The following is a 115,336-nucleotide window of genomic DNA, read 5'->3' as shown; positions in this document are numbered from 1 at the left end:
TCCTCTCCTTCGACGCGCTCGTGACGGGGGCCGCCGTGGGCGCCGACATCGGCAACGTGGCGGTCGGCCTGGGCACGCCGCCCTCCGCGTGGGACCCCGACGGGGAGTCGCCCGAGCCCGGGGCCCCCTTCGACCCGCCCGGCGGCTGGGGCGCATACGAGAAGTCGCACGGCAGGGTCGTCTCCGACCCCGCCTACCCGCCGGGGGTCGACCGGCTCGGCGGCGTCATCGACGGCGAGGCCGACGAGCGCACCACCATCGCCCACAAGCTCGCCCAGACCGGCGACGCCCTGGCCGCCGCGGCCGGCCTGCCCCTGGCCGCCGCCCTGGCCGCCGGCGCCGCCCTGCTCGCCGCCCGCCGCCGGGAGCGCGCGGCGCGGTAGGCGCGGGCCAGGCGCACCGAGGGGCCCGGCGGCATCGCGCCGCCGGGCCCCTTCGTTTGCACCCCGGCTTGATGCCAATGGTCTGGGCCTCGGCCCTCAGCCGAGGCCCAGAATCTTCGCCAAACTACGGCCGACCAATTCCATATCCTCGTCAGCGAGAACGCCGATGTGCTCTCCCAGAAGAGCCTTGTCCACGGAAATGATCTTGTCGGCCATAACATAGCTCGTCTTGAACAGCCCGTTGCTCTCGGAAGGCCTGATCTTCACGCGTGTCGGCATCCCATCGGAGTCGTAGCTCGTCAGCAGGCACAGGATAATGGAGTCGAACTCGGCCACCGACTCATTCTGAACCACCACAACGGGACGCGCCTTTGATGCGTAGCTGCCATCCCGCAGCGTCCAAACTTCACCGCGTCTCATCAAGCACTCCCAAAGAGAGCGCCGTCGCGAAACGCGTTGCGTCGCGTTCCGTCTCGAAGGCCTCCACCACGGGGCGCGTCGTCCTCACTTCATAGGGAAAGCCCCCGCAGTCGTTGAACGAGTAGATGAACATGCGAATTGCATCCGACGGCGTCGTGCCGAGTTGACGCGTCGTGGCCTTGAACAGCTCGTACTGCTCGGCGTCGATGCGGGTAGCCGCCTGCTTGAGTGCCATGGCACACCTCCTTGTACTTCGCTTATTGTACTCCACTCTGCATATACGGTGCAAAACGTTAACTTCTTGCACCTCATCTTAAGCGAAGCAATGACTCCATCGGCAATATCGACCTTGCGAAAAGCGAGCGAGAGCGCTATATTCAGAGCCGATCCCGCGTCATCAGAGACGCGCCCGAGAGAAGGAGAACCACCATGAGAGAGAAGCGACGGGGGTCGCTTCTGAGCCTCGGCCTGGCGGCCGCGCTCGCCTGCGGGATGGTGCCCGCGGCCGCGCTCGCCGAGCCACAGGCCAAAATCACGGAGACCCCCCCCCATCGAGTTTTCTGAGCCAGTAGCCGACGCTGCCGCGACCGGCGAAACCGCCCCAGCTGAAGACAGCCCGGCCGGCCAACTGCAGAGCCCCGCCATCCCCCTCATCGGCAGCGCTCGTACAAACAACTCTGCCGCTCCTCTACCGTTCGAGGATATTCAAGGCGATACTGACCTGACCCTCAACGAAAGCAGCTCGCCCCATACGAATACTGTTGCGGCCCTTTCTCTTGGCAAACTCCCCCTCACTGCATCAGCCGATCAATCAATCGCCGCTCCCCCTGCTTCTGCCACACAGACCCCCAACCCGGGCACCGTGCGTTCAACAGATCGTAGCCGGTTCGGCATCAACGTCGCCGGCGGCACGCCGGGCGTCGACTTCGAGTTCGTCGACGACACCTACACGCGCCACGCGCGCACGGGCGGCAACACGCTTGTCGACAATCTGCACAAGCTCGTCATCAAGGGCTCTGCCGAGCTCACGCTTTCCACCGACGGCTTCCCCTCGGCTACCCAGAACGTCACCATCTGGGTGAACCCCGGCGTTCAGGCGAACATCGTCCTGAACAACGTGAACATCGACTCGCCCATCCCCTGCCATATCGAGCGCAACCGCGACGCTGACGGTAAGACCATCGAGCCGAAAACGCGCCTGCGCATCACCCTGGCGGAGAACTCCGACAACACCCTCACCGCCACCGACGGCCGTCAGGGGCCGGGCATCCACTGCGGCGAGGGCACCGAGCTCGTCATCGACGACCATGTCCCCAATGTGACCACCTCCGGCGAGCCCATCAAGATGGATCCCGAGCACTATCCCGGCAAGATCCCCGCAGGCACCACCTTCGTGGGCAACGACGGCAAGACCTACACCGCAGGCACCACCCCCGGCGGCGACCGCCTCTCGCTCCTGGAGAACGCCACGCGAAACGCCTCCAAGGAACTCACCACCGGCAAGCTCACGGTGACGGGCAACAGCCTGGAAGCCGCCATCGGCAGCGTCCAGTACGAAGACGCGGGCGACATGACCTTTAACGGCGGCATCATCACCACCTATGCCCGCGGCGCCGGCAACCAATACGCCTACACGGCCTCCATCGGAGGAGGAGCTGGCGGCAGCGGCGGCAAGATGACCTTCAACGGCGGCGTTATCGAGACATGGACCTCATACCACGGCGCCTCCATCGGCGGCGGCGGGTGGGCCGTGTGCTCCGAGGCGAACGCCTACCAGTTCGCAGACACCCTGGGCAACAACCTCGTCCAGACGAGCCAGGGGTCGCCCCACACGGTGCCTGCCGCCAGCAAGACCTGCGCCGGCGACATCTACATCAACGGCGGCGTGCTGAAGCCCCACGGCGACATGCACGGCAACGCCATCGGCCAGGGATGCTGCTCCTGGAACGAGGGGCACGAGATCGTCATCGCCGGCGGCACGGTGCTCCCCGACACCAGCAAGGCCCTGTCGAAAGGCGGCAATCCCCTTACCGAGTGCGTGTCCATGGGTATCGGCGCCCAGGGCGGCGCCGTCAGCGTCATCGGCGGCTCCGTGCGCATCGGCTACGTGGAGAGCACCAAGAGCCAGGAGGGCTTCCAGGCCTTCATCAACGGACAGCACAGCTACGACTCGGCCTTCGGCGCATGGCCCGTCGACACGAGCCGCAACGACAACCCCGCCGTGTCCATGGTGGCCATCGATCTCATGGCCGAGCTGGACAAGACCGGCAGCTCCGGCGACAACCCCATCATCGACTGGAACCTCACCGTGGGCGGCATCGACTACCCCTACGGCGCGCCGACCCAGTTCACCGACGGCAAGCTGTACCTGTGGCTGCCCGAGGAGGCCACGAAAAAGCAGATTTCCGTCAAACTGACCTACGCGGACGACGACGGCAACGTCCGCGAGGTGCTGCCCCTCTTCCGCGAGCCGGGGCAAGCGGGCGATCTGCTCAAGCGCTACCTCGACTTCGAGATAGACGACAAGGACTACCTCTCCTCGCTGACCAAGTACTACGACGGCACGCCGCTGCCCGCCTACGACCTGGCCTCAAAGCCCATCACGACGCCGGCGCCCGACAACAAGGTGCTCGACAAGGTGACCGACAGCAGCGGCAAGCAGCTCATCGAGTACCGCTACCAGCCCCACGACCGCGTTCCGGGCGATAACGGCGAGAACGCCACGCCCACGGGCCCCGAAACGAGCAGCACGACCATGCCCGTCAACGTCGGCGCCCTGAAAATCACGCTCGTATCGAAGCAGTACGCCGACGAGAGCAGCTCGGACGCGGAGATCGCCGAGTTCGCCAAGAGCTACTGGGGGCACCGTGCCGTCATGTGGGGCAGGGTCATGCCCATCGCCTCGCAGGTGCGCGACCTGGCGGCCGAGTGGGTCGACGAGACGGACGCCGGCCAGAAGCCGGGCGGGAACCCCCATCCCTCCGACCAGTCGCTCAAGGTGAGCGCGGTCATCGAGCGCGCCGAGACCGTCGACGGGCAGGACGGCAGCGAGCCCACCAAGCCCACGGCCGCCGCCCCCGAGGGCCGCGTGCAGCTCTACGTGGACGGCGAGCCGGTGGGAGGCCCCATCGAGCTTTTGTTCGAGGACAAGAAGGACGAGAAGGGCAACGTCATCCTCGGCGAGGACGGCAAGCCCGCCTTCCCGCAGAACGCCGTGCGCGCCGGCGACGACGGGACGGGCCATTACACCCAGTTCTTCTACACCTTCAAGCCCTCGGAGACCGACCACCTGGTGCCCGGCGTGGGCGCCGAGGGCCGCCACGAGGTGTCGCTCAAGTTCCTGCCGCCCGACGAGGAGCAGCAGGCAAGCGGCGCCCCCGCGAACTTCCTCGAGAGCACCGACCCCGCCGAGAACCCCGATGCGGCGCCCAAGGTCGAGGTGGCCATCGATCCCATCGACCCGAACCCGACCACGAAGCTCGAGACGCCCGACGGGTTCGACCCCGCCCTGCCCCCTCCCTCCATCGCCACCAACCCCGATCCCGAGCCCGCCGAGCCCGGCGCCGACCCGGACAAGCCCGGCGACAAGATATACAAGGGCACCATCACGCTCACCTACCACGGCCACGAGCCCGGCCAGACGAACCCGGGCCGCGTGGAGCTGAAGATCGACACCCCCTCGTCGGGGCCCATCACCGTGGAGACGGCCGACGGCACCATCCTGGAGGCCGAGCTGGTGCGCGACGAGGACGGCAACCCCGTGCGCGACGAGGACGGGAACCTGACGGTCCTGCTCGACCCCGAGGCGGTCGGCAAGACCGAGCTCGTCATCAAGCAGGAGCCCAACGGGGCCTACACCGGCGCCACCTTCATCTACGACGTGACGGTGAGGCCCGACGCGACCGTGGCCCCCGCGCCCGCGCTGGCGAAGAGGGCCGAGAACCTGACGCACCCGGGCGGGCCCACCCAGCCCGGTGACCGCATCCGCTACACGATCGAGGCGTCGAACGGGGCCAAGGGGTCGCTGTGGACGGACGTCGTGGTCACCGACCCGCTGCCGGCGTGCCTGGAGCTGGACGAGAGGTCCGTGAAGCTGGACAACCCGTCGGCGGGCGCCGCGGGCAAGCCTCTCTCGAAGGCGCCGTCGGTGGCGGCCTCCGACGTGGGCAAGTTCTCGCTGGCGGCACCGGCGGCCGACGGAAGGCCCGTGCTGACAGTGCCCGCCGGCGACGTCGGCGGGGGCTCCTCGGCGACCGTGTCCTTCGAGTGCACGGTGCGCGAGGGGCTCGACTTCTCCGACCCGGCCGCCGTCGACCTGGCCAACGTCGCCTCGGCTACGGGCAAGCGCCCGAGCCCCGACGACCCGGACGGGCCCGACGTGGGGCCCGTGGCCCCGCCCGACACCGACCCGGCGACGCCGCCCGGCCCCGGCGCGGTGGTCCCGGCCGACCCGAAGGTGAAGCTGTCGAAGTCGGTGGAGAACACGACGAGGCCGGACGCCGGGGTCACCCGCGTGGGCGACGTGCTGCGCTACACCGTGGAGCTGCGCAACGACGGCCCGGCCGACAGCTGCCTGGTCGGCGCCGTGGTGAGCGACCCGCTGCCGGCGGGCATGGAGCCGGTGCCGGGCAGCATCCGCCTGGCCGTGGACGGCGGGGAGCCCATCGCGGTGGACGACGCGGCCTACGACCGGGCGAGCCGCACCGTCGCCGTGGCCTGCGGCGATATGTGGGGCGGCCAGAGGGCCGCGCTCTCCTTCGACGTGGAGGTGACGGAGGCCGCCCTCGGCGCGCAGAACGCCAACATCGCGCTCGCCCACGGCAAGGTGCCCTCGAAGGACCCCGACCCGGCGCCGGGAGTCGCCGGCCCCGGGAAGCCGGCGACTCCCCCGTCCGGCGATCCGGATGCCTTCACGCCACCCGTAGAGCCGCCGGTACTCGTGGGCGGCGACCCGGAGGAGGGCGACGTGTCGGTCGGGAAGACCGCCGAGAACGCGAGCCGGGGCGACGGCACCACGCACGTGGGCGACACGGTGCGCTACGAGATAGCCCTGCGCAACGACGGGGCGGGCACGAGCTGGATGGACGCCGTCATCCGCGACGACGTGCCCGAGGGGCTGGAGCCCGTGAGCGGCACCATCCGCCTGACGCTGCCCGACGGGAGCGAGGTGGCCGTGGACGATGCCGCCTACGACCCGGCCACCCGCGTGCTGGCCGTGGCCTGCGGGCACCTGCACGGCGGGCAGCGGGTCACGCTGGCCTTCGACGCGCTCGTGACGGGGGCCGCCGTGGGCGCCGACATCGGCAACGTGGCGGTCGGCCTGGGCACGCCGCCCTCGGCGTGGGACCCCGACGGTGCCCATCCCGAGCCCGGCGCCCCCTTCGACCCGCCCGGCGGCTGGGGCGCATACGAGAAGTCGCACGGCAGGGTCGCCTCCGACCCCGCCTACCCGCCGGGGGTCGACCGACTCGGCGGCGTCATCGACGGCGAGGCCGACGAGCGCACCACCATCGCTCACAGGCTGGCCCAGACCGGCGACGCCCTGGCGGCGGCGGCCGGCACCGCCCTCGCCGCCGCCCTGGCAGCCGGAGCCCTCGCCCTGGCGACTCGCCGCCGGGGCCGGGCGCGGTAGTGGGGAGGGCGGCGTTGCGGGGAGGGCTGAAACCTTCCCCGCAACGCCGCCCCTACGTTCGGTTACGGGCTCTACTGCGCTCTCCAGTCTAGCGCAGCTTGGCGCGGCGCTCCTTCCAGTCGGGCATGAAATGATCCATGAGCGCGTGGAACCGCGGGCCGTGGCCGCGTTCCAGCAGATGACACAGCTCGTGGACGACCACGTATTCCAGGCATTCCGGCGGATACAGCGCCAGGCGCACGTTGATGCAGATGCGCCCCGTAGCCGGCTGGCAGCTCCCCCAACGGCTCTTCATATTGCGGTAGGCGATCGTGCCCGCCCTCACGCCCATGATGGGCTCCCAGGCCGCGATGAGCGCGGGCACGCAGGCCGCAACCACCGCCTTCCAGGCCGCCACCTCCTCCGGCGTGGCCGCCGCGGCCTCGGCCCGCGGCGATGCGGCGATGGCCTGCTGCTGGGCCTCGATCCAGGCGCGTTTCTCCCGCACGAACCCCCGAATGGTAGAAAGCGGCAGCCGCAGCGGGGCCGACACCTCGACGCGCCCGTCGGGCGGCTTCACCCGCAGGTGCATGTTCTTGATGGCCTTGCGGGTGAGCACGATTTCCAGATCATCGATGGGAGCGATCTCGGGCGGCATCGTCTTTGCAGGGCGTCTTCCTCGCGTTGCCATGGGATTCTTCGACTCGCTTCGCTCGCTCAGCACGACGCCGGGGTCATCGAGCGGCGGCCATGGCCAGCTCGTAGGCGTCGTTGCGGGCAATGCCGAACTCGGCAGCGAGCTGCTTGGCGATCTGCTTGGTGCGCAGGCCCGCCTCAGCCAGCTCGGCGGCACGCGCTTCGGCGCTCGCCGCCGCGACATCGGCATCAGCAGCGGTCTCCTGGGCGTTCGGCGCATCGATCACAAGCGCGATCTCGCCGCGGATGCCGCCGGGCTCTTCGGCCCGGGCGGCGAAGCGCTCGACCAGCTCGGCCGCCGTGCCCCGCGCCACCTCCTCGTGCAGCTTCGTCAGCTCGCGGCACACGGCCACCTCGCGCCACGGCAGCGCCTCAGCAATAGCGGCAAGCGCCGTCACCAGGCGGTTCGGACTCTCGTAGAACACGAGCGCCGCATCCAGCCCGCGCAGCTCTTCCAACACCGCGCGCTGCTCGCCTGCCTTGCGCGGGAAGAATCCCCCGAAGTAGAAGCGAGGGCACACCGTGCCCGAGGCCACGTAGGCGCAGGCCGCCGCCGAGGCGCCGGGCAGCACCTCCACGGGCACGCCGGCAACGCGGGCCGCGGCCACCAAGCGCAGCCCCGGATCGGACACCCCGGGCATGCCGGCATCCGAGCAGTAGGCCAGCACCTCGCCGGCCGCCACGCGCTCCATCACGCCAGCCGCCCGTGAGCCGATCATGGCCTCGTCGAGCCGCTCCAGGGGCTTGCGGATATCGAAGTGTGCCAGCAGCTTCCCCGTCACCCGCGTGTCTTCCGCACACACCGTATCGGCGCCGCGCAGCGCGTCCAGCGAGCGCAAGGTCATATCCCCCAAATTCCCAATGGGAGTGGGCACGATCACCAGTTTTCCCGTCTTATTCATGGCGGGTATTGTACCTCCTATTCGTCGGGCTTATGGGTTGCGCGGAAAATCATCGCTCGGTTTAATTGGATTTCGGCAGCGGCGAGGCGCAGGATATACCCAGCGGAACACGCCGCACCGTCAAAAGGAGAAGCCATGAATCCGAACGCCACCATTACCGACGAGGAATTCGAAGCCTATCTCAAGCAGATCCGAGAGCTGGCCGAGGGGCCTTTCGAGGAGATGCAGAAGGAGATCGAGGTCACGAACAAGTTCCCCGACGAGTTCTACGAGCTGGCCCGCGCCAACGACCTGTACCGCTTCTATCTGCCGGCCGAGTACGGCGGGTGGAACCTCAACGAGCAGGAAATCCTGCGCGTGCAGGAGGAGTTCTCCCGAGGACCTGGCGGCATGCGCATGCACTTGCACCACGCCGCCGATATGAACTGGCGCATCCTGGACGACTACGGCAAGCCCGAGCTGAAGGCCCGCTACATGGACAAGTTCCAGGACAAGTCCATTTATTGCAACTTCGCCATCACCGAGCAGACCGGCGGCACCGGTGCCGATTTGCACACGACGGCCATCAAAGACGAGGATGGCAACTATATTCTGAACGGCGAGAAGTGGCTGATCTCCCACACCGACTGCTCGGATTTCACCTACGTAATCGCCGTGACCAACCCCGACGACCCGAAGGACACGCGCCTATCGGCCTTCTTCGTGCCCGTGGACGCCGAGGGCTTCGAGACCGTTCCCATGCCCCATATGATAGGCTGCCGCGGCGCGGGGCACGCGGGCCTGAAGTTCACCAACGTGAAGCTGGACCCGATGTACCTGCTCGGCGAAGAGGGCCAGGGCATGGAGGTGGCCATCCACTCGCTGTCGGTGTCGCGCGTGCACATCGCCTGCTCGAATCTGGGCATGGCCCAGCGCATGCTGGAGATGTCGCTGGCCCGGGCCCGCGACCGCGTCACCTTCGGCAAGCCCATCGCCACGCGCCAGGCCATCAAGATGAAGATCGCGAACATGCAGGCCTCCATCCACGCCCTGCGCTGCGCCATCTACGACTTCGCCCGCGACTTCGACCATGACCCCTACGGGCCCGACATCGACGAGAAGGCCGCCATCTGCAAGCTCCTTTCCATCGATACGGTGAAGCTGGTGTCCGACGAGATGCTGGAGATCTTCGGCGGCGACGGCTACTTCGAGGACTCCCCCTACGGCCCGACCGAGCGCCTGTACCGCGACTGCCGCGCCATGTGGCTGGAGGAGGGCGCTCCCACCGTGCAGCGCATCACCATCGCCCGCGAATGCGAGAACCACAACGGTCGTTTGAGTTACCTCTACGACGAGACGCCCAGCCAGCGGGATTAACGCCGGCCTGCGCTCCGCGGCTTGCGGGTGGAACACGGCCCGCGGGCCGCGGGCGGCCTGAAGCCCGCCCCTACGGAGGGCGACTCGCCGCGCGAGCGCTCCCCTACGGGGTTTCCGGCTCCCCCCCGCCTTTGGCCGCGGCGTCGGTCCGCACACGCCGACGCCGCGGCCCCTCCTTCCATTCATAGAAAACGCCTATGAACGCGCCGCCCTGCCAAGCTGTGGGGCGGCACCGCTTTTCGGTATGATGGCCCCGCAGGCAACGACGCAAGGGGGTCCGGTGAATCTCGCCCAACTGAGGTACTTCAAGAAGCTCGCCGAGGTGGAGCACTTCACCAAGGCCGCCGAGGCGCTCTACATCACCCAGCCGGCGCTGTCGAATTCCATCAAGCAACTGGAACGGGAGCTGGGCATCCCCCTGTTCGAGCAGACGGGCCGCAACGTGCGCCTGACCAAGTGGGGCCAGGAGTTCTGCGACCATATCACCGCCGGGCTGCACGCCATCGACAAGGGCACGCAGATCGCCCAGGAACACGCCTCCAGCCTGTCGGGCTCCATCGATATCGGCACCATCTTCACCGTGCAGGCCGGCTTCCTGCCGCGACTTCTGCAGAGCTACCGCGAGCGCTTCGGTACGGCCGTGGACGCGCGGCTGTACCAAGGGCTCACCGCCGATCTGGTGGAACGGCTGGAAGCGGGCATCTACGACGTGGTGTTCTGCTCGCAGGTGGCGGGGCACCCGGCGGTGGAGTTCATTCCCATCACCCACCAGGATCTGGTGGCCGTGGTGCACGAGAGCTCGCCTTTGGCCGGCCGCGACGAAGTGTCGCTGAACGAGTTGGGGTCGTTTCCGCTGGTCACCTATTGGCCCGATTCCTCCATCGGAGAAGAGGTGCACGACCTGGTGCGCCGTACGGGCGCGCCGAGCACCGTGCGGCAGCACTGCTACGACGAGATCACCCTGGGCAGCGTGATCGCCGCCGACCCCTCCTTCGTGGGCCTGTCGCTGGACACCCTGGGCCTGGCGCCCTTCGCCCAGCTGCGCACCGTGCGCCTGACCGAAGCGCCCGCGGGATTCCACCCCATCTACCTGGCCTACGTGAGGGGCCGCTTCATGACCCGCGCCGTCGAGAACATGATAGAGCTCGCCCGCGAAGTCGCCGAGATCGGCGGTGAATAGCAGGCGGCAGGCCCCAACAAATGTGCCCCCCCCCGCAATCCACATCGTCGGAGGAAGTCCCCCGCGGAAGGATGCTAGCCGCCAAACACCATAAATCATTCTATAATGAGCAAATGTCAATGAGAGGGTGCAAGAGGCGAAGGCGGCGGCTCCGTCGCAATCCTTCCCACTAGTCGACCTTTCAGGCCTGGACGTGTTTGTTGAAAGCGCCCCAATCACGTCTTCCGCTTCTCCCGCTTTGGCCGCAAACTCTTCTTCCCGGCCGTCCGAGGCATCTCCTTCACAGCCCCCAATCCCCCGAACCTACAATATGCAAGATCTCATGATTCGCTGGAATTGCTCAAGAGGGTTTGTGGGCAAGCAAATTAGTCGCGGCCTTCCCATGAAAAAGCTTAGTAACGGACGCTGGTCGATTAAGGAAAACGACCTGATAAATTGGGAGCGATTCCTTGAGGATGAGCGCAAAAAAGCTCGACGCAACTCAACAATTGCAACTATTGTGGGTGTGCTCATCACAATCATCGTCATTGCCCTCTTCGCAAAGGTTTGCCTCGTTACACCCATGGGACAATCTGTCCTAAACTCCCTGAAAGCCATGCTGGGGTAAATCACACATAAGAGGGCGCAGGGCGGAATAAGGCCAACCTTGCCCCTTCTACCCGACGGCATGGCGTGAGGCCTGGAGTCTCGCAAATCAACTCTTAGCGAAAACCGACTCCTTGTCCCCAATCATCTTCTGGGATAAACTTCTTATTAACATTTGTTATGATAAAGTTTAGAAGGGGGGCACCATGGACTATCGATTCAGTGAAGATCTCCAACTTGCACTCGAGCTTCTTCGCTGCAGCAAGAAAGAGCTGGCAGCACAGCTTGGGACCTCGACCATGACCCTCGACCGCTGGATTAAAGGCCTTTCGCAACCTCGAGCCAATGCCCTGGAAGGGTTCTACGACCATGCATTCTCCCGAGGCATCGATTTGAACCGCATCAAGGCCCAGCTCTATCAGGAAGAACTGGGGCGCGCATCCGAGATCGCACTTTTCCATGGATCGAAATCGGGTATCACAGGACCGCTGTCCGCTTCCGCATCGCGCGCCAACAACGACTTCGGCCAAGGATTCTACTGCGGCGAAACACTCGCCCAATCCGCCATGTTCGTCACGGCGTTTCCGCACTCGTCGCTCTATATGATCGCCTTCAATCCCACGGGCCTCAGCTGCCTTAGCTTTGCCGTCGACCGCCACTGGATGCTCACAATCGCGAGTTTTCGGGGCAGGCTCAAGGATTACGACAACCACCCGGTCATTTGCGAGCTCCGCCGCAACGTGAGCGCTGCCGACTATCTGATCGCCCCCATCGCCGACAACCGCATGTACGAGGTTATCGACCAGTTCATTGATGGGGAGATCACTGACTTGCAATGCGAGCACAGCCTTTCCGCCACCGACCTCGGCCGACAATACGTCTTCACCACGGAACGCGCCCTTGAGCAGGTGCGCGTGCTTGAGCACTGCTTCTTGGGTCAACGGGAAAGGCGGCACTACGAGGCGGAGCGCAGCGAGAGCACCCGCATTGGCCTCACTAAGGCGAAGGCGGCGCGGCGGCAATATCGCGGACAGGGACTGTACATCGAGGAGCTTCTCTCATGAGGGCGATAGACCACGACGGACTGCTCCTCTGCCGCATCCAGGGCGAGTTGTTCGCGACATCGGCGGCACACTGCCGTTGCAGTTCGCCCGTTTTCATTCGACGATTCATGAACTCAACGGTTGCGCGCCGAATGGACAGCGACCGCTTCCTCGACGAGTCCGATTCAACGGAATCCCTCTATGCCGAACTCGAGGAACAATACGGACCCAGCGCCTACGGCACCATCCGCTATGATGCCGAGGTGCTTTACTGGATGGGGTATCTCTATCGCTATTGGGCCTACACGCGCGAGAAATCATCGGCGAGCATCTATCGCACTATCCCTGGGCGAGAACTCGTGGGGCAGTTCGCTCCCCTTCATACGCTTGACCCCGATCAGGCCATTGAGCGTCTGCTGGAGGCCCGGGGGCTCAACGATGCGGAAGGCGATCTGACCTCAAGAGGCGTCCAGTCGCTGCGGCGACTTCGAACCCAGAGTCGCTACGATTACGCAGTCGTCAATCTGTATCCTGCCAAGGACGCATAACAAGGACGTGTACTAAGCCGCATTTCCGACCTTTGAGAAAGAAGCGAACTTCTCATTAACATTTGTTAGTGAGAAGTTCGCTCCCCTTGCAGCCTATGTCGAAGGACGAGCCCCCCCTACCTTTCTACCTCGGTGGTCTCCACCTCCACGGTCTCGGCCACGGCCTCGGGGGCCTCAGGCGCGCCGTCGCGGGCGGCATTGCGCACGGCGCGGGCCTCGGCCTCCTTCTCGGCCAGATTCGCCTTGGCCACGGCGATCATGAGCTTGATGCGGTTGAGCTGGTTCACCTCACTTGCGCCGGGGTCGTAGTCCACGGCCACGATGTTGCTCTCGGGATAGCGGCGGCGCAGCTCCTTGATGGTGGCCTTGCCCACCACGTGGTTCGGCAGGCACGCGAAGGGCTGGGTGCACACCACGTTCGGGCAGCCGCTGCGGATGAGCTCCACCATCTCGGCCGTGAGCAGCCACCCCTCGCCCATGGAGTTGCACAGAGACAGAATCTCCTCGGCGTACTCGGCCAGCTCGTAGATGTCCGCCGGCGGATAGAAGCGGGCGCTCTTCTCCAGGGCATCGTTCACCGGCTTGCGCAACTTCTTCACCGCGGCCAGGCCGATGCGGCTGCCCAGCGCGCTCTTCTTCGACTTGCCGATGGGCTGCTGGAAGATGCCGCCGGCGATGCCGAACAGGAAGAACTCGATGAGCCCGGGCACCACGGCCTCGCAGCCCTCGCGCTCGATGACGTCCACGATCTGGTTGTTGGCCGTGGGATGGAACTTCACGAGGATCTCGCCCACCACGCCCACGCGGGGCTTGGTGCCCTCGCCGGCCAGCGGCAGGGTGTCGAAGTCCTCCACGATACGGCGCACCGTGCGGCGGAACTCCGACTGGCGCACGCCGCGCTGAAGCTGGTGCTTGCAGGCGTCCATCCAATAGTCGAACAAGCGGTTGGCGCTGCCGGGCTCCACCTCGTAGGGGCGCGTGCGGTACAGGCACATCATGAGCAAGTCGCCGTACTGCAGCGCGTAGATGGCCTGGTAGAGCATCTTCGGCGTGATCTTGAAGCCGGGATTCTCCTCGCCTAAGTCCTTGAACGAGATGGCGATGACCGGGATGTGCCCGAGCCCCACCGATTTCAGCGCCTTGCGGATGAGCGAGATGTAGTTGGTGGCGCGGCAGCCGCCGCCGGTCTGGGTGATGAGCACGGCCAGCTTGTCGGTGTCGTACTTGCCCGACAGCACCGCTTCCATGATCTGGCCGGTGACCAGGATGGACGGGTAGCAGATATCGTTGTTCACGTACTTCAGGCCCGCGTCCACCGCGCCGTGGTCCACCGAGGGCAGCAACACCGCGTTGTAGCCGGCACGCTTGAAGATGGGCACCAGAAGCTCGAAATGGTAGGGGGCCATTTGGGGCGCTAAGATGGTGTAGCCCGCGTCGCGCATTTCCTCGGTGAACTGCACGCGCTCAAACTCGGTGGAGGCGCCCTCGCGCTGCTCCACCTCGGCGGCGGCCACCACGCCGTCGGCCTTCTCGGTGAACGACGCCGGCACGAGCTTGTCGAGGTTGTTCAAATCGATGCAGGCCGCGGGGCAGCCCCGCTTCTCGGCGGCCGCGTCGGCGGCCGCCTCGGCCTCGCGGTCGGCCTGGTCCTTCAAAGCTGCGAGCAGGCTGCGCACGCGGATGCGGGCGGCGCCCAAGTTCGACACCTCGTCGATCTTCAGCACCGTGTACACCTTGCCGGCCGCCTCCAGCACCTCCTGCACCTGGTCGGTGGTCAGGGCATCCAGGCCGCAGCCGAAGGAGTTCAGCTGGATGAGGTCCAGATCCTTGCGCTGGGTGACCACCTTAGCCGCCGCATAGAGGCGCGTGTGGTACATCCACTGGTCCACCACGCGGATGGGCCGCTCCAGCTGGCCCAGGTGCGCCACGGAATCTTCCGTGAGCACGGCCAGGCCGAAGCTCGTGAGCAGCTCGGGGATGGCGTGGTTGATCTCCGGGTCCTGGTGGTAGGGGCGACCCGCCAGCACGATGCCGCGGGTGCCGGTCTCCTCCATCCAGGCCAGGGTTTCCACGCCCTTGCGCCGGATGTCACGCTTGAAGGCCTCGTCCTCGGCCCAGGCAGCGTCCACGGCGTCATCGATCTGCTTCTGGGTGATGGGGAACTCGTGGGCCCCCACCTCATCGCGGAAGGTACCGGTCAGCTCGGCGTACAAGCGCTCTTTCAGCTTGTCCTTGTCGTGGTAGGGCAGCCAGGGGGCGACGAAGGCCGCAGGCGCGTCCTGCAGCTCGTCGATGTTCAGGCGCAGCGCCTCGGGGTAGCTGGCCACGATGGGGCAGTTGAAATGGTTGCCCGCCGTCTCGTCCTCCTGGCGCTCCCACTTGGAGCAGGGCATCCAGATGAAGTCCACGGCGTCGTCGCCTTCCTTGGCCAGCAGGTTCATGATATGGCCGTGGGAGAGCTTCGCCGGATAGCACACCGACTCCGACGGCATAGACTCGATGCCAGCCTCGTAGGTTTTCTTCGTGGAGGGGTCGGACAGCACCACCCGGTAGCCGAGCTTCGTGAAGAACGTGAACCAGAACGGGTAGTTCTCGTACAGGTTGAGAGCCCGCGGGATGCCCACGGTGCCGCAGGCATCTTCTGCGGGAATGGGCTCGTAGGCGTCGAAGAGCCGTCGGGACTTCCACTCGAAGAGGTTCGGCACGTCGGACTTCTCGGTGCCGGTGCCCAGGCTCTCGCCCTTCTCGCAGCGGTTGCCGGTGATGAAGCGGCGGCGGACGCCCGTGGCCGGGTCGCGGCCGAAGTCGTTCACCGTGAGCAGGCAGGCGTTGGAGCAGCCCTTGCAGCGCACGGTCTTATGGGTGGGGGCAAGGGCCTCGATCTCGGCGAGGGACAACAGCCCGCTCGTGGGCACCTTCGGGCCCACATCCGGCGACAGGGGCACGCCCTCGGTGTGGCGGCGCTTGTCCTCGTAGCGGTCGCGGGCCAGAAGCGCCGCGCCGAAGGCTCCCATGTTGCCGGCGATGTCGGGGCGCACGGCGTTCACCTCCGACAGCTGCTCGAAGGCGCGCAGCACCGCGTCGTTCAAGAAGGTACCGCCCTGGACGATGACCTGGGTGCCCACATCGTGCGGATCGCGAATCTTGATGACCTTGAACAGGGCGTTCTTGATGACGGAGATGGCCAGGCCCGCGGCGATGTCGCCCACGGTGGCCCCCTCCTTCTGGGCCTGCTTCACGCGGGAGTTCATGAACACGGTGCAGCGACTGCCCAGATCCACGGGGTTCTCGGCGGAAATGGCCGTGGCGGCGAACTCGGCCACGTCCAGGTTCAAACCGCTCGCGAAGGACTCGATGAAGCTGCCGCAGCCCGAGGAGCAGGCCTCGTTCAGCATGATGTGGTCGATGACGCCGTCCTTCACGCGCAGGCACTTCATATCCTGGCCGCCGATGTCCAAGATGAACTCCACCCCGGGCAGCATCTCCTGGGCGCCGCGCAGATGGGCCACGGTCTCGATCTCGCCGGAATCGACCCGCAGGGCCTCCAGCAGCAGCCCCTCGCCGTAGCCGGTCACCGTGGCATGGCCGATGGTCACGAGCGGGTTACCCGTGGCAGGATCGCTGGGCAGCGCCTGGTACAGCTCGGCCACGGCGGCCTTGGCGCACCCGAGCACGTCGCCCTTGTTGGAGGCGTAGGTGGACCAGAGCAGCGCCCCGTCCTCGCCGATGAGCGCCGCCTTGAAGGTGGTGGAGCCGGCATCGATGCCGAGGAAGGCCACGCCGCGGTAGTCCGCAAGCGGCGCGCGGCGCACGCGCTCGCCATCGTGGCGGGCGCGAAACTCCGCCAGCTCCTCGTCGTTGGCGAACAGCGGGGCCAGGCGCACCACTTCGGAGCCCTGCATGTCGCCGAGCCCTTCCAGGCGCACGAGCACATCCGCGAGCTTCTCGGGGGCGGCCCCCTCGCCCACCCCGGCGATGGCGCAGCCCGCGGCCACGAACAGGTGGGCGTTCTCGGGCACGATGATGGCCTCATCGGTCAGCTCCAGCGTCTCGTAGAAGCGCTTGCGCAGCTCGGGCAGGTACTGCAAAGGACCGCCCAGGAAGGCCACGTTGCCGCGGATGGGCCGCCCGCAGGCGAGGCCCGAGATGGTCTGGGTGACCACCGACTGGAAGATGGAGGCGGCGATGTCCTCGCGCCGGGCCCCCTCGTTCAAAAGCGGCTGCACGTCGGTCTTGGCGAACACGCCGCAGCGGCTGGCGATGGGGTAGATGGTGCTGTGGTCGGCCGCCAGCTCGTTGAGGCCGCCGGCGTCGGTGTTCAGAAGCGCCGCCATCTGGTCGATGAAGGCCCCGGTGCCGCCGGCGCAGGTGCCGTTCATGCGCTGCTCGATACCATGGTCGAAGTAGATGATCTTCGCGTCCTCGCCTCCCAGCTCGATGGCCACGTCCGTGGCGGGGATGAAGGTCTCCACGGCCGTCTTGGACGCGATGACCTCCTGGACGAAGGCGACGCCCAGCCATTGGGACAACAGCAGGCCGCCCGAGCCGGTGATGGCGATGGTCATGACCTCGGCAGGGTACGCCTCGGCCGCCTCGCGCAGCACCTCAATGATAGTGGCGCGCACATCGGCGTGGTGGCGGCGGTACACCGCCCAGAGGATGTTGTGGTCGTTGTCCAGCACCGCGAGCTTCACCGTGGTGGAGCCCACGTCGATGCCGATATGGTAGGGGCACGCCTCGGCCGCGGCGCGAGCGGCGGCGCTGGCCTCGGCGGCATTGGCCCGGGCCTCTTCTGCCGCCGTCACGCGCGGGGCGCAGGAGGCGCAGCCCGGCGCGGGCTCTGCGGCGGCGCCGGCGGGCGCCTTCTCGGACGTGGAGGCCTCGGTGATGATCTCAGTGTACTTGCTCTTTTTCATGGAAGTTTCCTCGCTTCTGGGGCCTACAGCTCGATAGGCTCGCCGGGCGTGATGAACAGAAGGCGCATGGCGATGCGGGCCATTTCCTCGGGAGTCTCAGGGCAGCCGTTCTCGACCCATCGAGCGATGATTCCCAAGTAGGCCGAGGCGTAGAAGGCCACGTAGTAGCACACGAAGGGGGTGGGGTTCGTGCGGTACTTCTCGTGCAAGATGTTCTGCACGAGGTTCTCGCACACCGCCTCACGCAGCCGCGGCCCGAAGCGCACATCGCCCCCGGAGCCAAGCACCGCCCGCAAAAAATCGCTTTCCCCGCGCAGGTACTCGAACAGGTCCACGAGCACCGGCACCGGGCGGCCGGCCACCCGGAAGGCCAGCATGTCGCCGAGGGTAACGCTCTGCATCCGGGCCTGCAGCAGGGCAACTTCGGCCAGCACTTCGTTCTCCAGCGCGGTCAGCAGGTTTTCCTTATCGTGGAAATGGTTGTAGAAGGTACCCCGGTTCAGATCGGCCCGCTCGCACAGGTCGTTCACCGTGATGGCGTCCAGTCCCCGCTCCTCGATGAGCGCGATAAGCGCTCCGCGCAGGGCCCGCTTCGAGCGGGTGATGCGCCGATCCTCGCCCGGAGCGGGCGGAGCCAGCGATTCGGCGGGCAGCATTTCCAGTGCGGCAGTACCCACGTTCCCTCATTTCAACAGGATGAACAATAATGAACAGTGTGTCCATTAACGGGCATTGTACCGAGTTCGGAGACGAGACGCAATGTCAATTTTCCCAATGATGAGGGCAGCCCATGAGACGGCGCCACGCTTCGGTAAGGCCCCCGAAACCACCGGGGTTTCAGGGGCCTTGGCGTTGCCGAGGCAGCGAGATTGCCACACTTCGGCTTTGTCCTCTTTGGCCTAAGCCCTACTCCCCCAAAAAGTCCACCACGCCGCAGTGGGTGTGGTAAACGGCGCAGCGGATGTCCAGGTCGTGCTCGGCCATAAGGCGGCCGAGCTCGGGGCTTTCCGCGAGCGTGGCGGCCACGGCGCGGGCGTTCACCACGCTGGCCTCATAGGGGTCGTCCACATCGCCGAGCGCCGCGGCGATGCGCTCGGTTATGGCGGCCACAGGACCCGCTTCCCCATCAAGGGCCGCCTTGATGGCGCCGCAGTGGGTGTGGCCGAGCACCAGCACGAGGCGGGTGTGCAAATGCTCGCAAGCGTACACCACGCTGGCCAGCTCGATGGGCCCCACGATGTTGCCGGCCACGCGGATAACGAACAGCTCGCCTAAGCCCGCCATGAAAATGTGCTCGGGCACCACGCGGGAATCGGCGCAGGCGATGACGCAGGCGAAGGGGCGCTGGCCGTTCTCGAACAGATCGGCGATGCGCTCCGGCGACAGATCGCGCTCGTGATCGAGGGCCTCCACGTAGATGCGGTTGCCCGCTCGCAAACGCTCCAGGGCCGCCGCTGCCGGCACATGGGCGTCAACATCGTAGTCGTCAGCGGTGTAGGCCATGGCGCACCGCGTACTCATCGCATCCGTCTCGCTCACTGGAACCTCCTATCTCATCCTTTCCCCTTATAATGGTCGCACACCATTCCATTGCAAAGGGGCGCATCCATGAGCGGGCCGAAGACAAGCCAGTTGGAAATCGAGCGGATGATCGCAGCGCAGCTGGAAGCGCTGCGATCCGACGTGGACGACGCGACGGCGCGGGCGCGGCGGCGCGTCGAAGAGCTGCGCCGCCAGGTGGAGGCGCTGGCGCGGAGCTGCCCCGAGGCGACAGAGGCCGCCGCCAGCGTGCGGGCCCTTGCCGCGACGGCCCTGGCGCGGCTCGCCGGCGAGTGCGCGTTCACACCGGCCACGGTCATGGCCGATTCCGTGGCGCTTTCCGCTCGCTGCTGCACCCGGGCCACGGCCATCGCCGACGCCTTCTGCGCCGAGGCCGCCCCAGCCGAGGAGCGCATCCTGCGAGCTCGCTCCCGCGCCGCTGCCGCGGCCGACGCCCAGGACTTCGCCTCCCTGCTGCGCGCGGCGGCCCTCGGAGCGGAAGAAGCGATAAAGAGGGGCGGGGCGCAGAGCGACGCGGGCGCCGCCTTCTCCGCGAACGGTGGCACGACCGCCGCCCATGCCACCGGCGAGACCGGTGCCGCCAAGGCTGCCAACACCGGCACAACCCCTCCCGACATCCAGGAGATTGCCCGGCGCGCCTGGGAACTGGCGCAGTCGCCCTACACCCTGGCCGCCGACCGGGCCGTGCTCATGGAGCACGGCCGCAGGCTGGAACCCGCCACGGCAGCGCAGCTGGCGCTGCTGCTGCCGGCCATGGAAGCGAACGAGGGGGCCATGGCCGAGCTGGCATCGCTCATCGCCACCCTGGAGCAGCGCGCCGAGCCGGACACCGCGCTTGTCCATCGCGAAGCGCCGCGGACCTTCGCCACGCTTGAAGAGGCGGCAGCGCGAGTCGAGCAGCTGCGGGCACGCCAGGCCGAGGCCGATCGCAACGCCTACCTGCAGGCCTGCATCGACGAAGTAATGGCGCGCCACGGCTACGACATCGTGCGCTCGGTGTCGCTCGGCCGCGAGCTGACGGGAACGCACCATCTTTTCGGCAGTGCAGAGAACACCGCGGGCATCCACAGCTTCCTATCGGAAGAGGGCGATCTCATGCTGCAGATCGCGGGATTGCCCGAGGGCGCGGCCGGTGTGGCTGACGGGGAGGCCGTCTGCCTGGAAGCGGTCGACAGCCCCGCGCGCGCCGATGAGCTGCTTCGGGCCCAGGAGGCGTTCTGCGCCGTCTACGACGAGATAGCCGACGAGCTGGCCGCCTACGGCATCACCAACAAGCTGCGGTACCGCGCCGCCGCCGATACGGCCTTCAGCCGCGAGATGCGCGCGGCCGCCCGCGCCGAGCAGGCCGCAGCGACCGCGAGCGTACAAACCGCTGCCACCCATGACACCGCCCGCGGCACCCGCCGTCGCCGCAAGCGCGCCGCCACCCGAGAAATGAGCTGATATGCGCCTGTGTTCCTGTGGTTTCGCCAATGCCGACGATGCCAGCGCCTGCGCTGCCTGCGGCGCCCCCTTTGCCACGGCCATACCCGGCACCGCGCTACCGACAGCAACGGCAAGCGCCCTTGTGCTGGAAGAAGTGCGCGGAGGCGCCACCGTCACCGTGACCGCCCCCGGCGGGGTGCTGGGCCGGGCGGGCGACTTCGCGCCCGAGGCGTTCTCGCCGCGCGTCTCCGGCGTGCACGCCGTGGTGGCGATGAGCGATACGGGGCGCTGGACCATTGAGCACACGGGACGCAACGCCTCGTCGGTGGAACGGGCCGGCGCGTGGACGACCCTGCGCGCGGGCGCGCCCCATCCCCTGTTCGGCGGCGAGATGCTGAAACTGGCCGACATGACGTTCCGCGTGAGCCTGGCCTATCCCGAAAGCGAGAGCGCCGCCGCGGCCGCCGACTGCCCCGGCGCCCCGCCCGTCCCCGAAGCAGCGGGCACGGGCACCGACCCCCTCGCTGACACCGCCGCCGCGCCCATTCCCCGCTGGGCCGTGCGCTGCCCCGTTTGCGGCACCGAGCATCCCGTGGCCGGCCCTGCCGATCGCATCGACCGCTGCTCTTTCTGCAGCGACCCCTTCGACCAACGGCGGATCGCCCGTGCGACGGCCCGGCCCGCCGACCAGCCCTAGCACCGGGGCGAGCCCATGTTCGTCGACCGCATCTACCATCCCGTGACCACCCTGGGCCCGGGGCGCCGCATCGCCGTGTGGACCTACGGCTGCTCGAAGCACTGCCCCGGCTGCGCCAACCCCGAGCTGTGGCCCACGCGTCCCGATGCCTCCATCACCGTCGAGCGCCTGGCCGGCCTCTTGCGAGCCTTGGCCCGACGCACCGGCACCCACCGCATCACCTTCACCGGGGGCGATCCCTTGGAACAGGCCGATGAGCTGGGCCGCCTGCTCGCCCTCATCCGCCCTGCCTTCGACGACATCCTCGTGTACACCGGCTTTACGCGAGAAGAGCTGCCGACTCTGCCCGCCCAGATCGACGCGCTCATCGACGGGCCCTACGTGGCAGCGCTCAACGACGGGGCCTGCGGGCTGCGCGGATCGACCAATCAGCGGCTCATCGTGCTGAATCCCGCGCTGGAAACCTTGTATCATGAGGAGGAGAGGAAACTGCGCCGCGTGCAGAACGCGGTGTTCGACGGCCGCGCCCTGTCCATCGGCATCCACGGCCGCCCCGCGAGAGAGGGACCGTCATGACGCCCACCTGGCAGCGAGAGCTGGACAACTTCATCGGCATCAAGCCCATCTTCGTCATCGAGGGCAACGTGGCCGACCTCTACCCCTGGTCGCCCGCACCGAACACGGCGGCCCCCGCGCCCGAAGCTGCCGACCCGAGCGCCGCCGCCGACTTTTTGCCCCTGGATGCCCTGCTGGCTGCCTTGTTCGCCGGCACCGATCCCGGCCGCCCGCGCCCCTACCGCTTCCTGTTCGTCGACCCGCTGCGGGGCATCAGCGACCCCCTCGGCACCGGAGACGCCACCATCCTGGCCAACGCGGCCCAGCGGGAGGCGGCCCAGATCACCGCCGAGGCCGAAGCGCTGAACCCCGCGAGCGACCCGGCATCCCGCCAGCAGCCCTACGCCGCCAACCGCCTCGTCCACGACGCCCTGCTCGTGCGCGCGGCGCTGTCCCGGCGGCTCGACGACGACGCTGCCGCCCCCGCTTCTGTCGCCTGCGTGTTCAACCTGGCGAGCCGGCTCGCCTCCTCGCCGGAAGACCTCACCCCCGAGGAGAACGCCGTTTTCATGAACTTGTACCTGGGCGCGGCCGATGCCATTCGCGGCGACGGCGCCCATGTGAACACCCTCGTGCTGGTGGTGAACCGCGCGTCGGACGTGCCCTCGTGGCTCACTCGCGGCAACCCCGACGCACGCGTCATATCCATCCCCAACCCCGATCGACCGGCCCGCGAGGCCTACCTCGACCGCGCCTTCCCCGACCTGGCCGACCCGAGCCTCGCCAAGGTGCGCGGCAAGCTCATCGACACCACCGACGCCATGAAGTTGGTGGAGCTGGACGAGCTGCGGCGGCTCTATGCCCGCGGCGGCACCGAGCCGGCGGCCATTCCCCAGCTGGTGGACCTCTACAAGTACGGCATCCGCGAGAACCAGTGGACCGCCATGGCCGACAAGCTGCGCGACGATCCGGCGGCCGTGCTGCGCCGCCGCGTGAAGGGGCAGGAACCGGCCATCGACAAGATCGTCACCGTGCTGAAGCGCTCGGTGCTGGGCTTTTCCGGCATGCAGCATTCCTCGGGCACCAAGCCCAAGGGCGTGCTGTTTCTGGCCGGCCCCACGAGCACGGGCAAGACCGAGATGGTGAAGGCCGTAACCGAGCTGCTCTTCGGCGACGAGCGCAGCTACCTGCGCTTCGACATGTCGGAATACGCCGCCGAGAACGCCGACCAGAAGCTGTTCGGCGCGCCGCCCGGCTATGTGGGCTACGAGGCCGGCGGCCAGCTCACCAACGCCGTGCGCGCCAACCCCTTCTCGGTGCTCCTGTTCGACGAGGTGGAGAAGGCCCACCCCTCCATCATGGACAAGTTCCTGCAGATCTTGGAAGACGGCCGCATGACCGACGGCCAGGGCCAGACGGTCTACTTCAGCGAGACCATCATCTTCTTCACGAGCAACGTCGGCATCTCCGAAGAGCTGCTCGACGAGCACGGGCGCATCGTCGGACGGCGCAACATCGTGCATCCCGGCGAGCCGTACGACGCCATCCGCGCCAAGGTGGAAGCGGCCATGGCCACCCACTTCAAGCCCGAGGTCTTAAACCGCATCGGCGATAACATCGTGGTGTTCGACTACATCTCGCCGGAAGCCTCGCGTCTGATCCTGCAGGCCCAGCTGGCGAAGATCAACGGGAACGTGCGCGCCCGCTGCGGCATCACCGTAGCCGCCAGCGCGGCGCTGACCGAGCACTTACTAGAAGCGGCCATGGCCGATGAGGTGCGCGAGAGGGGCGGGCGCGGCATCGGGAACTTGGTGGAGAACGCCTATCTGAACCCGCTGGCCACCTTCATCTTCGACAACGGCATCGAGCGGGGCGAGGCCGTGGAGGCCCTGCTCGCCCACGGTGCCGTCGCCTTCCGCCGCGCCACCGACGACGGGCGCGCGCCCCTGGTGGGCGCCGCCGGAGAAACCGCCTGCCTCGCGCCTGAGGATCGCTAATGGCCGAAGCCTCCGACATCTCGCGGGAGCCGCGGCGGGCAGTGGCGCCCACCATCGTTGACGTAGCCCCCACCCTGGTCGACCTGGACGGCACCGCCCCCGTGCTATCGGGCGACGATTTGCCCTTCATAGGCGATGGCGATCGCACCTTCACCCTGCACACTGCCGACGTCATCGGCGCGGGCGGCCAGGGCACCGTGGTGCGAGCCGCCGACGAGGACGGCCGCACCTTCGCCGCGAAGATCGCCTACCAGCCCCACGCCGTGCGCGACCGTCTGGCGCGCCGGGCCATCTTGGACTACCTGCGCCGGCTCATGACCGAGCACCCCCGCGGCGAGGCGCACTTCCAGGAAACCCACCTCATGCCGCTGTACGCCACGGGGCAGATTCGCGACGCTGCCCCGGGCCTCGGCGAATCCACCTATGACGTGACCGTGATGCCGATGTGCTCCGACCGCTTCTCCCACGGCACCGACATCACCTTCGAGGAGCTGCGCGACACGGTGATTCCCCAAGCGGCCCAGGCCCTGTGCCTCCTGCACGGGCAGGGCATCGTGCACCGCGACGTGAAGCCGAAGAACCTCTACCTGCTGGACGGCGCTGTGGTGCTCGGCGACTTCGGCATCTCCTCGGTGCTGGAAGAGGGACGCGATACCGGGGCCACCAAGGTGGACCGTCGCACCCCCGGCTACTCGCCCCATTCCTCGGTGGTGCAGCGGGAAAACGACTGGTACGCCCTGGGCTATACCATCTGGACGCTGTACAACGGCGGCGTGCACCCCCACCAGGCCCTCATCGACGGCGACGACCTGTCGGCGGTGCTGGCCGGCGGGCGGCCTGTGGCCTTCGCCGCCCGCGCGCCCGAGCACCGAAGCCTCGGGGAACTCATCTACGGCCTCACCTACGCCCATGCCCAGGGGCGCCTCGGCTACGACGACATCCAGCGCTGGCTGGCCGACCCGGCCGCCTTCCGCTACCGCGATCCCCTGGACGCCGCCGCCATGGCGGGGCCGGCGGGCTACCAGTTCGAGGGCACTGTCTATGAGGACCGCGCCACCCTGGTCACCGCGCTCGCGAGCCAATGGGAACAGGCCAAGCGCCATCTGTACACCCATGGCCTGGAAACCTACTTCCGCAAGCTCGGCGAGACCGATTTGGCCGTGGCCCTAAACGACATCACCGATAAGGACCCCGACACCGCGCCCGACGCCCTGGACGGCAACGAGGACCTGGGGCTTTCCCGGGCCCTCGCCCTTATCGATCCCACCCGATCCGCGGTGTTCTGGCGCGGCGGGGCCATCCTCCCCGGTACCGAGGCCGTCGATGCGCTGTTTCGCCAGGCGGCGGCCACGCCCCTGGGATTCTACCGCGTGGTGGAAGACGAGGAGGCGGTGCGCGACCTGCTCGGCGTGGTGGCCGTGGCCGGCTTCCCCGCCCCGGCGAAGGTGGGGCTCTCCTGGCTGCGCGACCATAAGGACGCGAACCTCGACGAGAAAGTGGATCGCGTGTTGGCCGTGCTGGAGGCCGCCGCCGGCGACAAGGCCGCCGTGCGCAACTTCGCCGCCCGCTACGGCGGCGAGGGCTGGGCGCTGTGGGTGCAGCAGAACTTGCGGCTCTACCAAGGACGCACCGCCGCCGGCGACCGTCTGCTGGCCGCCGTGGCCGCTCTGCCCGTCGATGCGACCATGCCCTTAGCCGACAGCGCCGACGCTCGGCGCGCCCTGGCCGAAGCAGCCGAGGCCCTGGCCGCCCACACCGAGGCGAGTCCCCATCTGCGCCATGCTGGCATCGTGCGCCCCAACGAGACCGTGGTGCCCGCCACGGCCGCCGGCTACTTCACTGGCGAGCTGTTCGGACGGCCAGTACCCCGCGGGTTCCTCTCCCATCTCATGGCCGCCTCGGCCGCCGATCCGGCCGCGGTGCAGCAGGCCCGCGCCCGTCTATGGGGCGCACGCAGCGCAGAGGTCGCCCACGATGCCCAGGCCGCCCTGCTGGATGCCGCCGCCCAGGTCGATGCCCTGGCCGACGCCGAGGGCAAGCGCGCACCCATCGACGGCCTTCCCAAGCCGGCCTTCTTCGCGCGGCTCATCGGCGCGCTCCTGTTCGTGCTCGCCGCCTGTCTCCTTGTGCCGCACTTCACCTTCGGAGCGTGGAAGAATGCCGTGACCAACGCCGGCGAACCCCTGGTCACGGCCAGCACCGTGCTCATATCGCCGACAGGGCTAGGGCCCGGCTCGCTCTACCCCGACGCGCTCATCGACATCTCCACGGTGCCCACGGGCACCTTCACCGGCCTGGCGCTGGTGGGCTTTCTGGCCGCCGCCGCAGCGGTGCTGGCCCCGAAGCTGGCCCAGGCCCTGTTCGCCCTGCGGGGCGTGGGCACCAAGGGCCGCACCCGCCGCCAGGCCACGGCCCTGCGCAAGGAGGCCGAGCGCATCGTGGCCGGCACCGGGGCCGCCGAATGCTGGATCACCGGCGTCGAGGAGGGCCCGGTCCCCGCGGAGAGGGACACGAGCGCCTTCATCGCCCGCACCCAAGCGCGGCGCCACCCCGATGCCACGGCCACCGCGCTGTCGAAAGTGGCGTACTGGGGCGGTGCCGCCCTGTGCGCCGCGTGCCTCACCATCGTGACGGCACCGGGAATCGGCTACGAGATATGGGCTGACCTGGCCAGCGCCGCTCCCGACGGCATGCTGGACAACCAGCTGCTGTGGGGCATCGGCTTCTGCGGCCTGGCAGCGACAGCCTTCGCCGCGATAGCCGTCTTGCGCCGGGAGCACCCCACCATGGTCACCCTGGGGCTTCTGTGCTTCGCGCCCTACCTGCCCCTTCTTGCCGTCGGCCTCGGCTTCATCGGCCTCATCATCGTAATTCTGTACTTCATCTTCTCCCTCTTCCGTCGTTAGGGGCACCCCATGACCAACCCGCGCAATGCCACCGAATCTTTGGACAAGGCCATCCGACGCCGTCAGAACCTGCGCCTGGCCGCCACCTTCGCCGGACTGCTGGCCCTGGTGGCCCTCTGCAACCTTACTCCCGTGCGCGCACAGCTCTGCGCGTACTTCGATCTGGAAGACGAAATTCCCGCGAGTCTCCTCGGCAACGCCTACTGGGATGACTGCTTCGGGGGCCCTTTGGGCGCCCTGGCCGCCGGCTCGCTCCCGCGGCCCAATGATCTCAGCTACAGCCCCGAAGCCGATGCCTTCCTAGCCGCCCTCAACGAGTTCGCCGCCCGGGAGGAAGCCGCTGAAGCCGATGGGATCGACGAGACTTCGACCCCCGCCGAAGACAAATCCTCGGAAGGCGAGCCACAATGATCATCAGTGCCAGCCGCCGAACGGATATTCCGCGGTTTCACAGCGACTGGTTTCTGAACCGCGTGCGTGCGGGCTACGTCGATGTGCGCAACCCGTTGTTTCCCGGCCAAGTCAGCCACTACAGTCTCAGCCCCACCATTGTGGACGGCATCGTCTTCTGGACGAAGGACCCGGCTCCCCTCCTGGGACGACTGGACGAGCTGGCGGCCTACAACTGCTACTTCCAGTTCACCCTCACCCCCTACGGACGCGACATCGAGCCGGGATTGCCCGACAAGCGCCAGATCGTCGCCACGTTCAAGGAACTGTCGTCGCGCATCGGGCCGCGCCGCGTCATCTGGCGCTTCGACCCTTTGCTGGTGAACCGCGCCTACAGCATCGACGACCATCTGCGCGCCTTCGCGGCACTGGCCGACGAGCTGGAGGGATGCACCGAACGCGTCGTGATCAGCTTCGTCGACGACCACTGCTCCGACGCACGCAGCGTCTACACCGCCCTCGGCACCGCGAGCGTAAGCCACGACCAGCAGCAGCGCCTGGCCGGGGGCATCACCGCCAGCGCCCGCGACCATGGCATGACCGTGGCCACCTGCGCCGAAACCGTCGACCTGAAACGATTCGGCATCGAGCGGGGGCGCTGCGTAGACGGCCGTCTGCTGGAAGAGCTGGGAGCGTGCCGGCTCTCGCGCCTGAAGGGACGCTACGAGGCCCTGCCCAAGGACAAGGCCCAGCGCCGGGAATGCCTCTGCACCGAGAGCATCGACATCGGCTGGCCCAATACCTGCGCCCACGGCTGCCGCTACTGCTACGCCACCACCGGCGAGGCCGCCCTGCGGCGCAACCTTGCCCAGTGCGATCCGGCCGGCACGCTCCTCTGCGGCGCCTTCGACCCCGCCGTCGACAAGCTGACCGACCACCGGGGCACCGGAGACGCCCGCGACCGCTCCTTCAAGTTCGCCACCGACGAGCTCTTTCCCGACCTGTAGCGCTCCGCCACCGCCCGCCCGGCAAAGGAAGAAGCCGCGCAACCAACGAGCAGCTGCACGGCTTCCGAGACGAGCGCTCAGCGCTCGCGCAGACTCGCTTCGCGGGAGGGTTCGAAGCGGCCCGACGGAATATTCGCACCTAGGCGCGCGTGGGGTAGGACTGCACCTCTTCCACGCCGGTCAGCTGGCGACCGAGCAGATAGCCGAAGGTAATGCAGCGACCGTGGGAGTTACCATTGATCACCAGAGGATAGTCCACCGCGTACAGGCCGCCCGAGCAGTTGCCCACGGCGTAGAGGCCCTCGATGGGGTTCTCCTCCTCGTCGATGACCTGGCCGTAGCCGGTAATCAGGGCGCCACCCGGAGCGCACATCTTGTTCGGCCCCACCTTCTCGATGAAGAACGGCGCCTCGGCAATGGGCAGCATAAGGTCGGCGCGCTTGCCGAAATCGGTGTCCTCGCCGGCGGCCACCAGCTCGTTGTAGCGGGCCACCTCGGCCAGGAACAAATCCTCGTCGAAGGTCGGATAGTCGGCCTTCACCAGCGCGGCCGCCTCTTCCAGGGTATCGGCCTGATAGATGAAACCGCCGTCGACACCCATGCCCAAAATGCGCTCGTCGTACATCTCGTCGGGCTCATTGTTGCCGTACACACGGTACACCGAATCCCACATGAGGCCGCCGCCGATCTTGCGCGTGGCGTGCATATCGCGCGAGTAATTCTTGTCGAAGACGCAGAAGCCGTAGTCCACATTGCCCGGCTGGTTCAAGATGCCGAGAGACTTTCCCTGGGTCCAGGTGTCCTCGTTCATGAAGCGCCGCCCGAAGGAGTTGGTGCACATGAACGGCCCGAGGAACATGCCATAACCCTGGGGGTGGATCATCGGCGGCCACGGACCGTCCTGCATCTTGGCACCGGCCCAGATGGCCATCTTCTGGCCGTCGCCGGTGTTCATCCCGGCGGGAATGTACATAGACGACTGACAGCGGTTCATGATGGGCGCGAAGCACGCCGACATCTCCTCATCGCCCGAGATGTCGCCCGTTGCCAGAATGACGCCCTTCGTAGCCTTGTAGCGCACGTAATCGCCATCGGCGTTCACGCAAATAATACCCGTTACCTTACCGTCCTCCACAACCAGCTGCTTGCCCGGCGTGCTCCATAGATACTGGGCGCCGTTGTCGAGCGAACTTTGGTACAGCGAGAAGTGGAGCGCGTTGCCTTTCCCCATCTCGATGCCATTACCCTCCAGCTCGATCATCTTGTCGCTGGCATTCACCATCACCGTGCCGTAGTACTCGGGGAACTTCTCGCCGAAGTAGTGGCTGCCCAAAAGTTCCACGGTGCCGCCGAGCGCCTCGGCCTTCTGAAGGCTCCACTCCAGCGCCTCGCCCGAGCGCTCCAAGAACGTCCACACCTGGGCGTTGTCCATGCGGGAGCCGTTCTGCACGTCCCAGTCGCGAAACACGTCGAACTTGCTGTACTCCACGCCTGCGGCAACCCAGCGCGGCGTGTTCAAGGCACCGATATGCGCGATAACCGACCCGCGGGAAGCCCAGGTGGTGTTCTTCTCGACCACCAGCACATCGCCGCCGTTCTCAGCCAGCGAAGCAGCCGTGGCCAAACCCGCCAGGCCGGCGCCCACGACCACGAACTCGTGTTCCACCGTTTCAGCGATCTGGTCCTCGGAGATATCCTCCGGGCCCGCCTCCCAGCTCCACCGATGCGCTTGGTCGCCCGTGTCGCTCAGCTTCTCCCCTTCCGCCGCGGGGGCCGCCGGCGCACAGCCCGCCAGGCCGGCTCCTACCGTGGCGGCACCAGCCAAACCGATGCCCTGCAAGAAACTGCGGCGTGAGATTTCCTTCGTCATGATTCCCTCCTTAGCTTTAAGAGATCGGATTCCTCTTCCGATCTTTCACATCCGGCACTATAGGGGGCAACCCCTCGCCCAGGGAACCGTCTTGAAAGTTATGGCCCATATGCAATTCATATCCCCCTCTATCGGCGAAACACCTGTACAATCGTTCATGTCTTCAACCAGACGCATTGCACCAAGGGAGGGGCGCCATGCTTTTGAACGGAAAGGTGGAGAAATTTCTCGCCGTCGCGCGATGTGGCTCCATGTCTCAAGCCGCCAAGGATCTCTATGTGTCGCAGCTTTCGCTGACCACCCAGATTCGCAAGTTGGAAGAGGAGGTGGGCTTTCTTCTTTTCGACCGCACTCCCTCGGGCGCCCGGTTGACCCCCGCGGGAACCATCTTGTACGAGGCTATGGAACGTGTTGGGGATATTTGCGAGAGGGCCGTAGCCGAGGGGCGCGCCCGAGCATCGCAAGCAACCACCAGCAACATCATCATCGGCATCCTTGACGCGCCCGAGGCCGATGCCGTCAGGCCCGCTCTCGATGCGCTGCACGCCACCCACCCCGAGATCGGCATCGAGTTCGTCCTCATGCCCCATCCCTTCGAAAAACGCCGCCAGATGATCGCCGACGGCGCGGCCGACTGTTTCCTCTACGGCATGCGACCGTCCACTCTCGGAACCGATCTGGCCATCTTCTCGTTCTTCACTACAGGGGAATGTCTCGCTATGCCGCCGGACTACGACCTGGCAACGCATGAGAGCATCAAACCGGGAGACCTCTCCGGCCGTACTATCTACTTTCCCAAGGAAGACTACAGCGTTTCGCCAACCAAGTCGCTGCGCGAGCACCTCATGGAAGAACACCCGGGCATCGATCTGCGCGAGCAGACGATTGACGCGGCATTCATTCAAACGCTGCCCTATCTGAGCTTTCCCTTCGTGTCGCTCGAGCGCATTATGAAGACCGTCCCCGGCATCACGGTGGTGCCCCTTGAATCAGCCATCACGCCGGCCCATTACGGTCTCGTGTATCCGAGAAAGCACCGGGAATCCCTCGACTTCCTTCTTAACTGCCTCCCTACCTGCGTAATGCCATAGATCGGCCGCAGCGGCGTCACGGGCAGCTATTAGCTCGCCACCGAGCGCAGAAGGTCGGCGGCGTCCACGCCGTAGAGCTTTGCTAGAGCGAGCAGATTGTGGGTAGAGGGGTCGCTCGCGCCCTTCTCCCATTTGGAAACCGCTTGGCGACTGACGCCGAGGGACTGAGCCACGAACTCCTGGGTCATACCGCAGCGCTGCCGCTCTTCAGCTAGCACCTCGCCAAGGGAGCGGTTCGTCGCGCGCTCGCGCTCACGTTGCGGCTTCGACCGCAGGTACTTCACCGCTGCCACGGCGATGATGGCGAGCAGCACGAAGGGGAGTACCTGGGCGATCAGCACGAACAGCACAACGATCACCTCGGGAAGCCCCATCCCTACAATTTTCATACGTCACCCTTCTCGCGTTGCCAACTTCGACACACAAGCCATCCTAGCATCGTCCCCGCAAAGCACCAGCAACTATGGCGCAACTTTAGGTTGATACGCATCCCGCAGGCGAAAGGCCGCTCTTCCCATCAGTCGACAGGCACCGTCTGCGTGCCCGGGCGCCCGAGACGCTTTCCCGTTTGCTACACTGTGCGAATACGGAAAGGCTACGGCGCGAGGAGCGCCGTGGAACACAGGCGCGGCGGCCCGAACGCAGGCCGCAATCGCGGGCGAGGAACACGAGGAGCCACTATGCAGATCACCCCTGCTGAAGTTGCCGAGACACTGGCCATGGTGTCCAAGCAGAACCTGGACATCCGCACTATCACGCTGGGCATCAACCTGCGCGGCTGCGTGGATGCCGATGTGGACGCGCTGGCCCGCAAGGTATACGACCGCATGACCACCGCCGCCGAGCATTTGGTGCCCACAGCCGAGCAGCTCGAGCGCGAGTTCGGCATTCCCATCGTGAACAAGCGCATCTCGGTCACGCCCATCGCCGAGATCTGCGCCGCCGTGACCGTCGACGACCTCTCCCCCATCGCGCGTGCCATGGACCGCGCCGGGGCCGAGGTGGGCGTCGATTTCGTCGGCGGCTTCTCAGCGCTCGTGCACAAGGGCGCCACCCGGGCCGACCACAAGCTCATGAACTCCATTCCCGAGGCGCTGGCCACCACCGACCGCGTATGCGCCAGCGTGAACGTGGGCAGCACCCGGGCCGGCATCAACATGGACGCCGCTTATCTGATGGCCGGCATCGTGAAGCGCGCCGCCGAGCTGACTGCCGATCGGCAGTGCATCGGCGCCGGCAAGCTCGTAGTGTTCTGCAACGCCGTGGAGGACAACCCCTTCATGGCCGGCGCCTTCCACGGCTCGGGTGAGGCCGACGAAGTGGTGAACGTGGGCGTATCGGGCCCCGGCGTGGTGCGGGCGGTGCTGGCCGACCTGCCGAAGGAGGCCGACCTCACCACCGTGGCCGAGGCCATCAAGGCCACGGCCTTCAAGATCACCCGCGCCGGCGAGCTCATGGCCCGCGAGGCGAGCCGCCGCCTCGGTGTGCAGCAGGGCATTCTAGACCTGTCGCTGGCCCCCACCCCGGCCGAGGGCGACTCGGTGGCCGAGATCCTGGAGGCCATCGGCGTGGGCCAGTGTGGCGGCCCGGGCACCACGGCGGCGCTGGCCATGCTCAACGACGCCGTGAAGAAGGGCGGCGTCATGGCGTCGTCTTCCGTCGGCGGGCTGTCGGGCGCCTTCATCCCCGTGTCCGAGGACGCCGGTATGATCCGCGCGGCCGAGGACGGGGCGCTTTCCATCGAGAAGCTGGAGGCCATGACATGTGTGTGCTCCGTGGGCCTGGACATGATCGCCGTGCCGGGAGACACCACCCAGGAAGCCATCTTCGGCATCATCGCAGACGAGTGCGCCATCGGCATGATCAACAACAAGACCACGGCCGTGCGCCTCATTCCCGCCATCGGCAAGCAGGTGGGCGACCGGCTGGACTTCGGCGGTCTTCTGGGCTATGCCCCGGTCATGCCCGTGAACCCTTATGCCGGCACCGTGTTCGCCCACCGCGGCGGACGCATGCCCGCACCTTTGAACTCGCTGAAGAATTAGGGGCGTTCCTTTCGTCTCCCCGGCTTCCCAGCCTGCGGCTCTGATGCTCGCAAGCCCGAGAAATCCTACAGCGTCGCATCAACGGCCCGTCCTCCCCTTCGGAGGGCGGGCCGCTTCCTATACTGGGTGTATCCGGCAATCGCGAAGGAGCGCAGAAGGAGCACCCATGATCAAGACGTTCAAGATGAAGCTCTACCCCGGCATGGAAGAGGAATACGAACGCCGCCACAACGAGCTGTGGCCCGAGATGGTGGATATGATCCACGCCCACGGGGGCCGCAACTACACTATCGCGCTGGACCCGGACACGCTCACGCTGTTCGGCTACATCGAGATCGACGACCCTGAGCGGTGGGCCGCCGGGGCCGACACGGCCGTCAACCGAAAGTGGTGGGACTTCATGGCCGACATCATGGAGACCAACGAGGACAACTCGCCGGTCTCGGCGGATCTGCCCGTGCTGTTCCACCTGGATTAGTTCCCCCGTGGCCAAAACAATGCGGTTCTCGTAGCCTATCCACTTGAACGGGTGCCTCATTGCAGACGTTTTCCCAGATCGCAGCTTTCGATTCTCTCAAGAGCACGATTAAAGTGACGAGAACCATGCCGTTTTGTCCAAAACGGCGCACCACTCCGCTGTGTTCACTATAATTGGCTCTTGAAATCGAAGGCGAGACAGCGAAAGCGAGCGAGACTATGCATGTGCACACCCCCATTACCGTGCGGTACGGCGAGACGGACATGATGGGGGTGGTCTACCACGCGAACTACCTGCTGTACTTCGAGGACGCGCGCATCGATTTCCTGAACGCGGTGGGGTTCTCCTACAACGAGCGCATCGAGCAGCAGGGTTACATGAGCCCCATCCGCGACGTGGAAATCCACTACCGCGCGCCCCTGCGCTACGGCGAACGCGGTTTTGTACGCACGAGCGTAGTGAAGAACCTGCCCACGAAGACCGTCTACCGTCAGCAAGTCTTCCGCGAGGGCGACGATCCGTCCACCACCGAGCCACTGGTGGACGGCCTGCTCACCCTGTGCGTGGTAGAGCGCGACACTTTCAAACCCGTCAGCATCAAGCGCACCTTCCCCGCCCTGTACGAGCTGTACGGGGAACTGGTGGAGGAGGACTCAGGGACACCCCGTCGCAGCTAGTCGCCGTCGATGAGGTGCAGCAGCTCCTCGCGCTTGTTGATGCCCAGCTTGCGGTAGATATTGCGCACGTGGGTGCGCACGGTGCTGATGGACAGCACCAGTTCTTTGGCGATGTAGGCGGGGTTGAAGCCGCGGGCCAGATAGGTGAGCACCTCGGCCTCGCGCGGTGAGAGCGCACTGGCGGCAGACACCTCGGCACAGCGCGACTCCAGAGTGTCGCGCATGGACACCTCGAGCGCGGGTGCTTCCGTCATCGAGGGCGTCTCGGACGCGTCTTCGGCGGGCATCACGAGCGCATTCCAGGCCGTGCGGCCCAAAAATACCAGCAACACCGCGATGAACAGGCCCGTGAGCACCGTAAGCCAGGGACCGAAGTTGTGAGTGACCATGAGCACTGCCGACAGAATCTGCCCCGCCAGCGCAGCGCCGGCCACTACGGCCACAGCAAATCCGCAAGCCAGATCGGCCGTCAGCTCGCCGCCATGCACCACCGCCAAGAACAGGGCGCAACCCAGCAAGGCCAGCACGATATAAAAGCTGTAGAGCGCCACCGTGGAGGCATCGTGGGGGAAAGTATTCGCGGGAAACGACCCCAGCACGATGAACACCGCGCCGAGCAGCGGCACGAGCACCCGATAGAACCAGGGCACCAACGGCCGCTTGGCCCAGCGCAGACAGGCGCCGAACACCACGGCCGCGGCCACGATCCCGCCCACGAAGGAGGCTCGCACCACGCCGAAGGCGCTGTGAGTCATTACGTCGGCCATAAATCCGTAGATCGCCAGACCCAGCAACGGCAGCCACGTCACCGAAGCCAGCCGCCCCAGACGATTGCCCGGACAGGCCACCTCTGCGGCCTCGATCGGGAGGGGCTCCGCCAAGACAAGAGGCGCCACGGATACCATGACCAGCAGGCAGAACAAGGGTGCCAACAGGCGCAGAGGCAGCAGGGTGAGCAGCCAGCCGCCGAAAGAAGCCGCTACGACCATGAAGGCGCACAGCGCCAGCGCGTGATCTATGGGCGCCGCTACGCGACGAGCCCAAGCCACCACGATCCAAGGCAGGGCCGCTCCGGCCAGCAAACCTGTCGCCACCGCCAGAGCGGGCATAGCCGTCGGCGCGAACAACAGCAGAACGAACCCGAGCGTTCCCGCCGCATAGGCGCTCACTGCAGCGCGGGTGATCCCGCGACGCTCTCCCGCGCCAAGGTCGCCCTGGAGCGCGACGAGCGTAAGCGTCACGGCCGCCAACACCGCGGCCAACAGGAAGAAGAACAAAAACGTATCGGCGAGGGCGGCAAAGTGCGGTGCTTCCCCAAACGAGGCCATGGTGGAGGCGGGGGCCAGCAGCGTCATGGCAAAGGCGCACAGGGCCAGATGGCGTGGACGGAGCACGAAGGGCGCAACGGATTCCTTGTCAAGGACTGCATCAGACGCCAGGGGGTTTTCCATGGGGCATTTCCTTCAATGGTCAGGCATTACTCAAAAAGTGCGATGACGTTACCACAGAGCGACGATGGCGGCAAGGGAATTCAAAAACTATAGTAACCATTGTTCCTCTGGGAGCGGGCTAAAACGGCAACGGCCTTTTTGGGGCCATTGGGGCCGCGGCCGTTCCGCTCCATCAAGGGCTTTCGGAGGACCGCTGACTCGTCTCGGCGGAATTCCCGGGTGGCGGCTCTCCTTTCTGGCCGCCACCCGCTTCCCTTTATCTTCTTCGGCGTACGCCAGCGCGTTCAGAGGAGCGCGGCCGCGTACTTTATAGGCGGGCATCCTGCGCTTCGAGAGAGAGCGCGGGATGCCCGCTTTTTTTGCGCCGACCCAAGGCGGCCTGAGGACCATCCCTCCGAAGAGCCGGAGAGCGAAAAAGCCGGTAGCCGCCTTCGGAGCCAGAGCACGCGCGGGTGATGCGCGATCCGGCTAGCGACGTTTGCTCAGCCGCGTGGCATTCCGGCGCGGGCCGCGCTCCCAGCCGCGCAGCAGCCCGGCACGCGTCGCGCTGATGGACGATCGACACCTAAAAGGGGCTCGTGTAGAGGCGCAGGCCGTCGGGCAGGCGCACAAGACCCTCTTCCTGGAGCCACGCAGCAGCGGGCGTGGCCAGCACATCGCGGCCGTTGAAATAGGTCACGATGATCTTGCGGCGAGCAGCCGACGAGCCTTCCCGCTTCAGCGCCGTGCGCACCGCTTTCACCAGCGCCTCGGTCGCGGTGGCCAGAACGGCCTCGTCGGCCGCGAACGCCAGGAGCGACTTCAGTCGCGGAGCCGCCCATAAGACGGGCACACCATCGGCCAGCACCACCAAAGCGCCCTCGCGGCGATTCGGCTTCGCCGCCACCAGAGCCGCGTCCACGGCTGGGGCATCGCCTGCCGCCTCCCAGGCTACCTCAGGCCAGGGAATGCCCGCACCCAACAGGCAGGCCGGGTCGTCGGCGGGAAGCGCAACAAAGGTGGAGGTCGCCGAGAGTCGAGACGACGTCAGCGGGGCATCGGTCGGGGCGGCGGCGTCATCGGAAGTGACGGAGGCGTCGGAAACGTCGGCGAAGGCGCGCAAAGCCTCGACGGTCTCGCAGGCGGCGAACTGAGCGGGACCCATACCGTCGACGAACATGCCGCGCGTCAGCTCGCCGGCGTCCTCCATAGCACGCAGCACCGGATACAGAGTTGAGAGACCCCCGGGCACCCCCGCAGCCAGAGCGATGTCGCGCGTGACCATGCCGTAGCGATCGAGCAGCGACTCCACCAGCGCCACGGCCTGTACGGTAGAGCTTTGGGTCGTCGGCGCCAACGCCGACCAGCGACCGGCCAGAGCGGCGTCGAAAGCCATCGCCGCACCTTGGCGCGCCGCCACCGTGGCCCGCGCCTGGGCGCGCATCCCGGAACGCAGCGAGTGCCCGCGCCGGCTACTCACCCGACGACGCGAGGGCGGCGGCTCCTGACCCCCGCTGCGAGACGCGGGCGCCATGGCCACCAGGCCGCCCGCCCGTGGAAATCCGAGGCCATCGTTGGTAGCCGCCCCGGCCCACACGAGCCCCTGCAACGCCTCGGCCACAGCACGCTCACTGGCCACGGAGGGCTCCGTGCGTCGCGCCACCTCGTCAACCAGAGCGCGGAAGGTCACCGGCCCCCGTGCCACGAGCGCTTGGCGCACCACCTCGGGCAAGACCGGCGCGGCATCCTCTTCGGAAAAGCTCGATGGGAGCGAGGCGCCTGCCCCCCTCTTTTCTTTCGGGTCTCTCCCCAACGCCGCCGGCGATGTCGACCATCCCCCCGGCTCAGACACACAGGGCGCAGCCACTCCCACGGCCTCGTCCACGGGCAGGGGCGCCAGAGGCGAATCGGTAGGAAAGAACGCCACTAGACGATCGTCCCCCACCGTTGAGGCGGCCCACAGCACCTCTCCGCTCGCGATCAGCTCGTCCAGCATAGCGGGACGATAATCGGGCACGCGCAGGGGCAGCACCGTGGACTCCCACTGGGCCATGGGCAGGTAGGCGCCCTCGAACTGGGCGATCACCTGAGCCACACCGTCGACGCCCGCCAACGGCGGCTCATCAGCCGCGGCAATGGCCTGACGCTGTAGGAGAAAGCGCAGGTAGACGTCAGAGCTCACAGGGCGCACGGCCTCGCGAGCCCGGGCCAGCGAGCGGGAGCGCAAGCGGCGCAGTACCCCCGCATCGACCCAGCGGTCATGGCCGAGGCGCACGAGGCGCCCTTCGGCGACCATCCGCTCCAGCGAGTCCGACACCAACGCCGGACCGATTCCCAGCCCCGCCGCCACAGCTTCGGCGTCGAACAGCGTATGGGTGCGGGCGAAGCGCGCCACCAGGCCGTCGAGGGGCTTGGCGGCCACGGCACCCAAGGAAGCTGCTTCGGAAGCGGTTGCCGATGTGGCGGCCGAGGACAGCGGTGCGGCCCCCTCCTCGGCTGCCGGCAGCGGCGCGGCCCAAGAGGGCACCGCCAAGCCCAGCACCGCCCGCAGCCGTGCTCCGTCATCGGCGGCGGCCCAGCGCTCTTCCCCACCGATCAACGCCGGGAACGCCCGATGCTCGGTCTCCAGCTGCTCCAAAAGCGCCCTGACGGCCGCCGGTTCTATAGCAGGCTCCACGGGAACATCGCCGCAGACCGCCTCGTCTCCCTCGACAAGGACGCCTGCCGACGAAGGCACCGCGGCATCCCCCGCCACCGACGCGCCACTGGCATCATCGAGCGGCACCTTGGCTTTCGCCGCACCGGCCGGCACCGTGCGCGCGGCGATATCGTCCACCGTCAGAGGGCCCAGCTCACGCAAAAGGTCGGCCACGCCCTCGGCGCCGCGCACCTGCCAGCCCGCTGCCGTGCGCTGCAGCTCGGCGAGAACCCGGGCCACCACGGCCTTATCCAGCATCTCTTCCACCGCGCCAGTGCCCAACAGCTCGCTGAGCAGGGCCGGGTCCACCGCGAGCAGCGATGCCTGGCGCTCCGCATGGGGCAAATCGCCCTCGTAGAGATGCTCGCCCAGGTATCCGAACACAAGCGGTGCCGCGAAGGGCGACGGCACCAGAGTGCGCACCTCGCTGATCTTGATGGTCTCGGCCGCAAGCCCGGTCATCACCTCGCGCAGGGCCGGCAGATCGAACACGTCCTGCAGACATTCGCGCATGGCCTCCAGGATGATGGGGAAATCTTCTTCCTGGCGCGCGGCCTCCAGCAGCTGGCCACCGCGCATTCGCTGCTGCCACAGAGGCGCTCGCTTGCCCGGAGCCGTGGGCGTCATGAGCAGGGCCCGGGCCGCGCATTCGCGGAAGCGGGCGGCAAAGAGAGCCGTGAAGCCCACGCGCTCGCGCACGATGGCCTCCAGCTCATCGGGATCGAAGAGGAATAGTTCGGGGCCGGGCAGAGAATCTTCACCGAGGGGTACGCGGAGCAGGATGCCGTCATCGGCCGCCGAGACTTGAGGATCGAAACCCAGCGTGGTGGTGATGCGATGGGCCACGGCCAGAGCCCAGGGCTCGTGCACCCGGCGCCCGAAGGGGGAATGCAGGATGACCCGCCAGTCCCCCGTCTCGTCGGTGCACTGCTCCACCACAAGCCGCCGATCCGTGGGCACCGCGCCCGTGCACTCTCGCTGGGCCACCATGAGCGCCCCCAGATTGCGCCGCGCGTCCTCGTTCAGCGCTGGAGGAACGATTGCCGCTAGAACCGCAGCCGCCTCATCGGCCGGTCTCGGCAGGGAAGCGCTGCCGCCGTCACCGCCGCCCCTATCGGAAGACGCTGCAACCTGTGCAAGAGCCGCGTCCAGGGCCCGCACCAGGGCTCCACGGGCACGGCCCGTCTCGTAGGGGCGGCCGATCGCCTCACCATGCCAGAAAGGCAGACGGGCGGCACGACCGGGCGCCGGCTCCACGATAACGCGATCGGAGCTGATTTCCTGAATGCGCCAGGTGCTGGTGCCCAGGGCGATGATATCGCCCACCCGCGACTCCATCACCATCTCCTCATCCAGCTCGCCCACCCGGCGCCGCCCTTGCTTCGCGTCGCCCTCGGGCAGCACCACCGAGAACATGCCGCGGTCGGGAATGGTGCCCGCCGCAGTGACTGCCAGGCGTTGGGAGCCGGACCGCGGCTTCAAGAGGCCCGTTTCGCGATCCCACAGGATGCGCGGGGCGAACTCGGCCACCTCCCCCGACCCGTAGCGGCCGGCGAGCATGTCGAGCACTCCCTCGAAGGAACGGCACCCCAGATCGGCGTAGCAGGCCGAACGCCGCACGCAGGCAAGCCACTGATCGGCAGACAGCCCATCGGGGGCCATGGCCACGGCGGCCACCGTCTGCTGGGCCAGTACATCCAAGGCGTTGCGCACCATATGGGTGTTCTCGATGGCGCCGGCCGCCATGCCCTCGGCCATCACGGCCGCATCCAGCACCTCAACGCGCGTGCGCGGATAGATGATGCCCTGGGAGCGGCCGCCCACCTGGTGGTTCGCACGACCCACCCGCTGAAGCCCACTCGCTACCGACGGTGGCGCGGCCACCTGGAGCACCAGATCGATGGAGCCCATGTCGATGCCGAGCTCCAGGCTGGAGGTGGCCACCACGCAGGGCAGCTCGCCGGCCTTCAGTTCCCGCTCCACCTGCAAGCGCTTCTCCTTGGAAACCGAGCCGTGGTGAGCCTTGGCGATGACCACCGAGGGAGTGGTAACGAGGGCCGTGGTCGAGCCGATATCCGAGCGGAAGCCCGCACCCGGGACCGTGCGCATGGCGTCGGCTCCCGTGGGGATGCCGCGGAGGCCGGCGGCTACCGATGGTGGCACCGCGCCTTCGGAGCCACCATCGCCGCCGGCACTCCCCACATCGCTCCAATAGCCAGCCGGCTCCGATCGGGTCACATCCAGGCCCATACGCTTGGCATACAGCTCATTCAACCGCGCCGTCAACCGCTCGCATAGGCCGCGAGAATTCACGAACACGATAGTGGACCGATGATTCAGCACCTCGTCCAGAATAGCCGCCTCGATGTGCGGCCAGATAGAGGCCATGCCTACGCGACTGTCGGGATGGGCCGCGGGGGCGGAGCCGTCGGCCATAACAGCGCGCAGAGCGCGATCCGACTTCCACGCGGTCTCGACAGCGGCACGCCGCGGGCCGCCGCCCAAGTGTGCGGTACCGTCGCCGGCCCCCTTGAAGCCATCGAAAGCGGGCACCGCAGTCAGGTCACGTACGGGAACCCGCACCGAGAGATCAAGGCTGGGCGGCGCTTCGGCGGCCACCACCGTAACAGGCTGTGCGCCGCCGAGAAAGCGGGCGATCTCGTCGCGGGGGCGCACCGTAGCCGACAGTCCGATGCGCTGGGCCGGCTGCTCCAGCAGATCGTCCAGCCGCTCCAGCGAGAGCGACAGATGCGCTCCGCGCTTATCGCCGGCCAGGGCGTGCACCTCGTCCACGATAACCGTTTCCACGGTGCGCAGCACCTCGCGCGCCGCCGAGGTGAGCATGAGGTAAAGCGACTCGGGCGTCGTGATGAGGATATCCGGTGGGTTGCGCACGATCTTGCGGCGCTCCTCGGAAGTGGTGTCGCCGGTGCGCATAGCGGTGCGCACCTCGAAGGAGGATGCCCCAGCGGCAGCCGCCCGCACGCAGGCCAGCTCGGTAATAGCCGCAAGCGGCCCCTGCAAGTTGCGATCCACATCGGCACCGAGCGCCTTCAGGGGCGACACGTACAGCACGCGCACGCCCCGGAGCCACTTCTCCCCGGCCTCGGTCGCACGCGCCTTCTCGGCCATGAGGTCATCGATGGCCCACAGAAACGCCGCCAGCGTCTTACCCGAGCCCGTCGGCGCGATCACAAGCGCGTTATCGCCACGGGCGATGGCGTCCCAAGCCCGCGCCTGCACCGTCGTGGGCACCCCGAAAGCCCCCGAGAACCATTCCCGCACCGGCTCCGAAAACGATGACATCGCCCCCGTTTCACTCCGATTATCGGCCGACGTGCTCACAGGAGACCTCGCTCTTCAAAGGGGGCCAGCATCGACTTCAACGTCAGCTTACGGGCCGTGAGCTGCTGGTAGGTAGCAGTACGCGTTTTGCCTTGGGCGCGCAGGGCCTCCAGGGTCGCGGTCACCGACTCCCACTCCGCCGCCCAATCGGCCAGCACCGCCTCAAACCGCGCCAAACGCTCGCTCTCTTCCATCATGTTTCCCACCCTTCCTCGCTTAGGCAACGCCAGCCGCCGCAAGATCCCTATCGACGAGCCAACGCAGATAATCGGATCGTCTCATACCCAGACTGTTCGCCCGCTCGTCCATCTGCTCGATTTTAAGCTCGGTCTCCTTGAAGCCCACAAGCTTCAAATGCTCACCGAATTTCAGCGGTCGCCCGACAACGACCTCGCCGACTGGCACGCCCGGGATATCCCCCCGAACGACCATCTCGTCCCATTCGGCAATTTGCTCGGCTGTAACGTCGAACGTCTTCTCAAGTCCCGCAGCGGCCTTTTTCATAATTATTTCCTCCTTGCAAGACCGAGTTCTCGTATCGCGTTTTCCATCGGCGGGGTGAGCACATGCGAATGAACCATCATCTCGATCATAGTTATCCCTACTTTCGTTAAACGAAATTGTAATGTGCAGCGAACCGTTTCTCAAGGACCCCAGAGAAACGTGGCGAAAACGTCGAGGACGCCGCATCAAAGAAAGCAGGAAAACGCAGCCATGACAGCCTCCTTCACATCGGATGGCTGTCCTCCAAACAGGGAAGTTAGGGATGTACCCAACCTTTAGAACATTTGTTTTATCTCATTATATAAGTACATTTGTTCTTGTAAAGAGGTTTCTTCTTCATTTTTCCCTACGATCGCGACCGTGCAACGGGCTTTCATACGACCAGGCGGCCGACTCCTATACGGTCACCCCCTCGGGGAGGACCTAGACCCGAGTAGCCGCCTCCTCATCCCCATTGGCGCTCTGGTAGGACTCGATAAGGTCGATCAGCTCCTGTTTGGAATGCACATCGGCCTTAGCGTAGATATGCTTGATGTGAGTCTCTATGGTGCTTTTAGAGATGGTCATCGCTTCGCGCATATAGGGGACTGACCGCCCGCGCCCCAGATAGCGCAGCACTTCCTGTTCACGCGGCGACAGCTTGAACGTCTCGGCCATCCTCTCCACATAGTCGACTGGCTCCGACGCCGACGGCTCCTCTACAACCGCGCAGCACTCTACGCTCCCCCGCTCGCCCCTTTCTCCGACATCGATGTCGCCCAGGGACACCACGGCCATCTCGATCGCGCCCCAGCGCATCCGCGACTCCTCGAAACGCTCTTGCAGGTGCAGAAACAGGGGCAGCATCACCACACACAAACAGATCAGGGCCAGATATAGCGGCAATCCCCATTGAAGTGAAAACGAGGCCCCCAGCACAGCCCCTCCCAGAAAACCCAGCTGCACCAGGGCGCGAAAGATGCCGAATGTCTCGCTCGGCAGGCACAGCCCCTTCGCCGTGATGCGCGCAAAGATGGCGAAGAAGAGTACCTCCACATACAGGGCGGCCGTACAGGCCAACACCGAAGCAAGCACCTCACTCCACCCCGAGCTCAGAGCGCGCAGCGAGAGCGAGAACACGATCAGGGGAATAGCCCACTCGTAGAGAAACGAGAAGCTCATGCGGCTCGTGTGCGCGATGGCGAACACGGCAATGAGCCCCGCCAGAGTGCCTCCGGCCACATAGAAGAGAATACCGCCCGAATCCATTCCCATCATGGTCAGAGCGTCAGACGGCAAGCTCGTCACCACACATCCCGTGGCAATGCTGCACACCATGGAGCAGGATGCCAGCTTCACCAGCGACGGCAGCACATCGGCGAAAGGCTCGACGGGCTCAGGGAAGGAGAACTGAGGCGGCTGCCCGTTTTTGCAGAGCAGCAGCATCAAGCTAGACGCCAGGGGAAACAAGGCCGCCAATATCCCCGAAAAAGGATGAGGCAGCAGATACGTGAGCAACACCGCCCCGACGAATACGCCGAGCGATGCCGGAATGCAAGCCTCGGTGATCTCCAAGTCCACTTGGCAGAACAACTCGCCCCAGGCGATCCATAGCACCGCCGAAGCCACACCGCCCAAGGCGCTTATGGCCAATAGCGCTGCACCAACAGGGGCCACGAAAAACAGCAGGGTGGTCGTCGATACCACAATGGCAGCCGCCAGCACCACCAGAGGCGTCAAGGGCGTGCGCCGATGAGGGCGAAACGCCAGGATCAGCAGACCAATAGCGGAAAACAGCAGAGAAACCTGCAAGGTAGCCGCCGACTGGGGGCTACCGGGAAGAAAGATGCCGTCGGAGAACCACGACCCGTAAACCCACGCAATGAGAAGCCCCAGGCCCAGGTAGCGCAGACGCGCCTGCCGAAAGAACTGATCCAGCGATTGTACCCACGGAAACATGGTTGGCCCCCTCCCTTCATCCGCAATCCCATTGTACCGACCCGAGCAAAGATAGCAACTCACGTGAAAGAGGGGATGGCAATGACCTGCCAAAACGCAAAAATCCCTGAATAGCACGATAGCCCACTGCCTCGAAGTGGGGCACACTGAGAGCGGGTTCGAGAGTCGTTCCCATCGCTGGGAACCGCACAAGAGAAGGAAGGGATACCCATGACCATCGATAAATCGCTCAGTCGCCGCCACTTTATTACCGGCACCTTCGCCGCCAGCGCAGCGGCCGCCCTGGGATTGGCCGGCTGCGCGCCTCAGGGCCAGCCCGTCGCCGCCACGGGCGGGAACGCCGCCGATGCACCCGCCCCCACCGAGGGCACCGCCGACGTTCCCGCATGGCTCGGCGAACCCCCCGCCATCACCGACACCGACTGCGCCGAGACTATCGACACCGAGGTGCTCGTCGTTGGGGCTGGCTGCTCGGGTTTGGTCGCCGCCAACTTTGCCGCCATGGAGGGGGCGCACACGCTGCTCATCGAGAAGTTCGACAAGGGCACGGGCCTGCGCGGCTCGGCCATCGGCGCAGTGGGCTCGCGCAAGCAAAAGGAGGCCGGAGTAACCATTGACCCCCAGGAGATCTGCAACGATCTAGCGCACTACTCCCTGAACAACGCCAACATGGATCTCTACCAGCTGTGGGCCGCCCATTCCGCCGAGGCGGTGGACTGGTACTGCGACCTCACTGATGGCGTCGACCTGTGCAAGATCGACCTGGAGTGGAGCATGCCCGCCGAAGAGACGCGCTACAAATGCTGGCCCACCGGCCATGGTGCCATGCTCGACAACGGCAAGATGGGCAAGGACGAGGCCAGCGGAGAGGGCGTCACCTACGCTCAGATCGAGGGCAACTTCCTCGCCCAGCCCACCGCCGAGCTGCGCTATCTCACCAGCCTTGAATGCCTCATCAAAGAAGGCGACAAGGTAGTGGGCGCCTACGCTTCCACTGACGACGGCGCCACCTACCTGCGCATCAACGCCTCCAAGGGCGTCATCGTGGCCACGGGCGGCTACGCGAACAACCCCGACATGTACATGGCCCTTCAGGCCGAAAACGCCCGCGGTCTGTGCGGCGTGGTGCCCTTCGGCAACTTCAACGCCCAGGGCCAGGGCATCAAAGCGTGTCTGTGGGCGGGCGCCGTCAAGGACGAGAACCCTACCTCCATGGTGTTCGACCGCGGCATCATGCGCCCCGATCAGCTGCCCGGCGATCCCTTTGCCATGGACTTCGGCTACTTCCACATGGCCACCCAGCCCTTCCTGAAGGTAGACATCGAGGGCGAGCGCATCACCAACGAATCGTCGCCCTACGACTTCCTCATCCACGCCCTGGCGCGTAAATCCAGCCAGCGCGCCTGGTTCGATATCTGGGACGCCAACTGGCCGACTGATATCGAGCGCTTCCACACCATCGGCTGCTCGGGCCTGATCAAAGGCGAGGGCACCAACCAGATGGACCCCGAGGGCATCGAAGGCACTGCGGCCATCATCGAAGCGCTCGTGGAAGAGGGTAAGATCGTGAAGGCCGACACACTGGAAGAGCTTGCCGATGCCTTCGGCATCAACAAGGAGACCTTCCTCGCCACGGTAGAGCAGTACAACGGCTTCTACGACACCCAAAACGATAGCCAGTACGGCAAGGAGGCATTCCGTCTCTCCGAGATTCGCACGGCACCGTTCTATGCCTGCAAGCTGTCGGGCATGGCGCTGGCCACCCTTGACGGCATCAAGATCAACACGCGTTTCCAGGCGCTCGATGCCGACAATGCGCCCATCGAGGGGCTCTACGTTATCGGCAACGACTCGGGCAACTACTACAACGGCACCTACCCGAACCTGGCCGCTGGCCTGAACGCCGGCCGCTGCGTCACCTTCGGCATGCTGTGCGGACGCCAGGTGGCCGCTCGGTAGCCATTCCCTTTTCAGCGAGACGGAAGCCGTCCCCTCCCCCGCTTCCGTCTCGCTTTCCACTCATCCGAACGGCTTCGAGGGCCGCCAGCCCTGCGATCTTCCGTAAGGAGCAGCGACCGTTCGGGCTCCTCGAGGAGCGCCCTGCAGGAGACACCCGAACAGGGGTTGGAGGGCTGACTGCATCCCGCTCGCCCCGAGCGCTGTGCCGCGCCCCAGTTGTGGAGGTTGCGAGAGTGCAAAGCCCCTCGGTCTTTGAAGAGTATGATGGGCCCACGTTCGAAAGGAAGGGCTATGCGCAGCAACGAGGTGGCGAAATTGGCCGGGGTGACCGTGCGCACGCTGCGGCACTACCACCAGATGGGAGTGCTGCCCGAACCGGCGCGCTCCGAGAACGACTACCGCGACTACAGCGCCGCCGACCTGGCCCGCGTCCTGCGCATCAAGCGCCTGGCCTCCCTAGGCTTTCCCCTCGCCTGCATCGGCACCGTCCTCGAAGAGCTAGACGCGCCGAAGAGATGTGCCAACGGCGAGGAGACCGCGACCGATACCGCCCCGTCGTCGCTCGGCGCCCTGGAAGAGCTCGACCGCAAACTGGCTCTAGAAATCGAGCGCCTGCAAGAGCAGCGTCGCACCATCGCCGAGCTGCGCGCCGAGAACCTCGATCCCGATCTGCCTGTGCGCTTCGCCCGCATCTTGCGCATGCTGCCGGGCGTCAACACGCTCACCGACGCGAGCCCCGCCGACCGCACCGCCCTCATCGTTGCCGGTCACCTCTACGACGACGATGAGCTCGGCGAATTGGAGCGCGTCATCGAGTGCATTGCCAATGAGAACCTGGTGCAGGCCCTGGAACAACTCGACGAGCGCCTAGGCGCCCTCGCGCCCGATGCCCCCGAGCTTGAGCGGGCCGCCCTCGTCGACGAGTCCCTCGAGACCCTGGCCCCCGTCATCGCCTGCTTCGACACGGCCAACTGGCTGCGCCCCTCCACCGACCGGGAGCGATTCTTGGGCGAAATCGCCTTCGAGGGGAACAACCCAGCCCAGCAAGACGTCTACGACCGCATCGAGCGGGGCATCGAGGGCATCATGGCCGAGCGCGTACGCGCAGAGCGGGCCGACGGCACCACCGAAGCCGGCAGCGCCGCGCCCCGCAGCGCGTAGAGACCCGCGCGCCGCGTTACCCGACCCCTGCCGGCCCAGCTGGAACAAAAGGCGTTTGGGGATCGCCCAAGAGGCCGGAAGGAGAGCAGGGCGCGGCCCTCCCCGCCCCGCTCTCTTCACAACTCCTTCATGGGAACGTTTGACCCCGACGCTGCGTCATAGTTTTTACTGACCCTCGAACGCACCTGCCCCTTCGAGAAAGGCCCCCGCATGTCCCTCGCCGCCCCCGTGGCCCGCACAGCCCGACCGCCCCATCGTCCCCGCAAGGTCGCCCCGCGCTACCTGCTGTCCTGCGCGTGCTCGCTACTCGGCAACTCCGTGGCCGGCGTCATCCTGCCGCTCGTGCTGCTCGCCACCACCGGCGATGCCCTGGCCGCCGGCACGCTGGCGCTCATCTGCGCCGTGCCCCAGTTCCTCATCGGCCTCATCGGTGGGGCGCTCACCGACCGCTTCAACCGCCGCAATGTGTCCATCGTCTCCGACATCCTATCGGCGGCCAGTGTGGCCCTCCTGCCCATCGTTGATATGATCTGGGGCTTGTCCTTCGGATGGTTCGTCGCCCTCGGCCTTCTGGGCGCCATCGGCGACATCCCCGGCATGACCGCCCGCGACTCCCTCGTGCCGGCCGTGTGCGAGCGCGATAATCACAGCCTGCAGAAGTTCATGGGACTGACCCAATCCCTCGATTCCCTCGTGGTCATCGTGGGGCCGGCCCTGGCCGCCTTCCTCATGGGGTTCGTGGGCAGCGTGAACGCCCTGTGGTTCACCGCCGCCATGTCGCTGGCCGCAGCCCTTGTTACCCTCACTCTGCCTCGCTCCCTCGGTGCTGTGCACGGCGCGGCCGCCGATGCCTCCGCGACCGCCCCCGCCAGCAGCCAGCCGCCGCGCGGCCTGGTATCCGGCGCGTGGCACGCCCTGCGCGACGGAGTGCGCGTGCTATTCGCCAGCGACACCTTGCTGCGCTCCTCGATGTTCATCAGCTTCGGCGTGGTCATGGTGATGGGATCGCTCCAGGGCCTCGTGCTGCCCGTGCACTTCACCGCCGCCCAGACACCGGAGCTGCTCGGCTACGTGCTGTCGGCCATGTCCGCCGGCATGCTCGCCAGCTCGCTGGGCTACGCGGCCATGGCCCACAAGCTGCGCCGCCGCACCTGGTACGTCCTGTCGCTCGCCGGCATGGCCTCGGGAATCCTGGGCCTGGGCCTTCTGCCCGCGTTCCCGCTGCTCATCGCTAGCGCCCTCGTCCTGGGCCTGTCTGCCGGCCCCATCTCAGCCCTGCTCGGCTTCTTCATCTTCGACCGCATTCCGGCCGAGAACCGTGGAAGCGCCCTGGGGACCCAGAACTCCCTTACCCTGGCCGCTGCCCCCGTGGCCGTGTTCGCCACCTCGCTCGCGGTAGAGGGCCTGGGCGTGTCGGCTGCCGCCCTCGGGCTGGCCGGCTGCTGGATGCTCATCACCTTGTGGGCCCTCAACTCCCACAGCCTGAAGTACCTCGACGAGGAGAAGGCCCACCCCGATCCGATCCCCTTCGCCCCCGAGGCCGAGCGCGCTTAGAACGCGGCGCTTCCGAGTTCCCCTCGCATCCCGGCGCCGCGCTCGAGCGGCCCCACCCCTCTTTCCCTTCCCTATCGGCGGCGCAGCCATCTGGCAACGGTCTCCGAACAAGTTTGCCGCGAGCCGCCGGGCCCGGTTGCGGCGGGCACACCATGGGGGACAGCAACAAAAGCCCCCAACCGAGGAGATACCATGGCATGCACCACCCTGCTCGTCGGCCGCCTCGCCACCAATGACGGCTCCACCATCGTCGCCCGCAACGAGGACGGCGAAGATTTCTCGTTCGACCCGAAGAAGCTCGTCGTCGTGAACCCCGAGGACCAGCCGCGCACCTACACCGGCGTGGCCAACCACCTCACCATCGAGCTGCCCGACAATCCCCTGCGCTACACCTGCACGCCCCACGCCGATCTCTCGAACGGCGTGTGGGCCGAGACCGGCATCAACGCAGCGAACGTGTCCATGTCGGCCACTGAGACCATCTCCGCCAACGCCCGGGTGCTCGGCGCCGATCCGCTCGTGGCATACCAGCCGGCCCAGGGCAAGCCGGGTGACGCCGACTACAAGCCCGAAGCGCCCGGCGGCATCGGCGAGGAGAACCTGCCCACCATCACCCTGCCCTACATCCATAGCGCCCGGGAGGGCGTGCAGCGGCTGGGCATGCTGGTGGAAAAGTACGGCACCTACGAGACCAACGGCGTGGCCTTCGGCGATGCCGACGACGTGTGGTACTGGGAGAACATCGGCGGCCACCATTGGATCGCCCGCCGCGTGCCCGACGACTGCTACGTGGTGCAGCCGAACCGCCAGGGCATCGATCACTTCGATTTGGCCGATGCCCTGGGCGAGCAGCACGACTACATGTGCAGCGCCGACTTGGCCCAGTGGATCCGCGATCACGACCTGCTGATGGACATGCCGGCCCACGAGGGAGACACAGGCGAGACCGTACAGGGGCTGCCGCGCTACTTCAACGCCCGCATCGCGTTTTCCACTTATACCTGGCTCGACCAGCTCTACAACGCCCCGCGCAAGTGGTACCTCTGCCGTCGCCTGACCCCCTCCGACCCCCGCTTCCAGGGCGCAGCGCCCGCCTTCGGCCCCGAGAGCCTTGACATCCCCTGGGCCCTGCGCCCCGATAAGAAGCTGTCCGCCTCCGACGTGAAGGACCTGCTCGCCACCACCTACGACGGCACCGAGTACGACCCCTACGGCACCAAGGGCACGCCCGAGACGCGCCACCAGTACCGCTACGTGGGCATCGACCGCACCTCTGAGTGCTCGGTGCTCTGCATCCGCCCGAATGTGCCCGTGGCCCTGCGCGGCGTGCACTGGTTCGCACCGGCGTCCGGCCCCTTCAACACCGCCGTGGCGATGTACGCGAACGTGACGACCATGCCGGCGTACCTGGACACGCCCACCGCGGTCACGACCGACAGCCTCTATTGGAACAACCGCCTCGTGGCCGGCCTCGCCGACCCGCAGTTCTTCGAGAGCTACGAGCCCATCCAGGGCTACCGTCTGAACACCATGGCCCAGGGTTACCAGATGCTGCATGAGACCGACGCGAAGCTTATGGCGCTGGCCAAAGAGGGCACGATGAACCTGGACGCCATGGACGACGCAGCGGTGCAGGCGGAACTGGCCGCCGCCAACCAAGCCCTCGCAGACTCGGTGCAGGCCCAGACCCGCTCCCTGCTGGGCACCGTGCTCGACCAGCGCACCGTGGCCATGAAGAACGCCTTCAACATGAACGACCACTGAGTCAAGGCGCCGGGGCACTTCAAGGCCGCCCCGGCCCGCCACCGCGCGACCCGCACGCATCCCCGAGGCCGGCCCAGGTTCCCGCTCCCACACGGAACCTGGGCCGGCCGCCTTTTTCGTCACCCCCACCCCCTTCTTGCGGCCGGAACGCCCCCTTGCGCCCACAGCACCCTCATCCGCCCTTCGTTGCAAGACACGGCCCCGCTCGTGCAAGTGGCTTCCGGCGGCCTTGCGCGAAACGCCTCGCGGGGGCACACTGGCACCGTCGAGCGAACGGAAAGGAGAACCGGTGAAACTCACTTTGGAAGAGAGGCGCGACCTGGCTGAAGTGGAGGTGGATATCCGCTGCCCGGTCATCGACAGGCGCGTGCGGGCTATTGTGGCCACCGCCAACGCCGACGATCGTCGGTTGGTCGGCACCGCCGATGGCAGCACCTTCATCGTAGAGGCTGCCGAGGTGCTCTACGCCGAAACCGTGGACGGACGCACCTTCCTCTACGGGCGCAACCGGGTGCTGGAGAGCCCCCTGCGACTCTACGGGCTGGAAGACCAGCTCGCCGGCACCGAGTTCGTGCGAGCATCGAAGTCGCTGCTCGTGAACTTCGATCACGTGCGGGCCCTGCGCCCCTATCTGAACGCCCGACTGGAGCTAGTGCTGTCCAACGGCGAATCGGTCATCGCCTCGCGCCAATACGCTCCGGCCATCAAGAAGAAGATCGGACTGTGACGGGCGGCGCGACCCGAACCCGTCGACCCGCTTCACGTTACCCCCCCGTCGCGTCCTCGGCGCGACCTCGAGAAAGGAAACCCCATGAACTCCCTTGCAAAGAGCGCCTTCACGCGCACCTGCGTGATCTTCACCGCCGCCATGGCCCTGTGGTGCGTCGCCGGCCTTGCCTTCGCCGGCCCGGTCGAGGGCATCGTCATCACGCTGTCGCTGCTCGCCGCCTGCGCCGCCCTCACTCTGCTCCAGGTGCTCTGGTTCACCGAGGCCCTGCTCACCCGCCCGAGCTACCCGGCGCGCATCGCGGGCTTCGGCATCACGGCCCTGCCCGTGCTCGCCCTCTGCGCGGCCGCGGGCGGCTGGTTTCCCGTTGACAACCTGGGAGCCTGGATCACCTTCGCCGTCATCTACCTGGTCACCCTGGGCGCCATCACCGTCGGCTACACCCTGCACTACCGCCGCACCGTCGGCAGCTTCGACGCCGCCCTGGCCCGCTACCGCGAGAAGCGCGGGGAATAGGGCCGCCGCGCTCGCCCGAGGCGCAGGCCGGCGCTACCCCCTCGGGACATCCCCGAGAAACGGGCTCGGCTCGTCGCGGTAGAGGATGGTCAGCCCGTGCATGGCGCGGGTGAGGGCCACGTACAGCAGATGGCGGTCGGCCTCGGTGGCGTACTGGCGGCCGTCGGCGTCCAGCAGCACCGCCTCGTCGAACTCCAGGCCCTTGGCCAGGCGCACCGAGGTGACCACGACGCCACCCGGGTACGTGTCGGTCTCGTCGGTGATCAGGGCGACCTCGTGGACGCGGCCGATGAGCTCGGCGTAGCGGGCGGCGAGAAAGTCGGACTTCGCGATGATACCCAACGTGCGCCGCCCGGCCGCGCGCCACCGCCCCACCGCCGCACCTACCGCCGCCAGCACGCCCGCGGTGTCCCCGCAGCGCACGAAGCGGGGATCCTCGCCGTGGCGCTCGACCGCCACCAGACCGCCCACGGGCAGCACGCGCCGCGCCAGCTCGGTAATCTCGAAGGTGGAGCGGTAGCTCGTCATGAGGCGCACCACGCGGGCTCCGGGGTAATGGGCCGCCACCGTCTCGGGAGGGGCGGCAACGCGACCGTCCACGAGCTGGTTCGCGTCGCCCAGCAGCGTCTTGTCGCAGCGGAAGAGCCGCGAGACGGCCTCGTGGGCCGCTGGCGACAGATCCTGCATCTCGTCGATCACCAGGTGGCGCACTGGCGCGGCGGCGGCAAAGCCGTCGGAGCCCCGGAAGGCCCAGGCGCACAGCACGAGCGGGAAGGAGTCCTCCCATTCCACCGTGCCCTTCGCTGCCATCTTGAGAAGCGCGCTTCGGCCCGTATCGGCCAGAAAGCGCCGGTACAGGGCAAGCGGGTTCTTCGCGCGCATCATGCGCAGCAGGCGCGACGCAGCTCGCGGCGAGTCGGCATCGCGTGGGCGTAGCGGCCGAAGGTCTTGCCGTGGGCAAGCTCCAGGGCGTCGCCCGCTACGAGGTCGAGTCGCTCCTCGAAGGGCACGGGCGCGTAGGCCGAGAAGCGCTCGGCAAGCCAGGCGGCACAGGCCACATCCCCGCCGACGGACAGGTCGTGCGGCTCGAACAGCGCCCCGCCCGCAGCCAGCTGTCCGTCGAGCCACGCAGCAAGCGATTGCGCGAATTTTTCGGTGCCCTTCACCTGGGCGCGCTCGGCGCGAACGGCGTCGGCCTCGTCGGCGAACGAGCGGGCGGGCGCCACCTTCGCGATGCCCTCCAGAAGCAGGCTCGCCAGCTCGTGCAGGCTCCACGAGCGCACTGGCTCCTCGCCGAGCTCCGGGAGCACGCCCGAGATGTAGTCGGAGAACACCCGGCTCGGCGACAGGATGGCCACCGACTGCGAGGAGAGCCGCTCCTTCTGGCGGTAGAGCAGATAGGCCACCCGGTGCAGGGCGATGGAGGTCTTGCCGGAGCCCGCCACCCCCTGGATGACAAGCGTGCCCGGCGCCTCGTCGCGGATGACGGCGTTCTGCTCGCGCTGGATGGAGGCCACGATGTCGTGCATCTTCGCATCCGACGAGCGGGAAAGCGCCTGGGCCAGCACCTCGTCGCGCACGCTCGACGAGGAATCGACGGCGTAGACGAGCCGCCCCTCCTCCACGGCGACCTGCCGCTTGCGCACCAGGGTTCCGCGCCGCTCGCCCGCCGGCGCCTGGAAGGCCGCGGGGCCCGGCTCGAAATCGTAGAACAGCGCCGCCACCGGGCTGCGCCAATCGGATACGACGGCCTTGTTCTCCCAGGTAAAGGCGAATCGCCCGATATAGGTCACCTCGGGGGCGCCGCCATCGGGCACCGTGCCGCCCGCGCCGGAGCCAGGCGATGCATCGGGGTCCGCGCCGGGGCCAGCCGCCCCCGACGCCCTGCCGTCCGCGTCATCCCCATCGAGGAAGTCCACCCGCGCGAAGTAGGGGGAGGCCAGCAGCTTCTCCAAGCGCCGGTGCGAGCGGGCGGCTACGGCGGCCTGAGCGTCCAGGCGGTTCAGCTCGAAGGCCGACAGGTGTGCCTCCTCCGGAGCAAGTTCCCCGCGCGAGGCGGCCAGCTGCGCGCCGGCCTCCCGATGGCTCTCCTCGGTGCGCGCGGCCAAGGCCCCGGACCGCGCCACGGCGGCGCGCACCTGTCCGAGCACCGCCGCAAGATGAGCACGCTCCGCCTCTTCGATATCGTTTGCCTGGTGATGGTCGTTGGCCCGCAGGGGCATAGTGGGCGCCGTCACGTCCCGCTCCTTCCTCTTCCAAGGTTTCGTCTCATGCGAACGGCTCGGCCGCGGCGGCCCCGTTCGGGAAACCTGAGAGGTCGGAGGCGTGAGAAACACCGACGTCAAGGTGGGGAGGCTATGCTAGCGGCACTTTCGCGCTCCGCATCGCCGCAGCACACCGACCTCCACAAGATGTTCACAGACTCCCGCTTTCCCACCTGCGCCCATCGGTTTGCCAGCAGAAGGCGCCGCAGGGTCTTCTGCCAGCCTCCACCAGCGCATACCGAACCCTGCGCATTCACGCATCGTGAACTCGAAAGACTGGCCGTGTGTCGCTCCGTTAACCGTTTGATGCCAAGGCCTTCCGGCGGTAGCCGTCGGAAGGCCTTATCGCTTAGCATGGGCCTCATCATTTACGCACCGTCAACGAGTAAAGGAGCAGCCATGCCCATGAACCCCGTGGTCCAGGCCGTGATAAAGGCCATCACGCTCGTGCAGCCCGACGTGGCCTCCTCGTGGGATGCCCAGCGCAAGGTGGAAGACGCCGCCGGCAAGCTCACCATCGCCGACCCGCGCTGTCGCATCGACGCGACCACCGTGGCCGCCCCCGACGGCTACGAGATACCCCTGCGCGTGTTCACCCCGCTCGACATCGACTTCTCGCTGAAGGCGGGGCTCCACGTGAACGAGGATCATCGCGGCACCATCCTGTATATGCACGGCGGCGGCTGGGCCAACGGCGACGTGGACTTCTACAGCGACGCCTGCATGCGCACGGCGCTGAAGCTGGAGCGCCGGGTCATCGCCGTGGACTACCGTCGCAGCCCCGAGTGCCGCTTCCCCGTGCCGCTGGAGGACTGCTACGCCGTGGCCCGGGCCCTGTTCGCCGGCGAGGTCATCCCCGATGCCGATCCCGAGCACATCGTGCTCATGGGCGACTCGGCCGGCGGCAACCTCACGGCCGGGGTGAGCCTTCTGGCCCGCGAGCGCGGCGACTTCGCGCCCCGCACGCAGATTCTGCTGTACCCGCTCACCTACAACGACCACAGCGAGAGCACCCTGTTCGACTCGGTGCGCGACAACGGCGAGGACTACCTGCTCACCCGCCAGGCCATCGTGGACTACATCGAGCTGTACCTGCGCGCGCCCGAGGACTTCCACGATTCCCGCTTCGCGCCCCTCATCGCGACGTCTTTGGCCGACATGCCCCGCACGCTGGTCATCACTGCCGAGTACGACCCTTTGCGCGACGAGGGCGAGGCCTTCGCGGCCCGGCTCGATGCCGAGGGAGGCGAGGTGGCCTGCTTCCGCATGACCGACGGCGTGCACGGCTACTTCCTGTACCCCTCGGTGCTCTCGCTCGTGCGCGACACCTACCGGCTCATCGCGCACTTCCTCGACGGCGATCCCATCCCCACCGAAGGCAAGCTCCCATGGACGCCCCTGCTTGGTACCGACTAGACAACGTCGGCAAGTTCTACGCAGCCCAGGCCGGCGGAGGCGCCCAGACCGTCTTCCGCATTGCCGCCACCATGGCCGACGAAGTGGACGCCGCCGCCCTGCAGCAGGCCCTCGATGAGGCCGTGGCGCTCTTTCCCGGCTTCAACGTGTGTCTGAGAAACGGCCTGTTCTGGCACTACCTGGTACCCGCGCCCGTGCCGCCCCGCGTCGAGCCGGAGACGCTGCCGGTGTGCTTCAGCCTGCACACCGGGCCCGCAAGCGTGCTCTTCCGCGTCACCTACTATCGTCGGCGCATCAACGTGGAGGTGTCCCACATCATCTCGGACGGCCGCGGCACCTTGGAATTCGTGAGGGTGCTGCTCGCGGCCTACGTGGAAGCGCACTACAAGGTTGCCGTCGACCGGGCGCCCTACGCCAGCACCGAGGCCGCCAAGACCGAGGACAGCTTCTCGGCCCACTACGACCGCGCCGCCGCCGGCGCCGATGCGCAGCCGAAGGTGTTCCGCCTGACGGGCTGGAAGACCGACATGGATCCCACCTATCTGGAGCTGCACTACCCCGCCGACGCCGTGCACGCCGCCGCCAAGGCCTGCGGTGCCACCGTCACGAGCTACCTGGTGGCGGCGGTCGTCTGCGCCCTGCGCCGCGAGATGCACGGAGCCGAACGGCAGCGCGCCATCCACATGGACGTGCCCGTGGACCTGCGCGCGCTCTTCGGCTCCACCACCCTGCGCAACTTCTTCGGACTGGCCTACGTCACCTACGTGCCGGGGGATGCCGACGAGCCTCTGGCCGAGGTGACCGCCCGCGTGCAGGAGCAGCTGGCCGCGGGCACCCAGCCGGCCTCGCTCAAGCGCCGCATGATGCGCATGGTGAAGTTGGAGAAGAACCCGCTCGTGCGCGCGGTGCCCCTCATCGTAAAGAACGCGGCCCTCGACTTCGCCGCCTGGCGAGCCGCCCGCGAGGTGACCTGCACCGTATCCAGCCTGGGACGCGTGCAGCTGGACGACGCGGTGACCCCCTACGTGGAGGGCATCAGCGCGCTCACCTCGCCGGCCGGGCTGAACTTCATCCTGTGCACCTGCGGAAATGATTTGTGCATCGGCGTCTCCAGCCGCTTCGTGAGCCTGCGGGCGGCGCGGCATCTAGTGGACGTGCTGGCCGCCGAGGGCTTGCATGGCCAGGCGAACCTCAACAAGAGCAGCGAGCAGGTGGACGCCGCCTTACGGGAATCGGCCCTGGAAGAGCGTCTCGCTGCCATCGGCGCCACGTGGCAGGAGCACAAGGTGGCGGCACCCGCTCGCGACCAGGGGCGCTTGGGCGAGCGCGCGAAGGGAGACCGCCCATGAGGCACTGCGACCGCTGCCATCTCGACTACACCGGGGACGCGGACCGCTGCGCCCTGTGCGGAAGCACGCTTACCGGGCAGGTGACGCCCTCGCCCTTCCCCGTGGCCATCTGGCACCGCCTCTCGCGCACGGTGCACCGGGCCCTGGGAGCGCTCATCGTCGTTGTGGTCGCCGCAGCGGCCATCGCCGCGGCCGCCTTCGGGCTGCCGGCGCTGCTCATCGCCCTGGGCGCCGGCATTGCGCTGCTCGTCATCGCCAAGCTTCTGCTCACCCAAGGCCCCCTCAGCGTGAAGCTCGGCAAGTACTTCTCGCTGCGCTAGAGCCCGAGCACCGCGAGCACGATGGCCGCTGCCAGCACGAGCACGCACACGGCCAGCGCGCCCCAATCGCCGGCGCGCAGGCCCTAGCCCAGCCGTGCCGCCGAGCGCTCGCAGAGCTCCGCCACCAAAGGCAACAAGCGACTTCCCAGCTCGTCAACGCCTGAAAGCTTCCCGTTCTCGACCAGCACCGCCTCAAGCGTCGCGGGCACCTTCCCCGCCAAGACCGCCAGCCGCTCCGCCAGCACGTCGCCCGTCAAGCCGTATTCCCCCAGCCCGTTGGCATCGGCGAACTTGCCCAGCCGCCGCGCGCTCAAGCGGCCCACGCGGTTCTCCCCCGCCACGCCCATGGCCAGCTTGATGTCGAAGGGACGCTCGGCATAGGGCAAAAGCGATGCCACATCGTAGAGCGGAGCCAGATACGAGACGTCTCGTCCATGGAGCAGCGAGTAATTCTTAGCATGGGCATCAGGCGCACCAATAAGGTAGTTGAAGAAAAGCATGGCCATGAACTGGGAGATGTTGGCCGCAGCAGAGCCCGTTCGACTGCATACTCCAACGATATCGCGAGCGCCGGGGCCGCCCTCCTCAGGATACTTGCGTTCCGGGAGCACACTCAGAACCTGGCAGAAATCCTCCTGGTGCAGACGCCGCACCCGGCCCGCGTCATCGCGCACCCGATCATAGCGCGCAGCGACGATGGCCGGCTCGTCTTCGAACACCAGGTAATCGACTTGCTCCGCCGGAATGCCGCATACCGCCGCCAGCTTCAGGCACACATACTCGTTGAGTGCGCTCAACTTCAAGTCCGAGATGCCCGGCTTGAAGATATGGGTCGTGGCAGCCGCCCCCTCGCAGCTGTACCACCCGTCGCCTTCGCGACGCAAGGCGAACTTCGCTTGCTGACCGCCGAGGGACCAGCGCTCGTTATCGGTTTCCCACCGAGCGGCCCCATTGCCGCGTCCTTGCTTGAGGCGGAGAGCGACCTCATGGTCCGTCATCGCCGCAAGCGTCTCCTGGCGCTCGAGCAGATCATCGACCGCATCCTCCCCGCAGAGCTGCACCGCGCCGGGGCAGTCAAGCCCAATGCGGGCGAGCAGCGCAAACGGATTGTCAGGAGAAACCCCATACTCATGTCCCAAACTTCTCCTGACATCGTAGCTGTCGGGCAAGAGGCCGAACAGAAAGGGGCGCACCACCCTATCGCCAAACGCTGCGCCATCGATCGGCATCGACAGGGAAAGCGGGACGGCATCGTAGCTGCCTTCATAGGAGAAGGAGAGCGCACCGTCATAGGCTTGCCGAATCGTTCCGGCCCGGCGCCCCGCAATGAGCACAGCCAGGTTATCCACGATGGTCACCTGCGCTTCTCCAAGAATCCACCGCCAATTGAAGGAGCATCTCGTATTCATCGTCCTGAAAACGAGCAGACGGGCCGCTTTCGCCCTTCGAGCAACCGGTGCCCTCCAGCCTCAGCTCTAAGCCGAGTGGGGCCAGCACAGCCTCCAGCTTCGTCAAGCCCACGCCTTGCGCGTCGCCCGCTTCGATCGAGCGAACAAGCCTCTCCGATACCCCCGCAATGCTCGCCAGCTGCTTTTGCGTGAGACCCAATGAGGTCCTGCGGGCCTGCACGCTTTGTCCGATCTCCTGGGAGAACCGAGGCTTTTCCATCGCACGTCCTTTGCGCGTCGCAAAAAATGGGCACTATTCCACCGATTATGAAGCGGCAGAATAATGCCTATAGTATAGCGGAAATATATTGCCGCTTGACAAGCCGGCAATATATTTCCGAATCAAGGGAGAAAGCGGGCGCCACAGGACCGCGAGCGCGGCGCCGCGTGCTCCTCCAGGGAAGCGGCCTCGCAGCCCTACCCCAGCGACGTTCCCAGCACCGCGAGCACGATGGCCGCTGCCAGCACGAGCACGCACACGGCCAGCGCGCTCCAATCGCCAGCACCCAGCGGGTAGTCCTTGTAACCGCTCTCGCGGGTACGCAGGTTGAAGCCGCGCACCTCGGCGGCGATGGCGGCCGAGTTCGTCTTGCGCACCGAGCTCACGAGCAGCGGCACGCACAGCGGAATCATGAGCCGCACCTTCTTCACGAGCGACCCGTCGAATTCCACGCCCCGGGCCGTCTGCGCTTCCATGATGCCGGCCATATCGTTCATGAACACCGGAATGAAGTGCACCGTGCTCGTGAAGGTGAAGGCGTACTTGTAGGGCACATGCAGCTGCTTCACCGCCGAGTTCGTGATGTCGTTCATCTTCGTCACGTAGAACACGAGGAACAGCGGAATGGCCGCGGCCGTAAGCCGCACGATCACCGTGAGGGCCGCCAGCAGGCTGCCAGTGCCGATGAAGCCCCAGGGCAGCGGCACGAGCGGCGCGCCGTGGGGCGTGGTGAGCAGGATGACCACCGCCAGGATGAGCGAGAACGCGAACACCGCCCGGCACAGCCCCGCCGTCTCGCGGCCGAGCCCGCACGAGGCGGCCAAGACAAGCGCCCCGGCCAACAGCGCAAGCAGGAACACCAGGTTGCTCGTCGCAAAGCAGGCGATGGCGAACAGCACGGCGCAGATGAGCTTGACCGAGGGGTTCATGCGGTGCAGAAAACTGTTTCCCGGCACGTATTCCAGAAACTTCGCCATTATCGGCCCCCTTCCCCGTCCGCACCGGCATCGCCGGGCATCGCCTTCGCCTCCACCACAGTCGCGGCACTGGCCACCGTCTCGGCGGAGAGAGCCGCCGCCACGTCGTTGGCCAGAGCTGCGGCCTCGGCAGCAGCCCGGCCCTCGAGCTGCAGCTCCTGGGCGATGGCGGCCACCATCTGGGGCACCGTATCGGCCTGGGCGATGGATGCGGCGCAGCCCTCATCGCGCCCGAGAATCATGGACACCTCGGTCACCTGGGGCGGCAGGATGTGCGCCTCCTTCAGCACGCGCCCGTCGCGCAGCACGTCGAAGGTGGCGCCGTCGGTCACCACTCGCCCGTCGGTCATGGCGATCACCCGGCGGGCGAAATCCCCCACCACTTCCATGTCGTGGCACACCATGATGACAGTCGTGCCACCCTCGTTCAGCTCGCGCACGACATCCATCACCTTCACGCACTCGCGGAAGTCGAGGCCGGTGGTCGGCTCGTCCAGAATAATGGTGGGCGGCGCGAGCACGATGATGGAGGCGAGTGCCAGAAGCTGGCGCGTGCCCCGGTTCAGCAGATAGGGCTCGGCGTCGGCGTCGAAGCCGAAGCGCTCGATGATCGCGTCCACCCGCTCCTCGGCCGCCGGTCCTTCCTCGCCGAGCGCTTTGAAGCCGAAGAGCAGCTCCTCGCGCACGGTGTTGCAGCAGATCTGCCGGTCGGGATTCTGGAAGAGGAAGCCGATGCGCCGCGCCAGCTCGCTCGTCTTCAGCGCGGTGGTGGGCACGCCGTCCACGAGCACCTCGCCGGCCGTGGGTTTCAGAAGCCCGTTGACCAGGCGCATGGTGGTCGATTTCCCCGCGCCGTTGGTGCCCACGAAGGCCACGAAGTCGCCGTCGTTCACCGTGAAGCTCACGTCGCGCAGCACCGCGAGCTCCCCGTCGTAGGAGGCCGACACGTTCTTGAACTCGATCATGCGAGCACCTCCTTCAGCGCCGCAGCGGCACCGGCCACGTTGCGAACCGTCGGGCCGCCATAGAGCCCTTGGGCACCCAAGGCGTTCATGAGCGTGGTGGCCCGCGGCACATTCACGCCGAGGGCCAAAAGCTCGTCGGAGTGGGCCAGCACCGCATCGGGCGTGTCGGCGAAGCGGATGCACCCCCCGTCCACAATGACGAGCATGTCGGCGTAATCGGACAGAAGCGCGATCTTCTGCTCCACCACCACGACGGTGGTGCCGTGCTCGCGGGCGTAGCGGGCGAGCAGGTCGAACACGGCTACCGACGAGGCCGGGTCCAACTCGGCGGTGGGCTCGTCCAGCACGAGCACGCGCGGCTGCAGGGCGATGACCGAGGCCACGGCCACCTTCTGCTTCTGGCCGCCCGACAGGCTGTCGATAGTGCGGTCGCGCAAGTCGACGATGCCCATGGCGGCAAGCGCCTCGTCCACCCGCGCGGGAATCTCGTCTTTGGGCACCGCGAAGTTCTCGAGGCCGTAGAGGATCTCGTCTTCCACCACCGTGGACACCATCTGCGAATCGATGTCCTGGCACACACTGCCCACCACCCGTGAGATGTCGGTAAGCGACGCCTCCACCGTATCGAGCCCCTCCACGGTCACCGACCCGTAGAAGTCGCCCGGGTAGCAGTGCGGGATGATGCCGTTGATGGCATAGGTGAGGGTGGACTTCCCGCTGCCCGCGGCCCCGGTGATGCCCACGAAGCACCCATCGGGAATGGAGAGCGCAATGTCGCGCACCACCGGCGCCTCCCCCTCCCGATACCGAAAACTGAACTCTTTGAACTCGATCATAGCTACTCTTCCTCGATAGCCTACTTACTTCTTCAGAACCTTCTTCAGGGGCATGGCGAGCACCTGGACGAAGATGCAGTTGAACGTGGCCGTGCCCAGCACGATGGCCACGTAGGCCGCCATGGCCACGGCGAAGTCGCCGCCTACGGACACCACGTTGATGTAGACGGACAGCGCCGCGAAGGTGAAGCCGGACACGCAGGTGGAGATGAAGGTGTTCACGAGCGGGTTGACGTCCAGCTTGCCGCCGATCTTCATGGGCACGTGGATGAGCAGGCCGCAGGCGAGCGCGCCCAGAAGCTCCGAGGGAATGTTGAGCAGCGGCGTGGCGTTCAACATCGGAATCTGGCACACCAAACCGGCGATGAGGCCGATGGCCAGCGACTGGGCCACATTCGGGCGAATGATGATGATGGCCAGGCAGTAGGCGGCGATGGTGAAATTCGGCTTCATACCGAAGGAGGCGAGCAGGCTGCCCGCGGTCAGCTTCAGCACGGCCCCGGCGGCCAGAAGCACGGCCACCAGGATGAGATCCTGCACCTGCAGGCCCTTCTTCTCGGTCGCGGCGACGGTGCGCTTGGCGCCGCCGGCCTGGGCGGGAGCGTTCTCGGCGTCGGCGGTCATACGGAGTTCTGCCATGTCAATCAGTCCTTTCTCGGGCAGCTTCCCTGCTGCCCCTCGTGCTCGCGCCTGCGAGCGTTTCCTGTGTCAGCAATTGCCCCGTATCCGACGCCTTGAGAGGTTCCCGGCTTTTCCCAACAAAAAAGGGATCTGTCCTTCGCTTAAAGGACAGATCCCTTGATCTGCGGTGCCACCTTTAATTGATTCGCCGAAGCGAACCCTCTCATGAACGGGCCAACACCCGCTCTGCCTTTAACGCAGGCTCACGGTCCAGATACTCGGCCTCGCCGGAACAAACGGCGGTGGGCCTTTCCCCTTTCCCTCGGCGATCCATTTACCCTCTGGCGTTCTGCGGGAATCTCAGCTGCGCCCGCTCTCTGTGAGTGCCCGGATGGCTTGATCTTCGCCTCATCGGTTTAAGGTATATTCAATTGCTGCGTGTACTTTAGCACAGAAACCTGATCGCGCAAGCCCCTAATTTCCCCATCGCCCGCCAACGGGCCAGCGAGCTCCAGCAGTTTGGCCAAAATCGGATACTTCTCGTAATCAAGCAAAGGGCAACGGCTCTCGATCCCTCAATGAGGGCACCGTTTCCCCAGATCACAAAACACCTGAGACATCTTTCCCTTGAAAAAACGACGAGAAGTGCCCTCAATTGGCCACAAGATCCCCGCTCTGGCACTCAAGCACCTTCGCAAGCAGACTCATCGAAGCTCCGATCAACGAAAACGCCCTCCCGCCACTCGCAGCGATGATAGTCCCGCAGCGACCAGCCGGCTCCGTATAGCTTCCGATGCGCGTCCTTGAATCCCTTGCCACGAATGCGCAGGCGCCTCCCCACTCGCTTGCCGGCTTCTTCGGCGACGTTTTTCATCGCGGAAGCGCTTGCCAGCTGCCTCGCGGTAACCGAAATCACCTTGAAGCCGTCGGCCTCGAGCGCAAGACGCTTCGAAGCGTCCAGGCTTATCTGACACGGATCAAGGTGCTCGGAATTTGAATCGTATTCTATGGCCAGGCGGGACTTGAAATGGCTTATATCGGGTACGAGCGTCTCTCGTCCCGCGATCCTGCGCGCCCTCTTGCTCGGCTTCATCCGGCGATTCATGGCAAGATCGGGAATAGCATAGCCGCCATAGCGATGGGGGATGCTCAGCAGAGACCAGAGAAAAGCCTCCGGCGGCGACGCAGCTCCATCGACCACAAACCTCAACGCCGATCGAGCGGCGCTCGCCCCGCGCAATCCCGGATGGCGTCGCACGAACGCCTCGATGCGCTTCTTGGAGGTAAGCGGGCTGCGCGCGCCAAGCCCATTGCGAGAGGTCGGATCGATGAAGAAGGTTCCGCACAGAGCGTCCCCCGCTTTAACCAGCTCATGGAAAGGCAGCGCCACGGCAAGCTGCACAAAACAAAGCTCAGGACTGCTCGAGAACACACCGTCCGCAATGCGAGCGAATGGCCGCTCTCGATAGGAAAAGATCGAGACATGGGTGACCGCCTGCGGCACGGGACTCTTGCGATGATCGCGAACAAGCACATGATAGGGCTGCGGAATCTGAGGAAACAGCCTCTGCAGATAGCCGATGACCTGCGCATGGGGAACGCAGTGCTTCAGCGCCTCAGCGCCGACAGCGCTCGTCAGCGGAGGCCGATCGGAAACCGACATCCAGTAGGAAAAGGACGATATGCCGTAGAAGAAAACTCGCATGGGAGACAGTTTAGCGAGCGCCCGTCTTCTTCTCGGTAACAAATTTCCGTTCACCAAGAATGCGCTGCGCTGATCGATTTACTCATAATGCGACCCTCCTTAGCGGATAGCCGCCAGCACCGAGGCGCTCGGCGTTGCGCCCTAAATGGACAAAATGAAGCATTTCTCGTCATTCGATACCGCAAACAAACAGGGAGCGTTACTCTGACCTGCGGTTTTCTCGGAAGGATATCGGACAAATTTCCTCTACATGCGGAAAACCTACGAGAAGTACCTCGATTTGGCCTCCTACTCGCACGGCGCTTTCATGCCGGAGGCGCCGACGGCGGCCCCGCCCTTCCTAAGATGGCGGACGTCGGGGTGCAGGAGCCCTCCTAGCAACGAAAGCGGCCGCCCCTCGGGAAGCGGCCGCTTGAACCGCTGTGCAGCAGAAAAAGCCCCCGACGAGCGGTGTCGTCGGGGGCTTTGCCATCTTTCCCTACAACGAAAAGTCGCGTTATACGATCTTCTTGCCCAGGCAGGCGGCCAACTCGCGCAGCTCAGCGACGAGCTCGCGGAACTGGGCCGGGGTCAGCTGCTGGGGACCGTCGGACAGGGCCACCGGCGGGTTGGGATGCACCTCGATCATGAGCGAGTCGGCCCCAGCCGCCACGGCCGCCTTCGCCAGGGCCGGCACCAGGTCGCGCTGGCCGGCCGGGTGCGACACGTCGATGCACACCGGATACAGCGACTGCTTGTGGATGACCGGCACCGCAGCGATGTCCAGCGTGAAGCGGGTGGCCGTCTCGAAGGTGCGGATGCCGCGCTCGCACAGCACCACGTTGTTGTTGCCGCAGTCGGTGATGTAGTCGGTGGCGGCCAGCCATTCAGCGATGGTGCCGGCGAAACCGCGCTTGTACAGCACCATCTGCTGGCTCTCGGCGGTCACCTGGCCGATCTTCTTCAACAGGCTGAAGTTCTGGAAGTTGCGGGCGCCCACCTGCAGGCCGTCCACGTAATCGGCCACCAGCTGGCAGTGGGCCGAGTCCATGACCTCGGTGAGCGTCTTCAGGCCGTAGGTGTCGCCGGCGGCCTTCATGATCTTGAGCGCCTCTTCGCCCAAGCCCTGGAAGGAGTGCGGGTTGGTGCGGGGCTTGAAGGCGCCACCGCGGATCCAGGAAAGACCGAGATCGGCGACGCACTCCGCCACCTCGTTGAACTGCTCTGCCGATTCCACCGAGCAGGGCCCGGCGTAAATGGTGATCTCGTCGGTGCGCTGGCCGAGATCGGGGATGGGGGCAATCTTCACTTCGCTCATACGGACGGCGCCTCCTTCATGATCTTGAGGATGGTGGCATAAATCTCGCGGAGGTTTTCGTTGTACAGCGGCCCCTCGTTGTAGCTGTCCACCCGCGCGAAGATCTCCTCCTCGCGGCGCGCGTCGTACAGACCCATATGCGCACCGGGTTTCAGACCGCGAATGACCAGCGAATGGCCGGCGCGCTTGTTCAAAAGCGCGACGATCTCGCGGTCAATGGCGTCGATCTGCTCACGATGCTTCTGAATCTCGGCAAGATTGCTGTTCTCTTCAGACATCGCTTTTCCTTTCGTGTACCAAAACTTGAACGAGCATGGCCGGCGCGCCCACGCGGCGCAGACGGCCCTCGCGTGGCGTCCATGATAGCAAAGACCCCCGCGCAAGCAGGGGTCATGGGGCAATTAAGTTATAGAAGCCCGCGACGGGCCGCCATCGGCAAAATCGAATGCGAGCCAGCGGAATGCGGAAACAGCGGGAACGCCAGCGCAACGGCCCGGCAAAGCATCGCTGCGACGCTCCGCGCCGCGCGCCCCGGCCCCGCGACGAGCACACCCTAGCGCGGGCGCATCGCCAGATCGGCCTTCTTCTCTGAATCGCGAGTGTACCACTCGATGAACAGATCCACCGCGCCGTTGGCGATGAAGGCCGCGCCCAGCACCAGCACGAAGGTCATGGAGGCGCCCCAGGGATTCACCACGATGAGCACGCCACCGACGCCCACCACTACGGCCGCCGCCAGCACGGCGATCCAGATGCTGCTACCGAACGAGCGCAGCCCCACGGCGCGCACCACGTTCACAATGGCGAGCAAGATAAGCACCACGCCGAGCACCACCGAGAAGAACCCGGCGATCACCTTCGGGAACACAAACGCGATGAGCGCGATGATCAGATAGAACACCGCCGTCATCAGCGTGCCCGTGTTGCGGTAGCGCACGCTACGCTGGCGGAAGTACGATGCGAGGCCCGCTAGCCCCATGAGCGCCAGGGCCACGCCGAATAGCATGATAATGCCTTGAATGGTGATGGACGGATAGATCATCAGAAACAGGCCGAACGCGATGCACAGCACCGCCTGTACCAAATTGTTCGACCGCACAATACCGAAAAACTTCTCCATGGGACAACTCCTATCCTCAAGCGCCTGCAATGCCCCGCCCGCTCTCACGTTCAGCGCCACCGCCCTCCCCGCGGATGCGCCCTGGCGAGGCATCTCCTCTGTACGGGCACCATACTAAAGGCGGCAATGCCCTGGCACATCCCCGTCACCTCACCTGAAAACAATCAGTTGACCAGGCAACATCCCTGACATTGTTCGGTTACCGAACTGTCACCTTTCCACGAGTTGGGCCTCCCTACCCCACGGCAGGAAGGCCCAACTTATGCGCCGTCAAGCACCTATCCCGAGCGAATACTACTCGTTCTCGGCGATGAACTTGCCCGTCAGGTATCCGAAGGTAAGGCAGCATGCGCCATAGTTCACACCCTCGACCTGGAAGGTGTAAAAGCCGGAATAGAAGTCGCCCACCATAGTGCCCACGTTGTACAGACCCTCGATGGGATGGTCATCCGCATCGCACACGCGCATGTTGTCGTCGGTGCGCAGGCCGCCCAGAATGGTCAGCAAGCCCGGCGTGCCAGCCGCTTTGTTCGCATAGAAGGGCGGCGTCTTGATGGGGAACAGGTTCTCGGGTCGCTTGAAGAAGTCGGTGTCCTCCTTGGCCTCGCATAGTTCGTTGTAGCGCTCGATGGTGGCTATGGTCTCCTCCACCGGCAATCCCACCTGTTCGAGCACCTCTTCCAACGTGTCGCCCTTGATGTAGGCGCCCGAAGCCACGGAATCCTCCCACAGCTCTACCACCTGTTCTGGCGCGAGCTTCTCCAGAATGCCGTAGCCGCCCTGGCCCGGATACCAGTCGGGCAAATTCGAGTAGTTCACGTCCCACAGCGCGAAGGACTCGCCGCCCGGCTGCAGCGTCTGAGCGCGACCACCCAAGATGTTCGAGCAGTACTCGTTCATGAAGCGCTGGCCATCGCGGTTCACCAAGAGGCCCCAGAAGTTCTGGTAGGCGTTCGGCGTGGTGCCCGCGTTAATGGTGGCGCCCATGGGCGCGCAGGGGAAGGTCTTCTGCCACGCCGCGCCGACCCACAGCCCCATGCGCTGGCCGTCGCCGGGGAACAAGCCGCCGAACACGAACTCCTTGTCGTAGTTCACGGTGTCGTACACCTCATCGGCCACCATATCCAGCGCCTGGGGCGCGTACTTCGCCATCATGTCGCGGTTGGAAGAAAAGTCGCCCGTGGCCAGCACCACGGCCCTGGTGCCGTTGTACTGGGCGAAGCTGCCGTCCTCGCGCTCGCAAACGATGCCGGTCACGCGACCCGTAGTGCCGTTGGGGACGCCACCACGCACCAACTGGCGCCCGATGTTCTTGAAGAGCACCCGGCCGCCCTCAGCCTGAATCTTCTCGGAGAGGGTGTTCACCACGAAGGGCTGAGTCATGCCCACCGCCTGATTCTCGGCGTTGATCCAGCCGTGAGCTGCAGGGGCCTGGTAGAACAAGCTGTCCTCTACCATGTTCGAGGTGCGCTCGATGCCCGTCTGGAAACCCGCGCCCTCCATGATGTCGATCATCCAGTTCATGGCCTCCTCGCTATTATGGTAGTAGCGGTACCATTTGCGCTGGTCCACGTTGTTGGAGTTCTCGGCCATCTCCTTCAGGATGAAGTAAGGATCCTGGCGCGGGAAGCCCTCCTTCTCCATCTGCTTGGAGTAGATGGCGTTGTTCGAGCCGCCGCGGGAGATGGGGATAGAAGATGCCGTCACCACCACGACGTCCAGCCCCTGCTGGAGCGCCGAGTAAGCCGTCACGAGACCCGCCGTGCCGGCGCCGACCACGACCACGTCGGCCTCCACTGTCTCGGCAATGTCGGTGATGGGCTCGGGCGGAATCTCGAAGGCCCATTTCTGCGTGGCCGACGCAGCCGTCAGGTACTCGGAAGCGGCACCCTCGGCCGGTGCCGCTGCGGTCCCGTTCGCGGCATTGCCTTCTTTCGCGGCCGGCGCGCAACCGGCTAGCGCGCCGCCCGCAGCCAGCGCACCTGTTACTACGGCACCCTTGAGAAAGTCGCGTCGATTCAGTTCCATGGAAGTTCCCTCCTTAAGACCACCTCGCTGAACGGATTTCCAGCAAGATGGCCCCATGCTAGCGAGGTGCCCTCCGCTGACGGTAGCCCCACCACGGGGCGTTTGGGGCGAAAACCTTCCCACCCCTCAAAGTAGGGGGTAGAAAACTACCTGGTCAGACGGTTACTCGTTGAAATTACTCGAAGGTAACCGTTGCTCAACGAGGTCGATGAGCTCTTGGCGCGAATGCACATCGAGGCGCGCGTACAGCGATTTCACGTAGCCGCGCACCGTGTGGGAAGACAGAGCGAGCGTCTCGGCGATGAAGGGCACGTTGCGCCCATGGGCGAGCATCGTGAGGATCTCCCCTTCCCGGGCCGTCAGGTTGAAGCCCTCCCCCAACGCCACACAGGCAGCTTCAAGACTCGCAGACGCAACGGGCGCCGGCGGCCCTTCGCCGACACTCTGGTCGTTGGGGTTCGACAGCGGCAACGGGTTGCGCAGATGGTCGGTCCTCCCTCCATCCAGCAGGCGGCGACCGATGCACAGGGCCAGCGCCACGCAGATACCCACCATCAGCAGCAAAGCCACGGCCAGCACCAGCTTCGACGAACCGCACAGCTGGCGGGTCACCTGACCCGCCGCCATGCCGATCAGACCCGGCGCATAGAGGCAAAATCCCAACACGCCGTAGGTAAGCAGCAGCGGCGCCGTCTTCTTCGAAGCAAATTGCAGACAGCTCAGCATGACACCCAGGGACAACACCGAGAACAGCAGCATGCTCACGAACGAGAAAATGAACCAGTAGCATTCGCTCACGAAGGGGAAGAACAGGCAGACCGTAGCGAAGACCGGTGTCACGCAAAGGAAGATGCGCGGCACGTCGATGCGCCACCGAGTTACCCGGCCCACGGCCAGCATCGCCAGGGCCCCGGCGATGTTGCCTCCCTGGGAAAGCAGCGTTTTGCCCCAGGACGAGAGCCCAGCGTTCAGGCCCGAGGCATCCAGCAGGGGCTGGAACAACGCCAGCACCACGATGCAGGCCAGGGCCAGTCCGAAATGAGCACCCACCCGGCGCAGCGATGACAACGGGGAGTCATCGGCGCGGCCAGCCTCCCGAGGCAGGGGCGCCGACTCCTGCGTCCCCGCGAGCGGCACAGCGCTCCCTGCCGCGGCTGCCCCGCCTCCCTGCATGGCCAGCACCAGAAACACCAGACTGAGCAGAAGCAGAATCAGCACGAGCGACGAGAACGAGAGCGGATTGACCGTCTGTAAGAAGGAAATCGTCAGCGTGGGCACAGCAGCGAACACCGAGCCGGCCACCATGACCATCCAAGCGCACCGAAGAGCGAAGCGCTCGAACACGAGCATCCAGCACATGAGCGCGAAACCCGATCCCAACCCCGTGCACAACGCCCCGCTCGACAGCACCGCCGCAGGCAGATCGAAGGCGCCGCCCAAGCTGTTGGCCGACAAGGCAAATCCCATGACCAGCAGCACGAAGGCAGCTGCGAACAGCACCCGCGGCACCCGCGTCCCATCACCGAAGTGGCCGATGATCACCATAACGAAACTCAGCACCAAACCGAAATGGACCAAAAAGTAAAAGCTCGGCGCCTCCTGAGACACCGCCGAGGGAACCAGCGACAACGGGCTCCAAAACGACAGCGCGCTTAAAGCGAGCGAGCATCCATACCCCGCCGCTGCCAACAACGCCTCGCTGCCCATGCGCCCCATGCCGCCCTCTCCCTCCCACCAAACTCCCGTCAGTATAGCACTGGCACTGGCCCATCGATTCTCAAGGGGCAATATCGGATCGGCCCAAGACGAAGCGAGCCATCGCAGCAGCGCCACCTCGTCCCATCACCAGCGACGATCAGACATCCGATACTTCCAATTCCAGGCCGTGGTGATCGCAGTAGGCCTGACAGCCTTCGAGCAGCTTGGGGAAATCATCCTGCACCACATTCCAGATAACATCAGCGTCCACGTCGCCGTAGGCATGGGCCAGCCGATTGCGCACGCCCTTGATGGCCCGGCGCTCGAAAGCGTAATGGCCCAGTGCCTCATCGCTCAGCGATCCCGCCTCTTCGGCAACGCGCAGCACGTGCCCCATAATGGCCTCAGAGAAAAGGCGATCGGCATCCGTAGCCGGGCTTTTGAAGCGCTGCTCGGTAATGCCGAGGCGCTCGATCTGCCCCTGCGTCTCCATGATAAGGTCGAATATCTCTTGAACCCGAGCGAGATCGGTGGCCTTAGCGCTCATAGACCAGCACCTTCTCCCGCTGGATGGCGGCGGCGAGGTTGGCGTTCTTCACCTGTTTGGCCGTCACCACGTCGACGGCACGTCCGCAGGCCCGCTCCAGGTGTTTCTGGAATTGAGCCACCTCGAACAGCGTGAAGGGAGCTTCCTGGTCGTATTCCAGACGAACGTCCACGTCGCTCGCGGCGACGAAATCCCCCCGCGCAAAGGAGCCGAACACATAGCCGCGCGTAATGGCTTCAAAGCGGGCGCACTCCCGTGCCACGGCGTCGAGCACCCGCGTCCTCTCCTCCTCCGGGGTACCATCCGGCGGCACCGGCACTTTCGCGGTGCCCTTGCTCGCGGGCGTGGCAGCCCCCGCACCTTCGCCTGCAAACCCCGCCGCCCGTGCACCGCCGATCCCCGATGCCGCGTTCGCGCCGCCGTTCCCCGGCACGGTCGCCCTTGCGTCCTCGAACCGAATCACGTGCGGGCAGACGGCGGCATAGCGCTCGATGAGCGCCTCTCCCTCGTAGCCCTCGGCGACGAGCCGCCGGAGCACATCGAGCGAGACCCCCTCGTCTTCTACGGCGAGCGGCTTGATGAGCAGCCCTTCGTCCGTTTGCTCAATGAGGGCGTACTCGGTAAAGCCCATATCCCGATACGCCCGGGCGGGAATGGTGATCTGTCGCTTACGGGACACTTTGATCCGCTGCGGCTGCATCTTCGCTGGCTCCGTCATAGGTCCTCCCTACCAAGCGCTTGGTACCAAGCATTTGGTATTCTAGCATAGAAATGTCCCTGACAGAATCACCGGAGGCAAAATGAGAGCTTCAGGAGCAACCGCGAATCGTCGCTCAACCTCGGACCCCATCCTTTCGATCAATTACGGCCCGGCGAATTCCGAGTGCCACATAGACGCTAAAAAGGATCGTGTAAATCGCGATAGACAATTGCGCTGACGAGCCGCCGTGGAACGCCGAGGGCAGAAGAATGCTGACCAGGCGCACGTACACCAGGCCGAAGAACACGTAGGCCCACTTCTGCACCTTCTTCGGTGCACCTGAAGGGCATCGACCTCATGCCCGATTACCTCGGCATCCAAGAAGTGATCAGCGGAAAATACGACTACGGGTTGCTGCCCCACCCCATCGATCATCCCGACCTTGCCGAGGTGCCCATCTATTCCGACTGCCCCTTCGCCTGGGTTCCCGACACCAATCCCCTGTACGGGAACGAGACCATCGCAAACGACGACCTGGCCGACTTTCAGCTGATATTTCCCTCCAATGACCCAGAGTGGGCGAACTTGTTCTCCGAGTTCGTGCGAAGGAGCATCCCGAGAGCCCGCCTAAAAGCGGTCGACGAGATGTTCATGGCCTTGCGATGCGCCGCCCAAGGCAAGGGCATCGGCATCACCACACGGGCCTGCGTGGACCCGATTGAGATGAGGGGCATCCGGGGCATTCCCCTCATCAACATGCCCTGGGGCTTCTCGTTGTGCTTCCGCAAAGACCGCGCTCTCACCCCGGCTGACCATGAGTTCATCGCCTTCATGGAGAGAGTGGGCCTCACATCCCGCCGTTAAAACGGGCCGCAACCGCCCCTATGTACCGGGGCCGACGCGCCCGCGCGACCGTCTACAGCAGCACCTTCACGCCGAAATAGGCCAGCACCACGATGCCCACGATGATGCGGTACACACCGAAGGCGGTGAAGTCGTTCTTCTTGATATAGCCCATGAGGAACTTGATGGAGATGACCGACACCACGAACGCCGTGAGGATGCCCACGATAAGCACCGCGATCTCAGTGGCGGTCATGGCCAGGCCCATGGCCAGGATATACTTGATCAGCTTCAGCACGCCCCAGCCGAACATGACGGGAATGGCCAAAAAGAACGTGAACTCGGCCGCCGCCGTGCGCGAGCAGCCGCAGAGCATGCCGCCGATGATGGTGGAGCCGGAACGCGAGGTACCGGGAATGATGGCGAGCATCTGGAAGCAGCCGATCTTCAGCGCCGTCTTCCAATCGATCTCGTCCACGGTGCGCACGCGGAACAGAGCGGCCTCGGCATCGTCGCCGTCGGTGCCCGGACCCACCTCGGAAACGCGCTCGTGGGCGCCGCGAGGCCGACGGGAAGCCAGCCAGGCCGCCTCGCGCCGGCGGTTGCGGCGCTCCAGCAGGATGAACACCACGCCGTACACGATGAGGGCGACAGCCACGGTCCATGCGTTGTAGAAGTACTCGTTGAAGAAGTCGTCCAGCGTCAGCCCGATGGCCGCCGCCGGAACGCAGCCGATGGCCACCATGCCCCACAGTCGCCAGGTACCGCGCTTCTCCGGCGCGGTCTTGCGGGGCGAGAAGGGATTCAGCTTGTGGAAATACAGGATGAGCACGGCCATGATGGCGCCCAGCTGAATGACGACCAAGAACAACTCGAGGAACTCGGGCGACACGGACAGCCGCACGAACTCGTCCACGAGGATCATATGGCCCGTAGAGGAGATGGGCAGCCACTCGGTAATGCCCTCCACCACGCCGATGAAGAACGCCTTCAGAATCTCGATGAACATATCCATGCCGAATTCGCACCTTACTCTCGGGAATGCCGCGGCGCATCCGCGACAACGCTTCTGCCCGCGCAGCGAGCCAGCGCAGGGCGACGCAAAATCCTACCATGGACGCGCGGCCCTCCCTTTACTTACCGAGAAAGTCCACGGTTCCCCAACGACGCACCCACATCTTCTGCAGGCGCCGGCAGGAAGATTCCCGAGCTCATCGACTTTTCTTGAGAGATAAGATTACACGCTTACACTATATATAAACAGATGATAAACGATTATATGGGAACGCATCGAAGCGGTCTTGCAGTGCTAGGATGGGAATGCGGGCGGAGATTCCCACCCCGGTAAGGAGCCATCATGAACGACCACATCTCTCTCCTTCACTTCGCGGCAACACAACTGCGCGCATTTTTGCGGAAAGGCCGCCGACGCGACATGGTCGCCCGACAACGGCAGCGCCTGGAGGCACTCGGCCTCACACCGCGGGAAACCACCGTCGCCCAGCTCATCTTGCAGCAGTGCAGCTACCAGGACATCGCCGAGCGCTGCCAACTCGCGCCGCGCACGGTGCAGTTCCATGCCTCGAACATCTTCCGCAAAGCCGGCGTGAGCCGCCGCCGGGAATTCGAGCAGCTCGTCAACGGCTCCGAGCCCCTCCCGCCTGCAGCGCGGGCGACGGTGCCCGCAACCCCCGCGACACCCGCCGCCGACGTGCCGCCCGCACCAATCCCGGCCCCTTCCCCGCCTGCGCCGACTTCCGCGCCCTCCGCCGTCGCAAGCGATCCCGTCGCCGCGTACCCGAAAAGGTAATGGTTGGGCAAACGTTCCCGCCGCCGATGCCCTAGGATAGGCCGCCCATGTTACCGTGAGACCCGAGAGGCCTATGACTGATTTCCTCAACATATCCCCGCGCACCGATGCCGTCCAGGAAATGCACGGCCACGGCATCGACCATCCCCACGACACCTGGGTGCGAAACCTGGAGGCCACCGCAGCCCTGCTCATCGCCTTGGGCAGCCTGCTCACCTTCGCGGCCGGCGTGGGCGCCATTCCCGACGCGGGCGCGGCCCGTTGGGCCCAGGACTGCCTGTTCCCCCTGCAGTTCCCCGTGTTCTTCTTCTGCACCGGGTACCTCTACCAGCGCTACCGTACCGTGCGCACCCGCCGCGCCTGGGCACTGAACCTGCGCCGCGAGGCCGTGGTGCTGCTCGTGCCCTTCGCCGTGTTCACCCTGCTGGGCCTGGCCACCGGGTCGCTCACGGGCACTGCGCGCACCCTCACGCTGCCCGAAGCGGCCCGTGCCCTGCTCCTGGAACCGGTGGCCCCGCTCGGCTACTTCTACACCTGCTTTCTGCTGTACGCCATCACCCCCACCCCCATCAGCCGCCGCAACGCCTACGGAATCGTGCTGGCCGCCGTAATCTGCAAGATCGCCATCGTAGCGCTGTGGACGCTGCCGAGCACAGCGCCTGCGGCCGCCGCCCTGCCCTACGCCGTCTCATCGGTAGCGGAGAACTGGATCTGGTTCGCCGGCGGCATCGCCATCGCGCTTCTGCGGGCACTGCCCCTCATGCGCAGCCGCGAGAAGGCCTGGGCGCTCGGGGCTCTGTGGATCGCCGCGAGCATCATCACCTTCACGGCCGGCTGGATCGGGGAAGCGTCCCATGCCATCCTGGACGCCATCGGCATCATGTGGGTCGTCTCGCTGTTCTCCACCCTGTTCCGCTCGGGCATGCAGAGCCGCTTCTACGGCTTTGCCACGCGCTACACCATGGCCTTCTGGCTGATGGCGCCCTTGTGCCTGCGGCTGTTGTTCTTCCTGCTGGTCAGCCTCGGCGTGCCGCCGGTGGCGCCCTGGGCCTGTCTGGGGCTGGGAGCGCTCGTCTGCTTCGGCGCGCCCGTGGCCCTGATGGCGGGGCTGTCGCGCCTCGGCAGCCTGGGCTTCATCGTGTATCCTGGTCGGTACCTGGCGTCGGTTCCGGCGTCCATCGCCAAGAACCCGAAACTGTAGGAGCCCCATGGAACCCACCTTCCCCGCCGCCGACGAGCGCGCCCGCGCGCACCTGGCCCCCTTCGCCACCATGACCGACGGCGAGCTGCGCGACCCGAAGCAGCTGGTGGGCCTCGCTCGGGCTTGCGACCCCACCGGCGCTCCCGACCGTCTGTCCGCGGGACTGTTCGTGGCGGAATCGGTGAACGTGATCGAGCGGGCCCTCGCAGCAGGGCACCGCCCCTTCGCCGTGCTGACCGACGCGCGCTGGGAACGGGCCGCCGCGCCGCTGCTCGATCGCATTCGCGCGGCGGCCCCCGAGGCGCCGGTCATCGTGGCCCCCACCGAGGAGGTGCGGGCCCTCACCGGCTACCAGGAGACTCGCGGCCCCCTCTGCGCCTTCCACCGCGCACCCGAGCCCGCCTTGACCGACCTGCTGGCCGGTGCCCATCGCGTGGCGGTGCTGGAGGACATCACGAACTATACGAACATCGGGGCCATCTTCCGCAGCGCGGCGGCTTTGGGCATCGACGCGGTGCTGCTCACACCCTCCTGCCACGACCCGCTGTTCCGCCGCGCCTCGCGCGTGGCCATGGGCACGGTGTTCCAGGTGCCCTGGGCGCGCATCGGCACTGACCGCGACTGGGCCGCCGAGGGCGCGGCCCTGCTGCGCGACGCCGGGTTCGCCACCGCGGCCCTGGCACTGTCGGACGACTCCATCTCCGTGGCCGACCCGCGCCTGAAAGCCGCCGACAAGCTGGCCTTGGTTCTGGGCACCGAGGGCGACGGCCTGCGGCCTGCCACGATCGCCACCTGCGATTACACGGTGCGCATCCCCATGGCCCACGGCGTGGATTCCCTGAACGTGGCCGCCGCCAGCGCCGTCGCCTTCTGGGAAACCCGCTGGGAAGGCTAAGAGACCGAGCGGGAAAGGACTGGGTGCGCGAGCGCCCTCGCGAAGGCGCCCGCAAGGCCGCCCGCCAGCCCGAGCCCGAGGCTGTCCAGCTTGCGGGTGGGCCGAAGGGCGCCCCTTCGGGCCTCGGAACCGACCTCGGAACCCCTGCGGCTCGCAGGGCCTAAGACGACCGGGTGTCGAACCCGCAGGCAGAGGCTAGAGCCGTGGTCACGCCTACCGCCAGCACGCTGGCGGCTATGAGTGCCCAGCCGAGCAAGCGCTTGCGATTGCGCGTGTCCAAACCGAGTGGCGCAAACAGCTTCGCGAAGAGCCCATCTCCCACAAGCAAAACTCCCGCACCCGTGAAGAACAACGGCCCGAAGGTCCAGTAGAACGCCATACGCAACCCCAAGGGCCAGTGGGCGTAGGTCGTGCCGGGATCGAAGGGCAAGCCGACACACGTCACCATAAACAGCACCCACAGCAGCGCGACAGCGATGCTGCGCGCCGTCCACACCTTCCCCGCGCTTAAGGGCGCGAAGCCAACGTCGGCGGCCGCGGAAGCAGACCCGCCCGCACCCCCGGCGGCCGCGGCGGCCCGCGGCGGACCGCCTTCTGGCAGCGGCGCGCCTCCCGAGCCCGCCATCGTCGGGCCGGGTGCCACCGACGCCGCGACCGTCATCGTCGGGCCGGGTGCCGCCGACGCCGCGACCGACGCCAGAAACGCCGCTTTCAGCTCACGCACCGACGAGAAGCGCGCCGCCGGATCGAAAGCGCACGCCCGCTGCAGCACCCCGCGCAAGCACGGGGGCACATCAGGAGCGGCAAAGCCGCCGGCCGCTACCGACGGATCGGGATCGCGCTCGGTCAGCAGGTAATACAGGATCATTCCCAAAGCGTACACATCGCTGCGCACGTCGGTCTGCCCGTAGCCGAACTGCTCGGGCGGCGCATAGGACCGCGTGCCGAAATGGGTGGTATCATGCGGCGCTCCGGCGCGAAAAGCACGGGCGATGCCGAAGTCGATGATAGTCAGCACCGGGCCGTTCACCACAACGTTACTCGGCTTCAAATCACGATGGATCAGCGGCGCACCCACCTCCTCGTGCAGCTCGATCACCCCATCGCACAACGACGGAAACAGCTCCGCTGCCAGGGCCAACGATCCATCGCGCGCATACACCTCGTCGCGCAGCGTGCGTCCGGCCACGTACTCCATCACCACGATCAGCTCGCCATCGCCCTCGTGCACATCGTAGATGCGAGGCAGATGGCGAAACCGCCGCCCCGCGCGCCAAGCGCCCCACAGCAGACGGTACGCGCTTCCCAAAGGCGCATCCCCGCTGATGCGCTTGCGCACAAAGGGGCCGAGCGCGGCCTCGTTGGCCCCCACGAAGGAGACCACCTCGGTCGTCTCGTGGGGCGCCACCTTCAGCACCGCCTCAACCCGATAGCATTCGTCGCGGGCCAGCGCGTTAAGATATGTCAGCAAGGGATCGTCTTCCATGGCGTCCATGGTACCAAAGAAAGCCGCTGCCCGCCGCCAAACGGCATCGGACGCAGCCTGATTCCAGCCGCGATACCGTCTAGCTAATCGTCGGCTCACCGAACCGGTAGAGCTCCTCCTCCGTCTTCTGCAGAGAATAGCCATGAGAGATCGCAAAGATAATGATGGCGTCCCGACGGTTCTTGCAGTACAGTTCGTTGGCACCGCCCGCCTGCAACAGGCGGTTCGTCTCGCGCAGAGACGCTCCCAGGGCAAACGCGATCTTCAGCAGGTTGTCGCGCGAGGCCTTGCGGGCACCGGTGAATATCTGGTATCCGAACGTCTCGTTGATACCTGCCACGCGCACCACGGCCGCGCGCTTTAACCCATGTTCCTCGAGCAGTTGGTTCAAATAGCCCGCGAGGTCGCGGCGGCCCACTTCCGCACGATCGATGAATCGCGCGGGGTCGGGCGCTTCCAGAAGCTCCGTCAGCATATCCTCAGTCAGCGGTTCCTCCACACGCCTCTTCCTTCTCCGTCGCGCCATTACCATACCCGCATCCCGGTGACGCCCCGCAGCCGAAAAGACGCAGGGCGCCGCAAGCCGTACCGCACGGGGCCGCTTAGGCCAGCGAGAACGTCTGCTCGGCCAGCAGCGTGCCGTCAAAATCGAGCAGCTCGCTCACCTCCACCGTGATGTCGCTCATGTCCCCCAGCTGATACCCGATCTCCACCGTCGTTGACGAGCCGGGCTTCACATCGCTGAGGTACGTCTCGGAATCCCAATTGCTGCCGACCGCCGTGTTCAGCTCCACGCCGTTCTGAAACACCTCGGGATGCAGGGCTACCACGAAGCTGGTCGCAACCTCGCTGTTATTGGTGAAGGTATAGGTTACCACCGCCACCGCCTCGCCCGCGTAGTCCTCGGTCACGCGGCAGCCGTCGATAGTCACCCCATAGGCCGCACTCCCTTCGTCCTGCTCGGCGGCCACCGTCTCGCCCGCTCCTTCCGCAACGCTCGCCGTCGAGCTGGCGGCAGAGTCGGCTACGGCGGCGGCGCTGGCGTACATAACCCCGGTCACCACCAACGCCAGAATGCCCAGCACCAAGCCGGCAATGGCCAGGCCCTTGCCACCCTTGGAGCCCTTCACCGTCTGCCACACCCCGATGGCGCCGAAGATGATAGACAGGAGCACGAACGGAAACGACAGCAGATTCAGCAACGGCACAAACGAACTGACCAACGCGATGATACCCAGCACCAGCCCTGCAACTGCCATCCCCGAGGTCGGCTTCTTCTCCATGATGATTCCCTTCTTCTCTGAGAGATAATCCTCCTGATAGACAAGAAGTGAGGGTATCGGTTCTGCCTCGGCGTTTCATTAGCTGCCAGCTAAGATCGGGCCACATCAATCCCAGGTTCCCGCAGACGGAGACGATCCCGGACGGACTGGCAGGCGGACGCGAGCAAGTTGAGACCGCCCCCGCGTGATGGACGCTCGCAGCGGAGGAGACCTCGCAGCAGCTTTAGCTCAAGTCGATTTTCGTCCGCAGAAGATGGGCCGACAGGGCCAGACCGCCCGCGGCCACGCCGATGTTCGCGAGGGTCTGCACCAGCGACACGACCGTCAGGGCGACATTCCAGGACACTACATCGCCGGCCATGGCCAAAACCCCCGCAATGGAGAAGACCAGCGCAATCGCCCATCCCACGGCCAGGTACACGCCCACGGCGGCGGCCACCTTGTGGCGGCGGGCCCACCAGGCGCCCAGCGTCAGGCTGCAAAATGCCAGGCCAAGAGCATAGGCGCAGGTCACCAATGTGTTCACGATGCCGCCCAGCGCGCTGGCAACATCGCCGTCGGCCACGAACGCGCCCCAGCCTCCCATGATGGAGAGCATGCCCGCAACGGCATCTACGTCGCCGCCGCTGACGGCCAGCACCATCAAGGTGTACATCAGCAGCGCCCCCAGGGCAAGGGCGACGAGCAGCAGATAGGCGACCCAGAACTTCGCCATGACCAGCGTGCCCGCGCGCACGGGCAGGGTAAGGGTCAGATAGCCCTCATCGGTGAATAAGGTGCGGTAGAAGCGCATCGCCACGAACACGTAGAACGCCGCCACGGCCGCCCCCACGAGAAAGCCGCAGAACAGGGCCGCCATGAAGAGCACTGCCGTGGCATTGCCGGCCATCGGCGCCGCCAGGATGCCGTTGCCGCTTCTGGCCACCTCGCCGAGCGCCTGGGTCGCGCCGAGGCAGCCAGCTCCGATCATGCCGGCCGCGACCATAATCGCAACCATGATAATCGCAGGCTTCCACAGAGCCCGCAACTCGTAGGTCATCAGCTTGCCTAGCATCGGAACTCCTCTCGGAAGAAGGCGTCCAGCGTGGTGCCCTTCTCGCGCACATAGGCCACCGGCGCGTGCAGCAGCATCTGACCGTAGCGCAGCAGAATGAAGTCGTCCAGCACCGTTTCCACATCGCGCACGAGGTGCGTGGAAAGGATAATGGTGGATTGGGGCCGATAGGCGCGGATGATCGTGGACAGGATGTAGTCGCGCGCCGCCGGATCCACGCCACCGATGGGCTCGTCTAGAAGGTACAGGGCCGCGTGACGCGCCATGACCAGGGTCAGCTGCACCTTCTCCACGGTACCCTTGGAAAGCGACGCGCAAACTGACGTCGGATCCACGCCGAGCCGGCCCAGCATCTCGTGGGCCAGGGCGGTGTCGAAGTCGGGATAGAAGTCGGCAAAGTAGGCCAGCATCTCGCGCACCCGCATGGAGCGGGAGAAATAGGGGCGCTCGGGCAGATAGGACACGAGGGCCTTGCTGTCGGGGCCGACGGGCAGCCCGGCCACGCGCACTTCACCAGCCGTGGGGTGGCTCACGCCGGCGACTATCTTCAGCAGGGTGGTCTTGCCCGAGCCGTTCGGGCCGAGCAGCCCCACGACACGGCCTGCGGGCACCGACACGGTGAAGCGGTCGAGAGCCACAGCCGGCCCATAGGCCTTGGTGAGGTTCTGGCACCACAGCACGGGCGCAGCGGCTCGCGGCTGGGGCTGGGGTTGGGGCTGGGGCGCCGCGGCGGGCGCAGGTTGGGGCGGCACCGAGGGCGCGGAAACGACGGAATCCACGGTGGCCTCCTTTCTCTTAATGAGCCGTGGGGCCATTCTACCCGCCGAGCCAAGCCTAAGTGCGCCGCCCACCAAATGAGCAGCGCAGTTTCACACCGCCCGTGTGCTCTTTTGCAGCCCGCGACTTTTCTCAAACGACAGAAATGACGTTTGAGCGAGTCTGCGCGTGGGAAAACGTGCGCAAAATGACGTTTGGGCGAGGTTTCGGCGGTCGAACCCCGCGTCTCCCCTCGCTCAAACGTCATTTCTGTCGTTCGGCAACGGCATTCAGCCGCCCCGCGCCGCGCAGCCGCCCAGCGCCGCACAGCCGCGCAGCCGCCCAGCGCCGCACAGCCGTCCCGCGCCGCACAGCTACCCGGAATCGCCCGGCAGCCACCAGCAACCCCGCACCTGTACTTCCCCAGTACGCCCTAGGCGCGCTGGAAGGCCCACAGGTTGCGGCACTGGCCGAGGATGCGGTCCACCTCCCAGGTCTTCGCGCTGTTGGCGGGGCTGTTGGGGTCGTGCACCACCACGCCGCCGTCGTCGGCCACCCCGGCCAGCACGATGAAGTGGCCCGTCGTGGTGAAGTCGCCCGGGCCCACCGAGCAGATCACCGGCTGGCCAGAGCGCAGGGCATTCAGCACCTGCCCCGCATCAGGCGACAGCTCGCGGGAAGCCAGGCCCAGCTGGGCGGCACCGTCGCGCATAAAGCGCCAGGCGGTCATGCCTTCTTCCACGTAGCCGCCGCTCTCGCTGAAGGCCGCCATGGCCTCGGGATCGTAGTCGGTCTTGCCCGTCAGCACCACGTACACCATGGCCAGACTCGTGGGACCGCAGCCGGCCTCGGCCACATCCGTCCCGGCATAGGGCGCCGACGACCAGGTGGGGTCGATCTGGTAGAGGTAGGGCACCTCGCCGGCGCGCCACTCGCTGCGGGGCGTGCTGGCCGCCTCTGAGCCGTCGCCGGGCCGCGCCGGCTCGGCCGAGGCCGCCAGGGCCTGGCTCGCATCGCCCGGGCCGCCCAGATACAGCGAGGCCAACTGGAACGCCGCGATCAGCAGGAACACCGCCAGCCCGATAGCACCCACCAGGGGCACCACGCGCATGCCCTGGCGCACGGCCAACGGGCGCGGCGGTGGCCAGGCGTCACGCGAATAGGGGTTCACCGGCCTTTCCAGAGACGCGGCTTCGGTGCAAGAATGGGTGGCGGCGTTCATGGCTATTCCTCCTCGGTCGCACGGTCGTCTTCGCATGGCCCCACCCTACCGAGAGCGCCGCTTACGAGTCCCATAGCAAATGCTGACATTTCCGGCAGGCCCCTTAACTTTTCCTTAAAGCCCCTGGTCGAGTTTGCCGCGCCCCACCACGGGCAGCACAAAGTCGCGTACAATGCAGCCCATGGAGAAGAAAGCACATATTCTCGTCGTTGACGACGAACAGGCCATCGCCGATCTGGTGGTGAACCTGCTGGTGGGCGAGGGCATGGACGCCCTGGCCTGCTACAGCGGGCAGGCCGCCCTGGACATGCTGGCACGCACTCCCTTCGATCTGGCCATCGTGGACATCATGATGCCCGGCATCGACGGCTTCGAGCTGTGCGTGCGAGCGCGGCAGATGATGGACATTCCCGTCATCTTCCTGTCGGCGAAAGACGAGGAGGCCGACCAGGTGGTGGGCTTCACCCTGGGCGCCGAGGACTACATCACCAAGCCCTTCCGTCCCCGCGAGCTGGTGGCTCGGGTGAAGGCGCGTCTGCGCCGCCGGTCCGCGGCGGCCGCCCCCGCCTCATCTACCCTGCTCGCCGCCGGCGCCATCGAAGTGGACCTGCGCACCCATCTGGCCACGCTGCACGGCGAGCCTTTACACCTCACGCCCAAGGAGTTCGCCATCCTGGCCCTGCTGGCCCAGTCGCCCGGTTCCCCCGTGTCGGCCTCCGACCTGTTCGAGGGCGCCTGGCACGAGCGCTTCGATGACGCCGCAGCCAACACCGTCATGGTGCACATCCGCCGCCTGCGCAAGAAGCTGGCCGCCATCGACGGGTCCACCACATTCATCGAGACAGCCTGGGGCGTGGGCTACAAGCTGCGCGGCGGCCCGGGCACCTGCGGCGGCCATGGCGCTTAAGACCGACCAGGCCAAGGTGCTGCGCCGCCGCGTGCTCGGCGGCCTCGCACGCAATCTCATCCTGTTCACCGCTGCCTTTCTGGCCGTGGGGCTCGCACTGGAAGCCCTCGTCGTACCCCGCATCGCCGAGGAGGTAGCCGATTCCACCTCGGTATGGCGGTCGCTGAATTCCACCGAGCAGTTCAACACGGCCCTGGCGGAATACGGCCTTCTGGACACCGATCTGTTCGCAAACGAGGCAAAAGACATGGCGCAAGAGGGCTTCTCGACCAAAGCCGGCAGCATCAGCGCCGCGACCAGCGAGCTGGACGCCCTCAACCGGGCCATGGAAGCGTACACCGATGCCGTGGCCGCGGGCACGCCGGCTTCTGAGGCGGCGCGGGCCGTGCTGGAGACCTATCTGCAGGGCACGGCCCTCTACACCATCGTCGATGCTCAAGTGGGCGATATCGAAACCGACGACAGCAACGCCGTCAAAGTAGAGGAGAGCGGCTCCGGGAAGACGACCGACGAAAGCGACAACGGAAGCGCAGGGGCAGACAGCGGCGCAGATGCGGGCACTGCATCGGGCGAAGGCGTCCCCGCCGAGCCCGTTCCCTTCATTGCCTATGACGCCATCTTGAGCGCTGCGGGCATCGATCCGCCCCAGGCCAGCGTCGCCGAAGGCTTCGCCGCCCTGCGCGTGAGCGCGCGCATCCAAGAGCTCGGCCTAGTCCTGGACGTGCCGTCGGGCATCGAGACCGATCCAGTGACCATCATGACGAACGCTGCCCTGCTCGGCATGGGCAATGCCGAGCTCTACGACATCTTGGACACGGTCTATCCCGTGTCCCAGGCCGAGGCCTACAGCCAGTGGACGATGCTGCCCCCCGCCGACCAGGCCCGCGCTGTAGGTCTTTCTGCCAGCGAGCCGGTCTGGCAGGTGGAGCGCAGCACCCAAGGCACCTATGAGGTGCGCGACATCGCCACCTACACGTTCGTGAAGTCGTTCAAGCTGCCCTTGGCCCTCATCGTGTTCGTGGCCGGCTGGCTCATCATCGTCTTTCGCGCACTCAACCGCTCGCTGCGCTACTTCGACGCCCTGTCGGAGGCCGTGGGGAAGGTGATCGGCGACAAGGACGCCCCCATCGAGCTGCCCCAGGATCTGTCCATCGCCCGCAACGAACTGGCGGTGATCCGCTCCCAGTCGCTGGCCGATGAACGGGCAGCAAAGGCGGCCGAGCAGCGCAAGAACGAGCTGGTGGCCTATCTGGCCCACGATATCCGCACGCCGCTCACCTCGGTGCTCGGCTACCTGGATCTGCTGCGCGAGACCACCGACCTGCCCCGCGACACCCTGCGCAAGTACGCCGATGTGGCCTACAGCAAGGCCGAGCGCCTGGAAAGTCTCATCAACGAGTTCTTCGAGATCACGCGCTACAACCTGTCGGCCATTCCCATCGAGCGCGAGACCGTGGGGGTGCGCCTGTTCTGCCAGCAGGTGGCCGAGTCGTTCTTCCCCGAGGCCTCGGCGCGCCATATCCGCATCTCGGTGGACGTAGGTGCCGCCGACCAGTTCTTCGTGGACCCCGACAAGCTGGCCCGTGCCCTGGGCAACGTGCTGCGCAACGCCGTGGCCTACGCCGACACCCATTCGGTGATCGCCCTGGCCGCCCGCCAGGATGCCCGCTTCACCACCATCACCGTGGCCAATCGCGGCCGCGAGATATCCGAGGCGCACCTGCAGTCCATCTTTGAAAAGTTCTATCGCGAAGACGGGGCGCGGGCCACGCGCTCGGGCGGGGCAGGGCTGGGCCTGGCCATCGCCAAGGAGATCGTCGTGGCCCATCAGGGCGAGATCGAAGCCGCCAGCGAGCGCGGCGTCACCGTGTTCACCCTGCGCATCCCCACGAGTCCGGAAGCCGAAAACGCTCCGGCGCGCGACGGCGGCACGCCGCGCCGCGAGGGACTGCGAGCGATGGGGAACGCCGCCGAGCGCACTGCCGGCACCCAAGGCGCCACCATGCCTTTGGGGACGGCTCCGTTAAAACCTTGTAACGCGCGCCACGGGCGACCCGCGCGGCGCGTTCCTATGAGTAATAATAGGAGCATACCCCAACCGCGACATACAAGGAGGCAACCTTGAACCCCATTCGCATCGGCATCCTCGGCTACGGCAACCTCGGCCGTGGCGTTGAGTTGGCCTGCGCCGCCAACGACGACACGGAACTCGTCGGCGTATTCACCCGCCGCGATCCCGCCACCGTGCACCCCTACGGCGAGAATGTGGCCGTGTGGCCCGCCGACGAGCTGGCTGCCCACACCGACGACATCGACGTGCTCGTGCTCGCCGGCGGAAGCGCCACCGACCTGCCCGAGCAGACCCCGGCGGCCGCCGCGCTCTACAACGTGGTGGACTCCTTCGACACCCATGCCAACATTCCGGCGCACTTCGCCGCCGTGGACGCGGCCGCCCGCGAGACAGGGCATGTGGCCGTCATCTCCGTGGGCTGGGATCCGGGCATGTTCTCGGTGAGCCGCGTGTACGCGGGCGCCATCATGCCCAACGGCGCCGACTACACCTTCTGGGGCCGCGGCGTGTCCCAGGGCCACTCCGACGCCATCCGCCGCATCCCCGGCGTGGTGGATGCCCGCCAGTACACCGTGCCCGTGCCCGCCGCCCTGGAGGCCGTGCGCTCCGGTGCGAACCCCGAGCTGACCACGCGCCAGAAGCACACGCGCGAGTGCTTCGTCGTGGCCGAGGAAGGGACCGACACCGCCGCCATCGAAGAGGCCATCGTCACGATGCCGAACTACTTCGCCGACTACGACACCACGGTCACCTTCGTGAGCCAGGAGGAACTGGATCGCGACCACGCCGGCATCCCCCACGGCGGCTCGGTCATCCGCACCGGCACGACGGGCGCCAACGGCGAGAACACCCACGTGATCGAGTACTCGCTGAAGCTGGACTCCAACCCCGAGTTCACCGGCAGCGTACTGGTGGCCTGCGCCCGCGCCTGCGCCCGCATGGCCGCCGCCGGCGAGACCGGCTGCCGCACCATCTTCGATATCGCCCCGGCCCTGCTGTCGCCCTTAAGCGCCGACGAGCTGCGCGCCACCATGCTGTAAGCCGGACAGCTGAATACCCCATCGCAAACACAGAGGGCGTCCCAAGAGGGGCGCCCTCTGTGTTGTTTCGAGCCGGAAGACCAACAGGGGGGGGAGCGCCTCCACAGGGGCGGGCTTTAGCCCACCCGAAACCGCCGAAACGCCAGCGCCCCACCGATGAGTGGGCGGCCCGAAAGCCGCCCTTACGGAGACTCCGCAGGATGCGCGGCGCCCTCCTACGCCGAGGCCAGCAGCCCCTGGGCGCCCAGGTAGGTTCGCAGGTCATCCTGCCAGGGAGGCATCGGGAAAACACCGGTGAGGGTGAGCATGAGGTCGTCCAGATGCACGGTGCGCCGATCGGCGGGGTCGTTGGTGGGGCGCAGGCAATCGGCAGGCAGGCCCGCGAGGCGCAGCACTTCTCGGGCGAAATCGGCCCGGCTCACCACGCCCTGGTCGGCACCGTGGAACACGCCGCATTCCCCGCTCTCGATAAGCGCGATCACGCATGCGGCCAGAGTGGTTGCCGACGTAGGCGACGAGCACCAGTTCTCCGCCACGGGAAAGGGCGTGCCCGTGCGCGCGGCCATGATCAGATCGGCCAGCCATGAGCCCGGCTCGGCCCCATACACCCAGTTCGACCGCACGATCACGTGCCGCGGATTCAGCGTGCGCACGAACTGCTCTCCCGCGATCTTCGACTTCGCACAGGGATTGTCTCGCGACGGCAGCTCGTCGAACTCGTTGCGGACACCGTCGCCGTCCGCGAACACATCATCTACGGACAGCTGCACCATCGTCGCCCCCACCGCCCAGGATGCCGCGGCCAGATTGCGCGCACCGAGCGTGTTCACGCGGTAGGCCTCTACGGGATGGGCCGCACAGGCGGCCTCGTCGGCCATGGCGGCGCAGTTCACCACGATGTCGGGCCGATTGATGGAGGCGTACTGCTGCACGGCCTCGCGGTCGGTCACGTCCAACTCGGTATCGGTGGTGATGACCACGAAGCGCTCGCGGTCGATCTGCCGCTCGATGGCCCGGGCCGCGCGCCCGGCACCGCCCGCAATCCACATTACCTTCTGAGGCCCTCGGCGCATACTGGCTCCCATCGACGAACTTACAGTGAGCCCAGCATAAAACAAGGGAGCCACCCCCGAGAGCGGCCCCCGCAAGCGTTGCAGGAAAGTTATCTCGCCGAGGACGGCGATGGCGAGCTTCTCCACAGGGGCACAGAACGTCTCCGTAGGGGCGGCCTTCAGGCCGCCCGCCATGGGTGGGAGACCCGCTTGAGGGCGGGCTAAAGCCTGCCCCTACGAAAGAAACACGGGAAGGCACCCCTCCCCCCACGGAGGGTGAGCCCCTACAGGCCCCGCCCGCACTACTTCCTAGAACTTCGCGAAGCGCTCTTGGCGCTGGGCGACAAGCTCCTCAGGCGAGAGGTCGGCCAGCTCCTTGAACGACTCCTTCACATAGTCGCGCACGGCTTCCACGGCGGCCTCGGGGTTCTCGTGGGCCGGACCCACCCCCTCGGAGATCACCGCGTCGATGATGCCGCCGGCCAGCACCGCGTCGGCGTTCATCTGCATGACCTCAGCGGCCTCCGGCGCCCGGCTGCGGTCCTTCCACAGAATGGACGCGAAGCCCTCCGGAGACAGCACCGAGTACACGGCGTGTTCCTGCATGGCCACGCGGTTCGCCACGGCCAGAGCCAAAGCGCCGCCGGAACCGCCCTCGCCCAAAAGCACGCTGACCACAGGCACGGTCAGCCCGGCCATGAACACCAGGTTGTCGGCAATGGCGTTGCCCTGGCCGCGCTCTTCGGCCTCGGTGCCGCAGAAGGCGCCCTGGGTGTCCACCAGGCACAGGATAGGGCGGCCGAACTTCTGGGCCTCGGCCATCAGGCGCAGCGATTTGCGGTAGCCCTCGGGCTGCGGGCAGCCGAAGTTGCGGGCCACGCGGTCGGCCAGATTCACGCCCTTCTCCTGGGCGATCACCGTGACCGGATGGCCGGAAATCCAGCCCACACCGGCCAGGATCGCGCCGTCGTCTGCGAAGGCACGGTCGCCGTGCAGCTCGATGAAGCCCTCCACGATGCCGTCGATGTAACGGCGCGCCGTGGGACGGTGCACGTTGCGGGCGATCTGCACGCTCTCCCAAGCGCTGCCGGCGGCGGCATCGGCGCTCACCCCCGACTTGCGGGCCTCGCGACGCGCATGGCGGTCCAGCTCGCGCCGGGCCGCGGCCGCGACCTCTTCCTCGCTCGCCTCGGAGCGGCCGAAGAGCTCGCCGACCACGGGCACCTTCCGCAAGAAGCCGGTGGCGGCTTCCTCGGCACGGATGCGCTCGCCCACGATGCGGGCCTCGGGCGCCACCGACACCGAGCCGTAGGCGTTCGCGCCCACTTCCAAAGCGTCCATCACGCTGTGGTAGGTGACGATGCGCGAGGGATCGGCCGGCGCGTGAATGGCCAGCAGCTGGGCCAGCACACGGCGCAGCTGGCTGCGCTCCACGATGGCGTCGATCAGACCGTGTTCCAGGGCGAACTCGGCGGTCTGGAAGCCCGGGGGCAACTCCTGTTTGATGGTATCGCGGATAACGCGCTGGCCGGCGAAGCCGATGAGCGCGCGGGGCTCGGCCAGGATGATGTCGCCCTGCATGGCAAACGACGCGGTCACACCGCCGGTGGTGGGATCGGTCAGCACGGTGATGAAGGGCAGGCGCGCAGCACTCAGGCGCTCCACCGCGCAGGACACCTTCGCCATCTGCATGAGCGAGGTGAGGCCCTCCTGCATGCGGGCGCCGCCAGAAGCGCAGAACACCACCACAGGCAGCGATTCGGCCACGGCACGGTCGATAAGCGCGGCCACCTTCTCGCCCACCACATGCCCCATGGAGCCCATGAAGAAGCCGGACTCCATGATGCCGATGGCCACCGGCAGACCGGCAATAGCGGCGCGGCCCGTGCGCACGGCCTCTTCCAAGCCGCTGCGGTCGCGCTGGTCGGCAAGCTTCTCCGGGTAACCGGGGAAGTCCAGCGGGTTGGAATCGGGCATCTGGGCGTTCCATTCCTCGAAGGAGCCCACATCCACGGTAATGGCCAGACGCTCGTCGGAGCGCAGGCGCTGCAGCGTGCCGCAGGCGGGGCAGGCATAGCCCTCCTCGATGATCTCTTCCTTGTCGAAGAACAGCTTGCACTTATGGCAGCGGCGCCAGTGGGTGGGACCCTCGTCGTCCAGATCGATGGAGAAGACCGTCTCCCAAGGGGCCTCCGACGGCTCGGCGGCCAAAGGACCGGCGGCGTCGGGCGAGGGCAGAAGCTCCATCCAGCCCATGAGCAGGGTGCCCTCGGCAGCCGGGGCGAACACGCGCAGACCGCGCTTGCGGGCATGGCGCAGGAAGTACTCGTCGCGGGCCAGGGGCGCATCAGCGGCGTCCAGGAAGATGAGCGAGGCCTCGCAGGCCTTCGCCGCCGACAGCACCGTGTAGATGTTGCCGACAAGCGCATCGGCGCTCACCTCGGCGGTGGTAGAGCCCAGGTTGTACGTGGGCAGCTGACGGCGGGCAAAGCCGTCGAGCGAGCGGTTGTCCACCGTGGCGAACACCACGTCGAGACCCGCCTGCTCCATGGGGCCCACGAAGGCGCGGGCGTTCTTCCCCGAGGCGATGACCAGGGCCTTCGGGCGCACTGGCTCACCATCGGCGACTGCGGGCGCCGCCACGGCGAAGTCGTCGCCGATGGTGGAGCGCACATCGCAGGCCACGGTGAGCGTGGCCTCTTCGGGATCGGTCACATCCTGGGCCGCGCGGGACGCGATGAGCGCCGCGGCGTTCTCGGGCAGAGCGCCCGCCGCCTCCACAATGGTGTCCAGAGCGTAGGCGACCGCCGCCTTCAGCGATGCCGACTCGGGCTCGGCGACCACCTCAGGGGCGTACTCGTCAACGGGACCCGAGACGAGCTGGCCCTCGCTGTCGAAGCTGATGTACTTGGATACCGCTTTGGCCATGGTCTCTCTACTCCTTCGGCGCGAGCACGTATTTCTGGGTGGCGGTGGCGCACACTTCGCCATCTACCGAGGCCTCCACGTCGGCCACCACCAGGCGACGCGACGACTTCACGATGGTGGCTTTCAGGGTAACCGTATCGCCCGGCACCACCTGGCGGCGGAACTTCGCGCCGTCGATACCGGTGAGAAAGCCGATGCACCCGCGCAGCTCGGGCGACTGCAGCACGGCGATGGAGGCGGCCTGGGCCAGAGCCTCCATGATAATGACGCCGGGCAGTACCGGATGGTCGGGGAAATGACCGCGGAAGATGTCCAGGTCGGTAGGCACGTCCAACTCGCCCTCGATGGACGCGCCCGGCTCGATGGCCACGATGCGGCTCACCCACACGAACGGATCGCGATGGGGCAGAATGCCCTCGATAACCTCGCGCCCCCAGGGCAGCGGGGCCAACATGGTCTCCTCAGCCATGACAGTCTCCTCTCTTCGTTGCCTTCCTGCGCAGACGCTCCCTCAGGGGCACCGCCTTCCCTAGCCCTTATAGGGCGAGAAGGCCAAAGCGGCGTTGTGGCCGCCGAAGCCCAAGGACGTGGACAAGGCCACCTTCTGGGGGTAATCGGTCAGAGCCTCGGTGACCACGGCCACGGGGCAGTCCTCGGCGGGCTCGGCGAAGCCGGCCGTGGGGGGCACGGCGTCGCGGGCCACGGATAGGGCGCACACGATGGCCTCCACGGCGCCGGCGGCGCCGAGCATATGGCCCGTCGTGCCCTTGATGGAGGTGACGGGCACCGCTGCGGCGGCCTCGGCGCTGCCCATGAGGTTGGCAAGGGCCTTGGACTCGCCGGCGTCGTTGGCCGGAGTGCCCGTGCCGTGGGCGTTCAGATGCCCCAGGTCGGCCGGGGTGAAGCCCCCTTCGGCCAGGGCGGCGGCCATGGCAGCCGTGATGGCCGAGGCCTCCGGGTCGGGGGCAGTCATGTGGTAGGCGTCGCCCGTGCTGCCGAAACCGGTGATCTCGGCAATGGGCTCGGCGCCGCGGGCCAGGGCGCTCTCCAGCGATTCGATGACGAGCGCGCCGGCCCCCTCACCGGCCACAAATCCGCCGCGGCGGGCGTCGAAGGGCAGCGAGGCCTGAGCCGGGTCCTCGGCGCGGGTGAGCGCCGACAGGTTCGTGAAGCCGGCGATGCAGATGGGGCTCACGGACTCCTCGGTGCCGCCCACGAGCGCCGCGTCGATGTAGCCGTGGCGGATGTCGCGCAGGGCCGTACCGATGCAGTGGGCGCCGGTGGCGCACGCGGTCACCACGTTCAGGCACTCGCCGCGCATGCCGTAGCGGATGGCCAGGTTGCCCGCGGCGATGTTCCCGATCATCGTGGGGATGAACAGCGGGTTCACCCGCTTGGGGCCCTTCTCCTCCAAGGTGGCGAAGCTCTTCTGCAGCTCGTCGATGCCGCCGATGCCCGTGCCGAACACCACGGCGATGCGGTCGCGGTTCGCCTCGGTCACTTCCAAACCGGACTGGGCCAGCGCCTCGTCGGCAGCCACGATGGCGTACTGCACGAAGCGCTCGAAGCGGCGCGCCTCCTTCTTGGAAAGGCCGTGCTCGACTCCGTCGAAGTCGCGCACCTCGGCGGCGATGTGCACCTCGTAGTCGGTCGTGTCGAAGCGCTCGATGGGCCCGATGCAGCAGCCGCGCTCCATAAGGGTGCTCCACAGCGCGTCCACGCCCACGCCGGCGGGCGTCACCGCGCCCACGCCGGTGATGACCACGCGGTGGGTGCCGTCGGGACGGCGGGTCTGCACGCGCTCGCTCATATGCTCACTCATAGGGACATGCCTCCGTCCACGCAGATAACCTGACCGGTAATGTAGGACGCCTCGTCCGAGGCGAGGAAGCGCACCAGGTGCGCGATGTCGGCCGGCTCGCCCAAGCGCCCGCTGCCGATGCGGCCCACGATGGCCTCCTTCTGGGCCTCGGAGAGCGCGTCGGTCATGTCGGTGGCGATGAAGCCGGGAGCCACGGCATTGGCCGTGATGTTGCGGCGCGCGAGCTCCTTGGCGAGGGTCTTGGTCATGCCGATGACGCCGGCCTTGGAGGCGGCGTAGTTCACCTGGCCGGCGTTGCCGTAGACGCCCACCACGCTGGACATGTTGATGATGCGGCCCCAGCGCTGCTTCATCATCACCTTGGCGGCGGCGCGGCAGCAGTGGAAGGTGCCCTTCAGGTTGATGTCGATGACGGCGTCGAAGTCCTCGTCGCCCATGCGGGCGGCCAGGCCGTCCCGGGTGATGCCGGCGTTGTTCACGAGCACGTCCACGCGGCCGAAGGCGTCGGCGGCCGCGGCGATGAGCGCATTGGCCTCGGCCTCGTCGGCCACGTTGGCGGCCACGGCCACCGCTTCCACGCCGAACTGACCGGCGATCTCGGCGGCCAGGGCCTCGGCGGCTGGCAGGCTCTTCTCAGACGAGCTGTTCACCACCACGTTCATGCCGGCGGCGGCCAGCTCGCGGGCGATCTCGCGCCCGATGCCGCGGGTCGATCCGGTCACGACGGCGGCGCGGCGCTCTTGGGTCTCAGTCATATATCTCCTACTCTCCGTTTTCCGCCACGAAGGCGTCGAAACTCGCGCGATCCTGGATGGCCGCGCGCGGGGCGGCGCGATCGATGCGCTTCACCAGGTTGGCGAGCACCCCGCCAAAGCCCACCTCGGCGAACATCTGCGCACCGGCGGCCTGCAGCTTTGCCACACTCGCCTCGAACTGCACGGGCGAGGTGAGATGGGCCACAAGCTCGGCCCGGGCACCGTCGGCGGTGAGCGGCGCGGCCTGCACGTTGCCGATAACGGGCACGGCCGATTCGCGGAAATCCACACCGGCCAGGTAGGCGGCGAAGGGCTCGGCCGCGCTCGCCATAAGCGGGCTGTGGAAGCCACCGGAGGTGGCCAGGCGCGAGAAACGGCCCTTGCGGGCGGCCCAGGCCTCCTCGGCGCGCGCGACGGCCGCGGGCGTGCCGGCAATGACGATCTGGCCGCCGCCGTTCAGGTTGGCGGGCACGAGCACCTCGCCTTCGGCGCACGCCGCGCACAGCTCCTCGGCCTCGGGCAGCGTCATCTTCAGAAGGGCGCTCATCACGCCCGGGTTCGCGTCGGCCGCCTCGCCCATGAGGCGGCTCCGCTCGGCGATGAGCGCGAAGGCGGCCTCCTCGGCGAGCATATCGCCGAGCACCATGGCGGAAATCTGCCCGAGGGAGAACCCGAGCAGCGCATCCGGCACGACGCCGCGGGCCATAAGCGCCCAGCCCATGCCAATAGAGAGCGCGCTAATGGCGATCTGGGCGTTGCGGGTGTCGTTCAGCTCTTCGGGCGACGCGTCGCGCACGAGGGCGGCCACGTCGCGGCCGAGCACGTCGGAGGCGCATTCGAAGGTGGTCGCCACCTCGGGGACGTCCAGCATATCGGCACCCATGCCGGGCTTCTGCGAGCCCTGGCCCGAGGCCATGAACACCAAGCCGTGAGGGCCCAGGGGCTCTAAGGGCTTCTCGTCGATCATCGGCGCCCCCTTACGCGCGCTCGCGACGGCTGTTCAGGGCCGCGAGCTCGTCCAAGGTGCGGCCCGCGAGCGCCTCGGCCTCGCGCACCATGTCCCGAATCACGCCGGCCGCGCACCCGCGCTCGGTCACAAGCGCCGCTACCTGGCCGGCCATAACCGAGCCGTTCTCCACGTCTCCCGCCACCGCGCGGGCCAGCGAGCCGGCGTACATGCCCTCCAGCTCCTCACCGCTTTTGGCCGCCATCTCCATCTTGCGGCACTCGCGGGCGAACTTGTTCTTCAGGCCGCGCACGGGATGCCCCGTGCCGCGCCCCGTCACAATGGTGTCGGAGTCCTTCGCCTTCAGCACCTTTTCCTTCCAGTTCTCGTGCACGCTGCATTCCTCCACGGTGAGGAAGCGGGTGCCGCACTGCACGCCCTCGGCGCCCAGCGCGAAGGCGGCCAGCATGCCGCGGCCGCCGGCGATACCGCCGGCGCCGATGACGGGGATGGACACCGCCTGGCACACGGCCGGGATGAGCGCCATGGTGGTCAGCTCGCCGATATGGCCGCCGGCTTCCGTGCCCTCGGCCACCACCGCGTCAGCCCCCAGGCGCTCCATGCGGGCCGCGAGCGCCGCCGATGCCACCACGGGCACCACCTTCACGCCGGCCTCCTTCCAGGCGGCCATGTAGTTGGCGGGGCTGCCAGCACCGGTGGTGACCACCTCCACCCCCAGCTCGCACACGAGCTCGGCCACCTCGGCGGCACGGGGATCCATCAGCATGACATTGATGCCGATGGGCTTATCGGTGATGGCCCGGGCGCGGGCCACCTCCTCGCGAATCCACTCGGGACTCGCCCCGCCGCAGGCGATGATGCCCAGGCCGCCCGCCGCGCTCACGGCGCCGGCCAAACCGCCGTCGGCGATGCGGGCCATGGCCCCCTGCACCACGGGGTACTCGATTCCCAACAACTCAGTGATACGGGTCTTCATGAGGCGTGCTCGTCCTTTCTCTCATGGCGCCCTCTCGCGTGCTTCCCTGATAATTTTGCTAAACTATCTGAGAAATCTTAAGGAATTTGGTCAAAAAACTGACTGCGCGTCTAAAATCTTCATCAAACATCTTATCGCTGATAGATTAACTGAGGAATGCACATGCACCGAGGCGCAGGTACGTGGCACCAGAGGGGAAAGGAAAGGCCGTGGGCAGCGTAATTATCGGTTCGGGAAAATCTTTGCCGGAGCGCGTGGTCACCAACGACGAGCTCGGGCAGATCGTGGACACCACCGATGAATGGATCGTGCCGCGCACGGGTATTCACACCCGGCACATCGCCGTTCATGAGACCGGCACCGATCTGGGAGCCCAGGCCAGCGCCCGGGCCCTCGGCCTGGAAGCGGGCGGCTGGCTGCGCGAGGAGGCCATCGACCCGGCCTCCATCGACATGATCATCTGCCCCACCCTAACGGCGGATGCGCACTTCCCTTCCCAGGCCGCGCTCATCCGCGAGCGTATCGGAGCGGTGAACGCCGTGTGCTTCGACATGTCCTGCGCCTGCTCGGGCTGTGTCTACGGCACCTCCACGGCCGATATGCTGCTGCTTGCCTCCGCGACCGACCGCGCTGCCGCCGACACGGCCGGTCGCTCCCCGCGCCGCAACGTGCTGCGCCGCATTCTCGTGGTGGCCACCGAGCGCTTGAGCCGCTTGGTGGACTGGACCGAGCGCGAGACCTGCATTCTGTTCGGCGACGGCGCCGGCGCCGTGGTGATGGAATGGCGCGACGATGCGGACGGCATGCTGTCCAGCTACATGGAGAACACCGATGATGCCGATCACGTGCTGTGGTGCGACAGCGCCTTCTGCGACCGCCCGCTGCCCTTCAGCGCCGCCAGCGAGGACGCGGCTGTGGCGGCCGCGGCCCTCACTTGCGACCCCTACATGCGCATGGCCGGCCAGGCGGTATTCAAGTTCGCCACCTCGGCCATGGTGCGCTGCATCGGCGAAGCCCTCGATCGCGCGGGCCTCGCCCCCGCCGACATCACGCTGTTCGCGCCCCACCAGGCCAACGAGCGCATTATCCGCTACGCCGCCAAGAAGATGGACCTGCCCATGGAGCGCTTCCAGGTGTCCATCGACCACATGGGCAACGTGTCCGGCGCCAGCGCGCTCATCGCCCTGAACGAGGCTTTGACGGAAGGCAAGCTGAAGCAGGGCGACGTGGCCTGCATGGCCGGCTTCGGCGGCGGCCTCACCGCCGGCGCCTGCGTTTTCCGCATCTAGCCCCGCGCGGCTCCGCCCTCGCTCCGCGCTCCGCGTGCAGCTCCGCCCTCGTTCGGCCCTCGCTCCGCGCCAGCCGCAAAGACCGAGCCGCTCAGCACAGATCGGACAACACACCGAGGCGAAAACCACCCGGCACGAGCGGGGCGGCGAGTCCACAATCGCTGAAGGACAGCGACAGTCAGAAGCACGCGGCGAAAATCTGCCCCAATTTCCGGTTTTCCACCTTTTTCAAGGGACGAGGAATTGACGATGCTTTTCCCCAAAGCTCTGACCTGGTATTTTATTGGGTCTCGCGCCAGAACCGCCTTATCGGAACGTTCAAAAACGTGGAAAACCGGAAATTAGGGCAGAAAATGGGCAACGAAGCATACGGACGCGCAATGGCGGCCTGGATCTAGACGGCAAGCGGGGCCGCAGCTCGGAGCAAAATGAGGGCCGGACGGAGCAAGGGGCGAGGGTCGCGCAGCACGAATCGTCGGCCATCGCCGGAGTGGAACAAGAGCCGTCACCGGAGTTGAGCGAGGGCCACGGGGCACGGGGCAGCAGACGAGACGGCGGCTACAACGTGACTCACCCCTCGTCGCGCGCCACACATCCCGCGCGCTTTACATCGCCTGACAATCATTCGACACACAAGAGAATACGCCCCGGCGCCCAAAAAGCTCGGGTACGGTCTCGAAAAATACGGCGAAACTGAGACGAAATTGCGACAAAAATGCGGCTTGAACTGGCCTTGAATTACGACAGCCTCTTAAGATATATTCCAATCACTCTTTGCAGCTAGCACCGGAGAACAAGAAGGGGCATCATGCGTCTAGTGCTTTACGGAGAAAGCGGGGCGGCATACTGGCTTTGCGCCGACCTGACATGCGCGAAGCCACGAAAGGACAGCAGCGCTGTTCTGGAAGATGACGCGCCCGGCAAGGCAAGCTGCAGCTATCTTCTTCGGCAATTTCCCGGCCTTGCACAGCCCGTCCACTGCCTTTCCACGCGAAAAACGCGCGGAGGCGGATCGTTTTGGAAGACACACTTTACGAGTTACGCGTACCCTCCGAATTCGTTTTGGCATATCGGAAGCGGCCTGTACGTTCCCAGCCCTGAGTTGTGCTTTGTGCAGGCATGCACGACAACCACCGATCATCGGGCGCTTAAAATCGGCGCTGCGCTCTGCGGTACCTTCTCGGTTCGTCCACAATCCCCCACGGGACTGGCACGACGAGAGCCTCTCACCACGCCAGGTCGGATACAAAAGTACATTGATCGCGCTTCGTGTCTTCATGGAACGAAAAAAGCGGCGCGGCTCGCGCGCCATATCCCCCAGAATGCGGCATCGCCACCTGAGGCCTTTCTGTGCCTGGTGCTCGCGCTACCGGGACGCTGGGGCGGCTACCACCTTCCACCTCCTCTCATGAACAAGCGACTCAAGTCAGGGCGAAAATCGAGAGCCATCACCCAAAGAAAGTCACTCGTTCCCGATCTGTATTGGCCGCAAGCCAAGGTGGCCCTGGAATTTGATTCGGACGCCATACATCTGAGCAGCGCCCAGGCAACGCGCGACTCCACAAAGCGACTCGCACTTGAGAACTCGGGGCATCGCACGGTTACCGTCACCACCAATCAACTGGCAAGCCGCGATCGCATGAGCCACATAGCGCAGCGAATCGGGCAGGAATTAGGGCACATATCGCGCAACCGATCCCGCGATTTTTCCTGTCAGCAGAATGCGCTCTTTGCTGAAGGATGGTCTCTCAACTGGCTTTTCGATCCCACATGGCTCGCAAATGAGTCCGCACACGAACAGCGAGCATGAGGAACCTTCCTCCACCGGAAGTCCGGGTATAGGAGCGAAGGATTGACGATCGCTCCGAGATCAGAAGGCGGTAAGGGGGCGACACGCCAATCGCATGGGAGCTCATCGCCAAACGCGCCTGGATGCGAAAAGCGCAGAATGCATCTGGCAACGCTGCGGAGAAGCTTTCACCGAAAGCCCGCGCTCTCCGAAAGGAATCTTGCCAAAAGCGGCGAAATTGCAATTGCCCACCGTGCCAAGAGCCGCCCCAAATTCCGGTTTTCCACCAAGGCGAAAATCTGCCCCAATTTCCGGTTTTCCACCTTTTTCGAGGGACGAGGAATTGACGGTGTTTTTCCCCAACGCTCTGACCTGGTATTTTATTGGGTCTCGCGCCAGAACCGCCTTATCGGAACGTTCAAAAACGTGGAAAACCGGAAATTAGGGCAGAAAATGGGAAGCACCACACAGGAGCGGACTGAGAACGGCAGGGATGCGCGCCCGCTAGGTGCCAGCGGGAGGCGGCATCGTCGGGAGGCCGATCGACGTCGGCAAGGGCGCGACTACGGGGTGCCAGTGGGAGCGGGGTAGATGGGCTTCACGTCGGCGCTTACGATGCCTGAGGCCTCGTTGCCAGCGGCATCCACCAGATGCACCTCGTAGGCACCGCTCGGCACCTCGAACCACCAGAGAATCTGCGTACCCTGCGCGGCACCACTCGGCTGCATAACATCGGTCGGCAACGCGCCGGCGTACTCCACATTCACGGGGTCGTAGCGGGTGCCGTCTTCGCCTATGCACCACGCCGATTCCATGCCGGCATCGTCTAAAGTCGTCAGCACAAGCAATCCGTTTTCCACGTCGGCGGCCAGCAATTCGGGGGCCGTCGTGTCGCTCGGTGCCGGCGCGGGTTCCGGCTCGGTCAGCGGCACCGGCTCGTCTGCCACCGGCTCGGGAACCCGCCACGCGGCCGCCACGCCCAGCACGCCCACGGCCGCCGCAACGGTAACGGCCGCCGCGGCGCGCGTGCCCCACGACAACGCTCGCGATCGCGGACGCACCCACGGGCGCACGCCTGGAGCCAGGGGCGACTCCACCGCATCAGCCAACGCGGCCGAAAGCCCCGCGCCCATGGGCAGCACGCCCACCTTGCGACGCAGGGTGGCCAGCGCCTGGTTCAGCACGTTGCGCACCGTGTTGCGCGATACATCCAGCTGCTCGGCAATCTGCCCCACCTTCATGTCCAGGTAGTAGCGCATCAGCACCATATCGCGCTCGCGATCAGACAAATCCTCCCGAAGCGCGCGGGCCAACCGCTCGCGCCGCTCGGCTGCCGAGAACTGCGCCGCCGGATCGGCCGCCTCGGCCACGCCGCCTTGGGCCACCAACTGACCCCGAGCCGCGCCGCGTCCCGGCGCACCCTCGACTGCGGCGCCCGCCACTTGCACCGGCGCGTCCGTGCCCAACGAGCCATCGACCGCATCGCCCGCCGCAACCGCCTCGGCACCGGCGGCATCGGTTACCGGCGCGTCGGCCATACGCGAGCGCTCCTGGAAGTGCTGCAGGCACAGATTGCGCGCCGTGGCGCTTAGGTAGCCCAGCACCGCCTGGGGGCGAATCTTGGCCCGGTTCTTCCATGCGACCAGGTACACCTCCTGCAGAATGTCGGCAGCCGGCTCCTCGCCCACGCGCCCCACGATGGTGAAGTACTGGGCCTGGGCCGTGCGGCGATACAGCTCCTCGAACGCCGCACGGTCATCCGCCTGGGCGCGCACTACCAACTCGGCCAGCTTTTCCTTAGCGTGCTCGTCGTACCGGGACCCATTCCCGTGCCCGCTGCCTTCCGCCATGACTCGCCTCTCATCTCCACCATACCCGCGCCAGCCGCTGCCGCGCGCCACAATTTCGCAAGCAGTATACACGACCACGCAACGCGACAATCCCCCGCGGCGCCCGAGCTCCCGCGACGCCAGCGCACGAACAAATCCGATCTTCCTATACAAAAACGTGGTGAAAACTGGAAAAGTCCTATACAAAAACGTGGTGAAAATCTAAAATGTCCTATACAAAAACGTGGTGAGTTACTGGAAGGAATCCATGAAACGCCAGATCATCAATGAATTGAAGTATTGGAAGAAGTCACCGCACCGAAAACCTCTCATCATCAGCGGTGCTCGTCAGGTAGGGAAAACCTGGCTCATGAAGGAATTCGGGCGCACATGCTTTCAGAGAACCGCCTACCTTACCTTCGATGACAACCCGCATCTCGCCGCCGCCTTTGAGGAATCCCTTTCACCTCAGCGACTTCTCCCGGTTCTTCAGGCCGAAGCCGGGGTGCGCATCGACGAGGAAACCCTGCTCGTCCTCGACGAGATACAGGAGTCGCCACGCGCCATCCAGGCACTCAAGTACTTTAACGAGGAGGCTCCTCACCTGCCCGTCGTTGCAGGAGGCTCCGCGCTCGGTCTCGCACTTCGCCGGGGAAGGCGATCGGAGGGAGATGCGCGGCCGAAAGCGTCGTTCCCCGTAGGTAAGGTAACGTTCCTCGATCTGTACCCTCTGAACTTCTCGGAATTCCTCGCCGGCGTCGGCGAGGAGTTGCTGGCGGAGCTGCTAGAGGCGCTCGACTGGCCTTCGCTCGCACCTTTCCATGACCGGCTGGTCAGCCTGCTCAAGCAGTATCTGTTCGTCGGAGGCATGCCGGAAGCCGTGCTCGCTTTCGCGGAAACAGCAGATCCGAACGCGGCGCGGCGCGTCCATAACGACTTACTGCGCTCATACAATGCCGATTTCTCGAAGTACGCCGACGACGCACTGGCAGAGCGCATCCGCCGCGTTTGGCGAGCCGTCCCCGCAAATCTCGCCAAGGAGAACCGCAAGTTCATGTTCTCCAAAATTCGGGAATCGGCGCGCGCTCGCGAATACGAGGACGCCCTGCAATGGCTGGCCGACACATCTCTGGTGTGCCCATCCACATGCGTGAGTGCCCCCGAACCGCCCCTCATCTCCCATGAAGACGAGACCGTGTTCAAAGTATACCTGCTGGACGTGGGACTCCTCGGTGCGATGAACAACGTGGCCGCGCGAACCATCCTCGACGATGAAGTTTTGTTCAGCTCGTTCAAGGGAGCGCTGGCCGAGCAGTTCGCCGCGCAGGAAATACTCGCCTGCGGGCAGGCGGGAAACGGCCTTGATGCAGGGGGCAAGCTGCACTACTTCGTGAACCAGGCCACACGCACCGAAATCGACTTCATCGTGGACGGCAACGCCCTAGCGCCCCAACCAGTGCCCATCGAGGTGAAGGCCGGCGTCAACCTGCAGGCGAAGAGCCTCTCCGCCTTTGTGAGGAAATACCAACCGCCCCTGGCCGTGCGCACCTCTCTCGCACATCCCTCGCAAGACGGCATCATCGAGGATGTGCCGCTTTATGCATTGGGGGCCTATTTTCAGAAGAACATCGCAGGGAAGCTTTAGGCGCGCCAGCTTTTTCCATTCGCTTTTCTGGAGCGAAATGATTCGTTTTTTCGTATCCGAATCATTCGCTTTTCTGTACGGAAAAATTCGTTTTTTGGTATTAGAAACACTCGCTTTTTCGCAAAGCGCCAGGAAAACGATGCCGTGAAGACTCGCAGGGATTATTTTTGTGCAAAATGATGATGACGCCGATTCTCTTTCGGATATCTATACACTGAGGGCGCTCCGCGGCGGCGGGGCGCCCTCCTTTGTTCGAAGGGGACACCATGAGAGAGGATTGGAAGAAGTGTCGGCTGCAAGCTGACAACATGTCGACAATAAGAGCCAGTACTGCGGAAACCCCTACCGCAACAAAGGCCCTCTCTCAACCCGATTTGCACCCTCCCCTCCGAAGCATCCTTGCACGCGTTTTGAAGGTAACTTTAGCCGTTCTGCTGACCGCTGCCTGCTTACCGTTTGTCCCCACAGCGCAGGTGCAAGAGGCCGAAGCCTTAGAGGGCACCGATGATTACACGAAGCTGTTCGGCATGCAACAGTGGTACGGATCACCTGGGCAGATAGCAGGGAAAACTCTCAGATGCGCATCTACACTCAGTAACGGCCATTACGTCCTCATTGAGTCTGGCTGGAACAGCTCCGCCGAGTTCACCGCTCTTAAACCGGTCTCCTTGCTACACGATTGGACGACCACCGCAACAGCAACCATTCCCACCATATCTTCAGTAAAAGAAAAGGCCTTTCATAACTCATGGCTGTCAATTTATATCTCCAAAACGAAAGACCCTAAAAGCGATGCGCTGGGCGGCACATACAATCAAATTTGGCAGACTCCATCATCTCAAACATACGATGTAAATGTCTCTCGAAAAGGAATCATCCAAAGCAACCGCAACATCTCTTCCCCGGGAACATCACTAGCAATTACAGCAAAATACGATGCATCGAGCCAGACCTTTTCCTTTACTGCTGCGGGCGTAACACTCTCTATCAATGACGCCCAGGGAACAGTGGGCGATGATGAGGCCTATCTACACATCAATGGCGGTTTTGGATGGGTCAACTCATCCAATCCTCATATAGCTCAGCCGGTCGCAAACCAAACCATATCGCTGACTTTCCAATCCATCAGCCTCCCCAACCTGTCTCCCGAAGTGCGTTACGTAAAACTCAGTCGAATCGACGGAACGGAAATAGGGAAAGACGATGTAGTTGCACCAGGCGAGAGATTGCGCGTCGAATGCGCGGTAGGAAACGCGAATAATGCGGCCGCATCAGGCGGATACGAAGAACAGTACCCCATGCACGTGAAGCTTATGAACACAGATGAGCATCCCACTCAAGGCCTCTCCTTTGTTGCAGGCTCCGTCAGCATCAACGACACACCCGCCCCGTCTGCAACCATCGGAGGCGACGGCGTTCCCGTCATATTGAAAGGCACGCAGTCAACCATCGTTACATGGGAAGCAGAAGTGACCGGCGCCCACGGAGGGGCGGTGGTGCTTTCGCAAGAGCTCGTCGAAGATTCGTTCGGCGGGACCTTCCCCCACACCGTCGAGCTAGTCGCCGAACGCCCTCTCGTTTCTGCTCCCGGTGACGCAGATCCCAATGATCCATCCAGCTGGGGCACCCCTGGCAAGGATTGGCACTACACGCGGCTGCCCGCTGCCAATGCGAACGGGTGGAACACGTCTCCGGTCACCGTCACCTTCTACCCCGGGGACTACGACGTCATGGAGCTGACTCCCTCGGAGGGCGGCGCGAAGTCGCTCACGAGGGCCGACCCGTCGTGGACGCGCACGCCCGACACCGCCGGCATCGACCTCGGCGCCCAGGCGCGCAACAGCTCCACGGGCGCGGTGTCGGTGCAGAAGGCGGGCAAGGTGAAGATCGACACCTCGGCGCCGCGCATCGAGGGCGGCGGGGCGCTGGCGTACACGCTCACCGACGTGCCGTCCGACTCGTCGAAGGCCACGTCGGGCATCTGGCGGCTGCACCGCACCGACTCGTCGGGCACCGTGGCGTCGGGAAGCCGCTCGTCGGTGTTCCGCGAGTTCGATCTGACCGACGGCGACGGCAAGGCCACCCAGGCCGTCGGCAAGCTGCCCAACGGCTACTACCGGGCCGAGGACGCCGCCGGCAACCTCACGCCGGCCGACGCCATGCTGAAGGTGGGCGACACCGACCCGCCCAGCGTTGAGCGCCCCGATCCGGCGGGCCCGAATCCGCCGGCACAGGCGGGCCCCGAGCTGGATCCTTCCGACCCCGTGCCCACGCCCACCGTCACCGAGGACGGCGAGGGCCTGAAGCACGCCGTGATCGAGGAGACGGTGACCGAGATGATCGACCCGGCCGCGCCGCCCTTCGGGGGCCTGCTGGAGAAGTCCGAGGCGAGCGCCATGATGGACTACCGCTACGCCTCGGCATCCACATCGGCACCGACCACGCAGACCGACGAGCTGCTGGACGCCGCGGGCAACCCCATCGCCTCCTTCGACACGAAGTCGCCCGGGACGTGCACCGTCAAGCGCGTGATCACCGACTCCCAGGGCAACACCACCACCATTCTGCTGCACTACCGCACCACCCGGGACAGCTGCCCCGTCATCAGCCCGTGGGAGCCGGTGGACCCCTCCGATCCGGATGGCCCCCAGCAGCCGGGCGACGCGCTGGAGCCCACTGGGCCCGTTTCCACCCGTCCCGACGGCACGCAATCAGCGGAGGTGTCCTGCGAGGTGACCGAGGCCGTGTCCCACGGCACCATGGGCGCCGACGGGGCCGAGGCCCTGCTGCGCCGCCACTTCGCCCTCTCCGACGTGGACGGCGGCGACGGCGTCACCCTCACGGTGCAGTCGATGAAGAACGCCGCGGGCAACGCCGTCTCGGCCATCGACCTGTCCCGGGCCGCCGACTACCTGATCACCTACCTGGTGCGTGACGCAGACGGCAACACCACCACCGTGCGCCTCACCTACCACCTGATCAGCTCGCGGGTGCCCGGCGTGGTGGTCACGCCCGACCCCGGCACCGACCCCAACCCGCAACCCGGCGACGACCCGCTGAACCCGCGCCCGCGCCCTATCGATCCCGCAACCCCGCCGCGCGTGGATCCCGACGGCACCCAGCACGCCGACATCAACGACGAGATGCGCGTGAAAGTGCAGCCGGGCAAGTCCCTCTCCCCGGCCGACGCCCGCAGCCTGATGGAGCGCCGCTACGCCTTCACGCCCGAGGGCGGCGGGGCCATGACCGAAGTGGCCCTGCACCTCAACGATGCCCAGGGCCGCGCCGTCTCGTCCATCGACCTTTCCCGCCCTGGCTCGTGGCGCATCACCTATAAGGTGGCCGATGCCAACGGCAACACCGTCACCGTGCACCTACGCTATCTGGTGGTATCCGACGCGCCCACCGTGAACGTGAAACCCGGCGACGGCACCGGCGACGGCGGCAACCCCGGCGGCACACCTACGCCGCTGCCGCCCGCCTCTTCCACCGTGGACCCCGAAACGGGCCTCACCCATTCCGTGGTGAACGACCATGTGGTGGTGGGCACTCATAGCGAACCCGCCACGCCGGCCGTCATGGAGGCCCTGTTCGCCGAGCGCTACCAGCTTGCCAGCGCCCTGGCCGACGGTAAGCTGACCGCCGGCCCCATGCACCTGACCGACGAAGGTGGCACCGCCGTGGATGCCATTGACCGCTCTCAACCCGGCACGTGGCACGCCGAGCAGCTGATCACCGATTCTGCGGGCAATACCACGCTCATTCACCTCACCTACGAGGTGCAGCGCGGCGGTGCGGGCGGCTCGGTGTCCAGCAGCGGCGACGGCGGCAGCAACGACAACGGAGGCTCGGGCGCGGGCAACAACGCAAGCGGCAAAGTGAAGCCCTCGGAATGGGTGAGCCGCCTGCACCAGCTGCCCCAGACCGGCGGCCCCTTCGGCACCTGCCCGCTGCACATGATGTTCGTTCTACTGATGCTGCTGGCGAGCGCCTACGCCCTCATGCGCCTGCGCCAGGAAAAGGACGCCCGCGAAAGGAGCCCCTATGAAACCGCGTAGCACCGCACCCGACTGCCCCGCCGCGGACCCCGGGAAGAGAAGCGGCCTGAAACCCCTCGACCACCTCGTCTTCGGGGTGGTGGCGCTGGCGGCCATCGCCCTGGCCGCCCTGCGCATCTGTCCCCTCGACTGGTTATGGGCCAGCGCTACCATTCTCGTTGTCGGCGCGTGGGCTTTTGTCATTCATCGCCGGCCCGGCCGCCGCGAAACCAGCCGAGGGCGCCCCCGGATGCGCTAACGCCCGAATCGCAGGCGACAATCCAACCTCTTCGTCTTTGGGCCCCCTCCCGGGGCCCTTTCTCTACGACAGAAATCTTCACTGCATCTCATTCGCAAAAAACCCGAGCGCCCCTTCCCGCGAAGACGCCCAGACAGACAGAAGCCTCGTTTCTGCACGAGATCGCCAGCTATGAGCGTCCCGATAAAGCTTCCTCACCTCTCAGTACCGACGCGAGCCCTTTCGACCTGGGGGTTTGCATTCGACAGCCACTCAGTCAAGCTCGCCGCATCCCCCAGACGCTCATAACTGGCGATTTCACGCAAAAAGAGAAGCCCCTACCGACCGTGGCCACTTCCCGGCCCAGGCCGCGGCGCTTACGAAGTTGCGGGCGGGCTTGAGCCCGCCCCTACGAAGGCACCGCACTTGCGGGCGGGCTCAAGCCCGCCCCTACATGGGAGCTGCCGGTTGCGGGCTACCGGCAGCAAGCTGCCGGTAGCGAGATGCAGGTTGGAAACGCCTCCCTACTCGCTTCCTAGGTTGGCGGCCATTGCGGCTATCTTGTCGGTGGATTCTTGCACCTTGGCCAGGATGCGCTCAGCGTCTTCGCCCTCGGCCAGGGTGGGCTGGTAGTTGTTGCGCTTCGAAGAGGACGACACCGAGCAGGCAATGAACTTCACGTCATTTTCAGTGGCGGGAGCCACCTCGGTACCGGTCACGGTGAAGGTCTCCTGGAAGATGAGGCAGTCCTTGTCCTTGGGATTGGAATTGCCGCCATAGCAGAAGTTGCCCAAGCTGTACACGATATAGCGGCCCTTGTACACTTCCCAGCCCTGCACCACATGGGGGTGAGAGCCCACCACCACATCGGCGCCGGCGTCGATAGCCGCCCGGCCCAGACGCATATCGGATTCCTGGGGCACGTAATCCTTCTCGATGCCCCAGTTCGCGTACACCACCACCAGCTGTGCGCCCTCGGCCCTGGCCTGGGCGATGTTGTCGGTCATCTCCTTGGTGTAGTCCTCGGCCGGATTGTCGGGCAGCGCGCAGGCGCCCACGAGCGCCACTTTCACGCCCTTCACGTCGCGATAGGCGATGCGCCCGAAACCGAAGGTGGACACGCCTTCGGCATCCAGAGTCTCGATGGTGTCGTTGTAGCCCTGCTCGCGATAGTCGAGGGAATGATCGTTGGCCAGCGTGGCCGCGTCCACACCCGACCCGCTGAGCACCTTCGCGTAGGCCGGCGAGCCCTTGAACGGGTAGTCCTTGTCGGCCGATTCCTTGCTCTCGGTCAGCGTGCCCTCCAGGTTCACGACGGTAAGATCGTCGGCACCGAACAGGTCGGCCACGTTCTTCAGGAAGTAGGACGCATCCTCGCCCTCCTGCTCGTACACCCCGTTGAAGCTGTAGTCGGGATCCGACTTGGGCGACGCGCCCAGCGTGCAATCGCCAGCGAAGCTGATGGTCAGGGTGACGGGCTCGGGTGCCGGCTCGCCCCCTTCGCCTTCGCCCGCACCCTCCCCCTCGGCCGGGGCCGCGGGCTGCGGGTCAGCGGTGGGCTGAGTAGCCGCCGGCTCGTTGGAGCCACCGCCCGCTGCCGCGCCCTCCTTCCCTTCCGAAGGCTGACCGAAGGCCAAAAACCCCACGAGCGCCAACTCGATGGCGATCACGACGACGAGGAAAACTTTCACGAGGGACGGGCAATGCGGTTTCGCGTACATAACGGGCCTTTACTTGAAGAACACTAAGAAAAGTATGACGATGAGCAGGATAACGATGATGGGAATCGTCACCTTCAAGAACAGCGGAATTCCCGCCAAGGGGCCCGCAGGCGCGCCGTAATCGGCACGGCCGCTCATGACACCGCCGGAGAAGCCCACGTTGCCGGCAGAGCGCGGGCGCAGGGGCAGCCCGTGGGTCCCCATGCCGCCCTCGGGCGCCGCGTCGAAGCCCTGGCCGGCGCGGGAACGCCAACTGGTGCGGCCACTCACGGTATCCAGCATGGGATCGGGGCGGTCGCGATCGTCGCGGGAGTAGGCGGAGATCTGGTGGCTCTCGTTGAAGGTGCGCGAGTCGATGCTGCCGCGGCCGTCGATGACCTCGCGGTTCAGAGCGCGGCCCCGGCGCGTCTCCGACAGCGCGTCGCGGGAAGCGCGGGCGCGCTCGTAGCTTTCCATGGAAGAACGGGTGAGGTCATAGCTTTCCTGGGATGACAGGGGCGGTACCACCCGGGTGCGACGCGGCGCCGGGGCGGGTGCGGCCCCCTGGCCGCGACGGGCCATGCGCTCGGCCTCGCGCTGGGCGCGCAGGGCCTCCTGCTCGCGCTGCTGGGCCGCCAGGGCTTCTTGGCGCGCCACGCGATCGGCATCGCGCTGGGCCGCGCTGGCCGCGACCGACTGGGCCGCCTGCTGAGAGCGCAGGCGCGCGTTGCGGGCGCGCATCTCGTCTTGGGAAGCGTAGGATTGCAGAATGCTCTCACGGGAAGGGCGCGTAGTGATCTTGCCGCGCGAACCCTGGGGCGGGCGGGCGGGGACAGCCTCGGGCTGCGGATAATCAGGAGCGCCGGGCGCGGCGCCAGCGCGATCGTCTTGGTAGGTTCCCATGGATGATCAACCTCTTGTTCGTCTGTCCTACGTTTGAAGCTCGTTTGGGGTGGTAGCGCGCCGAGGGCGTGCCCCTCATGCGCACGGTTGCGTCCATTGAAATTGTCAAGCTGAACCATTATAGAGGTGGCCGCCCCGCTCGCAACGGACCCGGGCCCACTCTTCGCGAAAAGCCCGCATACCGAACGGCGCCGCCAGGCCCTTTCCCCTCCGATGGCTCGCACCGCGCCGCGCATGGCGCCCGAGCCCGAACCCATTGCGGGCAACGGCGGCCCAACAGCGGCGCCACGGGATGGCGACTTTCTTCCATAGAGGTTAAGAAGGCCATACGGACCTCCAACAAACACCAGATCAGGCCCAATTCCTTACCTTCTCACCCTATGATAGCCAGTGACGGGAAGCGCTTTGGCGCCGCCCGCGTCACGAGAGGGTTTCGCCGACCAGCAGGCCCGTCCGCGACCGATGTCGAGAGGCCTCGTGAAAGGAAGCAGCATGAAAGCCCCCCATGTCCTTGCCGGCGCGCTCACCAGCGTAGCGGCGCTTTTCCTCGCCGGAGGCATGGCCTTCGCCCTGGAGCCGGCCCTGGCCCCCACTATGAAACCCATCCCCAATGCCGCCGCCGACACCTCGATCACCAAGCAGGTGGTCTCCATCATCGTCTACGAGGATCAGGAGGAAGCCGTGGCCATGGCCACCGAGTTCAACGCGCTCCACGACGAGCTGGCCCTGCAGGCCGCAGCCAACCGCGCCAACATCGCCGCCGCCCACAGCGCCGCCCACGATGCGCCCCCGGCCGCCACGCTGCCGCGGGTCGATGCCACCGGCGACGACACCGATGCCGCCGCGAGCGATGTTCCCGAGGTGGACGTCGCCCATCCCCTCGACGCGCTCACCGATGAGGACGCCGTGGAGGACGGCGCCATGAAGGCGGCCACCATCGATGTGAACGGCGACATCATGCCCTACGTGGACTCCTTCGAAACCGCCTCGGCCCCCACCTCGGGCGCCGGGCTGTGGATGGGCTCGGACAGCACCACCGACGGCAGCTGGGGCTATTTCATCGGCCATAATCCCGGGTCCTTCACCTGCGTGATGACCCTGAAGAACGGCGACCCCGTCACCGTGTGCGACAGCGACGGCACCTCGCGCACCTACCATGTGGTGGACGAGTTCATCGTGCCCGACAGCACCTATTGGGAAGACATCCAGTCCCGCGTGACCGAGTACGGCGAGTCGGTGATACTGCAGACCTGCTGCGGCGACAACGCCCACTACCGCGTGGTCATCGCCAACTAGGCGCCATTCCGCGGGCGCCCCGGGGAGGGGGCGCCCGCTTTCTTCGCGCGCGGGTCGCCGGCCGCGACCCGCGCGCGAGCCGTCTCATCGCCGCCTTGTTCCTGCTACACTAACCGCCGCAGCGCCGTGCAGGCGCCGGCGGTTTCCCGCACGGCGCGGGCACGGCGCGGGCACGGCACTCGCATGGCCCCGCATGGCCCCGCGACGACAACGATAACGACCAGCGAAAGGATCTGCCCATGGCCCGCTTCGGCGTGATCGACCTCGGTTCTAACTCAGTGCGCCTCGTCATCTACGAGGTGAAGCGCCGCGGAGAGGGCACCAAGCCCTTCCGCGCCCTGGTGGACGAGAAGAAGATGGCGGGCCTGGCCGCCTACGTGAGCGACGGTGTGTTCGGCGACGCCGGCATCCGCCGCGCCACCGCCGTGCTGGAAGAGCACCTGAAGATCGCCCGCAACCTCGACTGCGACCGCGTGGACATCTTCGCCACGGCCGTCTTGCGCAACTGCACCAACACCAAAGAGGCCGTAGCGGCTATCGAGCAGGCCATCCACACCCCGGTGCGCGTGCTGAGCGCCGCCGAGGAGGCGCATCTGGGCTGGGCCGGCGCCTCCATCGCCCAGCCCCTGGAAGCCGGCACCCTGATCGACATCGGCGGCGGCTCCACCGAGCTGACGGCCTTGAGCGGCGAGGGCAGGCCGCGGCACCATCACGGCACGGGCATCAGCCTGCCCCAGGGCAGCGTGTCGTCCTATGCTCAGTTCGTGAGCCTGGTGCTGCCCGAGCCGGCGGAATGCCGCGCCATCGCCGACGCCGTGCACGGCCATCTGTCGGCGGTGGACGATCTGGCGGCCTACCGGGCGCCGCAACTCTACGGCATCGGGGGCTCGGTGCGGGCCATCGCGAAGATGCAGGCCCAGGCCCTGGAGCTGCCCGCCAAGCCGCCCGTGGTGCAGCGCGCGGCCGTCGACGGGCTGTTCGATCGGCTAGAACATGACCGGTCCGCCTTCGCCCACAGCGCCGTGAAGGCCTGCCCCGACCGCGTGCACACCCTGGTGCCGGGCATGGTGATCGCCCGCACCGTGATGGAGGTGCTGGGCGCCGATACCATCACCGTCTGCAAGTACGGCATCCGCGAGGGCTACCTGATGGAGCGCATGCTGGAGAAGTAGGGTGCTTCTCTTCCTAGGCCGGCTGCTGCCCGTGAGCCAGGCGGCGCGCCTTCTCCATGACGGCACGCTCTAGCTGGCGGATGTCGGGGGGCGTCCAGGTGACGGCATCGGCGCCGGCGGCCACCGTAGCCTCGATGGAGGCGTCGGTGGGACCGCCCGTGGCGATGATGGGCAGCTCGGGGTAGCGCCCGCGCAGGGCGGCCACCACTTCGGCCGTGCGCGCCCCGGCGGCCACGTTCACCATGGTCACCCCGGCCTCGATCTGGCTTTGGGCCACCTCGTCGGCGGCGCACACCGTGACCACCACGGGCACCGTCACGCGCTCGACCAGGCCCTTCAGCGTATCCAGCGGAATGGAGGTGTTCACCACCACGGCGGCCACGCCCTGCATCTCGGAATGGAGCGCCACCTCGACGCAGCGCTCCCCCTGGGTGATGGAGCCGCCCACGCCGCAGAGCACCGGGCGCTGAGACGCCGACACCAGCGCCTGGGTGATGGCCGGCTGGCAGGTGAAGGGGTACACCGCCAGCACCGCGTCGGCGTTGCAGTGGCAGATAACGGCCAGGTCGGTCGAGAACACGAGCGAGCGGATGCGCCGCCCCTGCATGGCGATGCCCGGAGCCTTCGCCACCTCCGCCGGTACCGCGAGCACCTTCTCGGACTCCCTCACCCCTTGGGTGTAGGGGGCCTCGATCACCTTGACCACATCCGCCTCCTTTCGCCATGCGGTTCGCGCCGTAATGCCGCCCCAGTATACGACAGCGGGCGGCCGCCCTGCGCCGCGCAAACGAATACCATAGACCATCGGCCGCGCCCGGAGCGCCGCCTTCCCCCTTCGTTACCGACCCGTCTGCATGGCTGCGGTACGCTGCGGGGGTAGCAATGGGCGCGCGCTGCGCGCGGCGAGACGAAGGAGCTGTTCCATGAACGTCGTATGCCTCGATCTGGAAGGCGTGTTGGTCCCCGAAATCTGGATCGCGTTCGCCGAGGAAGCCGGCATCCCCGAGCTGAAGCGCACCACCCGCGACGAGCCCGATTACGACAAGCTGATGCAGTGGCGCCTGGGCATCCTCGCCGAGCACGGCCTGGGACTGCCCGACGTGCAGGCTGTTATCGCGAAGATCGACCCCATGGAAGGGGCCCGCGCGTTCCTGGACGAGCTGCGCAGCATTGCCCAGGTGATCATCATCTCCGACACCTTCGAGCAGTTCGCCCGTCCGCTCATGGAGAAGCTGGGCTGGCCCACTCTGTTCTGCAACGAGCTGGTGGTGGACGCCGACGGCACCATCACCGACTTCAAGATGCGCTGCCCCGAAAGCAAGCTGACCACCGTGCGCGCGCTGCATTCCTGCGGCATTCAGACCATCGCCGCCGGCGACTCCCACAACGACCTGGGCATGATCCTGAACTCGAAGGCGGGCTTCTTGTTCCGCTCCACCGATGCCATTAAGGCCGAGTATCCCGATCTGCCGGCCCTGGAAACCTACGACGAGCTGATGGCCGCCGTGAAGGCCGCCCTGTAGCGGAGGGAGGCGCCGCCCGCACCGGGCCCCGCCGCATTGCCCTAAGCCCCTTGCGTCTGGAAGAGATTCCGTGCAAGGGGCTTTTCTTTTTCCCTATAATGTCACCCATGGAAGAAGCGCTTTTGGACATACTGGCCGGCCTGCGCGCCGGCGAGGCGGGCGGCGACGGGACCGACGCCGCGGCCGATGCCGTATGGCTGGACAAGCTGGTGCGCCGGCACAACCGCGCCGCCCACGACGGCACGCGGCGGGTGGCCAAGCGGCGGCTGCTGCCGTTCTACCTGCACGTGAGGGCCGACGAGCCCGAGCGCTGGGCGGCGTGGAACATCAGCGCGGCCGAGGACGCGGCCCTTGTGCGGCTGCTGCAGGCCAAGCCGCGGCGCACGGCCTCGGGGGTGGCCACCATCACGGTGCTCACCAAGCCGTGGCCCTGCTCGGGGCGCTGCGTGTTCTGCCCCAGCGACATCCGCATGCCGAAGAGCTACCTGGCCGACGAGCCCGCCTGCCAGCGGGCCGAGCGCTGCTGGTTCGACCCCTATCTGCAGGTGGCCGCACGTTTGCGGACCCTCACCGACATGGGACACGTGACCGACAAAGTGGAGCTCATCGTGCTCGGGGGCACCTGGAGCGACTACCCCGAGCCCTATCAGCGCTGGTTTGTCGGCGAGCTGTTCCGCGCGCTGAACGCCGGCGACGAGGAGCGAACGGCCGAGGCGGAGGCGCGGCGGGGCCGCTACGAGCGCGCCGGCGTATCCCGCGAGCGCGACGAGCGGGCGGCCGCCACCGCCGAGGTGCAGGCCCGCATCGACGGGGGCGCGCTGAGCTACAACGAGGCGTGGAGCCTGGTGTATGGGGAAGGGGCGCGGGATGCGGCGGCTGCGGGCAGCGGGCAGAATGCGGCGACCGCGGGGCTGCGGGGGCCGGATGCCGCAGGCCGTGCGGAAGCGGAGGTGCCGGAAGTGGAGCCGGGCGCAGCCGATCCCGCGGCAGTCGCTTTCCCGGACACATCCTGGGACGACATCGCGGCCCTGCACGCGGCCAACGAGTCGGCGCCCAAGCGCGTGGTGGGCCTGGTGGTGGAAACCCGTCCCGACCTGGTCACCACCGCCAGCTGCCGTACCCTGCGCGCCCTGGGCTGCACCAAGGTGCAGATCGGCATCCAAAGCCTGGACGACCGCATCCTGGCCGCCAACGGCCGCGCCATCACCGCCGCGCGCATCGGGGAGGCCCTGGGGCTGCTGCGCCTGTTCGGTTTCAAGAGCCACGTGCACTTCATGGTGAACTTGCTGGGGGCCGATCCCGCGGGCGACGTGGCCGACTATCGACGCCTCGTGACCGAGGCCGCCTTTTTGCCCGACGAGGTGAAGCTGTACCCCTGCTGCCTGGTGGCCTCATCAGCGCTCACCGACCATTTCGCCGACGGAAGCTGGCGCCCCTATACCGAGGACGAACTGATCGGCGTGCTGGCCGCCGACGTGCGAGCCACACCGCCCTACACCCGCATCTCCCGCATGATCCGCGACATTTCCGCCACCGACATCCTGGTGGGCAACAAGAAGACGAACCTGCGCCAGCTGGTGGAGGCCCATCTGAGCGCCGCCAATGCCCCCGTGGCCGAGATTCGCCAGCGCGAGATTTCCGTCGATGGCGCCGACGTGGGCGCCCTTACCCTGGAGACCATCGCCTATGCCACGATGGTCAGCGAGGAGCGCTTCCTGCAATGGGTCACGCCCACGGGGAAGATCGCGGGATTTTTGCGCCTGTCGCTGCCGACGGCGGCGGCCGTGGAGGCCCTGGGCATTGCCGACGCGGGCTCAGCAGAAGCCGCCCCGGGCGCAGCGGGCGCCGATGGGTGCGCCCAGGCCCCCGCCTTCCCCGCCAGAGGCGAGGCCATGATCCGCGAGGTGCACGTATACGGAAAGGTGGCGGCCCTCGGCGAGACGAGCGAGGGCACCCAGCACCTGGGACTGGGGCGCCAGCTCGTGGAAGAAGCCTGCGCCCAGGCCGCGGCGGCCGGCTACGCCGCCGTCAACGTTATCAGCGCCGTGGGCACCCGAGCCTACTACCGCCGTCTCGGCTTCAAAGACGCCGGCCTCTATCAGAAGCGGAGCCTCGCGTGAGGCCCGCAGCGACGGGCGCGCCGCCCATCGGCAGTCCCTACGACATCGCCACCCTTCGCCAACTGAACGCCCTCACCTCGCAGTTCTACGAGCGCGAGGCAGCCTCCTTCTCCGCCACACGCCAAGCGCCGTGGCGCGGATGGAACCGGGCGCTGGACATCATCGCCCAGACCGATGGCACTTTCGGGCGGCATCCCCTCGCGGTGCTCGATCTCGCTTGCGGCAACCTGCGCTTCGAGCGCTTCCTCGCCGAACATCGCGTCCCCATTGCCTCGGTTGTGGCCATAGACAACTGCCCGGCCCTGCTGGATGCGCCCGACTCCGCCGTCGCCTTCCGCTCGTGCGACCTGATCGAAGCCCTGATCGCTGATGATTTCCGCGCCGACCTCCCCCGCGCAACCTGCGATCTGTCCGCCGCCTTCGGCTTCATGCACCACGTGGCCGCCTTCCCCCTGCGCATCCACGTATTGGAAGGCCTGCTGGGCTCCCTGCGGCCGGGCGGTTTCGCTGTCGTGTCGTTCTGGCAGTTTCTGCACGACGACCGCATCGCCGCCAAGGCCGCTGAGACCACGGCCGCAGGACGGCGCGCCTGGCGCCTGCCGCCCCTCGCGTCCTGCGATTACCTGCTCGGCTGGCAGCACGCCGAAGGGGTCTACCGCTTCTGCCATCACACCACCGACGAGGAGATCGACCGCCTTATGGCCGCCGTTGCCCTCCCCTTCCGAGAAGTAGCCCGCTTCAGCGCCGACGGCAAGCACGGTAACCTCAACCGCTACCTCGTCCTGCAACGCCCCTAGCCCGCGCACCGTCCCGCCCCCCGTAGGGGCGGGCTTCAGGCGGCCCCGCAGTCGCGAAGCGCCCGCCACACCAGCAGCACCCGCAATCATCGTGGACTTCGGCGGCCCTCTTCCCGTCAGCGGCGACCTTCTGCTAAGGTGGCCCCATGGCACGAACACCCGACACCCCCGCCGTGGCGAAACGCCGCGCCCGCGAGCAGCGCACCATCTCCCAGATGGTGGCGCTCTACTGCGCCGACCACCACCCCGACGAGCGCACCGAGCGCGCCCATTGCGGCGAGCCGGTCTGCCCCGACTGCAAGGCCATCGACGACTATTGCGTCAAGCGCACCGAGCGCTGCCGTTCCATGGAGCACAAAACCAACTGCGAGGAGTGCGGCAACCACTGCTACGCCCCGGCCCAGCGCGACCGTATCCGCGCCATCATGCGCCACGCCGGCCCCCGGATGATGCTTCACCACCCCGTAGCCGCCCTCCGCCATATG

General features: G+C 66.3%; 93 protein-coding genes (1 of these 93 running past the window's edge). 45 read left to right on the top strand and 48 right to left on the bottom strand.

Translation table 11 applies throughout. From position 1 onward, the window contains the following. Window positions 1-383, top strand: a 383-nt coding sequence (locus G503_RS0105095; RefSeq protein ID WP_028026731.1) for an LPXTG cell wall anchor domain-containing protein, incomplete at its 5' end; no start/stop codon positions are given. A 96-nt stretch (window positions 384-479) separates the two neighbouring features. Here the strand turns inward: G503_RS0105095 and G503_RS0105090 are convergent. Then, the gene (locus tag G503_RS0105090; protein ID WP_235715497.1) at window positions 480-740 is read right to left on the bottom strand and encodes a type II toxin-antitoxin system PemK/MazF family toxin; all 261 of its coding nucleotides are present in this window, start codon (window positions 738-740) and stop codon (window positions 480-482) included. A gap of 49 nt (window positions 741-789) precedes the next feature. Then, window positions 790-1,038, bottom strand: a complete 249-nt coding sequence (locus G503_RS0105085) for a type II toxin-antitoxin system RelB/DinJ family antitoxin (RefSeq protein WP_028026729.1) — start codon at window positions 1,036-1,038, stop codon at window positions 790-792. Between the two features lie 627 nt (window positions 1,039-1,665). Here G503_RS0105085 and G503_RS13815 point away from each other — a divergent pair. Beyond that, the gene (locus tag G503_RS13815; RefSeq protein WP_035021762.1) at window positions 1,666-6,435 is read left to right on the top strand and encodes a DUF11 domain-containing protein; all 4,770 of its coding nucleotides are present in this window, start codon (window positions 1,666-1,668) and stop codon (window positions 6,433-6,435) included. A gap of 88 nt (window positions 6,436-6,523) precedes the next feature. Here the strand turns inward: G503_RS13815 and G503_RS0105070 are convergent, their stop codons facing one another. Continuing rightward, on the bottom strand, window positions 6,524-7,105 hold the full coding sequence (locus G503_RS0105070; protein WP_051190944.1) for a M48 family metallopeptidase: 582 nt from the start codon (window positions 7,103-7,105) through the stop codon (window positions 6,524-6,526). Window positions 7,106-7,148: 43 nt separating this feature from the next. Further along, window positions 7,149-8,012, bottom strand: a complete 864-nt coding sequence (gene rsmI, locus G503_RS0105065) for a 16S rRNA (cytidine(1402)-2'-O)-methyltransferase (RefSeq protein ID WP_035021759.1) — start codon at window positions 8,010-8,012, stop codon at window positions 7,149-7,151. A 135-nt stretch (window positions 8,013-8,147) separates the two neighbouring features. Between rsmI and G503_RS0105060 the strand changes: the two genes are divergently transcribed. From G503_RS0105060 to G503_RS13810, 5 genes are all read left to right on the top strand, one after another. Further along, window positions 8,148-9,368 (top strand): acyl-CoA dehydrogenase family protein, encoded by a 1,221-nt coding sequence (locus G503_RS0105060; protein WP_028026726.1) that lies wholly within the window; start codon window positions 8,148-8,150, stop codon window positions 9,366-9,368. 280 nt (window positions 9,369-9,648) lie between these two features. After that, window positions 9,649-10,548 (top strand): LysR family transcriptional regulator, encoded by a 900-nt coding sequence (locus tag G503_RS0105055; protein ID WP_028026725.1) that lies wholly within the window; start codon window positions 9,649-9,651, stop codon window positions 10,546-10,548. 352 nt (window positions 10,549-10,900) lie between these two features. Continuing rightward, the gene (locus tag G503_RS0105050; RefSeq protein WP_028026724.1) at window positions 10,901-11,155 is read left to right on the top strand and encodes a hypothetical protein; all 255 of its coding nucleotides are present in this window, start codon (window positions 10,901-10,903) and stop codon (window positions 11,153-11,155) included. A gap of 184 nt (window positions 11,156-11,339) precedes the next feature. Continuing rightward, a complete protein-coding gene (locus tag G503_RS0105045) occupies window positions 11,340-12,197 on the top strand; it encodes a DUF3990 domain-containing protein (protein ID WP_028026723.1) in 858 nt (285 codons plus the stop codon). Continuing rightward, window positions 12,194-12,724: a hypothetical protein gene (locus G503_RS13810; protein WP_051190943.1), complete on the top strand. Its 531-nt coding sequence runs from the start codon at window positions 12,194-12,196 to the stop codon at window positions 12,722-12,724. The genes G503_RS0105045 and G503_RS13810 overlap by 4 nt, the downstream gene beginning before the upstream one ends. Before the next feature lie 116 nt (window positions 12,725-12,840). Here the strand turns inward: G503_RS13810 and G503_RS0105035 are convergent, their stop codons facing one another. The 3 genes from G503_RS0105035 to G503_RS0105025 all read right to left on the bottom strand — a co-directional run bounded on the left by G503_RS0105035 (window position 12,841) and on the right by G503_RS0105025 (window position 19,179). Continuing rightward, window positions 12,841-17,640 carry a 2-hydroxyacyl-CoA dehydratase gene (locus G503_RS0105035; protein ID WP_235715496.1) on the bottom strand — a complete coding sequence of 1,600 codons (4,800 nt, stop codon included), beginning with the start codon at window positions 17,638-17,640 and terminating at the stop codon, window positions 12,841-12,843. Between the two features lie 23 nt (window positions 17,641-17,663). Further along, complete coding sequence (locus tag G503_RS0105030; protein WP_051190942.1) at window positions 17,664-18,296, bottom strand: TetR/AcrR family transcriptional regulator; 633 nt, start codon at window positions 18,294-18,296, stop codon at window positions 17,664-17,666. Window positions 18,297-18,546: 250 nt separating this feature from the next. After that, window positions 18,547-19,179, bottom strand: a complete 633-nt coding sequence (locus G503_RS0105025) for a carbonic anhydrase (protein WP_051190941.1) — start codon at window positions 19,177-19,179, stop codon at window positions 18,547-18,549. Between the two features lie 69 nt (window positions 19,180-19,248). Here G503_RS0105025 and G503_RS0105020 point away from each other — a divergent pair, with 69 nt between their 5' ends. From G503_RS0105020 to G503_RS0104990, 7 genes are read left to right on the top strand one after another with little or no spacing between them, the layout of a single operon-like run. Next, complete coding sequence (locus tag G503_RS0105020; protein ID WP_028026719.1) at window positions 19,249-20,643, top strand: hypothetical protein; 1,395 nt, start codon at window positions 19,249-19,251, stop codon at window positions 20,641-20,643. 1 nt (window position 20,644) lies between these two features. Beyond that, window positions 20,645-21,322 carry an FHA domain-containing protein gene (locus tag G503_RS0105015; RefSeq protein WP_028026718.1) on the top strand — a complete coding sequence of 226 codons (678 nt, stop codon included), beginning with the start codon at window positions 20,645-20,647 and terminating at the stop codon, window positions 21,320-21,322. A gap of 15 nt (window positions 21,323-21,337) precedes the next feature. After that, window positions 21,338-21,898, top strand: coding sequence for a 4Fe-4S single cluster domain-containing protein (locus tag G503_RS0105010; protein ID WP_028026717.1), 561 nt, complete (start codon window positions 21,338-21,340; stop codon window positions 21,896-21,898). After that, window positions 21,895-23,874: an AAA family ATPase gene (locus tag G503_RS13805; RefSeq protein ID WP_051190940.1), complete on the top strand. Its 1,980-nt coding sequence runs from the start codon at window positions 21,895-21,897 to the stop codon at window positions 23,872-23,874. Before G503_RS0105010 ends, G503_RS13805 begins: the two co-directional genes overlap by 4 nt. Continuing rightward, complete coding sequence (locus G503_RS0105000; RefSeq protein WP_028026716.1) at window positions 23,874-26,780, top strand: protein kinase domain-containing protein; 2,907 nt, start codon at window positions 23,874-23,876, stop codon at window positions 26,778-26,780. Before G503_RS13805 ends, G503_RS0105000 begins: the two co-directional genes overlap by 1 nt. Window positions 26,781-26,789: 9 nt before the next feature. Further along, on the top strand, window positions 26,790-27,191 hold the full coding sequence (locus tag G503_RS0104995; protein WP_028026715.1) for a hypothetical protein: 402 nt from the start codon (window positions 26,790-26,792) through the stop codon (window positions 27,189-27,191). Further along, window positions 27,188-28,177, top strand: coding sequence for a DUF1848 domain-containing protein (locus G503_RS0104990; RefSeq protein ID WP_028026714.1), 990 nt, complete (start codon window positions 27,188-27,190; stop codon window positions 28,175-28,177). Before G503_RS0104995 ends, G503_RS0104990 begins: the two co-directional genes overlap by 4 nt. Before the next feature lie 139 nt (window positions 28,178-28,316). On the opposite strand, the gene G503_RS13800 is transcribed toward G503_RS0104990, so the two are convergent. Then, on the bottom strand, window positions 28,317-30,047 hold the full coding sequence (locus tag G503_RS13800; RefSeq protein ID WP_051190939.1) for an FAD-dependent oxidoreductase: 1,731 nt from the start codon (window positions 30,045-30,047) through the stop codon (window positions 28,317-28,319). 197 nt (window positions 30,048-30,244) lie between these two features. Here G503_RS13800 and G503_RS0104980 point away from each other — a divergent pair, with 197 nt between their 5' ends. Continuing rightward, complete coding sequence (locus G503_RS0104980; RefSeq protein WP_028026713.1) at window positions 30,245-31,138, top strand: LysR family transcriptional regulator; 894 nt, start codon at window positions 30,245-30,247, stop codon at window positions 31,136-31,138. Window positions 31,139-31,167: 29 nt separating this feature from the next. On the opposite strand, the gene G503_RS0104975 is transcribed toward G503_RS0104980, so the two are convergent. Continuing rightward, entirely contained in the window at window positions 31,168-31,527 is a 360-nt protein-coding gene (locus G503_RS0104975) for a helix-turn-helix domain-containing protein (protein ID WP_035021757.1), read from the bottom strand. Window positions 31,528-31,818: 291 nt separating this feature from the next. Here G503_RS0104975 and G503_RS0104970 point away from each other — a divergent pair, with 291 nt between their 5' ends. The 3 genes from G503_RS0104970 to G503_RS0104960 all read left to right on the top strand — a co-directional run bounded on the left by G503_RS0104970 (window position 31,819) and on the right by G503_RS0104960 (window position 34,338). Beyond that, the gene (locus G503_RS0104970) at window positions 31,819-33,183 is read left to right on the top strand and encodes a PFL family protein (protein ID WP_028026711.1); all 1,365 of its coding nucleotides are present in this window, start codon (window positions 31,819-31,821) and stop codon (window positions 33,181-33,183) included. A gap of 166 nt (window positions 33,184-33,349) precedes the next feature. Next, window positions 33,350-33,661, top strand: coding sequence for an L-rhamnose mutarotase (rhaM, locus tag G503_RS0104965; protein WP_028026710.1), 312 nt, complete (start codon window positions 33,350-33,352; stop codon window positions 33,659-33,661). A 218-nt stretch (window positions 33,662-33,879) separates the two neighbouring features. After that, entirely contained in the window at window positions 33,880-34,338 is a 459-nt protein-coding gene (locus G503_RS0104960; protein WP_028026709.1) for an acyl-CoA thioesterase, read from the top strand. Here the strand turns inward: G503_RS0104960 and G503_RS0104955 are convergent. The 5 genes from G503_RS0104955 to G503_RS0104935 all read right to left on the bottom strand — a co-directional run bounded on the left by G503_RS0104955 (window position 34,335) and on the right by G503_RS0104935 (window position 44,253). After that, on the bottom strand, window positions 34,335-35,789 hold the full coding sequence (locus G503_RS0104955; RefSeq protein WP_028026708.1) for a helix-turn-helix transcriptional regulator: 1,455 nt from the start codon (window positions 35,787-35,789) through the stop codon (window positions 34,335-34,337). The genes G503_RS0104960 and G503_RS0104955 overlap by 4 nt on opposite strands. Before the next feature lie 565 nt (window positions 35,790-36,354). Continuing rightward, on the bottom strand, window positions 36,355-41,772 hold the full coding sequence (locus G503_RS0104950) for a DEAD/DEAH box helicase (protein ID WP_028026707.1): 5,418 nt from the start codon (window positions 41,770-41,772) through the stop codon (window positions 36,355-36,357). Between the two features lie 35 nt (window positions 41,773-41,807). Continuing rightward, the gene (locus G503_RS0104945; protein WP_051190938.1) at window positions 41,808-42,008 is read right to left on the bottom strand and encodes a hypothetical protein; all 201 of its coding nucleotides are present in this window, start codon (window positions 42,006-42,008) and stop codon (window positions 41,808-41,810) included. Window positions 42,009-42,027: 19 nt separating this feature from the next. Continuing rightward, a complete protein-coding gene (locus G503_RS0104940) occupies window positions 42,028-42,315 on the bottom strand; it encodes a hypothetical protein (RefSeq protein ID WP_028026705.1) in 288 nt (95 codons plus the stop codon). 423 nt (window positions 42,316-42,738) lie between these two features. Then, window positions 42,739-44,253 carry a LuxR family transcriptional regulator gene (locus G503_RS0104935; protein WP_028026704.1) on the bottom strand — a complete coding sequence of 505 codons (1,515 nt, stop codon included), beginning with the start codon at window positions 44,251-44,253 and terminating at the stop codon, window positions 42,739-42,741. A 210-nt stretch (window positions 44,254-44,463) separates the two neighbouring features. Between G503_RS0104935 and G503_RS0104930 the strand changes: the two genes are divergently transcribed. From G503_RS0104930 to G503_RS0104905, 6 genes are all read left to right on the top strand, one after another. Further along, the gene (locus G503_RS0104930; protein ID WP_028026703.1) at window positions 44,464-46,212 is read left to right on the top strand and encodes an FAD-dependent oxidoreductase; all 1,749 of its coding nucleotides are present in this window, start codon (window positions 44,464-44,466) and stop codon (window positions 46,210-46,212) included. A 291-nt stretch (window positions 46,213-46,503) separates the two neighbouring features. Then, window positions 46,504-47,373, top strand: a complete 870-nt coding sequence (locus G503_RS0104925) for a MerR family transcriptional regulator (RefSeq protein ID WP_028026702.1) — start codon at window positions 46,504-46,506, stop codon at window positions 47,371-47,373. A 210-nt stretch (window positions 47,374-47,583) separates the two neighbouring features. Then, window positions 47,584-48,927 (top strand): MFS transporter, encoded by a 1,344-nt coding sequence (locus G503_RS0104920; RefSeq protein WP_051190937.1) that lies wholly within the window; start codon window positions 47,584-47,586, stop codon window positions 48,925-48,927. Window positions 48,928-49,119: 192 nt separating this feature from the next. Beyond that, the gene (locus G503_RS0104915) at window positions 49,120-50,691 is read left to right on the top strand and encodes a C69 family dipeptidase (protein ID WP_028026700.1); all 1,572 of its coding nucleotides are present in this window, start codon (window positions 49,120-49,122) and stop codon (window positions 50,689-50,691) included. Between the two features lie 289 nt (window positions 50,692-50,980). Then, entirely contained in the window at window positions 50,981-51,418 is a 438-nt protein-coding gene (locus G503_RS0104910) for a LytTR family DNA-binding domain-containing protein (RefSeq protein WP_028026699.1), read from the top strand. A gap of 84 nt (window positions 51,419-51,502) precedes the next feature. After that, the gene (locus G503_RS0104905; protein WP_028026698.1) at window positions 51,503-51,934 is read left to right on the top strand and encodes a hypothetical protein; all 432 of its coding nucleotides are present in this window, start codon (window positions 51,503-51,505) and stop codon (window positions 51,932-51,934) included. 33 nt (window positions 51,935-51,967) lie between these two features. On the opposite strand, the gene G503_RS15565 is transcribed toward G503_RS0104905, so the two are convergent. Both G503_RS15565 and G503_RS15560 read right to left on the bottom strand, forming a co-directional pair. Beyond that, complete coding sequence (locus G503_RS15565) at window positions 51,968-52,744, bottom strand: ATP-binding domain-containing protein (RefSeq protein ID WP_169628143.1); 777 nt, start codon at window positions 52,742-52,744, stop codon at window positions 51,968-51,970. A gap of 71 nt (window positions 52,745-52,815) precedes the next feature. Continuing rightward, on the bottom strand, window positions 52,816-54,171 hold the full coding sequence (locus tag G503_RS15560) for a helicase domain-containing protein (RefSeq protein WP_051190935.1): 1,356 nt from the start codon (window positions 54,169-54,171) through the stop codon (window positions 52,816-52,818). A gap of 426 nt (window positions 54,172-54,597) precedes the next feature. Here G503_RS15560 and G503_RS0104895 point away from each other — a divergent pair, with 426 nt between their 5' ends. Genes G503_RS0104895 through G503_RS0104885 form a run of 3 tightly spaced genes read left to right on the top strand, consistent with a single transcriptional unit; the run spans window position 54,598 to window position 57,283 of the window. Further along, window positions 54,598-55,614: an alpha/beta hydrolase gene (locus tag G503_RS0104895; protein WP_028026697.1), complete on the top strand. Its 1,017-nt coding sequence runs from the start codon at window positions 54,598-54,600 to the stop codon at window positions 55,612-55,614. Continuing rightward, window positions 55,587-56,963, top strand: a complete 1,377-nt coding sequence (locus tag G503_RS13790) for a phthiocerol/phthiodiolone dimycocerosyl transferase family protein (protein WP_051190934.1) — start codon at window positions 55,587-55,589, stop codon at window positions 56,961-56,963. The genes G503_RS0104895 and G503_RS13790 overlap by 28 nt, the downstream gene beginning before the upstream one ends. Next, window positions 56,960-57,283 carry a hypothetical protein gene (locus G503_RS0104885; protein WP_028026696.1) on the top strand — a complete coding sequence of 108 codons (324 nt, stop codon included), beginning with the start codon at window positions 56,960-56,962 and terminating at the stop codon, window positions 57,281-57,283. The genes G503_RS13790 and G503_RS0104885 overlap by 4 nt, the downstream gene beginning before the upstream one ends. Before the next feature lie 83 nt (window positions 57,284-57,366). Here the strand turns inward: G503_RS0104885 and G503_RS0104880 are convergent, their stop codons facing one another. From G503_RS0104880 to G503_RS15550, 14 genes are all read right to left on the bottom strand, one after another. Then, on the bottom strand, window positions 57,367-58,641 hold the full coding sequence (locus G503_RS0104880; RefSeq protein ID WP_028026695.1) for a type II toxin-antitoxin system HipA family toxin: 1,275 nt from the start codon (window positions 58,639-58,641) through the stop codon (window positions 57,367-57,369). Further along, window positions 58,625-58,951: a helix-turn-helix domain-containing protein gene (locus G503_RS15555; RefSeq protein WP_051190933.1), complete on the bottom strand. Its 327-nt coding sequence runs from the start codon at window positions 58,949-58,951 to the stop codon at window positions 58,625-58,627. The genes G503_RS0104880 and G503_RS15555 overlap by 17 nt, the downstream gene beginning before the upstream one ends. Before the next feature lie 197 nt (window positions 58,952-59,148). Next, window positions 59,149-59,928 carry an energy-coupling factor transporter transmembrane component T family protein gene (locus G503_RS0104870; RefSeq protein WP_028026694.1) on the bottom strand — a complete coding sequence of 260 codons (780 nt, stop codon included), beginning with the start codon at window positions 59,926-59,928 and terminating at the stop codon, window positions 59,149-59,151. Continuing rightward, entirely contained in the window at window positions 59,928-60,893 is a 966-nt protein-coding gene (locus tag G503_RS13780; protein WP_084636284.1) for an energy-coupling factor ABC transporter ATP-binding protein, read from the bottom strand. The genes G503_RS0104870 and G503_RS13780 overlap by 1 nt, the downstream gene beginning before the upstream one ends. After that, on the bottom strand, window positions 60,890-61,729 hold the full coding sequence (locus tag G503_RS0104860) for an energy-coupling factor ABC transporter ATP-binding protein (protein ID WP_028026693.1): 840 nt from the start codon (window positions 61,727-61,729) through the stop codon (window positions 60,890-60,892). The genes G503_RS13780 and G503_RS0104860 overlap by 4 nt, the downstream gene beginning before the upstream one ends. A 24-nt stretch (window positions 61,730-61,753) precedes the next feature. Continuing rightward, window positions 61,754-62,368 (bottom strand): hypothetical protein, encoded by a 615-nt coding sequence (locus G503_RS0104855; protein ID WP_156891932.1) that lies wholly within the window; start codon window positions 62,366-62,368, stop codon window positions 61,754-61,756. Window positions 62,369-63,032: 664 nt separating this feature from the next. Then, entirely contained in the window at window positions 63,033-64,055 is a 1,023-nt protein-coding gene (locus G503_RS0104845; protein ID WP_028026691.1) for a hypothetical protein, read from the bottom strand. Between the two features lie 496 nt (window positions 64,056-64,551). Next, complete coding sequence (gene aroF / locus G503_RS13775) at window positions 64,552-65,352, bottom strand: 3-deoxy-7-phosphoheptulonate synthase (protein ID WP_051190932.1); 801 nt, start codon at window positions 65,350-65,352, stop codon at window positions 64,552-64,554. Further along, the gene (locus tag G503_RS0104835; protein WP_028026690.1) at window positions 65,349-65,630 is read right to left on the bottom strand and encodes a chorismate mutase; all 282 of its coding nucleotides are present in this window, start codon (window positions 65,628-65,630) and stop codon (window positions 65,349-65,351) included. Before G503_RS0104835 ends, aroF begins: the two co-directional genes overlap by 4 nt. 275 nt (window positions 65,631-65,905) lie before the next feature. Beyond that, window positions 65,906-66,472 carry a DUF308 domain-containing protein gene (locus G503_RS0104830; protein ID WP_028026689.1) on the bottom strand — a complete coding sequence of 189 codons (567 nt, stop codon included), beginning with the start codon at window positions 66,470-66,472 and terminating at the stop codon, window positions 65,906-65,908. Between the two features lie 294 nt (window positions 66,473-66,766). Then, window positions 66,767-68,500: an FAD-dependent oxidoreductase gene (locus tag G503_RS0104825; protein WP_028026688.1), complete on the bottom strand. Its 1,734-nt coding sequence runs from the start codon at window positions 68,498-68,500 to the stop codon at window positions 66,767-66,769. Between the two features lie 162 nt (window positions 68,501-68,662). Then, a complete protein-coding gene (locus G503_RS0104820; RefSeq protein WP_028026687.1) occupies window positions 68,663-70,216 on the bottom strand; it encodes a response regulator transcription factor in 1,554 nt (517 codons plus the stop codon). A gap of 139 nt (window positions 70,217-70,355) precedes the next feature. Beyond that, on the bottom strand, window positions 70,356-70,745 hold the full coding sequence (locus G503_RS13770; protein WP_035021754.1) for a HepT-like ribonuclease domain-containing protein: 390 nt from the start codon (window positions 70,743-70,745) through the stop codon (window positions 70,356-70,358). Continuing rightward, window positions 70,735-71,463 carry a nucleotidyltransferase family protein gene (locus G503_RS15550; RefSeq protein ID WP_051190931.1) on the bottom strand — a complete coding sequence of 243 codons (729 nt, stop codon included), beginning with the start codon at window positions 71,461-71,463 and terminating at the stop codon, window positions 70,735-70,737. The genes G503_RS13770 and G503_RS15550 overlap by 11 nt, the downstream gene beginning before the upstream one ends. A 339-nt stretch (window positions 71,464-71,802) precedes the next feature. Between G503_RS15550 and G503_RS0104795 the strand changes: the two genes are divergently transcribed. Continuing rightward, complete coding sequence (locus tag G503_RS0104795; RefSeq protein ID WP_156891931.1) at window positions 71,803-72,309, top strand: LysR family transcriptional regulator substrate-binding protein; 507 nt, start codon at window positions 71,803-71,805, stop codon at window positions 72,307-72,309. Window positions 72,310-72,361: 52 nt separating this feature from the next. On the opposite strand, the gene G503_RS0104790 is transcribed toward G503_RS0104795, so the two are convergent. Next, the gene (locus G503_RS0104790; protein WP_084636291.1) at window positions 72,362-73,297 is read right to left on the bottom strand and encodes an undecaprenyl-diphosphate phosphatase; all 936 of its coding nucleotides are present in this window, start codon (window positions 73,295-73,297) and stop codon (window positions 72,362-72,364) included. A 348-nt stretch (window positions 73,298-73,645) separates the two neighbouring features. Between G503_RS0104790 and G503_RS0104785 the strand changes: the two genes are divergently transcribed. From G503_RS0104785 to G503_RS13755, 3 genes are all read left to right on the top strand, one after another. Then, window positions 73,646-74,098 (top strand): helix-turn-helix domain-containing protein, encoded by a 453-nt coding sequence (locus tag G503_RS0104785; RefSeq protein ID WP_028026683.1) that lies wholly within the window; start codon window positions 73,646-73,648, stop codon window positions 74,096-74,098. Between the two features lie 73 nt (window positions 74,099-74,171). Next, window positions 74,172-75,299, top strand: a complete 1,128-nt coding sequence (locus tag G503_RS0104780) for a hypothetical protein (RefSeq protein ID WP_028026682.1) — start codon at window positions 74,172-74,174, stop codon at window positions 75,297-75,299. Window positions 75,300-75,306: 7 nt separating this feature from the next. After that, window positions 75,307-76,194 (top strand): TrmH family RNA methyltransferase, encoded by an 888-nt coding sequence (locus G503_RS13755; RefSeq protein WP_051190930.1) that lies wholly within the window; start codon window positions 75,307-75,309, stop codon window positions 76,192-76,194. Window positions 76,195-76,354: 160 nt separating this feature from the next. On the opposite strand, the gene G503_RS15545 is transcribed toward G503_RS13755, so the two are convergent. The 6 genes from G503_RS15545 to G503_RS16685 form a co-directional block, all read right to left on the bottom strand. Then, on the bottom strand, window positions 76,355-77,665 hold the full coding sequence (locus G503_RS15545) for a serine/threonine-protein kinase (RefSeq protein WP_235715495.1): 1,311 nt from the start codon (window positions 77,663-77,665) through the stop codon (window positions 76,355-76,357). A 94-nt stretch (window positions 77,666-77,759) separates the two neighbouring features. Then, entirely contained in the window at window positions 77,760-78,179 is a 420-nt protein-coding gene (locus G503_RS0104765) for a helix-turn-helix domain-containing protein (RefSeq protein ID WP_028026681.1), read from the bottom strand. 103 nt (window positions 78,180-78,282) lie between these two features. Continuing rightward, window positions 78,283-78,963 (bottom strand): DUF5067 domain-containing protein, encoded by a 681-nt coding sequence (locus G503_RS0104760; RefSeq protein WP_035021753.1) that lies wholly within the window; start codon window positions 78,961-78,963, stop codon window positions 78,283-78,285. Window positions 78,964-79,186: 223 nt separating this feature from the next. After that, the gene (locus tag G503_RS0104755) at window positions 79,187-80,017 is read right to left on the bottom strand and encodes a hypothetical protein (protein ID WP_028026679.1); all 831 of its coding nucleotides are present in this window, start codon (window positions 80,015-80,017) and stop codon (window positions 79,187-79,189) included. Then, complete coding sequence (locus G503_RS0104750) at window positions 80,011-80,796, bottom strand: ABC transporter ATP-binding protein (protein ID WP_235715494.1); 786 nt, start codon at window positions 80,794-80,796, stop codon at window positions 80,011-80,013. The genes G503_RS0104755 and G503_RS0104750 overlap by 7 nt, the downstream gene beginning before the upstream one ends. Window positions 80,797-81,206: 410 nt before the next feature. Beyond that, on the bottom strand, window positions 81,207-81,995 hold the full coding sequence (locus G503_RS16685) for a C39 family peptidase (RefSeq protein WP_235715493.1): 789 nt from the start codon (window positions 81,993-81,995) through the stop codon (window positions 81,207-81,209). Between the two features lie 181 nt (window positions 81,996-82,176). Here G503_RS16685 and G503_RS0104740 point away from each other — a divergent pair, with 181 nt between their 5' ends. The 3 genes from G503_RS0104740 to G503_RS0104730 are packed head-to-tail and all read left to right on the top strand — an operon-like array spanning window position 82,177 to window position 86,013. Then, window positions 82,177-82,902 carry a response regulator transcription factor gene (locus G503_RS0104740; RefSeq protein ID WP_028026676.1) on the top strand — a complete coding sequence of 242 codons (726 nt, stop codon included), beginning with the start codon at window positions 82,177-82,179 and terminating at the stop codon, window positions 82,900-82,902. Continuing rightward, window positions 82,892-85,027 (top strand): sensor histidine kinase, encoded by a 2,136-nt coding sequence (locus G503_RS15540; RefSeq protein WP_051190928.1) that lies wholly within the window; start codon window positions 82,892-82,894, stop codon window positions 85,025-85,027. The genes G503_RS0104740 and G503_RS15540 overlap by 11 nt, the downstream gene beginning before the upstream one ends. After that, on the top strand, window positions 85,024-86,013 hold the full coding sequence (locus tag G503_RS0104730; RefSeq protein ID WP_028026675.1) for a diaminopimelate dehydrogenase: 990 nt from the start codon (window positions 85,024-85,026) through the stop codon (window positions 86,011-86,013). Before G503_RS15540 ends, G503_RS0104730 begins: the two co-directional genes overlap by 4 nt. Window positions 86,014-86,228: 215 nt before the next feature. On the opposite strand, the gene G503_RS0104725 is transcribed toward G503_RS0104730, so the two are convergent. From G503_RS0104725 to G503_RS0104695, 7 genes are all read right to left on the bottom strand, one after another. Beyond that, on the bottom strand, window positions 86,229-87,062 hold the full coding sequence (locus G503_RS0104725; RefSeq protein ID WP_051190927.1) for an SDR family oxidoreductase: 834 nt from the start codon (window positions 87,060-87,062) through the stop codon (window positions 86,229-86,231). A 312-nt stretch (window positions 87,063-87,374) separates the two neighbouring features. Beyond that, a complete protein-coding gene (locus G503_RS13735) occupies window positions 87,375-89,993 on the bottom strand; it encodes an acetyl-CoA carboxylase carboxyl transferase subunit (RefSeq protein WP_051190926.1) in 2,619 nt (872 codons plus the stop codon). A 7-nt stretch (window positions 89,994-90,000) separates the two neighbouring features. After that, entirely contained in the window at window positions 90,001-90,462 is a 462-nt protein-coding gene (gene fabZ / locus G503_RS0104715; protein ID WP_235715492.1) for a 3-hydroxyacyl-ACP dehydratase FabZ, read from the bottom strand. A gap of 60 nt (window positions 90,463-90,522) precedes the next feature. Further along, complete coding sequence (gene fabF, locus G503_RS0104710; RefSeq protein WP_035021752.1) at window positions 90,523-91,815, bottom strand: beta-ketoacyl-ACP synthase II; 1,293 nt, start codon at window positions 91,813-91,815, stop codon at window positions 90,523-90,525. Continuing rightward, window positions 91,812-92,570, bottom strand: coding sequence for a 3-oxoacyl-[acyl-carrier-protein] reductase (gene fabG, locus G503_RS0104705; RefSeq protein ID WP_028026671.1), 759 nt, complete (start codon window positions 92,568-92,570; stop codon window positions 91,812-91,814). The genes fabF and fabG overlap by 4 nt, the downstream gene beginning before the upstream one ends. A 7-nt stretch (window positions 92,571-92,577) precedes the next feature. Further along, complete coding sequence (locus G503_RS0104700) at window positions 92,578-93,537, bottom strand: ACP S-malonyltransferase (RefSeq protein ID WP_051190925.1); 960 nt, start codon at window positions 93,535-93,537, stop codon at window positions 92,578-92,580. A 10-nt stretch (window positions 93,538-93,547) separates the two neighbouring features. Beyond that, window positions 93,548-94,513 (bottom strand): nitronate monooxygenase, encoded by a 966-nt coding sequence (locus tag G503_RS0104695; RefSeq protein ID WP_028026669.1) that lies wholly within the window; start codon window positions 94,511-94,513, stop codon window positions 93,548-93,550. Between the two features lie 209 nt (window positions 94,514-94,722). On the opposite strand from G503_RS0104695, the gene G503_RS0104690 reads away from it, so the two are divergent. Both G503_RS0104690 and G503_RS16320 read left to right on the top strand, forming a co-directional pair. Further along, entirely contained in the window at window positions 94,723-95,802 is a 1,080-nt protein-coding gene (locus G503_RS0104690; RefSeq protein WP_028026668.1) for a 3-oxoacyl-ACP synthase III family protein, read from the top strand. An 808-nt stretch (window positions 95,803-96,610) separates the two neighbouring features. Next, entirely contained in the window at window positions 96,611-97,612 is a 1,002-nt protein-coding gene (locus G503_RS16320) for a hypothetical protein (RefSeq protein WP_156891930.1), read from the top strand. A 542-nt stretch (window positions 97,613-98,154) separates the two neighbouring features. Here G503_RS16320 and G503_RS0104685 read toward each other — a convergent pair. After that, entirely contained in the window at window positions 98,155-99,441 is a 1,287-nt protein-coding gene (locus G503_RS0104685) for an RNA polymerase sigma factor (protein WP_028026667.1), read from the bottom strand. A 247-nt stretch (window positions 99,442-99,688) separates the two neighbouring features. Between G503_RS0104685 and G503_RS0104680 the strand changes: the two genes are divergently transcribed. From G503_RS0104680 to G503_RS0104670, 3 genes are all read left to right on the top strand, one after another. Next, a complete protein-coding gene (locus tag G503_RS0104680; RefSeq protein ID WP_028026666.1) occupies window positions 99,689-101,065 on the top strand; it encodes an ATP-binding protein in 1,377 nt (458 codons plus the stop codon). Window positions 101,066-102,363: 1,298 nt separating this feature from the next. Next, window positions 102,364-105,123 carry a hypothetical protein gene (locus G503_RS0104675; protein ID WP_156891929.1) on the top strand — a complete coding sequence of 920 codons (2,760 nt, stop codon included), beginning with the start codon at window positions 102,364-102,366 and terminating at the stop codon, window positions 105,121-105,123. Then, window positions 105,110-105,361, top strand: a complete 252-nt coding sequence (locus tag G503_RS0104670) for a hypothetical protein (RefSeq protein WP_028026664.1) — start codon at window positions 105,110-105,112, stop codon at window positions 105,359-105,361. The genes G503_RS0104675 and G503_RS0104670 overlap by 14 nt, the downstream gene beginning before the upstream one ends. Before the next feature lie 503 nt (window positions 105,362-105,864). Here G503_RS0104670 and G503_RS13730 read toward each other — a convergent pair. After that, window positions 105,865-107,061: a CapA family protein gene (locus G503_RS13730; protein ID WP_051190924.1), complete on the bottom strand. Its 1,197-nt coding sequence runs from the start codon at window positions 107,059-107,061 to the stop codon at window positions 105,865-105,867. A 9-nt stretch (window positions 107,062-107,070) separates the two neighbouring features. Next, window positions 107,071-107,943, bottom strand: coding sequence for a hypothetical protein (locus G503_RS0104660; protein WP_028026663.1), 873 nt, complete (start codon window positions 107,941-107,943; stop codon window positions 107,071-107,073). A gap of 492 nt (window positions 107,944-108,435) precedes the next feature. Between G503_RS0104660 and G503_RS0104655 the strand changes: the two genes are divergently transcribed. Both G503_RS0104655 and G503_RS0104650 read left to right on the top strand, forming a co-directional pair. Then, the gene (locus G503_RS0104655) at window positions 108,436-109,239 is read left to right on the top strand and encodes a sortase domain-containing protein (RefSeq protein ID WP_028026662.1); all 804 of its coding nucleotides are present in this window, start codon (window positions 108,436-108,438) and stop codon (window positions 109,237-109,239) included. A gap of 239 nt (window positions 109,240-109,478) precedes the next feature. After that, window positions 109,479-110,411 carry a Ppx/GppA phosphatase family protein gene (locus G503_RS0104650; protein ID WP_028026661.1) on the top strand — a complete coding sequence of 311 codons (933 nt, stop codon included), beginning with the start codon at window positions 109,479-109,481 and terminating at the stop codon, window positions 110,409-110,411. 13 nt (window positions 110,412-110,424) lie between these two features. Here G503_RS0104650 and G503_RS0104645 read toward each other — a convergent pair whose 3' ends face one another. After that, the gene (locus G503_RS0104645) at window positions 110,425-111,117 is read right to left on the bottom strand and encodes a hypothetical protein (protein WP_051190923.1); all 693 of its coding nucleotides are present in this window, start codon (window positions 111,115-111,117) and stop codon (window positions 110,425-110,427) included. Between the two features lie 217 nt (window positions 111,118-111,334). Here G503_RS0104645 and thrH point away from each other — a divergent pair, with 217 nt between their 5' ends. The 4 genes from thrH to G503_RS0104625 all read left to right on the top strand — a co-directional run. Then, the gene (gene thrH, locus G503_RS0104640) at window positions 111,335-111,934 is read left to right on the top strand and encodes a bifunctional phosphoserine phosphatase/homoserine phosphotransferase ThrH (protein WP_028026659.1); all 600 of its coding nucleotides are present in this window, start codon (window positions 111,335-111,337) and stop codon (window positions 111,932-111,934) included. 122 nt (window positions 111,935-112,056) lie between these two features. Continuing rightward, window positions 112,057-114,054, top strand: a complete 1,998-nt coding sequence (locus tag G503_RS0104635) for an elongator complex protein 3 (RefSeq protein WP_235715491.1) — start codon at window positions 112,057-112,059, stop codon at window positions 114,052-114,054. Next, window positions 114,051-114,851: a class I SAM-dependent methyltransferase gene (locus G503_RS0104630; RefSeq protein WP_051190922.1), complete on the top strand. Its 801-nt coding sequence runs from the start codon at window positions 114,051-114,053 to the stop codon at window positions 114,849-114,851. The genes G503_RS0104635 and G503_RS0104630 overlap by 4 nt, the downstream gene beginning before the upstream one ends. A 146-nt stretch (window positions 114,852-114,997) precedes the next feature. Next, on the top strand, window positions 114,998-115,336 hold the 5' portion of the coding sequence (locus G503_RS0104625; protein ID WP_028026656.1) for a nitrous oxide-stimulated promoter family protein. Its footprint extends 12 nt past the window's final position; the window shows 339 of its 351 coding nt (coding positions 1-339); the start codon lies at window positions 114,998-115,000; its stop codon lies off the right edge, out of view.

Source organism: Adlercreutzia mucosicola DSM 19490, from assembly GCF_000422625.1.
Classification (GTDB): Bacteria; Actinomycetota; Coriobacteriia; order Coriobacteriales; family Eggerthellaceae; genus Adlercreutzia; species Adlercreutzia mucosicola.
The sequence above is the reverse complement of the archived record's forward strand: the minus strand, read 5'-3'. Positions and strand labels throughout refer to the sequence as shown.

Coding starts and splice junctions, on each gene's coding strand:
- G503_RS0105085 (WP_028026729.1), bottom strand. CDS start 1,038: ATGGCACTCAAGCAGGCGGCTACCCGCATCGACGCCGAGCAGTACGAG.
- G503_RS0105070 (WP_051190944.1), bottom strand. CDS start 7,105: ATGGCAACGCGAGGAAGACGCCCTGCAAAGACGATGCCGCCCGAGATC.
- rsmI (WP_035021759.1), bottom strand. CDS start 8,012: ATGAATAAGACGGGAAAACTGGTGATCGTGCCCACTCCCATTGGGAAT.
- G503_RS0105060 (WP_028026726.1), top strand. CDS start 8,148: ATGAATCCGAACGCCACCATTACCGACGAGGAATTCGAAGCCTATCTC.
- G503_RS0105045 (WP_028026723.1), top strand. CDS start 11,340: ATGGACTATCGATTCAGTGAAGATCTCCAACTTGCACTCGAGCTTCTT.
- G503_RS13810 (WP_051190943.1), top strand. CDS start 12,194: ATGAGGGCGATAGACCACGACGGACTGCTCCTCTGCCGCATCCAGGGC.
- G503_RS0105035 (WP_235715496.1), bottom strand. CDS start 17,640: ATGAAAAAGAGCAAGTACACTGAGATCATCACCGAGGCCTCCACGTCC.
- G503_RS0105030 (WP_051190942.1), bottom strand. CDS start 18,296: ATGCTGCCCGCCGAATCGCTGGCTCCGCCCGCTCCGGGCGAGGATCGG.
- G503_RS0105020 (WP_028026719.1), top strand. CDS start 19,249: ATGAGCGGGCCGAAGACAAGCCAGTTGGAAATCGAGCGGATGATCGCA.
- G503_RS0105015 (WP_028026718.1), top strand. CDS start 20,645: ATGCGCCTGTGTTCCTGTGGTTTCGCCAATGCCGACGATGCCAGCGCC.
- G503_RS0105010 (WP_028026717.1), top strand. CDS start 21,338: ATGTTCGTCGACCGCATCTACCATCCCGTGACCACCCTGGGCCCGGGG.
- G503_RS13805 (WP_051190940.1), top strand. CDS start 21,895: ATGACGCCCACCTGGCAGCGAGAGCTGGACAACTTCATCGGCATCAAG.
- G503_RS0105000 (WP_028026716.1), top strand. CDS start 23,874: ATGGCCGAAGCCTCCGACATCTCGCGGGAGCCGCGGCGGGCAGTGGCG.
- G503_RS0104995 (WP_028026715.1), top strand. CDS start 26,790: ATGACCAACCCGCGCAATGCCACCGAATCTTTGGACAAGGCCATCCGA.
- G503_RS0104990 (WP_028026714.1), top strand. CDS start 27,188: ATGATCATCAGTGCCAGCCGCCGAACGGATATTCCGCGGTTTCACAGC.
- G503_RS13800 (WP_051190939.1), bottom strand. CDS start 30,047: ATGACGAAGGAAATCTCACGCCGCAGTTTCTTGCAGGGCATCGGTTTG.
- G503_RS0104980 (WP_028026713.1), top strand. CDS start 30,245: ATGCTTTTGAACGGAAAGGTGGAGAAATTTCTCGCCGTCGCGCGATGT.
- G503_RS0104975 (WP_035021757.1), bottom strand. CDS start 31,527: ATGAAAATTGTAGGGATGGGGCTTCCCGAGGTGATCGTTGTGCTGTTC.
- G503_RS0104970 (WP_028026711.1), top strand. CDS start 31,819: ATGCAGATCACCCCTGCTGAAGTTGCCGAGACACTGGCCATGGTGTCC.
- rhaM (WP_028026710.1), top strand. CDS start 33,350: ATGATCAAGACGTTCAAGATGAAGCTCTACCCCGGCATGGAAGAGGAA.
- G503_RS0104960 (WP_028026709.1), top strand. CDS start 33,880: ATGCATGTGCACACCCCCATTACCGTGCGGTACGGCGAGACGGACATG.
- G503_RS0104955 (WP_028026708.1), bottom strand. CDS start 35,789: ATGGAAAACCCCCTGGCGTCTGATGCAGTCCTTGACAAGGAATCCGTT.
- G503_RS0104950 (WP_028026707.1), bottom strand. CDS start 41,772: ATGTCATCGTTTTCGGAGCCGGTGCGGGAATGGTTCTCGGGGGCTTTC.
- G503_RS0104945 (WP_051190938.1), bottom strand. CDS start 42,008: ATGATGGAAGAGAGCGAGCGTTTGGCGCGGTTTGAGGCGGTGCTGGCC.
- G503_RS0104940 (WP_028026705.1), bottom strand. CDS start 42,315: ATGAAAAAGGCCGCTGCGGGACTTGAGAAGACGTTCGACGTTACAGCC.
- G503_RS0104935 (WP_028026704.1), bottom strand. CDS start 44,253: ATGTTTCCGTGGGTACAATCGCTGGATCAGTTCTTTCGGCAGGCGCGT.
- G503_RS0104930 (WP_028026703.1), top strand. CDS start 44,464: ATGACCATCGATAAATCGCTCAGTCGCCGCCACTTTATTACCGGCACC.
- G503_RS0104925 (WP_028026702.1), top strand. CDS start 46,504: ATGCGCAGCAACGAGGTGGCGAAATTGGCCGGGGTGACCGTGCGCACG.
- G503_RS0104920 (WP_051190937.1), top strand. CDS start 47,584: ATGTCCCTCGCCGCCCCCGTGGCCCGCACAGCCCGACCGCCCCATCGT.
- G503_RS0104915 (WP_028026700.1), top strand. CDS start 49,120: ATGGCATGCACCACCCTGCTCGTCGGCCGCCTCGCCACCAATGACGGC.
- G503_RS0104905 (WP_028026698.1), top strand. CDS start 51,503: ATGAACTCCCTTGCAAAGAGCGCCTTCACGCGCACCTGCGTGATCTTC.
- G503_RS15565 (WP_169628143.1), bottom strand. CDS start 52,744: ATGGCAGCGAAGGGCACGGTGGAATGGGAGGACTCCTTCCCGCTCGTG.
- G503_RS0104895 (WP_028026697.1), top strand. CDS start 54,598: ATGCCCATGAACCCCGTGGTCCAGGCCGTGATAAAGGCCATCACGCTC.
- G503_RS13790 (WP_051190934.1), top strand. CDS start 55,587: ATGGACGCCCCTGCTTGGTACCGACTAGACAACGTCGGCAAGTTCTAC.
- G503_RS0104885 (WP_028026696.1), top strand. CDS start 56,960: ATGAGGCACTGCGACCGCTGCCATCTCGACTACACCGGGGACGCGGAC.
- G503_RS15555 (WP_051190933.1), bottom strand. CDS start 58,951: ATGGAAAAGCCTCGGTTCTCCCAGGAGATCGGACAAAGCGTGCAGGCC.
- G503_RS0104870 (WP_028026694.1), bottom strand. CDS start 59,928: ATGGCGAAGTTTCTGGAATACGTGCCGGGAAACAGTTTTCTGCACCGC.
- G503_RS13780 (WP_084636284.1), bottom strand. CDS start 60,893: ATGATCGAGTTCAAGAACGTGTCGGCCTCCTACGACGGGGAGCTCGCG.
- G503_RS0104860 (WP_028026693.1), bottom strand. CDS start 61,729: ATGATCGAGTTCAAAGAGTTCAGTTTTCGGTATCGGGAGGGGGAGGCG.
- G503_RS0104855 (WP_156891932.1), bottom strand. CDS start 62,368: ATGGCAGAACTCCGTATGACCGCCGACGCCGAGAACGCTCCCGCCCAG.
- G503_RS0104845 (WP_028026691.1), bottom strand. CDS start 64,055: ATGCGAGTTTTCTTCTACGGCATATCGTCCTTTTCCTACTGGATGTCG.
- aroF (WP_051190932.1), bottom strand. CDS start 65,352: ATGAGCGAAGTGAAGATTGCCCCCATCCCCGATCTCGGCCAGCGCACC.
- G503_RS0104835 (WP_028026690.1), bottom strand. CDS start 65,630: ATGTCTGAAGAGAACAGCAATCTTGCCGAGATTCAGAAGCATCGTGAG.
- G503_RS0104830 (WP_028026689.1), bottom strand. CDS start 66,472: ATGGAGAAGTTTTTCGGTATTGTGCGGTCGAACAATTTGGTACAGGCG.
- G503_RS0104825 (WP_028026688.1), bottom strand. CDS start 68,500: ATGGAACTGAATCGACGCGACTTTCTCAAGGGTGCCGTAGTAACAGGT.
- G503_RS0104820 (WP_028026687.1), bottom strand. CDS start 70,216: ATGGGGCGCATGGGCAGCGAGGCGTTGTTGGCAGCGGCGGGGTATGGA.
- G503_RS13770 (WP_035021754.1), bottom strand. CDS start 70,745: ATGAGCGCTAAGGCCACCGATCTCGCTCGGGTTCAAGAGATATTCGAC.
- G503_RS15550 (WP_051190931.1), bottom strand. CDS start 71,463: ATGACGGAGCCAGCGAAGATGCAGCCGCAGCGGATCAAAGTGTCCCGT.
- G503_RS0104795 (WP_156891931.1), top strand. CDS start 71,803: ATGCCCGATTACCTCGGCATCCAAGAAGTGATCAGCGGAAAATACGAC.
- G503_RS0104790 (WP_084636291.1), bottom strand. CDS start 73,297: ATGTTCATCGAGATTCTGAAGGCGTTCTTCATCGGCGTGGTGGAGGGC.
- G503_RS0104785 (WP_028026683.1), top strand. CDS start 73,646: ATGAACGACCACATCTCTCTCCTTCACTTCGCGGCAACACAACTGCGC.
- G503_RS0104780 (WP_028026682.1), top strand. CDS start 74,172: ATGACTGATTTCCTCAACATATCCCCGCGCACCGATGCCGTCCAGGAA.
- G503_RS13755 (WP_051190930.1), top strand. CDS start 75,307: ATGGAACCCACCTTCCCCGCCGCCGACGAGCGCGCCCGCGCGCACCTG.
- G503_RS0104760 (WP_035021753.1), bottom strand. CDS start 78,963: ATGGAGAAGAAGCCGACCTCGGGGATGGCAGTTGCAGGGCTGGTGCTG.
- G503_RS0104755 (WP_028026679.1), bottom strand. CDS start 80,017: ATGCTAGGCAAGCTGATGACCTACGAGTTGCGGGCTCTGTGGAAGCCT.
- G503_RS16685 (WP_235715493.1), bottom strand. CDS start 81,995: ATGAACGCCGCCACCCATTCTTGCACCGAAGCCGCGTCTCTGGAAAGG.
- G503_RS0104740 (WP_028026676.1), top strand. CDS start 82,177: ATGGAGAAGAAAGCACATATTCTCGTCGTTGACGACGAACAGGCCATC.
- G503_RS15540 (WP_051190928.1), top strand. CDS start 82,892: ATGGCGCTTAAGACCGACCAGGCCAAGGTGCTGCGCCGCCGCGTGCTC.
- G503_RS0104725 (WP_051190927.1), bottom strand. CDS start 87,062: ATGTGGATTGCGGGCGGTGCCGGGCGCGCGGCCCGGGCCATCGAGCGG.
- G503_RS13735 (WP_051190926.1), bottom strand. CDS start 89,993: ATGGCCAAAGCGGTATCCAAGTACATCAGCTTCGACAGCGAGGGCCAG.
- fabZ (WP_235715492.1), bottom strand. CDS start 90,462: ATGGCTGAGGAGACCATGTTGGCCCCGCTGCCCTGGGGGCGCGAGGTT.
- fabF (WP_035021752.1), bottom strand. CDS start 91,815: ATGAGTGAGCATATGAGCGAGCGCGTGCAGACCCGCCGTCCCGACGGC.
- fabG (WP_028026671.1), bottom strand. CDS start 92,570: ATGACTGAGACCCAAGAGCGCCGCGCCGCCGTCGTGACCGGATCGACC.
- G503_RS0104700 (WP_051190925.1), bottom strand. CDS start 93,537: ATGATCGACGAGAAGCCCTTAGAGCCCCTGGGCCCTCACGGCTTGGTG.
- G503_RS0104695 (WP_028026669.1), bottom strand. CDS start 94,513: ATGAAGACCCGTATCACTGAGTTGTTGGGAATCGAGTACCCCGTGGTG.
- G503_RS16320 (WP_156891930.1), top strand. CDS start 96,611: ATGCGTCTAGTGCTTTACGGAGAAAGCGGGGCGGCATACTGGCTTTGC.
- G503_RS0104685 (WP_028026667.1), bottom strand. CDS start 99,441: ATGGCGGAAGGCAGCGGGCACGGGAATGGGTCCCGGTACGACGAGCAC.
- G503_RS0104680 (WP_028026666.1), top strand. CDS start 99,689: ATGAAACGCCAGATCATCAATGAATTGAAGTATTGGAAGAAGTCACCG.
- G503_RS0104675 (WP_156891929.1), top strand. CDS start 102,364: ATGCACGTGAAGCTTATGAACACAGATGAGCATCCCACTCAAGGCCTC.
- G503_RS0104670 (WP_028026664.1), top strand. CDS start 105,110: ATGAAACCGCGTAGCACCGCACCCGACTGCCCCGCCGCGGACCCCGGG.
- G503_RS13730 (WP_051190924.1), bottom strand. CDS start 107,061: ATGTACGCGAAACCGCATTGCCCGTCCCTCGTGAAAGTTTTCCTCGTC.
- G503_RS0104660 (WP_028026663.1), bottom strand. CDS start 107,943: ATGGGAACCTACCAAGACGATCGCGCTGGCGCCGCGCCCGGCGCTCCT.
- G503_RS0104655 (WP_028026662.1), top strand. CDS start 108,436: ATGAAAGCCCCCCATGTCCTTGCCGGCGCGCTCACCAGCGTAGCGGCG.
- G503_RS0104650 (WP_028026661.1), top strand. CDS start 109,479: ATGGCCCGCTTCGGCGTGATCGACCTCGGTTCTAACTCAGTGCGCCTC.
- thrH (WP_028026659.1), top strand. CDS start 111,335: ATGAACGTCGTATGCCTCGATCTGGAAGGCGTGTTGGTCCCCGAAATC.